Raw genomic sequence first — 111,253 nt, 5'->3', positions numbered from 1 at the left:
TACCCGGCACGAATGAACCGCCCCGCCCGGGGCCCGGCCCAGGGAGCCCGTCATCGCAGGCCAGCAGCACGCCACCAGCCCGGCCACCGGCCCCGTCCCCATCGACGCCCAGGAGCCGTGGATGCGCGGACTGCACGCCGACACCGGCTATCTGCTGTACCGGCTGGGCCTTCGCTCGGGGCAGCTGTTCAACACCTTCCTCCAGGAGTCGGGGCTGCGGCTGCGCCACTACGCGCTGCTGCGCTTCCTGGCCACCTCCGAAGGTGCGCTCCAGCGGGAGCTGAGCTCGCGGCTCGGCTACGACCCGAGCGCGATCGTCGGACTCGTCGACGACCTGGAGAAGCTCGGTTTCGCCGAGCGCCGCCCGTCACCGGACGACCGCCGCAGCCGGATCGTGGTGCTCACGGACGACGGCCGGGCGTTCCTGCGCGACACGGACGAGGCGGGCCTGCGCGTCACGAACGACCTGCTCCAGCCGCTCGCCCCCGCCGAGCGGGACGCCCTGCACACGCTCCTGCAACGGGTCGCGGAAGCCGAACTGAACTCATGACCACGCTGTCCGCGCCCGACCGTCTGCTCGCCGTGCTCGCCGCCTTCGACCACCGGCACCCGGCGCTCTCCCTGACGGGAATCAGCCGCCGGGCCGGACTGACCCTCACCACCGCGCACCGGCTGGTCGGCGCCCTCACCGACTGGGGCGCGCTGGAGCGGGACGCGGACGGCGTCTACCACGTGGGCCTGCGCCTCTGGGAGATCGCGGCCCTCGCTCCCCGTGGCCTCGCCCTCCGCCAGATCGCGCTGCCGTACCTGGAGGACCTGTACGAGGCCACGCACGAGAACGTGCAGATGGCGGTCCGCGACGGCGCCGAGGTCGTCTACATCGAGTGGATCTCCGGACGCTCCGCGGTCGGTGTACGCATCCAGGTCGGCGCCCGCTGGCCACTGCACGCGACGGGCGTGGGCCTCGCGCTGCTGGCCCACGGCGACTCGACGTCCCAAGAGGCCTACTGCTCGGGGCCGTTGGCCGCGTTCACCCCGCACACCCTCACCGACGGGGTCCGCCTGCGCCGCACGCTCGCCGAAGTCCGCCGCACCGGCGTCGCGGTGAGCAGCCGTCAGATCACCGACGACGCCCTGTCGGTCGCCGCTCCGGTGCGCGGCGCGGGCGGCACGGTGGTCGCGGCGGTCTCCGTCGTGGTCCCCGAACACGGCGCCCAGGTACCGGCGTTGATTCCGGCGGTACGGCTGGCGGCGCGGGGGATCTCGCGCGCCCTGGGGTGGCAGCCGCACACCCGACCCGAGCCGGGCACCTGAGGCTCCCAGGAGTACTACAAGGGCGAGCGTTTCTCTCCTGGCCGGCCGCACGTACGCCGTTCCTCCAGGACGATTCTCAGGTCCTCCTCACGTAAATCTCAGGCGGCGGCCCCGGGTTTCAAAGAATCGCCCCAGGAACGCGGCGCAGGATGCACCAGCAGTCGTGGTGGTCATCCAGGAAAGGCGTGCCGTGGGCTTCGCGAAGAATTCGAACCGGTCCGAGCGGTGGACGGCGAACCGGTCCGAGCGGCAGGCCTGGTCGCGGCGTGGGGTGCTGGCCGCCCTCGGCGCCGTGCCGGCCGTGGGCGTCCTCACGGGCTGCAGCGGCTCGGCGGACGCCACGGAGGGAACGGACGCGAAGGCGGGCGCGAGCACGAAATCCGAGGTCAAGACCCCGACCGTGACCGTCACCCCGGCCGACGGCACGAAGAAGGCCGGTTTCACGAGCCCGGTCGAGGTCACCGTCAGCGACGGCACGCTCGCGAGCGTCGAGGTCAGCGGAAACGACGGCTCCGCCCTGGCCGGATCCTTCAATGACGCCCGTACGAAATGGACGTCCACGAAAAACCCTTACTCGGGCACCAAATACACGGTCACGGCCACACCGAAGGGCGCCGCCGCGCAGAGCGCGAGCTTCGTCACGAAGCAGCCCTCGGAAACGTTCGTGGGCTATTTCACGCCCGAGGCGAATTCGACCTCCGGTGTCGGCATGCCCGTGTCGATCAACTTCACCGAGGCCGTGAAGGACCGGGCCGCCGTGGAAAAGGCGATCACGGTGACGGCTCAGCCCGCGGTCGAGGTGGTCGGCCACTGGTTCAGCGACACTCGCCTCGACTTCCGGCCCGAGGAGTACTGGGCCGATGGCACGAAGATCACGCTGAGCCTGCGTCTGAAGGACGTCGAGGGCACGACCGGCGTCTACGGCACCCAGTCCAAGGACGTCACCTTCCACATCGGCCGCCGTCAGATCAGCACGGTCGACCTGGCGAAGAAGACCATGACCGTCGAGCGCGACGGCTCCACCCTCGCCACCTACCCGGTGAGCGGCGGCGACGCCGACCACACCACCTGGTCCGGGATCATGGTGATCAGCGAGCGGTTCAAGCAGACCCGGATGGAGTCCTCGACCGTCGGGCTCGGCGACGAGTACGACATCTCGGACGTCCCGCACGCCCAGCGCCTGACCACCTCCGGCACCTTCATCCACGGCAACTACTGGGCCTCGACCTCGGTCTTCGGCTCCACCAACACCAGCCACGGTTGTGTCGGCCTGCACGACGCCAAGGGCGCGAACGACAGCTCCGTGCCGGGCTACGAGTTCTACGCCGGTTCGATGCTCGGGGATGTCGTCGTCGTCAAGAACTCGGGCGAGAAGACCGTCGAGGCGTCCAACGGCCTCAACGGCTGGAACCTGTCCTGGTCGGACTGGAAGGCGGGGAGCACCCGCTAGGCACGGCCCCGCACATCCCACTCTTCAATGCCTGAACTCCCGCACAGGGAAAGGAGTTTCTCGGCTTTACCTCTTGACGGTCGGAGTGACAGAGAGCACATTGGCCGCGCACCTTGCTGAGAGCGCTCTCAGCAGCACCCGCGCACCCCCACTCCGTACCGAAGAGGCATTCATGAGTGAACCCTCCGGCACACCTGTCAGACGCGGCCCCCTGCGGCGCGTCATGCTGGCCGCGGTCGGCACCCTGACCCTGGCCGTGGCCGCGGTCCTCCCCGCGAACGCGTCCGCGCCCACTCCCCCGGCCGGCTGGTCCCAGGTCTTCGTCGACGACTTCAACGGGGCGGCCGGCTCCGGCGTCAACACCTCCAACTGGCAGTACGACACCGGCACCAGTTACCCGGGCGGCGCCGCCAACTGGGGCACCGGCGAGGTCGAGACGATGACCTCCAGCACCAACAACGTGGCACTCGACGGCAACGGCAACCTGCTGATCACCCCGCGCCGGGACGCCTCCGGCAACTGGACCTCGGGCCGCATCGAGACCACCCGCACCGACTTCCAGCCACCCGCGGGCGGCAAACTCCGCGTCGAGGCACGCCTCCAGATGCCGAACGTGACCGGCGCCGCCGCCAAGGGCTACTGGCCGGCCTTCTGGACGCTGGGCGCGCCCTACCGCGGCAACTACCAGAACTGGCCGAGCGTCGGCGAGCTGGACATCATGGAGAACGTCCAGGGCCTCAACACCGAGTGGGCCACCATGCACTGCGGCACCAACCCGGGCGGCCCGTGCAACGAGACCAGCGGCATCGGCGGCAACACCCCGTGCGCCGGCACCACGTGTCAGGCGGGCTTCCACACGTACGCCATGGAGTGGGACCGCTCGACGAGCCCCGAGGAGATCCGCTTCTACCTCGACGGCGTCAACTTCCACACGGTCAAGGCGAACCAGGTCGACGCCACCACCTGGGCGAACGCCACCAACCACGGCTACTTCGTCATCCTGAACGTGGCGATGGGCGGCGGCTTCCCCGACGCGTTCGGCGGCGGTCCGGACAGCGGCACCGAGCCCGGCCACCCGCTGGTCGTGGACTACGTCCAGGTGCTGCAGGCCAGTGGGAGCGGTACCACGCCGCCTCCGACCGGCAACCGTGACGCCTACAGCGCCATCCAGGCCGAGTCGTACGACAGCCAGTCGGGCACCAGCACCGAGACCACCACGGACACCGGCGGCGGCCAGGACATCGGCTCGCTGGCCGGTGGCGACTGGGCGCTCTACAAGGGCGTCAACTTCGGCTCCACGGCGGCCACACAGTTCTACGGGCGGGTCGCGAGCGGTGCGGCGAGCGGGGTCAGCGGTCTGGTCGAGGTGCGCCTCGACAGCCGTACGAGCACCCCCATCGGCAGTTTCGCGGTGGGCAACACCGGCGGCTGGCAGAGCTGGCGGACGGTCCCGGCCAACATCACCGGCGTCACCGGCACCCATGACGTCTATCTCACCTTCACCAGCGGCCAGCCGGCCGACTTCGTGAACGTCAACTGGTTCGACTTCGGCCACTGACGAGGAGGTCCCTCGACGAGCGGCACGAGGAGTGACGGGGCGGGCCCACGGGCCCGCCCCTTTTCCTGGGCGCGGTCTCAGCGCAGCTCCGCCCGGAACACCACGGGACTCGTGCCGGTGTGCTGGTGGAAGAACTTGGAGAAGTTCGCCGAGTCGGGGAAGCCCACGGCGACACCGATGCGGCCGATGGGCATCTCCGTGTGGGCCAGCAGCCGCTTGGCCTCCAGGATCACCCGCTTGTCGATGAATCCCTTCGGGGTCTCACCGGTGGCCGCGCGCACCGCGCGGACCAGGGTGCGGCGGGAGTAGCCGAGAGCGTCGGCGTACGCGCTGACGCTGTGGTTGGTGGCGAAGTCCTTCTCGACCGCGTCCCGGAAGCGCGTGAAGGTGGTGTCGCTCTGTTCGCGGGCCGCTTCGGCGGAGCTGGCCGCGAGATGGGCGAGGCGCAGCAGGAACGCGGTGAGGGAGTGCCGCAGCACCGCGGTGTGCAGGCTGAGCGGCAGCGTGGTGGTGTCGACGTACTCGCGTTCCAGCTGGGTGAGCGAGTGCTCCAGGGCGGCCAGTTGGTCGGCGCCGGGGCGCAGCAGCGGCGGCTGGTCATAGCGGTAGAGACCGGTCGCCTCGACGGTCGCACGCGGCAGGAAACCGGGCTGCATGATCAGAACGGTGCCGCGGTAGCGGTCGGTGCGGGAGAAGCGGTGCACCTGACCGGGGCGGATCCACAGGACGTCGCCCGGGGACGCCTCGTACTCGGCGAAGTCGATCATGTGTCTGACCGGTCCCTCGTGAAAGAGCATCACGACGTGGAAGTCGATGCGGTGCACGCGCTCCAGCGGGGCGTCCGCGTGCCAGACGCGCCCGCTCCCCATCGCGCCGACCTGCATACCGACGCCGGACAGGCTCAGATCGACCGGGAAGGGGAAGGTCCTGATCCCGTCCCGGGTCTCGCCTTCGCCCCCTGCACCGCCTTGGGTGGTTCTGTCTGTCATGTCCCTCTCGCGTCGGCTCGCTCCGGCACTCCGTGTCCCACTTTCACCGAAGGCTGACACACGGGCACCTTCCCCGGCAAAAGTCAGACTTTTAGTTTTGAAGGCGTTCCACCAGCGATTCCCGATCCAGTGAGGACTTCTTGAAGATGAGTACGCAGAGCCCCGACGGCTTCGAATGGACCGAGCTGGACCGCCGGGCGGTCGACACCGCCCGCATCCTGGCCGCTGACGCCGTTCAGAAGGTCGGAAACGGCCACCCGGGTACAGCGATGAGCCTGGCCCCGGCCGCGTACACGATCTTTCAGAAGGTGATGCGACACGACCCCGCCGACCCGGAGTGGACCGGCCGCGACCGGTTCGTCCTGTCCCCCGGTCACACCTCGCTGACCCTTTACACGCAGCTCTTCCTCTCCGGGTACGAACTCGGCCTTGACGACCTGAAGGCGTTCCGCACGCACGGTTCGAAGACGCCGGGTCACCCCGAGTACGGGCACACCGCGGGCGTGGAGACCACCACCGGTCCGCTGGGGCAGGGTGTCGCGAACGCGGTGGGCATGGCGATGGCCGCCCGCTACGAGCGCGGTCTGTTCGACCCCGAGACGCCGGAGGGCGAGTCGCCCTTCGACCACACCATCTGGGGCATCGTCTCGGACGGCGACCTGGAGGAGGGCATCTCCGCCGAGGCCTCCTCCCTCGCGGGCCACCAGAAGCTGGGCAACCTGGTCTTCGTCTACGACGACAACCACATCTCCATCGAGGGCGACACCGCCACCGCCTTCTCCGAGGACGTGCTGAAGCGCTACGAGGCGTACGGCTGGCATGTGCAGCGCATCGAGCCCTCGGCCGACGGCGACATCGACGTCCGCGCGCTGTACACGGCGCTGAAGGCGGCGCAGGCCGAGACCGGACGGCCCTCGATCATCGCGATGCGCACGATCATCGCCTGGCCCGCGCCGAACGCCCAAAACACCGAGGCCTCGCACGGCTCCGCGCTGGGCGCGGACGAGGTCGCCGCCACCAAGCGTCTCCTGGGCTTCGACCCGGAGAAGTCCTTCGAGGTCGCGGGCGAGGTCCTCGCCCACGCCCGCCAGGCCCTGGACCGGGGTGCCGAGGCACACGCCGCCTGGGACAAGCGGATCGCCGAGTGGCGCACCGCGCAGCCCGAGCGGGCCAGGCTCTTCGACCGGATCGTCGCCGGCCAGCTTCCCGAGGGCTGGCAGGACAAGCTCCCCGCGTTCGAGGCGGGTACGTCCGTCGCCACCCGCGCCGCCTCCGGCAAGGTCCTGCAAGCGCTCGGCTCGGTGATCCCCGAGCTGTGGGGCGGCTCCGCCGACCTGGCCGGCTCGAACAACACCACCATCGACAAGACGTCCTCCTTCCTACCGAAGGGCAACCCGCTGCCGGAGGCCGACCCGTACGGCCGTACCGTCCACTTCGGCATCCGCGAGCACTCCATGGCCGCGGAGATGAACGGCATCGCGCTGCACGGCAACACCCGCATCTACGGCGGCACCTTCCTGGTCTTCTCCGACTACATGCGCAACGCCGTACGTCTGTCCGCGCTGATGCAGCTCCCCGTCACCTACGTGTGGACGCACGACTCGATCGGCCTGGGCGAGGACGGCCCCACCCACCAGCCGGTCGAACACCTGGCCTCGCTGCGCGCCATCCCGGGCCTGAACATCGTCCGCCCGGCCGACGCCAACGAGACCGCGATCGCCTGGGCCGAGATCCTCAAGCGGCACGCCACCCACCCCGCCCCGCACGGCCTGGCCCTGACCCGCCAGGGCGTGCCCACCTACGAGGCCAACGCCGAGGCCGCCAAGGGTGGTTACGTACTGCGTGACTCCTCCACCGGGACGCCCGAGCTGGTTCTGATCGCCACCGGCTCCGAGGTGCACCTCGCCGTCGAGGCGCGTGAGCTGCTGGAGGCCGAGGGGATCGGCACCCGGGTCGTGTCGATGCCGTCCGTGGAGTGGTTCGAGGAGCAGTCCCCGGAGTACCGGGCGAGCGTCCTTCCGCCGTCCGTGAAGGCCCGCGTGGCGGTCGAGGCGGGCATCGGGCTGACCTGGTACCGGTACGTCGGTGACCACGGACGCATTGTCTCGCTCGAGCACTTCGGAGCCTCCGCCGACGCCAAGACCCTGTTCGCCGAGTTCGGTTTCACCGCCGAGAACGTCGCCGCCGCCGCCCGGGAATCCCTGACCGCCGCCCGCGGTTGATCCGATCGCACGAAGGAAGATGATCACTGTGACCGAAGCAACCGCGACCGCGGTAACCCTGAAGCGCCTCTCCGACGAAGGCGTCTCCATCTGGCTGGACGACCTCTCCCGGAGGCGTATCTCCTCCGGTAACCTCGCCGAACTCGTAGAGACCAGGCACGTGGTGGGCGTCACCACCAACCCCTCCATCTTCCAGGCCGCCATCGGCTCCGGTGAGGGGTACGAGGAGCAGCTCGGCGACCTGGCCGAGCGCGGCGTGACGGTCGACGAGGCCGTCCGGATGATGACGACGGCCGACGTCCGCGCCGCCGCCGACATCCTGCGCCCGGTCCACGACGCGACCGCCGGCCGTGACGGCCGGGTCTCCATCGAGGTCGACCCGCGCCTCGCCCACAACACCGCGGCGACCGTGGCCGAGGCCAAGCAGCTCTCCTGGCTCGTCGACCGCCCGAACGTGATGATCAAGATCCCGGCGACGAAGGCCGGCCTCCCGGCGATCACCGAGGTCATCGGCCTCGGCATCAGCGTCAACGTCACGCTGATCTTCTCCCTGGAGCGCTACCGCGAGGTGATGGACGCCTACCTGGCGGGCCTGGAGAAGGCCAAGGCGGCGGGCATCGACCTCGCCACCCTCCACTCCGTCGCCTCCTTCTTCGTCTCCCGCGTCGACAGCGAGATCGACAAGCGGCTGACGAAGGTCGGGACCGACGAGGCCCTCGCCCTCAAGGGCAGGGCGGCGCTCGCCAACGCGCGGCTCGCCTACGAGGCGTACGAAGAGGTGTTCGCGTCCGCCCGCTGGACCGCGCTCGCCCCGGCCGGCGCCAACAAGCAGCGCCCGCTGTGGGCCTCGACGGGTGTCAAGGACTCCTCGTACAAGGACACGCTGTACGTCGACGAGCTGGTCGCGCCGGGCACGGTCAACACCATGCCGGAGGCGACGCTCAACGCCACGGCCGACCACGGTGACATCCACGGCGACGCGGTGACCGGCGGCTACGCCCAGGCGCGCGCCGACCTGGCCGCCGTGGAAGGGCTCGGGATCTCCTACGACGAGGTGGTCAACCAGCTGGAGGACGAGGGCGTCTCGAAGTTCGAGGCGGCCTGGGAGGATCTGCTCGACGCGGTCGCGACCTCGCTGAGCAGCAAGGGAGTTGAGGGGGAATGACGCAGCGTGAAGCGCTTCCCGACGGTACCCCGCAGGATGCGGCCACCACGCCGGAGGGATCTGGTGACACGACCGTGGAACCGGACGGTGTGAAGGCGGTCGACGTGACGGCGGTCGATGTGAAGGCGGAGCCCAAGAGCTCGGGCCCCGTTCCGGTGGCGGAATGGGAGAACCCGCTCCGTGACCCCCGTGACCGCCGCCTCCCCCGTATCGCGGGCCCCTCGGGCCTCGTCATCTTCGGTGTCACCGGCGACCTGTCCCGCAAGAAGCTGATGCCGGCCGTCTACGACCTCGCCAACCGCGGTCTGCTGCCGCCGGGCTTCTCGCTCGTCGGGTTCGCCCGCCGCGACTGGGAGGACGAGGACTTCGCGCAGATCGTGCACGACTCGGTGAAGGAACACGCGCGCACCCCGTTCCGGGAGGAGGTCTGGCAGCAGCTCGCCGAAGGCATGCGGTTCATCCCGGGCACCTTCGACGACGACACCGCGTTCAAGCAACTGCGCTCCGCCATCGAGGAGCTGGACGCGGCCCGGGGCACCAGCGGCAACTACGCGTTCTACCTCTCCGTGCCCCCGAAGTTCTTCCCGAAGGTCGTCAAGCAGCTCAAGAAGCACGGGCTCGCGAGCCCGCCGGAGGGTTCCTGGCGGCGCGCGGTCATCGAGAAGCCGTTCGGCCACGACCTCGAGAGCGCACGCGAGCTGAACGCGCTCGTGCACGACGTGTTCGACCCGGAGCAGGTCTTCCGCATCGACCACTACCTCGGCAAGGAGACCGTCCAGAACATCCTGGCGCTCCGCTTCGCCAACCAGATGTACGAGCCGATCTGGAACCGGTCGTACGTCGACCACGTGCAGATCACCATGGCGGAGGACATCGGCATCGGCGGCCGGGCCGGCTACTACGACGGCATCGGTTCGGCCCGTGACGTGATCCAGAACCACCTGCTCCAGCTGATGGCGCTGACCGCCATGGAGGAGCCGATCGCCTTCGACGCCGAGTCGCTGCTGACCGAGAAGCTCAAGGTCCTCAAGTCGGTGAAGCTGCCGGAGAACCTGGGCGAACACACCGTGCGCGGCCAGTACGCGGCGGCCTGGCAGGGCGGCGAGAAGGTGCGCGGCTATCTGCAGGAGGACGGCATCGACCCCAAGTCGACGACCGACACCTACGCGGCCGTCAAGCTGGAGGTCGACAACCGCCGCTGGGCGGGCGTCCCCTTCTACCTGCGCACCGGCAAGCGCCTCGGCCGGCGGGTGACGGAGATCGCGGTGGTCTTCCAGCGCGCCCCGCACTCACCGTTCGACTCGACCGCCACCGAGGAGCTCGGCCAGAACGCGATCGTCATCCGCGTCCAGCCCGACGAGGGCATGACGGTGCGCTTCGGATCGAAGGTCCCGGGTACGTCGATGGAGATCCGGGACGTCACGATGGACTTCGCCTACGGCGAGTCGTTCACCGAGTCCAGCCCGGAGGCGTACGAACGGCTGATTCTGGATGTCCTGCTCGGCGACGCCAATCTCTTCCCCCGTCATCAGGAGGTGGAAGAGTCCTGGAAGGTCCTCGACCCGATCGAGGAGTACTGGGAGACCCATGGCAGGCCCGCGCAGTACCCCTCGGGCAGCTGGGGTCCGAAGGAAGCCGACGAGATGCTCGCACGAGACGGACGGAGCTGGCGCAGGCCATGAAGATCGACCTGACCGACACCACGGCAAGCAAGATCAACAAGGCGCTCGTGCAGGGGCGCCGCGCCATCGGCACCCCCGCCGTGGGCATGGTCCTGACGATGGTCATCGTCACCGACGAGGAGAACGCGTACGACTCGATCAAGGCGGCCGAGGAGGCCTCTCGCGAGCACCCCTCGCGCACCCTGGTCGTCATCAAGCGACACGCCCGCACCCCGCGCGACCGCACCACCTCGCGTCTCGACGCCGAGGTCCGGGTGGGCGCCGACTCCGGTGCCGGTGAGACCGTCGTGCTGCGGACCTACGGCGAGGTGTCCGACCACGCCGACTCCGTGGTCCTACCGCTGCTGCTGCCGGACGCGCCCGTCGTCGTCTGGTGGCCGGTGGACGCCCCCGAGGTGCCCGCCAAGGACCCGCTGGGCGCCCTCGCGCAGCGCAGGATCACCGACATGTACGCCGTCGAGGCGCCGCTCACGGCCCTGGAGGCCCGCGTCAACTCGTACGCGCCGGGCGACACCGACCTGGCGTGGACCCGGCTGACGCCCTGGCGCTCGATGCTGGCCGCCGCGCTCGACCAGGCCCGTACGAAGGTGATCTCGGCCGCCGTCGAGAGCGAGGCCGACAACCCGAGCGCCGAGCTGCTCGCCCGCTGGCTGGGCGCCCGGCTCGACGTGCCGGTCGAGCGGGTCGTCACCGCCGGTCCGGTGGTGACCGCGGTGCGGCTCGGCACGGAGAACGGCGAGATCGTGATCGACCGGCCCGAGGGACCGCTGGCCACGCTGTCGCTGCCCGGTCAGCCCTCCCGCACCCTCGCGCTGAAGGTGCGCAGCACTTCCGAGCTGATCGCCGAGGAGCTGCGCCGGCTCGACGCGGACGAGATGTACGCCGTCGCCCTGCGGGGCGAGAGCGGCACCAAGGAGACCCCCCGTCATGTCTGACTCCCCCAAGCTCACGCGGCGTCCGCAGTGGGTGGCCCTGGAGGACCACCGCGCGGACGGTCTGCTCCATCCGCGGCTGCGTGAGCTGTTCGCCGCCGATCCCGCCCGCGCCGAGCGCTATGTCGTACGGGTCGGCGATCTGCGGATCGACTACTCCAAGCACCTGATCACGGACGAGACCCTCGCCCTCCTCCAGGAACTGGCCACCGCCACGGACGTGTTCGGACTGCGGGACGCGATGTTCCGCGGCGAGAGGATCAACGTCACCGAGGACAGGGCGGTGCTGCACACCGCCCTGCGGGCCCCCCGGAACGCGGTGATCGAGGTCGACGGCGGGAACGTCGTGCCTGGCGTGCACGCCGTGCTCGACAAGATGGCCGACTTCGCCGAGCGGGTCCGCGCCGGCGAGTGGACCGGTCACACCGGCAAGCGCATCAAGAACATCGTCAACATCGGTATCGGCGGCTCCGACCTCGGTCCGGCGATGGCGTACGAGGCGCTGCGGGCCTTCACCGACCGCTCGCTGACCGTGCGGTTCGTGTCGAACGTGGACGGCGCCGACCTGCACGAGGCCGTCCGCGATCTCGACCCGGCCGAGACGCTGTTCATCATCGCGTCGAAGACGTTCACCACGATCGAGACCATCACCAACGCCACCTCGGCGCGGACCTGGCTGCTCGCCGCGCCGAACAGTGACGAGAAGGCGGTCGCCAAGCACTTCGTGGCGCTGTCGACGAACGCCGGGAAGGTGTCGGACTTCGGCATCGACACGGCCAACATGTTCGGGTTCTGGGACTGGGTCGGCGGACGCTACTCCTTCGACTCGGCGATCGGCCTGTCGTTGATGATCGCGATCGGCCCGGACCGGTTCCGGGAGCTGCTCGACGGGTTCAGGCTCGTCGACGAGCACTTCCGTACAGCTCCCGCCGAGGCCAACGCGCCTTTGCTGCTCGGCCTGTTGGGTGTCTGGTACGGCAACTTCTTCGACGCCCAGTCGCACGCCGTGCTGCCGTACTCGCACTACCTGTCCAAGTTCACGGCGTACCTGCAGCAGTTGGACATGGAGTCCAACGGCAAGTCGGTGGACCGCGACGGCGACCCGGTGGAGTGGCAGACCGGTCCGGTGGTGTGGGGCACGCCCGGCACCAACGGGCAGCACGCCTACTACCAGCTCATCCACCAGGGCACGAAGCTGATCCCGGCCGACTTCATCGGCTTCGCCAACCCGGTGGACGACCTGGAGCCCGAACTCGCCGCCCAGCACGACCTGCTGATGGCGAACTTCTTCGCGCAGACCCAGGCCCTCGCCTTCGGCAAGACGCCCGACGAGGTGCGCGCCGAGGGCGTGGCCGAGGAACTGGTCCCGCACAAGACGTTCAAGGGCAACCACCCGACGACGACGATCCTCGCGAGCGAGCTGACGCCGTCGGTCCTCGGCCAGCTCATCGCCCTCTACGAGCACAAGGTGTTCGTCCAGGGCGCGATCTGGAACATCGACTCCTTCGACCAGTGGGGCGTCGAGCTCGGCAAGGTCCTCGCCAAGCGCGTCGAACCCGCGCTCACCGAAGGCGCCGACGTGCCCGGCCTCGACCCCTCCACCGCCGCCCTCGTGGCCGCGTACCGCACCCTCCGAAAGAAGTGACTGTCATGCAGCTCGGACTCATCGGCCTCGGCAAGATGGGCGGCAACATGCGCGAGCGGATCCGCCGCGCGGGCCACACGGTCGTCGGCTACGACCGCAACCCCGAGGTCTCGGACGTGAGCAGCCTCACCGAACTCGTGAGCGCGCTCGAAGGTCCGCGCGTGGTCTGGGTGATGGTCCCCGCCGGCGCCGCCACGCAGTCCACCGTCGACCAGCTCGGCGAGCTCCTGGAGCCCGGTGACACCGTCGTCGACGGCGGCAACTCCCGCTGGACGGACGACGAGAAGCACGCGCAGGAGCTGGCCGCCAAGGGCATCGGGTTCGTCGACGCGGGCGTCTCCGGCGGCGTCTGGGGTCTCAAGAACGGCTACGCGCTGATGGTCGGCGGCGACGCCGAGCACATCGCCAAGGTGCAGCCGGTCTTCGACGCCCTCAAGCCCGAGGGCGACGCCGGCTTCGTGCACGCCGGCAAGGTCGGCGCGGGCCACTTCTCCAAGATGGTCCACAACGGCATCGAGTACGCCATGATGCAGGCCTACGCCGAGGGCTGGGAGCTCCTGGAGAAGGTCCACTCCGTCACCGACGTGCGCGAGGTCTTCCGCTCCTGGCAGGAAGGCACCGTGATCCGCTCCTGGCTGCTCGACCTCGCCGTCAACGCGCTGGACGACGACGAGCACCTGGAGAAGCTGCGCGGCTACGCGGACGACTCCGGCGAGGGCCGCTGGACCGTCGAGGCGGCCATCGACAACGCCGTCCCGCTGCCCGCCATCACCGCCTCCCTCTTCGCCCGGTTCGCCTCCCGCCAGGACGACTCCCCGCAGATGAAGATGATCGCGGCACTGCGCAACCAGTTCGGCGGCCACGCCGTCGAGTCGGCGAAGTAACGACCATGGGCGACCTCCTGCTGGTCCGCCACGGTGAGACCGAGTGGAGCGTGTCGGGCCAGCACACCAGCTGGACCGACCTGCCCCTCACCCAGCAGGGCGAGGAACAGGCCAAGTCCCTCGCCCCGCTGCTCGTCGGCCGGACCTTCGCCCTGGCCCTGACCAGCCCGCTCCGCCGCGCGGTACGCACGGCGGAACTCGCGGGCCTGTACGGGGCCGAGGCCGATCCTGATCTGCACGAGTGGGACTACGGCGCGTACGAAGGCATCAGGACCGTCGAGATACATCGCACCCGGCCCGACTGGTTCCTGTGGAACGACGGCGTGCCGCCCGGCCCGGACGGCCATCCCGGCGAGTCACCGGCAGAGGTGGGAGAGCGCGCCGACCGCGTGCTGTCCCGCGTCGGGCCGGCGCTCGCCGACGGCGACGTGGTCCTCGTGGCACACGGCCATTTCCTGCGCGTGCTGACGGCCCGTCGTCTCGGGCTGTCCCCCGCGGACGGGCGGCTGTTCCAGCTCGCGACGGGCACCGTCAGCCGGCTGTCCACCGAGCACGGGCATCCTGTGATCGCCGAGTGGAACGCCATCGGAACTTCTGCGGCGGTTCGCTAGTTTCTACATTGCTGTAGAAATCGATGAGGTCACGGTCCGCCCTCCGGGGCGGGCCGGGCCTCTCCCAACGTATGGAGCTCTCATGGCCCTGTGGGACCGCGTCAAGGAGTCCGCGTCGACGATGCAGACCCAGCTCGTGGCGAAGAAGAACGATCTGAAGAGCGGTGCCTTCCGCGACGCGAGCATGGCGATGTGCGCACTCGTCGCCGCGGCGGACGGGACGGTCGATCCCTCCGAGCGCCAGCGCGTGGCCCAACTCATCGCCACGAACGAGGTGTTGCAGAACTTCGACGCCGACGACCTGCGCCGCCGCTTCGACGACAACCTGAACAAGCTGACCGCCGACTTCGCCTTCGGCAAGGTCAGCGTCCTCCAGGAGATCGCCAAGGCGAAGAAGAAGCCGGCCGAGGCGCGCGCCGTCATCCAGATCGGCATCGTCATCGGCGGCGCCGACGGCGACTTCGACAAGACCGAGCAGGCCGTCGTGCGCGAGGCGTGCTTCACGCTCGACCTGCCGCCGCACGAGTTCGACCTCTAGTACCCCACCGGTCCCGGCCGTGCCACCTCGACGGCCGGGACACGTGAGGTGGCTCAGGCGCCGCGCGAGGCGCGCCTGCGCCACTTCACGAACTCCGCCTCCGGGTCACCGGTGCGGGACCAGGGCATCCGGCTGGCGCGCACTCCCAGGGTCCGAAAGAGCGGGGCCGCGAGGTCCGGCAGGCCCGCGTAGCTGGCGGCGTGCGCCAGGTAGTTGAGGTCGCGCACCTCCTCCGGAGCGGGCTGGCCGTCCGGGCGCGCGGTGATCCAGCGCTGCCAGGTACGCCGTACGTCGTCGACGGCTCCCTCGTTGTTCCAGTGCCCGTCGAGGTCGACGGACACGTCCGGCCGCCCGTTCGCCTCCTCCTGGAGAAAGCGGTACTCCTCCACGCGGGCGAACTGCACCAGGACCGGCAGCGCGCAGCCCGGCGGGGCGACGGCCGCCGCGTCGCGGGCGAAGTCGTACATCAGGCCGTGGGTGCCGTGCCAGCGCGCCGAGTAGTAGCGCAGCACATGGAGGTGCCCCTCGATCGTGTAGGGGTCGCGGGCGTGCAGCTCGTCCCACCAGCGGCCGAGCTCCTGGCGGCGCACCCCGGCGGCGTAGAGCCGGGCGACGGAGATGAGGCAGATCCAGGGGGTGGGGTCATCGGGGCAGGCCTCGGCGCCCTGCAGACAGGCCATCACCGCCCGGTCGACGCGCCGCTGTTCGACGGGTATCTGCCCGCCCGGGGCGGTGGCGAGAGTGAAGGCCCTGGCCACCTCGGTCGCGGCCCGCAGTACCAGGGCGTCGGCGCTGCGCGGCTCCGCGGCGAGCCAGGACTCGACCGCCGAGTTGCCCGCGCACGCAGGCGCGAGCAGCCGGATCCGGTGGGCGCGCACGGACCACGCGGGGCCGGTCACCCGCAGCAGATCCCGCAGACCCTGCCAGCGCCCGTTGGCGATGTCCTTGCGTGCGGTGGTGAGGGGCGCGTCCCCGTAGTCGGGGTCGAAGTCGGGGGTGAAGCGGTCTCCCGGCATGGGCTCCCTCTCAAAACGTGAAGCACTGAAACCGGCCTCGGAGCCGGAGGCCGATTGCTCCACGTCCTGGGCAGCAGACTGGGGGCGATACCGTGCTGCCGCTGTCATCGGCCGACGGTCGCTCCGCAGAGGTGTTCCGCGGGTGGTGTGATGATAGCGGTGGTCATGGGTGTTTCAATGTCAACTGGCGGGTAATATGCGCCGCCTGAGGCGTCAGCGCCCCGGTCGGCGCGGCAGGTGCTGTGTGGCCGGCCGTACAGGGGCGTTCTGCGCTCCGTAGCCCCGGTGGCCGCCGTCACGTCGTCCGTGGCGAGGGCGAGGTGCTGGGCGCGGGCGCCCTGGTCAGTGGGGGCGGGCCCGACGCCGAGGGCGATACGGACGCTGCCGTCGGCGTTGGTGACCGCGCGGCTGCGGTGCGGTCCGTACGGGTCGGCGACAACGACGCCGTCCTGTGCGCTCACCGACGAAGGAGCTGGGCGAGCGGGCGCCCCAGGACGCCGCGAAGCGCGAGGCCGTGACCGGCTGACCGCCCGGCGGGGAGGCGGTGTTGACAGCTGACGTTTTCGGCAAGAACATCGCCCGGAACAAGCGGATAGAAACAGCGCGGTTACACAGTGCCACTCCGCGCACCCCGGCCGGGTTCAGGGGCGGCCGGTGTGCGCGGAGATCCCATCGCCCCTCGGCTCAGCGTCCGCGGGGGATGCCGTACGCGCGCTCCACGTGGAGCCGTAGGACGAGCCGGCCGTCGCTGACCATGGCGGCCCGGTAGTCGTCCCAGTCGGGGTGCTCGCCCCGGACGGCCCGGTAGAGCCGCACCAGCTCCTCGACGGTCTCGTCGTGGGGGTCCCGGGCGACCGGAGTGAGCTCGGCGGTGCCCTCGGCGACCGTGTACGCCCAACGGTCCTCGGCCGTCACGTGGTAGGAGGCCCGCGGGTCCCGGCGCAGATTGCGGGTCTTGGCGCGGTCGTCCGTGACCGAGACCCGGACGATCCGCTCGTCGGGATCGTAGGCGTGGTTCACGTTGGACAGCTGGGGCCGGCCGTCCTTCTTGAGGGTGACCAGCACTCCCCCGTCGTACTCGGAGAGCAGCTTGAGCAGTGTGTCCTGCGTCGCGTCCTGAGTCATGTATCGCTCAACCCCGGGGAACGCATGGCCATTCCCGTCATGTAGACACCGTCTACCAGAGCAGTGGACAGCGTCTACGAGGGCTGGTAGACAGTGTCTATGAGTGAAGCGGACACGGGGCTGCGGGCCCGGTTGATCGAGGTGGGCGTGGACCTGGTGACCACGCAGGGCGCGCAGGTTCTGACCCTGCGGGAGATCGCCCGTCGCGCGGGCGTCTCTCACGGCGCCCCGCGCCGCTACTTCCCGACCCATCTGGAACTGCTCTCCGCCATCGCACGCCGGGGCTTCGCCGACCTGGGTGCCCGGGCGACGGAGGCGCTGGGCGACGGAGGGGCGAGTCCCCGCGCCCAGCTCACGACGCTGGGGAGGGTCTATCTCGGTTTCGCCTTCGCTCAGCCCGGAATGTACGAGCTGATGTTCCGTCATGATCTCCTGGAGAGTGGCAAGTTGGGGCTCCGTGAGACCAGCCTGCCGCTGTTCGGCGTCCTGGTGGACCTGGTCGGCCGGGCACGCCCCGAGGCCGACGCCGCGCTCGTCGCGGGCGCCCTGTGGGCGAACCTGCACGGGATCGCCCAGTTGTGGGGCTGGGGCAGCCTCCAGCTCGCCACGGGAGTCACCGACTTCGTACCCCTGCTGGATGCCGCGCTGGACGCTCACCTCGGGCCGGAGGAGCGGTGAGCCCCTCGGCGCGGCGCCGTCTCATGCTGGCCAACAGCGTCGTCGGGGCCGTCATCGTCGCGCTGGACGGAACCGTCCTCACCGTCGCTCAGCCCACGCTGCGGCGCGACCTGGACGCGTCGTTCGCACAGGTGCAGTGGACCAGTACGGGCTATCTCATCGCGGTGGCCAGTCTGTTGGTGTTCGCGGTGCGGCTCGGGGACCGGTACGGCCACCAACAGGTCTTCGCCGTGGGGATGGTGGGGTTCGGGGCGGCGTCGGCGGGGATCGGTCTGGCGCCCGGCATCGGCTGGGTGATCGGACTACGGGTCGCCCAGGGGGGCTTCGGCGCGCTGTCGCAACCCGCCACGCTCGGGATGCTGCGCGCGGCCTACCCGCCCGACCGGCTCGGCATGCCCATCGCGCTGCGCACCAGCGCCATCGGTCTCGCCGCGGCCGCGGGTCCCCTCCTCGGCGGGGCGCTGGTCACCCAGCTGGGCTGGCGGGCCGTCTTCTTCCTGAACGTCATCCCCGCGCTCGTCATGGCCGCCCTGGCCCTGACCGTCCGAGACGCGCCCCGGGTGGCGGGCTCGGCGGCCGGACTCGACCTGCCCGGCGCGGCGCTGCTCGCCGTGGCCCTGGTCTCCCTGGTGCGCACGCTCGTCGTGCTGCCGGAGCCCGGCCGGTTCACGGAGACCGTGCTCGGGCCGGTCGTAGCGACGGTCGCGGCAGCCGCGTTCGTACGGCACGAACGGCGCGCGGCGAGCCCGCTGGTGCCGCCCGGCCTGCTCGGCTCCCCCGCGGTCGGCGCGGCGCTCGGCACTCTCGTGTGCGCCTCCGCGGCGCTGTTCGGCACGCTCTTCGTCAGCACCTACTACCTTCAGGACGTGCTCGGCCTCGACCCGTTCCAGAGCAGTCTGCGCGCGCTCCCGCTGGCCGTGATGATGGTGCTGGGCGCGCCGGTCTCCGCCGTACTGCTGCGCCGCCACGGCCCGCGCCGCACGACCGGGACCGCGATGCTGCTGCTCCTCCTCGGCGTCCTGCTGCTGTCCAGGCTCGACCGCGCCTCGACGGACCCGGCGATCGGCGCCGGATTCCTGCTCATGGGCGCGGGGTTCGTCGCGGTGATGGTGAGCGCGACGGCTGTCGTCGTGCGCGGCGCGTCCGCCGGGTCGGCCGGGGTGGCGGGCGGGCTCCAGCAGACCGCGATGAACATCGGACCGACGGTGGGGGTGGCCGTCGCGACCACGCTGGTCGGCCTGACCGGCGTCGATCTGGGCCCCGCGCTGACCGTCCTGACGGCCCTCACGGCCGTCGGCGCGCTGTCGGCGCTGCGGCTCCCGGGCCGTGCCGACGCACCGGTCGCCGAGCGGCGACCCGCCGGTCACCCACCCAGCGACGCCGCTCGCGAAGTCCGTACGAGACGATGAGGACGAGCGAGACGATGAGGACGAGCGAGTCCGAGAGCCGCAGTCCGGAGGAGAGCCATGGGACATCTGCGACAAGAGGTCGAGCCGAGCGAGGCCGGCCTTGACCCGAAGGCACTGGCCCGCCTGGACCAGCACTTCTCCCACCTGGTCGACGACCTCCGGCTGCCCGGCTACCTCGTGTCCGTGTCCCGGCACGGCCGGGTCGCGCACCTCACCACGTACGGCCACCGCGACTGCGAGGCCCGACTCCCCGTCGAGACCGACACCTTGTGGCGGATCTACTCGATGACGAAGCCCGTCACGTCGGTCGCCGCGCTGATGCTCCTGGAGGAGGGACGCTTCCGGCTCGACGACCCCGTCGCCCGTTTCCTCCCCGCCTTCGCCGAACCCCGGGTGTACGTCAGCGGGTCGGGCGCCGACATGAAGACCCGCCCGGCCGAGCAACCCCTCCTGATCCGGCACCTGTTGACCCACACCTCGGGTCTGACCTTCGGCTTCTACCACTCCCACCCCGTCGACGCGCTCTACCGCGACGCCGGTCTGGAGTCGTCGGTGGCGCCGGGCGCGGACCTGGCCGGGACCTGCGACGTGTACGCGGGCCTGCCCCTGCAGTTCGAGCCGGGCACCGAGTGGAACTACTCGGTCTCCACCAATGTGCTCGGCCGCCTGATCGAGGTGGTCTCGGGGCAGGACCTCGACGCGTTCCTCGCCGAGCGGATCTTCGGGCCGCTGGGGATGACGGACGCCGGGTTCTGCGTCACCGACGAGCAGGCCGGACGGCTCGCCGAGCTCTACGGGGAGGACGCCGAGGGCCGCATCACCCCGATCGCCGGGCTCCCTCTGCACGGCCGCCCGCGCTTCCTCTCCGGCAGCGGCGGCATGGTGGCCTCCGCGTACGACTACCACCGCTTCATGGAGATGCTCCGCCGTCGCGGCGAACTCGACGGGGCCCGGCTGCTGAAGCCGGAGACCGTGGACACGATGGCCGCCAACCACCTCCCGGGCGGCGCCGACCGCCGCGCCTTCGGCAGCGCGCTGCACCGCGAACCCGGCAACGCGGGGCTCGGCTTCGGGCTCGGGGTCTCCGTCGTGGTGGACCCCGAGATCACCCGGTCGCCGTCCAGCAAGGGCGCGTTCGGCTGGAGCGGGGTCGCCAGTACGACCTTCTGGGTCGACCCGCGCCACGACCTGACCGTGCAGTTCTACACCCAGGTCCGCCCGACCTCGTCCCACTCGATCTATCCCGAGCTCAAGCGGCTCGTGCACGAGGCGGTGCTCGGCTGAGCCCGGCTACCCCGCGCGCAGAGTGAACGGCACTCCCTCCCGGGCGAGTTCGGCCAGCCACTGCTCGGAGCGCTCCGCCGTCTCCGCGGCGCGGCCGAGGCCCGGCGGGAGCGAACCGTCCAGGATGTGGCGGACCCCGAGGGCGAGCGTGCGCGAGACACAGCGGGCCATGGCGCTCTCCTCGGCGGTGCCCACGACGTCGAGGAGGTAGCGCCCCGACCAGGTCGTGCCGGAGCCGCCGCGCACGTCGAGGGAGACGGCGAGGACGACCCGGTCACGGTCCGCGTCCGTGGTCGGATAGGTCTTCGCCAGCTCTTGGGCCAGAGCGGTGATCCGCCGGTCGTCGCCCGCCTTCAACTCATCGAAGACCGCGTCCCAGGCCCGCAGCCAGCCGTCGAGGCGCAGGGTGCCGCGCACGAAGGTCTCCGGCTTCCAGGTGCCGGGAAGCCCGTACTGCTCGACGAAGGGCACACTGTCGCGGTTGGGGTAGACCTCGAAGGCCTCGCCGTCGATCAGGTGCGGGCGGGTGGCCTCCCAGGGGCGGTCGGCGGTGGTCTCGGTGCCGTCCTCGACATATCGGGCGGGCGAGCGCAGGGCGTTGAGCACGCCCGCGGGTGCCCAGCTGAAGCGGTACCTGAAGTCGTTGGGCACGGCGGGGATGCCGCCGCAGTACGAGGTGAGGCGGTACGCGGCGGCCGACCCGGCGCCGATCTCGGCCTCGGCGCGGGCGATCAGACTGTGCGCGAAGAGGTGGTCGATGCCCGGGTCGAGCCCGCACTCGGTCAGCACCACCATTCCCGCCGCCTCGGCCGCGGGCACCTGGTCGAGGACCGCGTCCGAAACATAGCTGGAGCAGGCGAAGTGGGCGCCACGCTCGACGCAGACGGCGAGCAGCGGGGCGTGTTCGGGTGCGGGCAGCATGGAGACGACGACGTCTCCGGGGGCGAGCTCGGCGGCGAGCGCCTCCTGTGTGTACGCACGGGGCTCGGCCCGCCCGGTCAGGCCCAGCGCCTCCAGGCTGCGCGCGGCACGCTCCTCGGTGCGGTGCCACAGGCGTACGCGGTCGGCGGCGTCGCAGGTCGCGGCGAGACCGCTGCCGGTGGACAGGCCCGCGCCGATCCAGTGGACGGTGCCGCTCGCGGCCGTCACCTCAGACATCACGCGACTCCCCTTCCTCTACTTTCTCGGCTTCCTCAGCCACCCCGGCTTCCCCGGCTTCCCCGGCTTCCCCGGCTTCCCCGGCTTCCCCGGCTTCCCCGGCTTCCCCGGCTTCCCCGGCTTCGAGCGTGCGGCACGCCTCGTGGAAGCGGTCCAGGCAACGCCCCCACGGGCCGCCGACCCCGAAATCCAGCAGCTGGGGCAGCAGCGCCGCCGAGAAGTCGACGCTCGCCTCCAGCGGCAGCAGCGACGGCAGATTGTCGATCGCGATCAGGTCGAGAGCGGGCCGCTCACGGATGCGGCGGGCGGGGTGCGTCCAGTCCGTCGTGGTGTCGTAGACCGGCAGCACGTTCAGGGGGGAGCCGACGTCGCAGGTGACGTCGCACAGGGTGCGCAGCCGGCGGCCGGGCTCGTCGAGGTCCTTGTCCGTGAGGAAGGGCGGGATCGGCCGGGTGGTGAGCACGGTGTTGACCATCAACTCGTGTGCCAGCAACGCCGGTCGGTCCAGCTCACGGGTCTCGGCGAGGTCCCAGCAGGTGGGCTCGACCCCGGCCACGCCCAGCGCCACGCGGGCACCCCGGCCGCTGCGGCCGAGCGCGCCGACGACGAGGGCGCTCAACTCCCCCTGCTCGGAGGCGAGTTCCGCGTCGAGCTCCTCCTTGGAGGTGGGCCGCAACGGGGCCTTGAGGCTGCCCCGGTGGTGCAGCACCGCCAGGGCGGCGCCCAGGTACCCGGCCCAGTAGCCGAACGCGGCGAGTCTGCGCCCGTCGTCGTGCACCAGGTACTCGATGTCCAGCAGGGCCCCGCCCCCGGCGAGGAACCTGCGCAGCAGCGCCGCCGCCCCCGGCTGCCGCTTGTAGGCATGCCCGAAGAAGATATGGCGGTGTGTCAGTTCGGGGGGCTCGTCCGGGAGTTCCTTCAGTCCCACGACGACCGTGTCCGGCGGCGCCGACACCCAGGAGCCTGCTTTCGCGACCCGGCAGCCGGCGTCCTCGTACGCCTCGACGGGAAAGACCCGCTGCGGCGACTCCTCGACCGTGAGCGTCACGCCGCTCTCGATGAGCCGTCGGGCGTCCGAGGGCACGATCGGGGTACGCCGTTCGGTCGTACGGGTCTCGTGGCGCAGCCACAAGTGGAGCTCGGTCATACGAGGTTGACCTCCGGGCGCGGGGCGTCGGCGGTGAAGCGCTCGACGCTCAGGGGGCTGATGTCGACGAAGGGTACGCGGCCCAGGTACAGATCACGGATCACCTCGCCGACCGCCGGTCCCTGGAGGAAGCCGTGGCCCGAGAACCCCGTCGCGTACAGGAAGCGAGCGCACGAACGTGCCTCGCCGATCAGGGCGTTGTGGTCCGGAGTGATCTCGTACAGGCCCGCCCAGCCGCCCGTGCGACGCAGGTCGAGCAGGGCCGGGGCGCGGCGCTCCATCGCCTCGGACAGGCGGGGGATCCAGCGGTCGTGGGTGCTGGTGGCGAAGCCGGGGATCTCGTCGGGGTCGGACATGCCGAGGAGGAGCCCGGGGCCCTCGGTGTGGAAGTAGAGGCTGGTGGTGAAGTCGATGGTCATGGGGAGGTCGGGCGGCAGGCCCGGGACGGCTTCGGTGACGGCGATCTGGCGGCGCAGCGGTTCCACCGGCAGGTCCACGCCCACCATCGCGCCGACCGCCCGCGACCAGGCACCGGCCGCGCAGACGACCGTGTCGGTGGCGATCCGCCCCTGGCCGGTGACGACCGCGGTGATCTCGTCGCCGCGGGTCTCGATGCCGGTGACCTCGCGGTGTCGCAGCACGGTCGCGCCGTACCGGCGGGCCCCGGCCGCGTAGCCCTGCACGACGGACTCGGGCGTGCAGTGCCCGTCGTCCGGGGAGAACGCCGCCGCCAGCAACCCGTCGGTGGTGATCAGCGGGGACAGCCGCTGCGCCTCGGCCGGGCCGATCAGACGGCTGGGCACTCCGAGCGCGTTCTGCCGCCGTACGCCGTCCTCGAAGGCGGCGACCTCCTCGGGTGTGGAGAGCAGGAACAGATAGCCGACCCGGCGCAGCCCGATGTCCTGGCCCGGTTCCTCACCGAAACGGGCGAACGCCTCCAGACTCCGGGCACCCAGCTGGATGTTCAGCTCGTCGGAGAACTGCGCCCGGACCCCGCCCGCGGCCCGCGAGGTGGACCCGGAGGCGAGTTCGTCGCGCTCGACGAGCACCACGTCCGGTACACCGGCCCGGGCCAGGTGGTAGGCGATGCTCGTGCCCATCACCCCGCCGCCGATGACGACGACCCGCGCGCTCCCGGTCATCGGCGCGCCTCCCGGGCACGAGCGGCCGCGATCACGGCCCAGGCAGCGGCGGCGTCCTGGATGCCGAGCCCGACGCTGTTGTAGAAGACGATGTCGTCGGGGTGGGTGCGGGCCGGGTGACTGCCGGTGAGGACACCGCCGAGCGGGATCAGGTCGGCGCGGGTGAGTACTCCCTCCCGCAGCGCGTCCACGATCGGTCCCGCGTGCTCCGCCGCCGTCTCCGGGTCGTCGACCACGACCGCCGCGGCCCGCCGTACGACCTCCGTGTCGACCTCGCTGCGGGTGGGCTCGAAGGAGCCGACACTGACCACCGCGCACCCGGGCGTCAGCCACGCGCCCCGTACGACGGGTGTGCTGCTGAGCGTGCAGGCGGCGATCATGGGCTGGCCCGCGACGGCTTCCTCCGCCGTGTCGACGGCCTTGGTCGCGACGCCGAGTTCCTTCGTGAGGCGCCGCGCCGCCCGCGCCCGCCGGACCGGGTCCGGGCTCCACACCCGTACGGACCTGAGGTCTCGCACCCGGGCGACGGCCCGCGCGTGGGCGAGGGCCTGGGTGCCGGAGCCTAGAAGGCCCAGCTCCGCGCTGTCGGCGGTGGCCAGCACGTCGAGGGCGACGGCGCTCGCCGCGGCGGTGCGCAGGGTCGTGACCGCCGTGCCGTCCATGACGGCGGCGAGTTGCCCGGTCACCGGATCGAGCGCGTTGATCACGGCGTGCACCGTCGGCAGCCCGGCCGCCGTGTTGGCCGGGTTGACACTGCCGAACTTGGCGACGGCCCCGGTGTCGGCGGACAGCCGGGCGAGGTAGGCGAAGACGACGCTGTCGTCGAATCGGCTGGGGTGCATGATCTTGCCGGGGAGCTCGGCGGTGCCGTCACCGAGCGCGGTGAACGCCGCGCGCTGCGAGGCGATCGCCGCATCGGTGTCCAACAGCTCCGTCACCCGGTCCCGGGAGAGGTACAGGACGTCGTCGGTCATTCCTTGTACCTTTCCCCGCGCGCACCTCTCTCACCACAGCCCACGCCTCCGGGTGACGCCCTCGGGCGCCCGCGCTCAGGAGGAGTGGGAGACCACCACGTCCAGGTGCGGCAGGAAGTGGTCGAGTCGCTCCCGCTTGGTGCGCAGATAGGTGATGTTCTGCGGGCACGGCGGTATGAGCAGCGGGACCTGCTCGGCGACCTTGATGCCGTTGCGCTGAAGCGACTCCCGCTTGCGCGGGTTGTTCGAGAGCAGGCGTACGGAGCGGACGCCGAGGTCGTGCAGGATGTCCGCCGCGACGCGGTAGTCACGGGCGTCGACCGGGAGGCCGAGGGCGACGTTCGCCTCGACGGTGTCGAGGCCCTCCGACTGGAGCTTCATCGCCTGGAGCTTCGCGAGCAGGCCGATGCCGCGGCCCTCGTGGCCGCGGAGGTAGACGAGGACGCCACGACCCTCCGCGACGATGGCGCGCAGCGCGGCGGCGAGCTGGTCACCGCACTCGCAGTGGGTGGAGCCGAAGGCGTCGCCGGTGAGGCACTCCGAATGAAGCCGGGTGAGGACGCCTTCTTTCGTGGCGCCTTCCCCGCTCTTGCTGAGGTCGCCGACCTCGCCGTACACCAGGGCCACTTGCTCCTCTCCGCGATCGTGATCCAGGAAGCCGACCGCCTGGAAGTCGCCGTACACGGTGGGCAAAGGGGCATTCACGACTCGTTCGACACCTGTGAGGCGTGCGGTCCCGGCGAGTACTCCAAAGTTATCTGTCATGATCTGGTTCCTAAGCAGAGTCGAAAGCAGCGTCGAAAGGCCGTGAAACATGAGTGGTTCGGAAACGCGCGCGGCGGTATCCGGTCTGTTGCCGGCGGACACCACGGCGGATGTACGGGAGCGGGGGGCCGGTGTCGCCCGTGAGGTCGCCGTGCTTCCCGTCGGGAGTTTCGAACAGCACGGTGCCTACCTTCCGTTGGCGACGGACACCCTGGTCGCGTGCGCCGTCGCGGAACGGATCGCCGCCGCTCATCCGGTCCATCTCCTTCCTCCGGTGACCATCTCCTGCTCGCACGAGCACGCGGCCTGGCCGGGTACCGTCAGCATTTCCGCCGTCACGCTGCACGCGGTGGTGCGGGACATAGCCGCGTCGCTGCGCCACTCCGGCGTCGACACCCTGGTGCTGGTGAACGGTCACGGCGGGAATTACGTGCTGGGCAACGTGGTTCAGGAATCCGTCGGCACCGGTACCCGTATGGCACTTTTCCCGGCCATGGAGGACTGGGAGGCGGCGCTGGAACGGGCAGGTGTGGAGACCTCGTTGCTCACCGATATGCACGCCGGTGAAATCGAGACCTCCATTCTTCTGCACACGCATCCTGAATTGGTCCGGCCCGGTTACGAGACCTCCGATTTCGTCGCGGACGACCGGCGTCATCTGCTCACCCTCGGAATGGCCGGCTATACCGAGTCCGGCGTCATCGGCCGCCCGTCGAAGGCGTCCGCCGAGAAGGGGAAGGAGCTCCTGGCGGGACTGACCGAGGCCTTCGGGGCGTACTTCTCCTTGGTGACCGCGAAGACGCTGCCCACTGCCTGCGACGCGGCCCCGGCCAAGGGGACTTCCGGGGCGTGAACTTCGGCCGTCTCTGACGCTCGGCATTGATCATGCCCTCCTGCGTTCTCCTGCCGGGGGCGCCGCAGCGCCGCGAACCACCGGACGACCAGGACCGCAACGCCGGGCAGGGCGGCGGCGAAGCTGAGCACTCCGTAGATCACCGCGACGCTCAGGCCCATGCCGGCGCCCAGCCCGGCGGCGCCGAAGGCCCAGGCCATGACGCCTTCCCTGGGGCCCCAGCCACCGATGTTCAGCGGCAGGCCCATGGCGAGCAGGGCCAGCAGGGCGAGCGGCAGCAGCACGGCGGCGGAGGCGTGGGATCCGGCGACGCGGGCGGCGAGCAGGAACATCGCGAGATGTCCCGCCAGCACCACGACCGATGAGATGAGCACGCCCGGCCAGTTGCCGCGGGCGAGCAGCGCGCCGCGCGCCTCGGTGACCGCGGCGCGGACGGCTCCGTAGCGCCGGGACGGACCGGACCGGGCTCTGCCCCTGCGGACCGCGCCCGCCGCGACGACTCCGCACACCGAGACGATCGCCAGGATCAGGGCGAGTTGGCGGGCGTCCGCGAGGACCGGTGACGGGAAGGTGAGCAGGACCACCGCACCGACAGCCACCAGGACCGCCTGGCCCGCGGTCCGTTCGAGGACCACGGCGCGTACGCCGCGGCCGACGTCCCCGGTGCTCTGGCCGTGTCGTACGGCGCGGTGCACATCGCCGAGGACACCGCCGGGCAGCGCCGCGTTCAGGAACAGCGCGCGGTAGTAGTCCGCGACGGCGCCGCCCAGCGACAGCCGGATCCGCAGTCCACGTGCCACCAGGCACCAGCGCCAGGCGCTGAACACGGTGGTCAGCAGACCGAGCCCAAGGCCCGCCAGCAGGGTCGGGCCGTCGACCCGCCGCAGCCCGTCCAGGAAGACACCGGTACCGAGCCGCCAGAGCAGCACACCGAGGATGAGGACGCCGACGACCGAACCGATGTGCGTGCGCAGGGAGCCCCCCTTGCGGCGGGCGGGGGCCGGGTCGGCTTCCTGCCGGGCGGGGGTCGGGGCGCCGGCGGTCGGGGCCGTGTCCGCCGGGCTCGCGTCGCCGCGTACCGAAACCAGGTCCGCGTCGGCGTGGACCCGGACAGCGGTCGCCGCACCGCGCGGGCGGGACGTGTCCGCGTCGACGCCGACCGCCTCCGCCGTCCCCGCCCCGGCGCTCACGCCGCACCCCCGGTGGGCCGCGGCAGCGCCAGTACGTCGCTGTGGTGGACCCGTACGCGCAGTTCACCCGCGGCGCAGGCGGCGAGGCGGGACTGCAGATACGACTCTGCACGAGCGGCCAGCGCGGGCCGCTCCTCGACGGCCGCGCCGACCCAGCCGCGCAGCCACTCCGCCGTGAGGTCGGCCTCGTCGGCGCCGAGCCGCCAGGGGCTCGGATGCACGCGTACCGTCGCGCCGTGCCGGTCGAAGGCCTCGCAGGCCGCCGTGATCGCGTCGGGGCCGAGCAGTCCCCCGCGCCGCTGGTGGGCGTTGAACGCCTCGGCGAGCTCGGCGTCCAGCGGATCGGTCGGTGTGAACTCGACGCGCCCCACGACGGAGAGCGTGAGCAGGGCCGGCACCCCGGCGCCCGCGCAGGCCGCCGCGAGCCGGTCGATCTCCTCGCTGGTCAGCACGTCGAGCAGGGCGGACGCCGTCACCAGTGACGCCCCGGTCAGCGCGTCCGCGGTCAGCCGGCCGATGTCACCACGCTGGGTGGTGACCGTGACCCGGCTGCCGTCGGCGGCCGCCTGCGGTGCGCCCACGGTCGCGAAATGCAGCAGATAGGGGTCCCGGTCGTGCAGGATCCAGTGCTGGGCGCCGTCGAGCCGGGGGGCGAGCCAGCGGCCCATGGAGCCGGTGCCGCAGCCGAGGTCGTGGATCATCAGGTCGCCGCCGCGGCCCGGCCGGTTCGCCAGCCGGATGCGCAGCGGGTCGAGCAGTTCGGGCGCCCGTGCGGCGGCGTCCGCCGGCTCCCGCAGCTGGAGCCACTGGGGCGCGTAACGGGGCACGTCGTCGTCGGGCGCGCTCGCGCGCTGCCCCGGAACCCCGGACACACCACCCTGCACGCCCACCTCCGACACGCCCTGTTCCGGAACTCCCGACGGAGTCGCAGTCATACTCATGCCGCCCTCCGAGGCTGCTGCGGAAGACGTCCCAGCACACCGGCCAGGCTGCGGGCGGTGGTCGCCCAGCCGTCCAGTGCGGCCCGGCGACTGCGCGCGGCGGCCTTCAGCCGGCGGCGCACATCGGCCTCGCCGAACCAGCCGCGCAGTTCCACGGCGAGCGCCGCCGGGTTCTCGGGGGGTACGAGGATGCCGGGGACCCCGCCGTCGGGCGCGCGCCCGACCGCCTCGGGGAGACCGCCCACGTCGGTCGCCAGCACCGGGATCCCGCGCGCGAGCGCCTCGGTGACGGCCATGCCGTACGTCTCGGCGTAGGAGGTGAGGACCATGAGGTCGGCCGCCGCGTAGCTCGCGTCGAGTTCCGCGCCCGCCTGTGGTCCCGCGAGGTGCAGCCGGTCACCGAGCCCGTACTTCTCGATCAGGCCGCGCAGCTGGGCGACGTACGTCTGGTCCTGGGTGAGTCCGCCGACGCAGACGCAGCTCCAGGGCAGGTCGGTGACGGTGGCGAGGGCCTCGATCAGCCGGTGCTGGCCCTTGCGCGGGGTGACCGCGGCGACGCACAGCAGTCGGGAGACGCCGTCGGTGCCGGAGGCGAGGGGCGCGATGTCGGCGCCCGGGGCGGCGACATGGACCCGTTCCGGGGCGAGCCCGTGGTGGGCGACCAGCCGGCGGACGGCCCAGTCGCTGGTGGCGACGACGGCGGACACGGCCCGCAGCGTCGCCCGTTCCTTCGCGTCCAGCTCGGCCGCCACGGCGGGCGCGAGCCCGGTCTCGTCGCCGAGCGGCAGGTGCACCAGGACGGCGAGACGCAGCCGTTCGGCCTCGGGGACGACGATCTCGGGGACGCCGCAGGCGACGAGCCCGTCGAGGAGGACGACCGAGTCGTCCGGGAACTCACTGAGCGTGCGGGCCAGCTCCGTACGGGCGGAGGCCGACGGCCGGGGCCAGCTGCCCGCGACGGCGTGCTTGTGGACCTGCCAGCCGAAGCCGGGCAGGTCGAGACAGAGCCGCCGGTCGTAGGCGTTGCCGCCGCTGGGCGCGGACGCGTCGTCGACACCGCCCGGCATCACGAAGTGCACGGAGCGCAGGGACATGGGGATGATCTCGGCGTTCTTGAGAGCCGTGTGCTGCACGGGCACGTAGTTCAGGGAGGCCTGGTCGCCGTTCACGGCCGCGGGGCCGGTCTTCGGGGACACCTGACCGGTTTTCGGGGGCACCTGACCGGTCTTGGGGGACGCCTGGTCCATGGTCGTGTCGGTCACAGCGCACGCTCGTAACTCGCCCAGGCGATGTGCGACTCGTGCAGGGTGACCGTGATGCCCGCGAGGCCCTGGGCGCCCTCGCCGAGGGCCCCGGCGTGCACGCGCTCGGCGAGGCGGTCGGCGATGACCTTGGCCAGGAACTCCGTCGAGGTGTTGGTGTTCTTGAAGTCCGGTTCGTTGTCGAGGTTGCGGTAGTTCAGCGCGCTCACGACGGCGCCGAGTTCCTGCGTGGCCAGACCGATGTCGACGACGATGTTGTCGTCGTCCAGCTCGGCCCGACGAAACGTGGCGTCCACCAGGAACGTCGCCCCGTGCAGGCGCTGCGCGGGCCCGAAGACCTCGCCACGGAAGCTGTGGGCGATCATCAGGTGATCGCGGACGGTGATGCTGAACAACGGACGACCCTCCAGGTGCGGCACGTCTGATCCCCTGCCGGGACCATGCCGTGTAGTACGGCTGCCCCGTTCTCCTTGTTCAGCTTCCTGTTCCCCTTTCTTTGCAGTTTTTGGAGGTCAGGCAGGTTGTTCAGTGCTCAAACGCCTTCGTAGACGACGCGATGGCACAGGCCGGGTATCGATCCGGAGGCCAACTTCGGCATCACGTCGGGCAGTTCGTCGAAGCCGCACTCACCGGTGACGAGCGCGTCGAAGGCGGGCTCGGCGAGCAGTTCCAGGGCGAGTGCCAGCCGATCGGCGTACGTCCGACTGGCGCGCCGCGCCGGGGAAACGGAACCCACCTGGCTGCTGCGCACGACCAGGCGCCGTGAGTGGAAGGCCTCGCCGAGCGGCAGGCTGACCCGCCGGTCGCCGTACCAGCTCATCTCCAGGACGGTGCCCTCCTGGGCGAGCAGCTCCAGCGACCGGGTGAGCCCGGCCTCGGTGGCGCTGGCGTGCACGACGAGGTCGCACTCGCCCGCGGCGTCCGCGGGGAGCGCGAAATCGACGCCCAGGGCGCGGGCGATCTCGGCGCGGGCGGGGTCGGCGTCGACGAGCTGGACGCGTACGCCCGGGAAGCGGGCGAGGAGCGCGGCGATGGAGCAGCCGACCATGCCGCCGCCCACCACGGCGATCCGGTCGCCGACCAGCGGTGCCGCGTCCCACAGGGCGTTCACCGCGGTCTCCACGGTCCCGGCGAGCACGGCGCGCGGGGCGGGGACGGAATCCGGTACGACGGTCACCGCGCTCAGCGGCACGACGTAGCGCGTCTGGTGCGGATACAGGCAGAAGACGGTCCGGCCACGCAGACCCGCCGGGCCTTCCTCCACCTGGCCGACGCTCAAATAGCCGTACTTCACCGGTGCGGGGAAATCCCCGTCCTGGAACGGTGCACGCATCGAAGCATGCTGACTTTCCGGAACGCCGCCGCGGAAGACGAGGGTCTCGGTTCCCCGGCTCACTCCCGAGTAGAGCGTGCGCACCAGCACCTCCCCCTCGGCGGGGGCCGGCAGGGCGATCTCGCGTATCTCGGCGTGGCCGGGCGAGCTCAGCCAGAAGGCACGAGCTGTGAGTTCCATGAGCGTCCCCCTGAACGATTCAGCAGATCTTCACGTACGGAGCGGTGACAAGCCGCGCACTGTACGCGGCGTTGATCGACTCTGTCATACGGCCGGAGGATGTGCGGTGGCCCTGAACAACACGTACGACGCGAGGCTCTTGGCGCAGGAGACCACGGTGGGAGCGGGTCTGCAGCTCCTGGTGCTGGCTCTGCTGGGCACGGCGATCGGGATGGGGCCCGCGGGCTGGCTGACCGGTCTGGCCTTCGCGCTCGCCACCTGGGCGGTTCTGACCCGTGCCCTGCGTCGCTCACGGCCCCGTTCCTTCGGACCGGCCAATCGGGTGACGCTCGGCCGGGCCATCCTGGTCGGCGGGGTCACCGCCCTGGTCGCGGACTCCTTCGAGAGCTCGCCCCCGGTCAGCCTGCTCGTCGGTCTCACGGCGGTCGCCCTGATCCTCGACGGGGTGGACGGCAAGGTCGCCCGGCGCACCGGCACCTCGACCGCGCTGGGCGCCCGCTTCGACATGGAGGTGGACGCGTTCCTCATCCTGGTGCTGAGCGTGTACGTCTCGATGTCGCTCGGCCCGTGGGTGCTGCTGATCGGCACCATGCGGTACGCGTTCGTGGCGGCGGCCCGGGTGCTGCCCTGGCTGAACGCGGCCCTGCCGCACAGCATGGCGCGCAAGACCGTGGCGGCCCTTCAGGGAATCGTGCTGCTCGTCGCGGGCGCAGGGATCATGCCCGTGGAGGGCAACGCCGCCGCGGTGCTCCTCGCGCTCGCCTCGCTCATCTGGTCGTTCGGCCGTGACATCACCTGGCTGTACCGCCACCGCCACCCGGTCGAGGAGCGGGAGCAGGCACAGGAGCGGGCGCGGAAGACGGAGCGAGTGCAGGAGCAGGAACGAGTCTTGGAACAGGAGCAGGAACGGGTCCTGGAGCAGGAGCAGCTGGTGCGGGACGGCGTCCGCGAGCTCGTCGAAGCGTGAGGCCGCGGCGGTCGGCGGAGCGTCACCGAGGGCGGAACCAGTCGATAACGATTCGGCAACCGCACGCTCTACCGCGTCGTAGGGTTCGGACATGTGAAAGACCGACTCGTCATCAAGGGCGCCCGCCAGCACAACCTGCGTGACATCTCCGTGGAGTTGCCCAGGAATGCGCTCATCGTTTTCACCGGAGTATCGGGTTCGGGTAAATCCAGCCTGGCCTTCGACACGATTTTCGCCGAGGGCCGGCGGCGTTACGTCGAATCGCTTTCCGTGTACGCCCGGCAGTTTCTCGGCCAGTTGGACAAGCCCGATGCCGATGTGATCGAGGGCCTGTCGCCGGCCATCGCGATCGACCAGAAGACGACCGGTCGCAACCCGCGCTCCACGGTCGGCACCCTCACCGAGGTCTACGACCACCTGCGTCTGCTGTACGCGCGCGTCGGACGCCCGCACTGCCCCGAGTGCGGGGAGCCGGTCGAGCGGCAGACGCCCCAGCAGATCGTGGACCGGCTGCTCGCGAAGGGTGACGGGGTACGCGTCCAGGTGCTGGCTCCGGTCGTCCGGGACCGCAAAGGCGAACATGCGAACGTGTTCAGGCAGTTGCGGGCCGACGGGTTCAGCCGGGTGCGGGTCGACGGGGAGGTCCATCCGCTCACCGGGCCGCCGCCGCTGGACAGGCGCAGGAAGCACTCGATCGACGTGGTCGTGGACCGGCTCGCGGTGAAGGCGAGTGCGCGACAGCGACTGACCGAGTCCGTCGAGACCGCGCTCGGGCTCGCCGGAGGCGTCGTCTGCGTCGACCTCGTGGATCTGGACGCCTCCGACCCGGAACGTGAGGTGCGGTTCTCGGAGCGGATGGCCTGCCCGCGGGCGCACGACATCGGCCTCGAGGCGCTGGAACCTCGGCTGTTCTCCTTCAACGCGCCGTGGGGTGCCTGCCCCGAGTGCACCGGCCTGGGCTCACGGATGGAGGCCGACCCCGAACTCGTCGTACCGGACGAGGAGAAGTCGCTGTCCGAGGGCGCCGTCGCGCCGTGGACGAACACCAGCGGCGCCGAGTACTTCACCCGGCTGCTCGAAGCGGTGGCAGCGGCGGCCGGGTTCAGCACCGCCACCCCCTGGCGTCAACTGCCCGCCGCCGCGAGGAAGGTGGTGCTGCACGGGTTCCGGGAGCAGGTCCACATCACCTATCGGAACCGGTTCGGGCGTGAGCGTTCCCACCTGACCCGGTTCGAGGGCGTCCTCCCCCATGTCGCCCGTCGCTACGCGCAGGAGGACGCCTCCCGGGAGCGGTTCGCAGGATATATGCGTGAGGTGCCCTGCCCGGCCTGCGGCGGCGCCCGGCTGAAACCGGCCGTGCTCGCCGTCACCGTGGCCGGACGCACCATCGCCGAGCTGACGGCACTGCCCATCGATCAACTCGCCCGATGGGTAAGGAGCCTGGAGCTGGAGGGCTGGGAGCGGCGAGTCGCCGACGCCGTCGTCGCGGAGACCGGTGAGCGACTGCGGTTCCTTCTCGACGTCGGCCTGGACTATCTGTCGCTGGACCGGCCCGCCGCCAGTCTGTCCGGCGGCGAGGCGCAGCGGATCCGGCTGGCCACCCAGATCGGCGCGGGTCTGGTCGGCGTGCTGTACGTGCTGGACGAACCGAGCATCGGGCTGCACCAGCGCGACAACCGACGGCTCATCGAGACACTGCTGCGACTGCGGGACCGTGGCAACACCGTGATCGTCGTCGAGCACGACGAGGAGACCGTGAAGGCCGCCGACTGGGTGGTGGACATCGGGCCGGGCGCGGGCACGCACGGCGGACACGTGGTGCACTCGGGTACCGCGCACGAACTCCTCGACCATCCGACCTCCCTGACCGGCGCCTATCTGTCCGGCCGACGGCGGATACCGCTGCCCGCGGCACGCAGGCCCCGCACGGAGGGGCGCGCGATCACGGTGCACGACGCCGGCGCGCACAACCTGCGCGAGGTGTCGGTCTCCTTCCCGCTCGGGCAGTTCGTCGCCGTCACGGGTGTGTCCGGCTCGGGCAAGTCGACTCTGGTCAACGACATCCTCTACACGGCACTGGCCAAACGTCTGTACCGCGCCCACAAGGTGCCCGGCCGCCATCGCGCGATCACCGGCGTGGAGGGGATCGACAAGGTGGTCCAGGTCGACCAGTCCCCGATCGGCCGCAGCCCCCGGTCGAACCCGGCGACGTACACAGGGGTCTTCGACCGGTTGCGGCAGTTGTTCGCACAGACCCCGGAGGCGAAGATACGCGGCTACCAGCCGGGCCGGTTCTCCTTCAACCTCAAGGGCGGCCGCTGCGAGCACTGCTACGGCGACGGCACCCTCAAGGTCGAGATGAACTTCCTTCCTGACGTCTACGTGCCGTGTGAGGTGTGTCACGGAGCGCAGTACAACCGGGACACCCTGGACGTACACTTCAAAGGCAGGTCCATAGCCGACGTACTGGGCATGACCATCGAGGACGGCCTGGATTTCTTCGCGGAACACGCGATCATCTCCCGGCACCTCAGGACGCTCCATGACGTGGGTCTGGGCCATGTGAAACTCGGCCAGCCCGCCACGACGCTCTCCGGCGGCGAGGCACAGCGCGTCAAGCTCGCCGCCGAACTGCAGAAACGCACCAAGGGAAGAACGCTCTACGTCCTCGACGAGCCGACCACCGGCCTGCATGTCGACGACGTCCGCCAACTGCTGGCCGTGCTCCACCGACTCGTCGACCAAGGCAACACGGTCGTCGTCATCGAGCACGACCTCGACGTGATCAAGACCGCCGACTGGATCATCGACATGGGTCCCGAAGGCGGCCACCGCGGCGGCACAGTGATCGCCGAGGGCACCCCCGAACAGGTGGCGGCCCAGCCTCGGTCCTACACCGGGCAGTTCCTCCGACCGCTTCTGGAGAGGAGTTGAGCGCCATGGAAACGGACACTCAGGCATGGGAACTGGAGTCGCCCAATCCCGCCGCGTATTCGGACGAGGAGGACGACGCGCCCAGCCCCCGGCTCACCTCCGGCGGCGCCACGATCGATCAGGTGCGCGACTACCTCAAGCAGATCGCCCGGGTCTCCCTCCTCGACGCCGAGAAGGAGGTGGAGCTGGCGAAGCGGATCGAGGCGGGCCTGTTCGCCGAGCGAAGGCTCACGGAGGAGCCGCACATCAGCCCGGAATTCCAACGCGAACTGGAGATTCTCGCCGCGGACGGACACGTGGCGAAGTCCCATCTCGTCGAGGCGAACCTGCGCCTGGTCGTCTCCATCGCCAAGCGGTACAGCAGACGGGGAATGCTGTTCCTGGATCTGATCCAGGAGGGAAACACGGGACTGATCCGCGCGGTGGAGAAATTCGACTACACCAAAGGGTTCAAGTTCTCGACCTATGCGACCTGGTGGATCCGGCAGGCGATTTCACGCGCCCTGGCCGACCAGAGCCGGACGATCCGCATTCCCGTCCACATGGTCGAGGTCATCAACCGCATGGCCAAGGTCCGCCGGGAAATACTCCAGGACACCGGGGCCGAACCCACACCGGAACAACTCGCGGACAAGCTGGACGTCCCTGTCGAGAAGATCACCGAGATAGAGGGCTACAGCAAGCAGCCCGTCTCACTCCACACCCCGCTCGGCGAGGACGGCGGCACGGAACTCGGTGACATCCTGGAGGACAGCGAGACCATCTCCCCCGCGGACATGGTCACCTTCCTCCTCCTCAAGGACGCCATCCAGGCCGTCCTCGCGAACATGACCGCACGCGAGGCCGGGATCATCTCCCTGCGCTACGGCCTCATCGACGGGCAGGCCCGGACCCTGGAGGAGATCGGGCAGGTGTACGGGGTGACACGTGAGCGCATCCGTCAGATCGAGTCCAAGACGATGTCCAAACTGCGCCACCCCTCCCGCTCCCAGGCCCTACGGGACTACCTCGACGTCAGCTGATTCCCCACTCCTGCCAGCGGGTGAGCAGGTTCGAATCCTGCCGGAGGCAGAGCGATTCGAACCTGCCGGGGGCAGAGAGAGAAGAGCCGGCCGCGGGGACAGAGAGACGGTCGGCTCAGGAGGGGTTTCCTCCCGGGCCGACCCTTCGGCGGGTGTGTCAGGAGGGCGGGCATCCGAACCAGTTCACCTTGCCGTTGCCCGAGGTGTAGCCCATGCAGCTGATGGTTCTGTTGTGCAGGGTCTCGGTCCGGTCGACCCCTCCGTCCAGAGTGTCCCTCTTGTAGTGGGTCCGTACGAGGGTGTCGATCTCGATGGTGTACCAGCGTCTCTTGTTGTTCGGGATGCTGCAGTGGTGGCCGGTCAGGTTGCGGCTGGGCCCGGCGCTGCTCCACATGTCCTGTTCGGCGCGGTCGCAGTGCGCGCGACCGTAGGCGTCGGCCGTGCCTGCGCCGGTGCCGAGCAGGGCCGCCGAGCCCGTGATCACCGCCGCGGTAACGCCGAGCAGGCGCTTCAGAGTGAGGTTCATCGATTGGTCCTCCTGCCAGATGTGGTGACGGCTCGGAGTCGCCATGTCACCGCGCTGTGATAATCGCATTTATCCGGCATGTCCGGCTCGCCAGCCGGAGGTGCAATCCCTCGACCCGGTGACGCGGGTGACGCCAATGCAGCAGGCGACGAGCCCTCGCGGCGTGAAGGCGATGGCGGCCAGAGCCAGGACTTCAGTACTCATGGATAACCGAGTCTCGTCATGAGAGTCCACTTGCATGAAGAGAGCGAACCCTCTAACTTCATGAGAGTCAACTCTCACCACGCGATGACAAGGACCTCCCCATGACCACCCCTGCCTCCACCCCTGCCTCCACCCCCACCTCCCGCACCATCGAGCTGACTGGCGGACTGTCCGTCAATGTCGAGGAGTACGGCGAGAACACCGAGGGCACCGGCGTGCTGATGCTGCACGGCGGTGCCGGCCCACGCACGGTGGCCGGCATCTCGTCCGCACTGTCCGAGCAGGTGTACGTCGTCACGCCGACCCACCCCGGCTTCGACGGCACTCCCCGACCGGAGCGGTTCGACACCGTCGCCGACCTGGCCGTCGCGTACCTGGATCTGCTCGACGCCCTGGACCTGAAGGGCGTCATGGTGGTCGGCAACTCCATCGGCGGCTGGATCGCCGCCGAGATGGCCCTGCGCGACAACCACGGCCGGATCGGCGCGCTGACCCTGCTGAACGCGGTAGGCATCCACGCCCACATGAAGGAGAACCGGGTCGTCGACCCGCGCACCCTGGCCCCGGCCGAGGTGAGCCAGTTGTCCTTCGCCAACGCGCGGTTCCGCCCCGACTTCGCCTCGTTCAGCGAGGCGCAGCGGGCCGCGGCGGTCACCAACCAGAAGACCCTCGCCGTGTACGGGGGCGAGGGGTTCACGTACGACCCGAAGCTGCGTGGCCGACTGCACCGGGTGACCGTGCCGGTGCTGGTCGTCTGGGGCGAGGAGGACGGCATAGCGCCCCTGAAGTACGGGCGTGGCTACGCCGACTCGTTTCCCAACGGGCACTTCGCCCCGATCCCCGACGCCGGGCACTTCCCGCAGATCGAGCAGATGGGACGCACCCTCGGAGCCATCGGCGACTTCGTCAGCACGATCGTCAAGCCCGACGCTTCGGCTTGACCGTCTCGTACCCCGGCCCGTCCCGCCCCCCGGCTTGCCTGCCTGCCGCACGCCGGAGCTCCAAGCCCGGCGCGCGGCAGGCACGGCTTCGCAGCCGAATCGGCGTTCGTCCTGTCCCTAGGCCGCACCACTGACGTCAGCGGCGATGAAACGCCGGTGGAGCGGACTGAAGCCTGTCTCGGGTGTACCGGTGATGCCGGCCTTCTGGATCGCGGGTGCGAGCCGTTCGGCGAAGAAGATCTCGAATGCCTGCTGGGATTCCCACACATCGGTCACATGGAACCCCTGGGCATCGAACCAGGCCACGTGCACCTGGCCACCAGCCGCCGGGATCTCCTCCCAACCGACCACATCCCGCACCATGTCGTACTGCTCCGGCGTGACCCCTGCCCAATGCATCGACATCACCACAGCCATGCCCAGCCCCCTTGCTGCTCGTCGTGCCAAACGCGGTGCGCGGCCCGACCTCCACTCGCTGCCGGTACCAGCACTGAAATCGTTCCACCCCGCGGGCCTTGCCGGACAGAGCGCGCAGAGGCGTACCGGCGCCTGCGGAAAGCCTCGTACGCTATCTGACGGGCTGGGTGACGCCCACCCCGACACCTTGATCAGCCGCAACAACCTCGCCCACGCTCGCGCAACCGTCCAGACCGGGCAGCGACCAAGTACCGCAACCGCACCAACCGCCCCCGACCGGCATCGTCCACCGGCGGCTTCGGAGCGGTGAGGGCGGGTTTCGTGGTCGCGGGCCGGGCGGCGCGATCGTGGGACGGTGCGCGGGGACCTAGTGGGGCTAGTGGGGCAGACGGGTGCCGGCCACGGAGTCCTGGAAGCGCGTCTGGGAACTTGTCAGCACCGAGGGCGCTCCGCCGCGATGAGTTCTGGCCGGTGCCCGAGTCTCTTCTGGTGAGCGTTGTGGGACGTCTTACAACGCTGCCCGGCACGAGACACCACGGAGGACACCATGACGACCACGCCGAGTGACCCGACCACCGCGCTGCCCGGCCGCCCGCCCGTCGTCGACCTGGCCACCTGGCAGACCGCCCGTGACGAGCTGCTGGTCCGCGAGAAGGCCCATACCCGCGAGGGCGACGCCATCGCCGCGGCCCGCCGCCGGCTGCCGGTGGTGGAGCTCGACGGGACGGTCGAGGTCGTCGGACCCGACGGCCCGGTCCCGTTCCTGGACCTGTTCCAGGGCCGCGACGAGCTCGTCGTCTACAAGCACATGTGGCACGACGGCGCACCGCACCAGGGACAGTGCGAGGGCTGCACCACCACGGCCTGGCACCTGAAGGACGCCGTCTACCTCGACGCCCGCGGTGTCTCGTTCGCCGTCCTGACCACGGGCCGGTGGGACGAGGTGGCCTCCTACGTCGAGTTCATGGGCTACACCCAGCCCTGGTACTCGGTGCGTGACGTGGACGGGCCGGTCGGCGCCCCCATGGGCTACCTCACCTGCTTCCTGCGCGCCGGCGACCGCGTGTTCCTCACCTACTCCACGACGGGCCGTGGCAACGAACCGGTCAACGGATCCCTCGCCCTGCTCGACATGACGCCCTACGGCCGCGGCGAGGCGTGGGAGGACCACCCCGAGGGCAGGCCCGTGATCGGCGATGTCCGCGAGGGGCACCCGTCCGGGGTCCGCCAGGCCTGCTGGTACTGGCGCTCGGACGCGGACGGGAACGCCACCTGGGGCCCGACCAGCCGACCCGTGCCGCAGTGGACCCGCCCCGGCGCGACCCCTGTGGAGACCCTCGGCCGGCACGGCCACCACCACTGACGCGACGTCCTCGACAGCGTCGGCACAAGGAGTCCGGGGGTCGGGTTGCCGCTCCCCCACGCCGAAGCCGTCGAAGCCCAACTCCTCGGCGAGCAGGGCGTTGTCGAGGACCTCGCGGAATCGGTCGTGCGTGGGCTTGCGCACGCCGGTGATCGGGTCCGGCCGGTGCACGATCAGGGTGATGGCGAGGAATTTCATGACGCCGCGCGCTCGTCGCGCACGGTGTCCGGGTGGGCGAGGGCGAGGTGGTCGCGCAGGGTCGTGCCCTCGTACTCGGTGCGGTACACGCCGCGCTCCTGGAGCAGCGGGACCACGGTGTCGGCGAAGGTGTCGAGGCCGCCGGGCGTGATGTGCGGGACGAGGATGAAGCCGTCACTGGCGTCGGCCTGCACGAAGGCGTCGATGGTCTCCGCGACGGTGGCCGGGGAGCCGACGAAGGCCTGCCGGTTGCCGGTCTCGATGACCAGATCGCGGATGGACCACTTGTTGGCGGCCGCGAGCTCGCGCCACTCGCGGGCGGTGGCCAGCGGGTCGCGGTACATCCGGACCTGGGCGCGGCCCCGGGCGATGGTGTGTTCGCCGAGGTCCGGGTCGATGTCGGGCAGGGGTCCTTCCGGGTCGTACGCGGACAGGTCGCGGTTCCAGACGAACTCCAGGTGCTTGATCGCGGTGGCGCCGCTGACCTGCTGGCGGCGCACCTCGCGGGAGATCTCCTCCGCCTCGGCGTCCGTGTCGCCGAGGACGAAGGTCGCGGCGGGCAGGATGAGCAGGTGGTCGCGCTCACGGCCGTAGCGGGCGAGGCGTCCCTTGACGTCCGTGTAGAACGCCTGGCCCTCCTTGAGGGTGGCGTACCGGCTGAAGATCGCGTCGGCGCTGGAGGCGGCGAACTCGCGCCCCTCGTCGGAGTCTCCCGCCTGGAAGATCACCGGGCGTCCCTGCGGGCTGCGCGGGACGTTGAACTGTCCCTGGATGTCGAAGTGCTGGCCCTGGTGCACAAAGGCTCCGGCCTTCGCGTCGCGCAGGAAGGTGCCGGTCTGCCGGTCGGCGACGATCTCGTCCCCGTGCCAGGAGTCGAAGAGCTCGTTCGCCGTGGTCAGGAACTCCTCGGCCCGTGAGTAGCGCTCCTCCTGCGGGAGGAAGCCGCCGCGGCGGAAGTTCTCGCCGGTGAAGGCGTCCCAGGAGGTGACCACGTTCCAGGCGGCGCGGCCGTCGGAGAGGTGGTCGAGGCTGGCGAACTGGCGGGCCACCTCGTAGGGCTCGTTGAAGGTGGAGTTGATGGTGCCGGTCAGGCCGAGGTGTTCGGTGACGGCGGCGAGCGCGGTGAGGATCGTGAAGGTGTCGGGGCGGCCGACGACGTCCAAGTCGTAGATCTTGCCGCCCTGTTCGCGCAGTCGCAGCCCTTCGGCGAGGAACAGGAAGTCGAACTTGGCGCGCTCGGCGGTGCGCGCGAAGTGGGCGAAGGAGCTGAACTCGATGTGGCTGCCGGCCTCGGGGTCGCTCCACACGGTGGTGTTGTTGACGCCGGGGAAGTGCGCCGCGAGGTGGATCTGCTTGCGGGGCTTGTCCTGTGACGTGCTGCTCATGAGTGGGTCCCTCCGGCTCAGGCGGTGGCGGCGTAGCGGTTGACGGGGCGGGAGAGGCCGAGCAGCCCACGCAGGGTGTCGGACTCGTACGACTGCCGGAAGACGCCCCGGCGCTGGAGTTCGGGCACGAGGCCCCGGGTGACGGCGGGCAGGTCGTGGCCGAGTACGGCGGGACGCAGCCGGAAGCCGGACAGCCCCGCCTCCACCAACTCCTGGAGCAGATCGGCCAGTTGGGTGGGCGTGCCGGTGAAGATCCGGGCATCGCTGGTGTACGGGTATCCGGCCAGGGCGTCGAGACGCTCGCGGCGGGCCGCCGCGGCGGCCGGGTCGTCGTCCAGGAACACCACGAGGTCACCGAAGAGGTGCAGGGGTTCGTCGGCGCGGCCGGCCGCCGTCCGCTCGGCGCGGATCTCGTCGACGACGGCACGGGCCTGGCCGGCGTCGTGCGGGGTGACGTATCCGATGTCGGCGGCCCGGGCCACGAGCCGGTAGGGGACGGTCGCGTGGGCCAGGGCGCTGACGATCGGCTGGCCCTGCGGCGGGCGGGGGGTGATCGAGGGGCCCTTGACGCTGAAGTGCTTGCCCTCGAAGTCGATGTAGTGCAGTTTGTGGCGGTCGACGAAGCGTCCGGTGGCGACGTCCCGGATCTCCGCGTCGTCCTCCCAGCTGTCCCAGAGCCGGCGCACCGCTTCCACGTAGTCCGCGGCCTCGTCGAAGAGGCCGGTCGTCAGCTCTCGCAGGGCCGGGCTGTCCAGGTCCTCGACGCGCAGCGGCGGGAGCGTACGGCGGCCGAAGTGCGCGGCTTCGTGCGCGCGGGCCGACACCTGCACCCGTACGCCCGCGCGGCCCGTGCTGACGTAATCGAGGGTGGCGATCGCCTTGGAGAGGTGGAAGGGCTCGGTGTGGGTGACGACGGCGGTCGGGACCAGTCCTATGTGGCTGGTCAGCGGGGCGACGCGGGCGGCGACCAGGACGGCGTCCAGGCGCCCGCGGACCTGGTCGGTGCGGCTGTCGGGCTCGGTGAGGTGCGAGGACTGGAGTCCGAGGGCGTCCTCGATGGTCACGAAGTCGAGGAGACCGCGCTCGGCCTCGGTGACCAGGTCCGTCCAGTACCCGGCGGTGAGCAGCTCACGGGGGCGGGCCACCGGCTCGCGCCAGGCGGCCGGGTGCCAGCCGGCGCCGTCGAGTGCGACGGCGAGGTGCAGATGGGGGGACGAGGGGGAGGAAACGGGCAGCGAAGATGATACGGACACGGAGGGGTGCCTTCCTGGTCGACCGTACGAGAGCGCGGCCCTCTACGCGGAGGGCGCGGCGGCGGGGTGACAGGTCAGGGACGACAGAGCGCGCCGGCCACGCGCTGGAGATCGATGTGCGGCCGGGAGTGCAGGTGCACACGGCGGCGCGGGACGAGCGCCATGACGCGGTGAGCGGACCCGACTCGCACGTCCCTCACCTCCGCTTTTGTGTTCCGGCGGACCCATGGCCGCGCCGACGTCGTGAATCCCCTCAGCACAACGGTCCGCCTACGCCGTCTGTTCCTGCTGGGCACCCGGAGGGCGTCGGACCTCCGGGAAGCGGTCAGGAGTTGTCGAGCGGCAGGCCGGGCGGATTGATCCGCGAGGTGCTGACGGCCTCGTTGGAGAGGTTCCAGGCGGCGAGCCACTTGGCGTACTGACCGTCCTTGATGAGGTGGTTGATCGCGTCGGCGACCGGCTTGGCCAGCCCGCTGTCCTTCTTCGCGGTGGCCGCGATCAGGCCCTGGAGGGTCGCGCCCGCGCCGGAGAACGTGCCCGCGTTGCGGGTCGGGTCGGGCGTCTTCGCCGTCTGGGTGACGTGGTACGAGATACCGGGGTTGGGCCCGAAGTAGGCGTCGATCTTCCCGCTGGACAGCGCCAGATAGACGCTGTTGTTGTCCTGGAAGTACTTGACGGTGAGCTTCTTGCCCTCCTTCGCGAGCTTCGCCTTCCACTCCAGCAGGAGCTTCTCCTGGTTGGTTCCGGCGCCCACGGAGACGGTCTTGCCGGCCAGGTTCTCGTAGTCGCCTGCGAAGTTCCAGGTGCTCTTCTTCAGCACCTCGAAGGCGAGGTTGTCCTGCCGGTAGGAGGCGAACTCGTACTTCTTCTTGCGTTCCTCGGTGTCCGTGACGTTCGTGAAGGCGACGTCGACCTTGCCGCTGTCGATGCCGACGAACAGGTTCTCCCAGGTCGAGTTCTTCACCTCCGCCTTCAGCCCGAGGACCGCGGCGACCAGTCGACCGAGGTCGGGTTCGGCACCAGTGAGGGTCTTCTGGTCCTGGCCGACGTACGCCAGCGGCGGGAACCCGGCGGGCAGCGCTCCGACGCCGACGACCAGCTTGCCGCTCTTGGCGACGGACTTGGGCAGCTCGGCGCTGATGGACGTGACCTCGGACACCTTGAGGTCGGTCTGCCGCGCGGCGCCGTTGGAGAGCGCGCCCACGATGACGGTGCCGGCGGCCGCCCTGTCGGAGGTGGTGGCCGCGTCGCTCTCGCCTCCGCAGGCGGCGAGAGCGGCGACGAGGGCGGCGACGGCGGTGGAGGCGGTGAGGCCACGGAGGAGTTTGCTGCGGAGGGTGAGGGTGCGCATGACTGTCCTTGTCCGATGCTCGTGAGTGAGGCGTGAGGTGGGGAAGGCGTGAGGGGTGACGGGGCGGGAGGGCGGGAAGGTCAGAGGACCTTGCTCAGGAAGTCCCTGGTCCGCGCGTGCGTCGGGTGGTCCAACACCTCGGTGGGCGAGCCCTGTTCGACGACGCGGCCCTCGTCGAGGAAGACGATCCGGTCGGCCACCTCGCGGGCGAAGCCGATCTCGTGGGTCACGATGACGAGCGTGGTGCCGCTGGTGGCCAGGGCCTTGATGACGGCGAGCACCTCGCCGACCAGCTCGGGGTCGAGGGCGGAGGTCGGCTCGTCGAAGAGGATGACTCCGGGGCGCAGCGCGAGGGCACGGGCGATGGCGACCCGCTGCTGCTGGCCGCCCGACAACTGGCGTGGATAGGCGTCGGCCTTGTCGCCCAGACCGACACGGTCGAGGAGGGTGCGCGCGAGCTCCCTGGCCTCGGGCCGCTTCAGCCGTCGGGTCGCCACCGGCGCGGCCGCCACGTTGTCCAGCACCGTCAGATGCGGGAACAGGTTGAAGTTCTGGAAGACGAACCCGATCCGGCCGCGCTGAGCCAGGATCGCCCGCTCGGGCAGCTCCTTGAGCTGCTCGCCGTGCCGGCGTACGCCGATGAGCTCGCCGTTCAGGCTGACATGGCCGATCTCGGGCTTCTCCAGGTGGTTGATCACCCTGAGGAGGGTGGACTTGCCGGAGCCGGACGGACCGAGGATCACGGTGACCTCTCCGGGCCTCACGGTCAACTCCACTCCGTTCAGCACGTGTTGGGCGCCGTACCACTTGTGCACATCGCGCACCTCGACGGCGGCCGGTCGGATCTCGAGCGTCTCGCCGGTCATATCGCCGCCTCCTTGCGGACCCGGGCCCGCAGATCACGCAGACCGGTGCGGACCTTCTGCAGCGGGGTCGGCGGGAGGGAGCGCAGCGCGCCCCGCGCGTAGTACCGCTCGACGTAGAACTGGACGACGGACACGACGCTCGTGAGGATCAGGTACCAGGCGGTGGCGACCAGCAGCAGCGGCACGATGTCGCCGGGGTAGGTGGAGCCCATGCTCTGCACCGAGCCGAAGAGGTCGAGCAGCGAGACGTAGAAGACCAGCGACGTGCCCTTGATCAGGCCGATCAGCTGGTTGACGTAGTTCGGGGTGATGGAGCGCAGCGCCTGTGGGAACACGATCCTCGTGAACTGGTAGCCCTTGGGCAGACCGAGTGCGGAGGCCGCCTCGTGCTGACCCTGGTCGACGGAGAGGACGCCGCCGCGGACCACTTCCGCCGCGTACGCCGCCTCGTTGAGGCTCAGTCCGACGACCGCGACGACCATGTCGGTGGCGAGCCGGGACTCGTCGAAGGTGAGGAAGGCGGGGCCGAAGGGGACGCCGAGGCTCAGCGTCTTGTAGAGCGCGCTGAAGTTGTAGAGGAAGAGCAGGACGACGATGAGCGGCACCGAGCGGAACAGCCAGATGTAGACCCAGCTCACCGCGCGCAGCACGGGGCTCCTGGAGAGTCGGGCCAGGGCGAGCAGAATGCCGCCGAGCAGGCCCAACACGGCGCTGAAGAGCGTCACTTCGAGGGTGATGAGCAGGCCGTCGAGGATCGTGGGACGCAGGAACCAGTACGCGAACCGGTCCCACTGGAAGAAGGGGTTGGTCGCCAGCCCGTGGACGATCTGGGCGACCACGACGAGCGCGATGGCCGAGGCGATCCAGCGGCCGGGGTGGCGCAGGGGCAGCACGCGTTGTGCCGCGGCCGGGCGGGGCTCCGTCGTGCTCAACGGCACGGCGGAGCCCAGGGATTCACTCATGGAGGGCTCCAACGAATGCGGACACACCGCCGCCGGCCCGTACGACGGCGGTGCGCGCGGGGACAGACGGATGTCAGGGGGTACGGAGGGAGGAGATGCTCATCGACAGCGCGCCGTCAGGGCGGCGGGCGAGGGAGGCCGAGCCGTGCGGACGTTCAACGCCGCGGAAGGCGGAAGCGGTCAGCCCTGACAGAGACAGCGGGCACCGCGGGAGCTACAACACAGTGCGGCGGCTGGGCAGCCGTGGCGCCGCGAAGCGGTCGTCCCGTCAGCTGCGCACATCGCGTTCACCGTCACCATTCCGCCCCGCTGGGCCTCGAACGCACCGGAATCGATCCGGTCCGATGCGGCGTAAGTTAGGCACGGCCCCAAACGAATGTCAACGCGCTCCGGCCGGAACGACCACGTGGTGAGACCGCGCATATGCCTTCTTGACGGCTCAGCGGACCGCACCGAGACTGACGGGGACGGTCACGATTGTCAGCGCCCGTCGTGCGGGTTCCTCCCGTTCGACGCGGTGATCGGCCCCGGCCCGCTGACAGGCAACCCTTCCACCGCGACGGGGTGCCCCGGGTGACGACCGGGTCCCGCCGGTGCGGTGGGGCAAGCGTGGTCTCGCCTCTCGCGAGCCCCGGACACGGGAGCGATGGGAATGGCCAGGAGGAGCACGAACGGTCTGACCAGGCGCCTGCACATCGATCTGCAGCGGGTCTCCAGCGCGTACTGAGCGCTCGGCTGGAAGTGCCGGGATGTGCCGTCGATCGTCTACGGCGCCCTCGTGGCCGGTCGCGCAGTTCCCCGCACCCCTTCAGGGTGCTGCCGAACCGCAGCGGACTTCACCCGACCCGCTTCGTCCGGTCAGGTACGTCCCGCGATCCGGACCGGCCCGTACGTCAGCGCAGTCACTCCGTTCCGCCACCGCCGCCCAACGGGTCGCGGGGGCTTCGACGTTGCCTGGAGAGTCATGCCCAAGACAGTCTCGCTCGCCGCCCCTCGCCCCCACCGCATCCGCAGCCGCATCGGCGTCGGCCTGGCCGGCGGCTTCTACCCGGCGCCGCACCGCTATCAGCTGTACCTCGCCGAGGGCTGTCCGCGCTCGCTGCGCATCTCGATCACCCTGGAGCTGCTCGGTCTCCACGACTCGGTCGCCGCCACGCTGCTGACGCGTCCCGCCGAGACACCCGAGGCGTTCGCCGCACTGCGCGGCGCGTACGAGGCCACCTGGCACCACTACGACGGTCCGCTCACCGCGCCCGCGCTGTGCGACCGTTGGAGCGGACGGATCGTGAGCAACCACACGCCGGACATCCTGCGTGACCTCGCCGGACTGCCGGTCTGTCAGGGCGACGCCCGCCTCCCCCGGCTGAACCCACCGGCCCTCATCGCGGACATCGACGCCTTGCGCGAACTCCTCGACCGGGACGTCACCCCCGCCGCGCCGCCGCTTGCGCGCACGACGGCACTCCAGTCGCTGGACCGGCAACTCGCCTCGCACATCCACGCGTTGGGCGACGAGCTGACGGCCGCGGACGTCGATCTCTGGGTGGCCCTGACCCAACTCGGCCCGACGGAGTCCCTCTCCCCCTATGGACGGCTCCGGGACTACGTACGTCGGCTCGACGCCCACCCGGCCTTCCACGGCAAGGTGCGCTGAGCGCGTACGCCAAGGTCGCCGGGGCCGGCTGGGCCTCAGGGCCCGGGCCCCGGCGCCGCGTCGGCTCAGCCCTTGGCGCGGGTGAAGACGAGCGTGCCGGTGACGGTCGTCAGGCCGCGGATCATGCCCATCTGGTTCCAGCCCATGTCGAACTGGTCGCGGTCCACGATGAACTCCGCGGTGAGCGTGACGGTGTCGGCGCTCGCCCCGGTCACCCGGCCGGTGACGGGCTGCGGCCGGCTGATGCCGCGCACGGTCAGCTGCCCGTTGATCTCCACGGTGTCGTCCTGACCGAGGACGGCCTCGCGGACGGCGAAGGTGATCGTGGGGTGGCGGTCGGCGTCGAAGAGGTCGGCGGAGCGGAGGTGCTCGTCCCGCTTGGCGTTCTTCGTGTCCAGGGACGCGACATCCAGGGTGATGGTGCCGCGGGCGGTCCCGTCGGGCTGGACCTCGCCCTCTCCGACGACTCCGGTGAAGGTGCCCTTCACGGTGACCATGCCCCACATCGTCTTGTGCTTGATGGCGACGGTGGTACGGGCGGGGTCGAGCTGCCACAGGCCGGTTTCGACGGCGACGGTCATGAGAGTTCTCCAGACGGTTACGGGCAGTGCACAGGGGTGCGCGACGCACGGGGCGCGCGGCACACGGGGACTGTGGGGACAACGCGGTCATCCAAATTTGGATGACTCCACGCTAGCCGGTTCTTCAAATTTGGACAACCGGTAGACTGTGACACTATGGCCGACCCTTCCAACCCCGCTGACCTGCCCGAACGCGAGCCGTCGGGCGACGGTGAGCTGTTGCCCGCCCCGCTGCGGGCCTGGATGCGTCTCCTGGCGGCGGCTGGGGCGATCGAGCAGCAACTGCGCACCCGCGTCAAAGACGCCCTCGACGTCTCGCACGACGAGTTCCTGGTGCTGTGCCTGTTGGCCGACCAGCCCGGATCCGGCCTGCGGATGACCCAGATCGCGGAACTGCTGGGCCGCCCCAAGACGCGGCTGACCTATCAGGTGGCGTGTCTGCAGCACGCGGGACTGATCACACGGCGCTCGGCGTGCGGCGACCGGCGCGGTATCGAGGTGGCCCTCACGGACAAGGCGCGTCGGCTGCTGCGCGAGTCCACGGGCCCGCTGGCCGACGCCGTCTCACAGGCCATCGCACAGACGGCCTGCGTGCAGCGCTACGAGGCCCTGCATGACTTGCTGCCACCCTCGCCGTGTCCCGGTGCGGACTCCGGGCGGGTCGAGGGTGGCGATGCGGCCCCCGAGGGGCCGGGGAAGTAGCCCCTCAGGGGATGGACCGGCGGATCAGAACCCGGGGAAGACGCGTCGCAGGTCGTCCAGGGTGAGGGTGTCGCCCTTGAGGGTCACCTCGGCCGGGGTGTGGGTGGCGGCGTGGCGGCCGGTGACGAGCCGCAGCCACCACTCGGCCGGTGCGCTCAGGACGGCGTCGGGCTCGGCCGGCTCGTCGGTGAGCGCGATCGCGTCGAACAGGTCGAGCCCGAACGCGCGCCGGGGAGCGGTGGTGTGAACCGCGAGCCGAACCTGCCGCCCGTCGAGCGCCTCGACCTTGCCGAGGAAGCCCATGAGCAGTCCGGCCTGGTCGAGGAGGGGCTCGACCGCGGCGGGCGCCAGGACCGCCGTACGGTCGAAGGCCACCTCGACGTCCCAGGTGTGGTGGGTGAACTCGCCGAGCCGCAGACCCGCCACCGTCGCGACGTCCACGGGCGCGGGCAGGAAGCCGAGGTCGACCCGGAGTTCGGCACGGGCCCGCGGGTCGAGAGCCTCGTACCCGCGCACCAGCGCCTCGTTGGCGGTCACGAAGCTCTCGGCGCGCTCGACCGGGGACATCGCGTCCCAGCGCGCCCACACCGACTTGTTGAAGTCGCCGTCCTTGGGCCCGGTGCCGTTCAGCGCGCCCTCCAGGGAGGCGAGGCCGATCTCCGCACCGCTGCCCAGGTGGCTGAGGACCTGGGACACGTCCCACTCCGAGGCCCCGGACGGCCGGGTGAGGTCGGCCGTGGCGAGCCCGTGCACCACGGCGGTCAGGTAGTCGTGTCCGCCGCGCAGGGCGTCGATGGTCCGGTCGGCACGGTCGTTCATGTCTCAACTCCGTCGAAGTGGCAGCGGTTTGTGTCGGTACGGAGGGTTCAAGGGTTCACACCGCGGTCTGGAAGGACCGCTTGGAGAAGCCCATCATGAAACCCTCGACGGTGGTGCGCACCGCCCGGTCGGCACTCGGGGCGGCGCCCAGCGTGACGAACAGCGGAATGTAGTGGTCAACCGTCGGATGGGCGTACGGCATTCCGGGTGCCCTGGTCCGGAAGGCCGCGAGTTCGTCTACGTCACCGCGGGCGAGCGCGTCGGCGACCCAGGTGTCGAAGTCCGAGGACCAGCCCGGCACTTCGCCCGTCGTCAGCATCTCGCGGGTGAGGAAGGGCAGCCCGTGCGTCATGAAGCCCGAGCCGATCACGAGGACGCCCTCTTGCCGCAAGGGGCCGAGCCGGGCTCCGAGTTCGAGAAGCCGGCCGGGGTCGTGGGTGGGCAGGCTGAGCTGGAGCACCGGGATGTCACCCAAGGGGTACATGGCCATCAGCGGCACCCAGGCTCCGTGGTCGAGGCCGCGGGAGGGGTGCTGGTACAGCGACTCGCCGTCCGGCATGGTCCCGGCCACGCGGTGCGCGAGGGCGGTCGCGTCGGGGGTGTCGTACGTCATCGTGTAGTAACGCGGATGGAAGCCGCCGAAGTCGTAGACGAGCGGGGTGTGCGCCGCCGGGGCGGACAGGCACAGCGGTGCCGCCTCCCAGTGTGCGGAGACGATCAGGACGCTCTTCGGCTTCGGCAGGGACTGGGCCCACTCGAACAGTTCCCGCAGCCAGGGTCCGTCGTCGAACAGCGGGGGCGCGCCGTGGCTCAGGTACAGAGCGGGCAGCGGCCCGTCGGCGGGCGTCCACGCGCGCTGGGACCGGGCTCGCGGCAGCGCGTCGATCAGGAACCGGTCGTACGCTCCGGCGGGCACCTCGGGATCAAGGAGGGAGTTCATGCCGGTCCTTACGTGAGTGAGGGCGCCCCGGCCTGCGGGTTCAGGGTATTAACTTGAAAATTCAACTTTGACTGTAGGTCACCCCGTGGGAGACGTCAACGGTCACCCCATGGGAGACGTCAGCCAAACGGCCGCGGACGGAGGCGCCGGAGGTCCGAAGGAAGGACGCCGTACGCGATCGGAAGTAGTCCGATCTCCGTATACGGGATCGGACGCCGGTTGGACGCGGTGGCCGCCGGGCTTCACTAGATTCGGCCGGAGTCCACGGTCACGTGCAGCACGGTCAGGTGCAGCTCAGCGGTGGACCATCCGGAGTTCGGGCTGCCCGCCGAAGGAGGCCACCGCGTGTCGCACCATCCCTCCGTTCCCTCGCCCCACGACCGGATCACCGGCCCCCACCCCGCCCGGCACACCGCTTTGCTCCTGCTGCGCGGGTACACCGACGGCGACGCGCGGACCGTCGCCTCGGCCCTGGACACCCTGGACGATTCCGCCCTCGACGACACGTACACCTGTCTGTGTGCCGTCATGGAAGTCACCCTGCGCCTCACCCTGACCGCCCAGCCCGCGGCCCGTGACGTGGGCCGGGCCGCCGAACAGGCGGCCACGGCGGCTCCCCCGCACTACGAGTTCGCCTTCGGGCAGGCGGTCCGGGCCTGGGCGGCGGGCGACACGGAGGCCCTGACCCGCGCCGCCGACGCGGACCTCCCGGGGGCCGTGCATCTGCTGGCCGTGATGACCGTGGCCCTGGGCGTCTCCGTCCTCGACCATGACGGCCTGAACGCACTTCTCAACTGCCTCCCGGAAGACCCGCGCTGATCGCGACCACCACCTGATCGGCGCCCCCGGTCAGCGCCACCCGAACCACACGGTCCGCCCCATGGCGACCGTCCGCTCATCGGTGACCGCCCCCGTGGCGCCGCGCCGACTCGTTCTCCTGGGCCATGCGGCGCAGCGCCATCAGCGCGGGTTCGAGCAGGACCGTGAGCAGCAGCGCGCGCTCGGCCAGTTCCAGCGGGTCGTCGATTCCGTCCAGTTGGTCGAGGTCGAGCGCCGCGGTGCGTTCGGCCAGCCGGGCGTACGGCACGAGCGCGCCCCGGTCGAGCGGGACGCCCAGGCCGCGCAGCGAGCCCAGGGTCTCGGCCAGAGTCGCCCGCGCGGGCGCCGACTTGTGGATGTCCCAGCCCAACTCCTCTACGAGCGCGTCGACTTCGTCCCGCTCAGTGGAGTCCTCCGCGGATTCCTCGGCGGGCCCGATCGAACCGAGGGTGAGACCGAGCAGGCGATGAGTGTCGACGGTGTGCTCGGCCAGAGCCCCCAGAACCTCCCGGGCGGTGCCGACGGACAGCCCCCGGACGCCGGTCAGCGCGCGGATCAGGCGCAGCCTGCGCAGATGGTTCCCGTCGTACTCGGCCTGGGTCGCCGACAGTTGCCGGCCGGCCGGGAGCAGCCCCTCGCGGAGGTAGTACTTGATCGTCGTGACGGAGACGCCACTGAGGCGGCTCAGCTCGGACATGCGCATCGGGTCGGCTCCGCTCTGGTCATTGGATACCTCCACTGTCTAACATGGATAGCGGAGGTATCCAACGGGCGCTCCCCGGGTCTCCGTCCGTTGAGCGCGCCCCTGGGCCTCCGTCCGCCGTCCTGCCTCTGTGGAAGAAGGCGCCATCGTGCCCACGCTCCCCTGGACCACCGTCGACGTGCCCGCACCGGACTCTCGGGCGTTCGTCATGGCCTCGCGCTTCGAGGTCCGTTCCTTCCGTGACGTACCGCGTTTCTTCCTGCGGTCCCTGGCGGCGTGGAAGCAGGTGAAGGGCGCGCCCGGCGCGTACGGCGCCACGCTCGTCGCCCAGCCGCTCAAGCGCACCTTCTGGACGCTGTCGGCCTGGGAGGACAAGCGGGCCCTTTACACCTACGCGAAGACCGAACCGCACCGCTCGATCATGACCGGCCTGCGGTCCACGACCAGCGGCTCGGTCTTCACGTTCTGGGAGCTTCCGGCCTCGCAACTCCCCCTCGACTGGGCGGACGCCCGGCGACGGCTCGCCGAACAGGAGCGCGCCGATGCCACCGGCGCGCGCGGACCTTCCGGCACCGCCTGACACCCCCCGCACCTCCCGCCCCTCCCTTCCCCGCCCCCTCCCCCGGACCAACTCTTCGTCGTCCAAGGAGACATATCGTCATGACACTGTCCGAGCAGAGCCCGGCCCTGGACGACCCCTCGGTCGACCCGGCGCGCGAGCGACGAAAGGTGCCGCTGTGGCTCGCGATCGTCGCGTGCAGCGTGCCCATGTTCATGGTCGCGCTGGACAACCTCGTCGTCTCCACGGCGCTGCGCACCCTGGCCGTGGACCTGGAGGCGTCCACCCAGCAGCTCCAGTGGTTCGTCAACGCGTACGTGCTCAGCTTCGCCTGTCTGCTGATGACGGGTGCCGCCCTGGGCGACCGGTTCGGGCGCCGGCGGGTCTTCGTGATCGGCATCGTCGTCTTCACCCTGGCCTCCGCCGGCTGCGGACTGGCCGACAGCAGCGCGCAGTTGATCGGCTGTCGCGCCGTCCAGGGCTTCGGCGCCGCGGCCGTGATGCCGCTGTCGCTGACCCTGCTCTCCCAGGCCGTGCCGGAGCGGCTGCGCGGCCTCGCTCTCGGTCTGTGGTCGGGCATCAGCGGGCTGGCGGTGGCGATGGGCCCGGTGGTCGGCGGCGCGGTGGTCGACGGGCTGGACTGGCGATGGATCTTCTGGATCAACGTGCCGGTGGGTGTCGTGGCCGTACCTCTCATCCTGCTCACGCTGCGCGAGAGCTCGCTTCCGGGCGTCCGCCTCGACCTGGTCGGGATGGTGCTGGCCGCCGCCGGACTGTGCGCCGTGGTGTGGGGCATCGTGCACGGCGACACGGACGGCTGGACGTCGGCGAAGGTGCTGGGGGCGTTCCTGGGGGGCGCGGTGCTGCTCGCCGTCTTCGTGGCCTGGGAGGCGCGGGTTCCCGAGCCGATGCTCCCGCTCTCGTTCTACCGGGTACGCGCCTTCACCCTGACCAACGTCGTCTCCGCGGCGATGTACTTCGGCGTCTTCGGTTCGCTGTTCCTGCTCGCCCAGTACCTCCAGATCGTGCCGCAGCGCACGCCGTTCGAGGCCGGAGTGCGCACGCTGGCCTGGACCCTGATGCCCATGTTCGTCGCTCCCGTCGCCGGACTGCTCTCCGACCGGGTGGGCGGTGGCAGGCTGATGGCCCTCGGGCTCTTCCTCCAGGGCGTGGGTCTCGGCTGGATCAACGTGGTCGCGGAGATCGACACCCCGTACTCCTCCCTCGTCGCCCCGATGATCGTCGCCGGTGTCGGTATGGGCCTCGTGTTCGCCCCGACGGCCGCGGTCGTCCTCGGCTCGGTCAGCAAGGAGCACGCCGGCAAGGCCTCCGGCGCCAACACCACCGTCCGCGAGATCGGCGGCGCCCTCGGTATCGCGGTCCTCAGCTCGGTGTTCGTCGCCCACGGCGGCATGGGCACGCCCCAGCGGTTCATCGACGGTCTGCACCCGGCGGTGTGGGTCGGCGTCGCGGTCGTCCTCGTGGGCGCGTTGTGCGCGCTGGGCATCCCGCGCGGGCCGCGCTCGGAGGGGGCAGGCGCGTGAACGCCGGTCCGCGGCGCTGAGCCAGAGGCGCGGTGCCCCTGTGGCGTTCCGTGCGCGGCGCGTCACTGACCGCCGCGCCGCCGCAGCCTCCATCCTGGCCTGGTGCGGGCGCCCGTACCCGCCCACGCAGGTCCCGCGCCGCACCCACCCACGGAGAGCCATGGCCGCCGACAGCACGCCCCCCGCGGACGACACCCGCGTCCGGGCAAGCGCCGCCGTGCTTCTGCGCCGGCCGAAGCTGTGGCTGGTGCCGACCGTACCGTGCGGGCTGCCGGCGTTCCTGCTGTCCCCGCTCTACATGGGCGGCATCCTGAACCCGAACGGGGAACTGCACCACCTGCCCCTCGGCGTCGTCAACGCCGACCAGGGCAGACCGCTGCCCGGACAGACCACGAACCTCGGCACACAGGTCATCCGCTCCATCACCGCCGACACCTCCGGCAAGCCCGACCGGCAACCCCTCACCCGCGCAGAGGCCCAGGACGGACCGGCCTCCGGCAGGATCTACGGCGCCCTGGTCGTCCCCGCCGACTTCACGACCACCACCGTCGCCCTCACCACCGCGAACGCCACCACCCGGCCCACCCTGACGGTGCTCACCAACCCCGGCATGGGCAGTCTCGGCTCCTCCCTCGCAAGCCGGATCACCCAATAGGCAGCGCAGCAGGCCTCCTTGGCCGTCGGCAGGCAGCTGATTCCTTCCCCGGTGCGGTGCGCGCGTACTCGACCAGGGACACGAAGAGGCGCCGGGCCCTGTTCACAACGGGTCGCCAGAACGTGTGCGCCAGAGGCGACTCCTTCACCGAGCCTCGCGCTGCTTCGGGATCAGTCGCGGCAGATCTCACCCCGCTGCCGGCGCGGGCAGGGCGTGATCGGTGCCAGCCACAGCGCGACGACGGCATCGGCGTCACGATGATGTCCGCCCCCTGGCAGCTCGTCCTCGTCTCCAGCATCATCGGGGCCGGCGTCGGGCTCGCCTACGGCGCGATGCCCTCGCTCGTCATGGGGGCCGTGCCCGTCTCCGAGACCGCCGCGGCCAACAGCCTCAACACACTCATGCGGTCCATCGGCACGTCGGTCTCCAGCGCGGTCGCGGGTGTCACCCTGGCCCGGATGACCACCACGTTCGGCTCCGTGGCCCTGCCCTCCGAGAACGCCTTCCGGGTGGTCATGGCCATCGGTTCCGGCGCCGCTCTGGTCGCCTACGGCTTGGCCGCCTGCCTGCCCCGCCGAAGCCCGCTCGCCGGCACCCCCTCGACGGCGGTGACCGGGGAGCCCTCCACGCCCGCGGACACTGCCACGGACGCCTCGGCGGGTACGGCGGCGGAGACGAGGCCGTAGGCCACCGGGCGGTGCTCAGAACGACGGTTCGCCGTGGACGATCTCTTGGGCATCGGCGTCCGTCGCCCATGCCCACGCCCGTATCGCCTCGTGCCAGCTGGTGCCGGTGGCAATGGCCTGCCGCCAGGGACGCATGGCCTTCGGAGGCATCCCGACCGCGAGGGCTCCCGCCAGCCGGTCACCGGTGCGGTAGATGGCCAGGAACCGACGCTCACTCATCTCGCCCTCCACCACGACGATCTCGTCGTGCGCGCGCAGATGGCCGAACGCCTGCACCTTCATGTCGTACTGGTCCGACCAGAAGTACGGCATCGGGGCGAAGGGCCTGCGGGCCTCGGGGTGGAGCAGGTTGTACGCGGCGGTGACGCCCTGCTCGGCGGCGTTGGTCCGGTGCTCGATCCGCATCGACGTACCGAACAGCGGGTTGTACCAACGGGCGACGTCCCCCGCCCCGTACACCCCCGACCCGGCCGCGCAGAACTGGTCGCACACCAGGCCGTCGGCCACCTCGAGGCCGCTGCCCTCGAGCCACCCGGTGTTCGGCACACACCCGATCGTGACCAACACCTCGTCGGCGTCCAGGAGTTCGCCGCCCGCGAGCCGCACCCCGTCCTCCGTCACCTCGGTGACGGTCACACCGGTCCGCAGATCGACGCCGTGCTCCAGGTGGACCGCCGAGAACACCCGCCCGACCTCCCCGCCCACCGCATGCGCCAGCGGAACCGGGGCCGGTTCGAGGAGCGTGACCTCCGTGCCCATGCCGCGCGCCACGGCGGCGGCCTCCGCACCGAGGAACCCGGCACCGACGATCACGAGTCGGCGCCCGTGCCCCAGCCGTTCCCGCAGGGTGAGCGCGTCGTCCACCGTGCGCAGTACGTGCGCGCCCTCGCCGGGGAGCCTGCGCGGGCGCACCCCGGTGGCCACGATCAGACCGTCGTACGACAGTCGCGTGCCGTCGGCCAGCAGGACCGTACGAGCGGCCGCGTCGAGAGCCGTCGCGGCGACGCCCAGCCGCAGATCGAGACCGAGCCCGTCCAACTCCGCCTGCCCGCGCAGCGCCAGCCGCTCGGGCTCCCACCGCCCGCCGAGGACCTGCTTCGACAGCGGCGGCCGGTCGTACGGCGCGTGCGCCTCCTCACCGACCAGGGTGAGCGTGCCGTCGTACCCCTCCCCGCGCAGGGTCTCCACCGCCGCGAGCCCGGCGGCCGAGGCGCCGACGACCAGAATCCGCCTCGCCTGTCCACCAGCCGGATCACCACGCCCTTGTGTGTCGGCCATGTCACTCCTCGGTCGTGCGGTCCGAACTCAACCGCAGGTCGGAACAACGTGGTTGAAGACCCGGTTGTGGACCTGGTTGTGGACCTGGTGGAGCCCAGGCAACCGAACCGGGCTGACGCCCTCCGGCCTTTTCCCTGACTTCAAGCTGACGTGATCGAGGTCACACGGTCGCGGTTCCTCACAGGGTGGCGCGGCCCAACCAGTAGCCGAAGCCCCGGCGGGTGTGGATGAGGGCCGGTTCCTCCTGGTTCACCTTGCGTCGAAGGCGGGACACGAGTTTCTCGATCGCGTTCTCGGCACGGACCTCACCCCAGACGTGCCGGCTGATCTGGTTCTTCGAGAACACTTGTCCCGCGTTGACCAACAGATGCCGCAACAGCCGGTACTCGGCGGGGGTCAGATCGAGCGCCCGCTGTCCGCGCCGCGCCTGACAGGCCGCGTCATCGAGAACCAGGTCGCCGTAGCGCGGCGAGCCGTCCCCGCGCCCCGCGCCCCTGCCGCGCAGCAGCACCTGCGCCCGGGCCAGCACCTCGGCGATCCGGAAGGGCTTGGTGACGTAGTCCACCTCGCCCAGGCCCAGATCGGGGATGAGACTGCCCAGGGAGTCGCACTCGGTCAGGAACAGCACGGGCGGTCGCCCGGTGGGCGCGAGCCGGTGTCTGCGCCGGACGCCGCCCAGGTCCGTCATCATCGCGTCGAGGACCACCAGGTCGAAGCGGTGCTCGGCGAGCCGGGCCGTCAACTCGGCGCCGTCGGCCGCGATGGTGACGTGATAGTCCGCCAATTCCAGTGTGGTCGAGAGCAGTTCGGTGATTTCGGAGCTGTCGGCGACTACGAGGACATGCTGACCCTGCCCACGCACCGGCGACCGCCGCTCACTCACGTATCCGTACATGGAAAGACCATTCGTGTAGGGCCGGACTTCACGCGGGAGCGGCACCGAGCAACGAGAGGGGTGCGGTCGGAGGTCTCCGCCGGGTCCGCCGTGCGGCACAGACGGCACTTCGGACACGTGCGGGTGAGGGGAACGGTGCACTCACGGGGACTCCTCCGCGGATCTCCGAAGGGACGTCCGCCACCGTGGAGCGCGCTGCGGCGCTTCCGAGCGGGCTCCAGGGGCGGCACTTCTGCGTGGTCGGGCCGGGGTTGGTGCGGGTTGCCGCGGGCGGGGGTGCGGTCGCCGTGGGCGGTTCGGCGGGGTGCGTGGGCCGCTGCCGAACGGTGCGGCGGGCTGTGCGGGTTGTCGCCGAGCGGCTTGGCTGTGCGTGGTGCCGCACGGTCGAAGCGGGCGGGGTGTGCGGGGGCGGGGGGCTGCCAGGCGGTCGTCGCGGGCGGGGTGTCGTGCGGCTGGGCTGTTGGTCGCGTCGGGGCAGTGCGGTCGAACGGTCGAGCCGGGGTCACGTCGGGGGCGATGCGGTCGAACGGTCGAGCCGGGGTCACGTCGGGGGCGATGCGGTCGAACGGCCGAGCCGGGGTCACGTCGAGGGCGATGCGGTCGAACGGTCGAGCTGGGAAACGGTCAGCCCGGGGGTGTCCCTGGGCGCTGCCCTTCCGTTCGTTCGGCCGGGCCCGTCGCGCCCCTCCCCGCCTCCGGCCCGGCGGCCGTCGGCCCGGCCGAGCGGGCCGTTGGATCAGGCCGGGCGGGCAGCCCCGGCCGGCACCCGGGAGGTCTCCTCGTCCTCGATGGCGTAGGAGAGGAAGTCGTCCACCATCCGGTGGAACAGGGTGGCGAGCTGCTGCAACTCCTGCGGCGACCACTCCGCCAGAGCCATCTGCATACCCCGCGCGCTCGCCTCTCGGATGCGGTGGACCGCCTCCTCGCCTGCCGGGGTGATCTGAATGCGCTGCGCACGGCGGTCGTCGGGGTCCGGAACCCGGGTCACGAGACCGGCCTTCTGCAGCTGCTGCACCTGCCGGGTGATGTGGGACGCCTCCACGGCCAGCCGGGCCGCCAGCTCGCCGGGGCGCATGGGCTCGGAGTCGGCGATCTGCCGCAGCAGCGCCGTCGCGGCACGGTCCAGCGCCACTCCGGCCAGCGCCATCAGCCGATCGTGCTGGCGGATCCCTCTGGCCAGGTAGGTGACGCGACTCAGGGCGCGCTCGATCTCCTGCATGGCGGTCGAGACGGGAACGTCTGCGGGCGGCGGTGTGGGCATGGGGCCAGCCTAGCGCCTAATTGCCTGAGTCAAGTAATTCAGGGAACCATTTGCTTGACTCAAGTACTTCACATATGCTTGCCTGACTCAAGCAAGCCGGTGGCCGACACACAGGCCGAGGCCCCCTCCGGCGGAGGCGACCTCGCCGCGCCGAACCCGTGGGGACGGGGAACGGCGCAGTCCCGGGCCCGGCGGCCGGTTCACTCCACCCGTCCGCCGCCGGGCCCGAGGGCACCGACCCACGTCACCTCTCCCCTGTCCACCGAGGTCGACGTCCACCGCGCACACCGACCGAAGGAGCACCGCATGAGCGGCACCGGCCTCGAAGGGCGCGGCGTCATCGTCACGGTGTCGGCGGCCGTGGAGACGTTCGGCGGCGTGGACGTCCTGGTGGACAACGCCGGTGTCCTGGACCGGTTGTCGGCCGTCGCCGGCACCGATGACGACGAGTGGGAGCGGGTCGTCCGGACCGATCTCACGGCGGCGTCCCTGCTGAGTCGGGCCGCGCCGCCGCACACGACGGCCGCGGCCGTCGTCCTTCTCGCCTCCGGCGCCGCGAGCGGCACCAACGGCGCCGTCCTGCCCGTCGACCACGGCTGGCGCGCCGTCTGACGACGGCCCCTGATCCGATCGGGTCGCGAACCGTGCGCACCGGTCACGGCTCGTCCGAGCCAGAAGCAAGCGACTGCCACAGCGTCTCCTGAAAGCGAATCCCTCCATGGCCACCATGAAGTCCGTACAGACCGGCCCCGTCAACGCCATCGACATCGTCGAGGTCGAGCGCCCGGTACCTGGTCCCAAGGACGTCCTCATGCGCATCCGCGCCTGTGGCATCTGTGGAACCGACACCTTCTTCCTGCACATCGGCGGCGCGCCCTTCGGCCCCGACGGCTCCATGGTCTCCATCCCGCTCGGGCACGAGCCCGCGGGTGAGATCGTCGAGGTCGGCGCCGAGGTCGAGGGCCTGAAGGTGGGCGACCGTGTGGTGGTCAACCCCCAGGCCGCCCCCTCCGGCATCATCGGCTGCGGCGGCAGGTTCGGCGCCCTCGCCGAGTACCTCCTCATCGAGAACGCCGAGATCGGCAAGAGTGTCGCCGTCTTCCCCGGGACCGTTCCCTTCGACGTCGCGGCCCTCAACGAGCCCATGGCCGTCGCGCGCCACTGCGTCAACCGGTCCGGGGCCGAGCCGGCCGACAAGGTCGTGATCTTCGGTGCCGGGCCGATCGGTCTCGGTGCGGCGATCTGGCTGAAGCTTCGGGGCGTCCGGCACGTCACGGTCGCGGACGTCATCCCCGAGCGCCTGGAGACCGCGCTCGCCGTGGGTGCCGACGCCGTCATCAACTCCGCCGAGGAGAACGTCACCGAGCGGCTGACCGAACTGCACGGCCAGGCCGCGAACGCGCTCGGGCAGCCCCGTCCCGACACCGACATCTACATCGACGCGGCCGGTGTCGCCGCCGTCATCAACACCACGGTCGAGTCGGCGAAGTGGGGAGCCAAGCTGGTCATGGTGGCCGTGCAGAAGAAGTCCGACGCGGTCGATCTCGGCGGGATGCTCCGCAGTGAGCTGACGCTCATCGCCTCGCAGGGCTACCCCACCGAGATCTTCGAGGTCACTCCCGAACTCGTCGAGCACCACGAGCGCTTCGCCGAGCTCATCAGCCACCGCGTTCCCTTCGGCGACGCCAAGCACGCGTTCGAGCTCGCGCTGACGCCGGGTGCGGCGGAGAAGGTCGTCGTGACCTTCGACGACGAGCGGTAGTCCCGGGGAGCTTGTCGGGGGGGGACGAACTACTTCCGGCTCCTTCCGATCGACGCGGGGCCCAGCAGGAGGTTGGGGTCGGTGGCCGTGGTGTAGGCGGCGCTGAGCACGTAGAGCGTGCCGTGGCGCAGCGCGACGGAGGTCGGGTTCTGCAGGCCGTCGGCGGCGGTGAGTACGGTCGACGAGGTGCCGTCGCGGCGTATGCGTACGACCGTGTTGGGGCCGTTGAGCGCGGCCAGGATCTCGTCGCCGCGGCCGGTGAAGGCGAAGTCGTCGATGCCGGTGAGATCCGTCGCCCGGATCCGGACGGGTCCGGGGCCGCCGCCCGGGCCGAACGCGATGCGCAGCACGGTGCCCCGGTCGAGGTTGGTCGCCCACAGCGCGTCGTCGTGGATCTTCAGACCGTTGACGCCGAGGAAGCCGGCCGCGGCGAGTTCCGGGGCGGCGGACCAGGTGGCCGGTTCGCTGCCGGGCGAGCCCTTCGTGGGGACGGTGTAGATCTTCCCCAGCACGGAGTCGGCGACGTAGAGCCTGCCGCGGTGTTCGTCCAGCACCAGTCCGTTGGGCAGGCCGTCCGCGGGGAGGGCGGCGATGCGCTGCGGGGTGCCACCCGGGCGCAGTCGCCACAGGCCGGTCAGGTCCGAAGTGCCGGTGGCGTAGAGGAAGTACAGCGTGCCGTCGTGGGCCCGGGCGATACCGGTGGTCAGGGCGAAGCCGAGGACCGGGGTGTGCACTCCGCCGTCGGCCGGGGCCGGCAGGGTGGCCAGGACGCGGGTGGCGCCCGCCGTGCTGACGGCGGCCACCTGCCGGGCGGCAGCGAAGGTGACGTCGGCCGTACCGTCGGGCTCCAGCGCGATGTTCTCGGGCATCTGCCCCCGTGCCAGGTCGAAGTGCGCGGCGATACGGGGCTTGGCGAGCGGCCCGGTGGAGGCCGCCGCGGGGGATGCGGTGAGGGCGGTCACGGCGGTCATTCCGGCGGCCGTGACCGTGTAGGCGAATGCGGTCAGTTTCCGTGCGGTCAGTTTGTTTCTCATGCTTCTTTCGCTGTTTCCTTCGCGATGGTTTTCGGGCGCACGGCGGACGGGCCGGCCGCCGCCGTGCTGTGGATGAGGAGGGTCATGGCGGCCCGGGACGGCGAGTCGGCCTGGGTGGTCGCGACGACGACGTACTGTCCCTGTTCGGTGTGCAGCGTCTGCTGGGTGACGTCCATGGCGCCGACCAGCGGATGCCGCATCGCGTAGACCGCGACGTCGCTGGTCTTGACCCGGTGGTCGGCCCACATCGCCGCGAACTCGGTGCTGTTGAGGGTCAGTTCACCGACGAGGGAGGCGAGTGCCGGGTCGTCGGGGTACTGCCCCGACGCCAGGCGCAACGTGCCCACGACGGCTCTGGCCTTGGCCGGCCAGTCCGCGTACAGATCGCGGGTGTGGGCGTCGCGGAACACCAGCCGGGCCATGTTGGGACGGTCGGCCGGCCGGTCCGGGCCGTCCGGGTCCAGGTGTCCGGCGTACAGCGCGTGCCCGGCGCGGTTCCACGCCAGTACGTCGCTGTACCGGCCCGTCACCACCACGGGCACCTCCGAGAGCACGCCCAGGAGTTGGGCGACCGCGGGTGAGACCCGTTCCGGCGCCGGGCGGCGCGTCCGGGGCCGGCGCCGGGCGGCGGCCGACAGCTCCCGCAGGTGCCGTCGTTCGGCCGCGCTCAGCCGCAGTGCCTGGGCGATCGCGTCCAGGACGTCCGGGGAGGCCTGGGACTGCCCCTGCTCCAGCCGCGCGTAGTACGACTCGCTCACCCCGGCGAGCCGGGCCAGTTCCTCGCGCCGCAGCCCCGGCACGCGACGGCGTTCGCCGTACGTCACCACACCGAGGTCCTCGGGCCGCAGCTGCGAGCGGCGCGCCCGCAGGAACTCACCCAGCTGTCGTTTTCCGTCCATGCGCCGAGTATTGGGCTCGCCCACGAGGGCCAGCCACACCCTGATCGGGTTACCCGAGGGCTCAGCGCTCCGTGAAGGTCACCTCGGCCGTGGCGTGCGCGGGATCCCGCTGAGTGGCGACGGCCAGGTCGGCGCGGTCCTCGTGGGGTGTCCCGCGGGCCAGCAGGTGTTCGTCGGCGAAGACGGGGCTGCGCAGCCGGTAGGACAGGGAGAGGACCTGCCGGGAGGGGGCGTCGCGGCGGACCAGTTCCAGCATCAGGAGGGCCAGGAGCGGTCCGTGCACGACGAGCCCGGGATAGCCCTCGACGTCCCGGGCGTACGGCGTGTCGTAGTGGATGCGGTGGGCGTTCGCGGTGAGCGCGCTGAACCGGAACAGCAGGGGCGGGTCGGGGTGCAGGGGAAGCTGCCAGGGGCCGTCCGGCCGGGGAGTCGCGGAGGGGTCGGGCGCCGCCCTGGTGCGGGGGGTCGAGGTGCGGCCGGAACGGTAGACGATGTCCTGTTCCTCGACGAGACAGGTACGGCCGCGCTGGCGGAGTTCGTGGCACTGGGTCACGAAGAGGAGTTCGCCGCTCCTGCCCCGCTTGGTGGTCACGGCCCCCAGGCTGCTGACGCGCTCGGCGCGCTCGCCGAGGCGCAACGGCTCGTCGATCGTGCACCGCCCTCCGGCGACCATCCGCTGCCGGTCGGGGACCGGCGGGAGGAAGTGCCCGTGCCGGGGGTGGCCGTCAGCTCCGAGGTCCCGCTGGGCCGGCCAGCGCAGGAAGTAGAGCCAGTGCCACAGGGGCGGCAGGGGGTCGCCGGTGGTGGCGACGGGTGCGGGCTCGTCCAGGAGGGCCGACAGCGCGGCGACGGGGGCGGCGTGCAGGTCGTCCACGTCGGTCACCGCCTCGGGGGCCCACGACTCCACGGAGGACCGGAGCGGGCCTGGGGTGCGCTGCATTCCTCCATCATGTGCGCTGATGGGCGACGTGGGGCAAGAGAAGGTTCTGATGCCTCCACAGCCCGGCGGTATGAGAGCCCGCTCGGCCTCGTCGGCCCGCTCGGCGCTGCCGGCTCCCCCGGCTCGCTCGTCTCGCTCCCCCTCGGTCGCCGCGCCCTGCGCGTGCAGTTGCGCGGTGGGCCGGCTGCCCTCGTGGACGGCCGTGCGGACCTGGCGGGTCAGCTCGCGGGCGACGGCCTCGACGGCCGGTGGAGTACGCCCCGTCGGTCACCCGGCGGATCCGCACGCTGGAGGAGGAACTCGGCGTCGCCCTGTTCGAGCGCACCCGCCAGGGCATGCGGGCTGGACCAGGTGCAGCGGTTCCGCCGCCCGCGTGACGCTGCCGGCCTCGGCGACGGTCACGAGCGCCTTGAGCTGCTTCACGTCCACCGCTGCCGCCCGTGCATCCGTGTCCGCATTCGTCTCCGGTAGGGGCCATCGAGGCTTGCTCTTTCACCGAGGCCTCCATGAGCGACCATGTTGGCATCACGGCCGCGTCGCCGCGGTCTCCCGGCCAGCCTCTGGAGGTCGCCCCATGACCGAGCTCTCCGAAGCGCTTCCGCTCTCCGGCATCACCGTCGTCAGCGTCGAACAGGCCGTGGCGGCGCCCTACGCCACCCGTCAGCTGGCCGATCTCGGCGCCCGGGTGATCAAGGTGGAACGCCCGGGAGGCGGCGACTTCGCCCGTCGCTACGACACCACCGTGCACGGCGAGTCCAGCTACTTCGTATGGCTCAACCGCTCCAAGGAGTCCCTGACCCTGGACCTGAAGTCGGCCCGGGGCCGGGACGTCCTGGAGCGACTGCTCGCCGGTGCCGACGTCTTCGTACAGAACCTGGCGCCGGGCGCGGCCACCCGGCTCGGGCTGGACGGCCCGGCGTTGCGGGAGCGGTACCCGTCCTTGATCCCGTGCACCATCTCCGGATACGGGACCAGCGGGCCCTGGGCCGATCGCAAGGCGTACGACCTGCTCGTGCAGTGCCAGACCGGGCTGGTCTCCCTGACGGGGAACGAGCACGGGTCCGCCAGGACCGGGGTGTCGATCGCCGACATCGCGGCCGGGATGTACGCCTACTCGGGCGTCCTCACCGCCCTGTTCACGCGCGCCACCACGGGAGTCGCCCGCGCGGTGGAGGTCTCGCTGTTCGAGGCGCTGGCGGAGTGGATGGGGCAGCCGGCGTACTACACGCGCCACGGCGGCACCCAGCCGCCACGGCTCGGCACCCAGCACGCCACCATCGCCCCGTACGGCGCCTACCCCGCGGCCGACGGCAAGGACGTGCTCTTCTCGATCCAGAACGAGCGCGAATGGGCCGCGCTGTGCGGGCGGTTCCTCAGGCGCCCGGACCTCGTCGACGACCCGCGTTTCGCCACCGGCTCGGACCGCGTGTCCCACCGGGAGGAGCTGAACGCGATCGTGGCCGCGCGGTTCCGCGCGCTGGACAGTCAGGAGGCGATGAAGCTGCTGGACGCGGCGGGGATCGCCAACTCCGGTGTGAACACGGTCGAGGAGTTCCTCACCCACTCCGTACTCGAGGAGCGCCACCGCTGGCAGGACGTCCGACTGCCCGGGGGCGCGGGGCCCGTGCCCGCGCTGCTGCCGCCCGTCGACCTGGCCGGGGTCACTCCCCGTATGGACGCCGTTCCCGCCGTCGGCGAGCACACCGACACGATCCTGGCCGCGCTGGGACACAGCGCGGCCGACATCGCCGCCCTCCGGGCCGACGGCATCGTCTGAATCCCGGCCCTGCGCTTCTCCCCTCCCCCCTTCCGCGCCCGTCCCCCAAGGAGCCGCACAGCATGAGCACTCTCGACGTCCTGTCCGAGGACGAGCGGCTCGTCGTCGCCACCGTGCGCGAGTTCGTCGACAAGAACGTCAAGCCGGTCGTCCGGGAACTCGAACACGCCAACACCTATCCCGAAGCCCTGATCGAACGGATGAAGAAGCTCGGGATCTTCGGGCTCGCCGTCCCCGAGGAGTACAGCGGCACCCCCGTCTCCACCTCCTGTTATGTGCTCGTGACGGAGGAGCTCGCCCGCGGCTGGATGAGCCTGGCAGGCGCGATGGGCGGCCACACCGTGGTGGCCAAGCTGCTGCTGCGCTTCGGCACCGCGGAGCAGCAGCGCCGCTGGCTGCCGCGGCTGGCAACCGGCGAGGTCCGGGCGACGATGGCGCTGACCGAACCCGGCGGCGGGTCCGACCTCCAGGCGATGCGCACTCTCGCCCGCAGGACCGCGGACGGCTATGTGGTCAACGGCTCGAAGACGTGGATCACCAACTCGCGGCGGTCCGGGCTGATCGCCCTGCTGTGCAAGACCGATCCGGACGCCACTCCCGCCCACCGGGGCATCTCCGTCCTCCTGGTCGAGCACGGCCCCGGGCTCACCGTCTCCCGCGATCTTCCGAAGCTCGGCTACAAGGGCGTGGAGAGCTGCGAGTTGACTTTCGAGGACCACCACGCGCCGGCCGACGCCGTCCTGGGCGGAGTCGAGGGCCAGGGGTTCGCCCAGATGATGAAGGGGCTGGAGACCGGGCGGCTCCAGGTCGCCGCCCGCGCCCTCGGCGTCGGCCGGGCGGCCCTGGAGGACTCGCTCGCGTACGCACAGGAACGGGAGTCCTTCGGCAAGCCCATCTGGCGGCACCAGTCGATCGGCAACTACCTCGCGGACATGGCCACGTCCCTCTCCGCCGCGCGCCACCTCACCCTGCATGCCGCACGCGAGGCCGACGCCGGCCGGCGCGTGGACATGGAGGCGGGCATGGCCAAGCTGTTCGCCTCCGAGACCGCCATGCAGATCGCCCTCAACGCCGTGCGCATCCACGGGGGTTACGGCTACTCGACCGAGTTCGACGTGGAGCGCTACTTCCGGGACGCCCCGCTGATGATCGTCGGCGAGGGCACCAACGAGATCCAGCGGAACGTGATCGTGCGCCAGCTCGTCGAGCGGGGTGGGCTGGACGCGTGAGCCGGTCCCGCCCCGCTCGCGAGCCGGTCAGGGCAGGTCCCGACCCCCCAGCCTCCAGCGCCGCCAGGTCACGCACCGCGAAGCGGAGGTGCGCGCGCTCCTCGTCCCTCACCACCTCCAGGCAGCTGCCGATCGTGCGTGTCTCCTCGGGGTGGCCGGGCGCGGGCGTCCGCGCACACGGCCGTTCGAGCTCGGCGTCGGTGAGAGCGTCGGCCAGGCCGCGTATCAGCGCCATGCGGTCGACGCGCGCCGACATCACCTCCGCGAACGACGGACGCGCGGCCAGGTCGATGCCGAGGGCGGCCGTGTCCGCGCGCGGATACGCGGTCCGGGGGACGCCGGGCGGGTGGTACGGCAGCGGTTCGTCGAGGACCGTACGAAGCGCCCAGGCGTCGGTGACGAAGACGAGGTGGCACAGGGTCTCGACGAACGACCGCTCGTCGAGACCCGTTGGTGGCGGGCCTCTTCGGGCAGCCGCTCGGCGCGGGCGACCGCGTCCGACCAGAGCCGGTCGATCGTGTCCCACATCGCGCGGTGGTCGTCGGCCGTCCGCATGCCCCGCAGCTGCACGCGCTCGGGGTGTCGTCGGTCCAGCTCGGCGGCCACGAACGCGGTGACGTCGACGCCGTTGACGACGAAGTTGCTGACGTGACCGGACGTCTCGACGTCGACGAGCCACGAGTCGACGATCCTGACCCGGCTCAGGCCGCAGTCGACGAACGTCGTCGCGGTGAGGTCGGCGACCGCGAAGCGCGCACCGCGGAACGCGTCCGTGTGGTCGCTGTCGTACTCCCCCGCCGACCACCGGTGCGGACCGTGCTGTGCCGCTGCCATGGGCGGGCCCCTACTCGATGCCGTCGAGGAGGGCGAGCACGCGCCGGGTGAGCAGGGTGGCGGCGTGCTCGTCGTACGAGGGCAGGCTGTTGTCGGCGAACAGGTGCTGCTTGCCGGGGTAGAGGAACAGCTCGGCGGCGTCGGGGGCCGATTCGACGAGGGCGCGGGCCGCGTCGAGGTCGCCCTCGTCGACGAAGTACTCGTCCGCCTCCATGCCGTGGATCTGGACCGGGACCTGCCGCGGCCAGTCGCCGCCGAACTCCGAGGCCGGGACGCAGGAGTGGAACAGCAGCGCGCCCTTCGCGCCGGTCCGGGTCTGGGCGAGGTACTGCGCCGGCAGGACGCCCAGCGAGAAACCGGCGTACACCAGCTCGGCGGGCAGCTCGGCCGCGGCGGCCCTGCCGCGCTCGACAAGGGTGCCGAACCCGATGCCCTGGGCGTGCGCGCCGCCCTCTTCCAGGTTCTCGAAGACCAGTCCTTCGTACAGGTCCGGCACGTGGACGGCGTGTCCGGCTCCCCTGAGCGACTCGGCGAACGCGTGCACACCGGACGTCAGTCCGTGCGCGTGGTGGAACAGCAGTACTTCAGCCATGTCGGCCCCCTCCTTCGGCGCGCAGCCCGAGTGACTCCGCGGGACCGAGTATGGACCGGGGCACTGACATCGCCCGGCGGTCGCCGCGCACCCACGCCAAACACCTCGTCCGGTGGGCGGGTGAGGTGTTCGGCAGGCGCCCGGAGCCAGACGTTCCGCATTCCGTCCATCGGATGCGCGGCACGACGGCGGAGTGCTTCTTTGCCGAAGTGCGCGCCCCCTGAGCGCACTTGTCCCTGTTGATCCACAACGGGTTAGGTGAGCACCATGCTGCCGACCGGCAGCTGACGCGGGGAAAGGTGGTTGTGATGTCAGCTGCTGTGGTCGGTGGAATCGGCACGTGCCTGCCGGAGCGTGTCGTCGGCAATGACGACCTGACGGTCCGGCTGGACACCTCGGACGCCTGGATCCGTTCCCGTACCGGCATCGCACGGCGCCGGATCGTGGAGCCGGGCACCAGTACCAGTGATCTCGCGGTGGCCGCGGGACAGGCCGCGCTGGACTCCGCGGGGCACGGCGCCGACTTCGTCCTGCTGGCGACGACGACCCCGGACCGTCCCTGCCCGGCGACGGCGCCCGAGGTGGCGCATCGCCTGGGGCTCGGTGAGGTACCGGCGATGGACGTCTCGGCGGTCTGCTCGGGATTCGTGTACGCGCTCACGGTGGCGAGATCCCTGATGGCGTCCGGGACCTGCGCCCGCCCGCTCGTGATCGGCGCGGAGGTGTACACGTCGATCATCGACCCGCTCGACCGGGACACCGCGGTGATCTTCGGCGACGGGGCCGGGGCGGTCGTGCTGCGCGAGGGCGGGGCCACCGAGTCGGGTGCGCTGCGCGCCGTCGACCTCGGCAGTGACGGCTCGGGCTGCGAACTGATCACGGTGGCCGCGGGTGGCTCCCGCCGTCCCCGTGCCGACGGCGAACTCCCGCGCTCGCAACGGTACTTCCGGATGCAGGGCCGTACGGTGTACCGGCACGCGGTGCACCGGATGACCGCCTCCTCGCGGCTCGTGCTGGAGCGGGCCGGCTGGTCGCCGATGTCGGTGCGTGCCTTCGTCGGCCATCAGGCCAACCAGCGGATCCTCGACGCCGTGGGCGACCGGCTCGGCATCGGCGCCCCGCACCGCTTCGGGAACATCGCGGAGGTCGGCAACACCGCCGCCGCCTCCATCCCCCTCGCCCTCGCGGACACCGCCGCACGTGGCCTCGTACGGCCCGGCGAGCGCAGCCTGCTCACCGCCTTCGGCGGGGGCCTGACCTGGGGTTCCATCGCCCTGTCATGGCCGGCTGCGGTGCCGGTCCACGGGCACCTGCCGGTCCCCGCCGCGCGCCGGCCGTCCCTGGTCCCGGCCCCGGCGCCGGTGCCCTGTCAGAACGGACCGCAGCCGTGACACCCGTATGCCACGTGAGTGGATCGGTCGGATCGGATGAGCAGTCGTCCTCATGCCCGCTCGCGGACGCAGCCGCCCTCGTGATGTCCACGCCCCTGCGGCACCCACGCGCAGAGGCGGACCACGCCACCGGCTTCGCCCGACGGAGGACGTCATGAACATCTCGCGCCGCACCCGTACCGCGCTCACCCGGGCCACGGACAACCGGCTCTCCCGTGTCTACCTGGCCGCCGTCACCGCCACGACCGGCTACTTCCTCTTCGACGCCCTCTTCGTCGACCACCCGGACGCCTCCATGGCCTCCGTGGTGCCCTGGCTGCTGACCGCCCCGCTGAGCCTGCTGTACACCCTCCTGCCCGACGACACCCTCTCCCACGTCGCCCACAGGCTCCGCCGGCCGTTCCCCGGCACCGCACCCAGCGCCTGAAGGTCCCGCCTACTTCACCCCGCCCGCATCCAGCAGCGTCGACACCGTCGTCGTGGTCAGCCCTTCCAGCGTCTCGATCCCGGCACCGGCCCGGGCGCTCGCGCCGTCGAACACCAGCATCAACTGCCGGGCGAGAAGCTCGGGATCACGCGCACCACCCTGCTCGGCCTGCGCACGGAACACCTCTTTCATACGCCCCTTCGCGCCGCCCGCGACCACCGACGCCGGGTGCCCGGGGTCCTTGAGTTCGACGAGCGCGGCGAGGAACGGGCAGCCGCGGTACTCGGGCCGCACCGAGGCCGCCTCCACCCGTTCGAAGATGCCCAGGATGCGCTCGCGCGGTGTCCCGGCGTCCTGCGGATCCGGCGCGAGCTGCTTCTCGTACAGCGGAATCCGCCGTTCCAGGCTCGCCGCGAGGACGTCGTCCTTGCTCTCGAAGAGCTGGTACATCGACCGCTTCGAGACACCGGCCGACCGGCACAGCGCCTCGATGCCGACGGATACGCCCTCGCGGTAGACGAGGTCGGCCGCCGCGTCCAGCAACCGGTCCCTCGTGGACGCCTTGTCTGTAGTGGCCATAAAGGCAGGCTACCGTGCGGGACGAGGCAAGGAAACCGATCGGTCTCCCCAGGCCGCGTGGGCGCAATCACACGTGACACAGCGACTGAACAAGCGCTTGGATAGTGACGTTCGGACCCTGTGTCCCACCCCGCCGTGCCGCGCTGGAGGCCCCGTTGCTGTTCACATCCGTCGACGATGTCTCCGCGCGTCTCGCCGAGACCGGCTATCTGGCCTCGCCCGCGGTCGCGACCACGGTCTTCCTGGCCGACCGCCTGGGCAAGCCGCTCCTGGTGGAGGGCCCCGCCGGGGTCGGCAAGACCGAACTCGCCAAGGCCGTCGCCCAGGTGGCCGGGGCGCGACTGGTCCGGCTTCAGTGCTACGAGGGCGTCGACGAGTCCCGGGCGCTGTACGAGTGGAACCACGCCAAGCAGCTGCTGCGCATCAGCGCGGGCCGCGACGAGACGTGGGACGAGGCGCGCACGGACATCTTCAGCGAGGAGTTCCTGCTGGCGCGCCCCCTGTTGACCGCCATCCGCGGCGACGATCCCAAGGTGCTGCTGATCGACGAGACCGACAAGGCCGACGTCGAGGTGGAGGGACTGTTGCTGGAAGTGCTCAGCGACTTCCAGGTCACCGTCCCGGAGCTCGGCACGATCAGCGCGACCAGCCGGCCCTTCGTGGTCCTCACCTCGAACGCGAGCCGTGAGCTGTCGGAGGCGCTGCGCCGCCGTTGCCTCTTCCTCCACATCGGCTTCCCGGAGGAGGAGCTGGAGCGTCGCATCGTACGGCTGAAGGTGCCAGGTCTGGACGCGGCGCTGACGGAGTCGGTCGTGCGGGTGGTCGGCGCACTGCGCGAGATGGACCTGCGGAAGGTCCCCTCGGTCGCCGAGACGATCGACTGGGCGCGCACCCTGCTCGCGCTGGGCGCCGAGACCCTCGACGGGACCGTCGTACGTGACAGTCTCGGCGTGCTCCTCAAGCATCAGGACGACATCCTCAAGGCGGCCGCCAAGCTCGACCTGGACGCCATGTGAACGCGCCGACGGGCGTCGCCGAGCGGCTGACGGGACTGGTCGGCGCGTTGCGCGCGCATGGCGTGCGGATCGGTACCGGCGAGACGGTGGACGCCGCGCAGGCGGTGGCGGCGCTCGGCCTGACCGACCGGGAACTGCTGCGTGAGGGCCTCGCCGCCACCCTGTTGCACAGCACGGGGCAGCGCCGGGTGTTCGACCCCGTCTTCGACCTGTACTTCCCGCGTCTCGTCGGGGCGCCGATGTCCGAGGGGCAGGAGAGCGACACTCCCGCCGCCGACCGGGAGGAGCTGCGCGAGCGGCTCGCGGCCGCTCTCGCCGCCGGCGACCGCGAGACGCTGGAGCGGCTGGCGATCGAGGCGGTGGACGGCTTCGGGGGCTACGGTTCCTCGCCGGGGTCGGACGGCTGGTCGTCGTACCAGACGCTCGACCGGCTCCGCCCGCAGACACTGATGGCGCGCGTCCGTGACAGCGTCCGGGCACGGCAGGAGGGAGCGGCGGGGTTCGCCGACCGGCTGCTGGAGGACGAGATCCGGCGGCGTATCGAGGTGTTCCGCGCGCTGGTCGCCACGGAGGCGCGGCGCCGGGTCGCCGAGCGGCGCGGCCGGGACGAGTTGGCGCGGCATGCGGTGGCCCCGACCGCCGACCGGGTCGACTTCCTGTTCGCGGGGCGGGACCGGCTCGCCGAGCTGCGCAGGACGGTGCAGCCGCTGGCGCGCAAGCTGGCCACCCGGCTCGCCGCACGCCGCCGCCGGGCCGCGCGCGGCACCATCGACCTGCGGCGGACCCTGCGCGGTTCACTGTCCACCGGCGGGGTGCCCATGAAGCCGGTGCTGCGCAGGCGCCGCCCCGTCCGGCCCGAACTGGTGCTGCTGTGCGATGTGTCGGGCTCGGTGGCGGGCTTCTCGGACTTCACGATGCTGTTGGTGCAGGCGCTGCACGACCAGTTCAGCAAGGTGCGGGTGTTCGCCTTCGTCAACCGGATCGACGAGGTGACCGGCCTGCTCGTGCACGGCAGGGCCGATCCGGAGGGGCTGGGTGCCCGCATCCGCTCCGAGTCGACGCTGACGGGCTGGCACGGCAGCAGCGACTACGGCGTCGCGTTCGGCGAGTTCGCCGAGCGGTACGTCGACGCGGTGGGACCGCGCACGACCGTGTTCGTCCTCGGCGACGCCCGGACGAACATGGGCGACCCGAATCTGCCGGCCGTCCGGCGGTTCTCCGAACGGGCCCGCCGCGTCTACTGGTTGAACCCCGAGCCGCTCTCCCAGTGGGGTACGGGCGACTCGGCGGCGCCCGAGTACGCCGAGCTCGTCGAGATGCACGAGTGCCGCAACGTACGGCAGCTCAGCGGGCTGATCGGCCGACTGCTGCCGGTCTGACCGCCGGGGACACAACGGGACCGGCCTCTCCGTCTCCCTGCCTCCGTCACGCGACCAGCTGCGGGTACATCACGCCCAGATCCTCGGCCAGCTGGGCCTTGACCTGCCGGGTGAGGTCGTCCGCCAGCACCTCGAAGGCACCGGACTCGATGCCGTCGAGGGCCTGTGCCGCGACGCTCTCGGGCGAGGACTTCGGCGCGTCCACCTTCGCGGCCATGTCGGTGTCGACGTACCCGACGTGGAGTCCCGTGACGTCGATGCCGCGCGGCTTCAGGTCGAGGCGCAGGGAGTTGGTCTGCGACCAGAAGGCCGCCTTGGAGGCGCTGTAGGAGCCCAGGAGCCCCACCCACGACAGCACCGAGTGGACGTTGAGAAGGTGGCCGCCGCCGTTGCGCTCGATGATCGGCACGAAGGCGCGCGTGACGAGGAGGGGGCCGAAGAAGTTCGTCTCGAACTCGCGGCGGACGTCCTCGACGGGAGAGTCCAGGAAGTTCGCGTTCACGGACGCGCCCGCGTTGTTGATCAGGACGGTGACGTCCTGCGCGCGCTCGGCGGCCGCGGCGACGGACGCGGGGTCGCTCACTTCCAGCGCCAGCGGCACCGCGTCGGGGTGCGTGACGGTCCGCGGGTCGCGTGCGGTGGCGTACACCTTCGACGCGCCGCGCTCGTAGAGGGCCTGCACGAGCGCGCGGCCGATGCCGCGGCTGCCGCCGGTGACCAGGACGACCGAACCTTCGATGGATGTCATGAGAACTCCCGAAGCCATGGGGAAACCGATCGGTTTCCCTCCATCGAAAGAGTAAACCGATCGGTTTCCGAGGGCAAGGCGGGAGGCGGTCAGGGACGGCAGGAAAAGGAGGGGCCAGGGAGCGGACACGAAAACGGCTCGCCCCGGTGGACGGGGCGAGCCGTTGACCCTGTCCAGGTCAGGACGTGACGCCCGCCGTCTCCACGACAGCCTCGTCCGCCGCGGCGTCGTCGGTGGCGGCGGCCTTCTTCTCGACCGTGTACTCCTGGGCCGCACCCCTGGTCAGACCGACCAGCGCCACGGCCACGATCAGCACGAACGCGACCCCGGCGATCGCGAAGCTCAGCGTGAACTGGCTCTCGGCGGGCAGCGCGGGCGCGCCGGCGGGCAGATGCTGGATGGTCTTGGACGCCAGCAGCGAGGTGATCACGGCACTGGCGATCGCGCTGCCGACGGAACGGGAGATGGAGTTGAGTCCGTTGGCGATGCCGGTCTGGTGGTGCGGCACGCTCGCCACGATGAGCGCGGGCATGGCCGCGTAGCCGAAGCTGATCGCGACACCGATCAGCAGGCCCGCCAGGATGACCGACGTGGAGGTGTCGTGCGCCAGGGTGAGCCACGCGAAACCGGCGACTCCGAACACCGCGCCCACGGCGAGGGTGAACCGCGCCCCGATCCGCCCGACGAGGATCCCGCCGAACTGTGCGGCGAGCAGCGAGATCAGCGTGGTCGGCAGCAGGTACTCGACCGAGGCGCGCAGCACCGAGGCGCCGAATCCGTACCCGGTGAGCTCCTTCGGCATCTGCGCCAGGTACGCGACGCCGATGAACTGGGAGAACATCGCGAAGCCGAGGAAGAGGCCGGCGAGGTTCGTGAAGAGCACCGGGCGGTGGGCGAACATCCTCATGTCCACCATCGGCTCGCGGACCTTGCGCTCGACCAGGACCCAGACGCCCGCCATGACGACCGCGGCGACGAACAGGCCGATGGTGCGGGCGGAGGACCAGCCCCACTCGTGTCCCTGCGAGATCGGCAGCAGGAGCAGGACGAGCAGCGCGGCGAGCGTTCCCGCGCCGAGCCAGTCGGTACGGCCGCCGGTCGTCGAGCGTGCGGAGGGAACACGCAGGACGACGCCGGCCAGGGCGAGGGCCGCGAGCCCCACGGCGAGCCAGAACACCCGGTGATAGTCGGGGTCCGAGCCCCTCGTGAGCAGTCCGGCCGCGACCAGGGCGAGTCCGCTGCCGACCGCGAGCGTGCCGCTCACCAGCGCCATCGCGCCGTGCAGCTTCGCCGGGGGTATCTCCTCGCGCAGGACCGAGAGGGCGAGCGGGAAGATCGCCGTGGCCGCGCCCTGGAGCACCCGGCCGACGATCAGCCACAGCAGCGAGGTGGTGGTCGCCGCCAGCACCGAACCGGCGATCATCAGCAGCAGAACCCCGATCAGCGTGGGCTTCTTGCCGTGCATGTCGCCGAACCGGCCGAGCAGCGGGGTGAAGACCGCGGCGGACAGCAGGGTCGCGGTGGTGACCCAGCTGACGTTGGCGGTGGTGGTGCCGAGGTCGCTCTGGATGATGCTCAGGATCGGTACGACGAGGGTCTGCATCATCGAGACGATCATGGCCGCGAGGCCGAGGACCAGGACGAGTGAGAGGTCGCCGGTGGGGCGCCCGGGCGCCACGCGATCTGTGGGTGTCACGGTGTTCTTCCGTTTGGTCAGGACGTCGAGCAATCACGGAGAGTGATGCCGTGAAACTTGAAGACCGCAAAGCTGTAGAGCCTAAAAGTTTGAGGTCCTCAAGTAACTCGATAGAGGTAAGCATCGAAGGTTGAGGTAGTCAAGTTTCGGGTTACGCTGAATCCATGTCCGCGACATCTGGAACGAACCGCTCCACCGAGGCGTCCGACACCGGACCCCTCACCGTCTCCAACGTCATGCTCCTCGACACCCTGTGGGCGTCGATGGTCAGCCTCTACGCGGATCTCACCAGCGCCGCCGCCGCGCACGGCCTCACCTACAGCCAGGCCAAGGCGCTCAACGTACTGCGCCAGGGCCCGGCTCCGATGCGGGCCCTGGCGGGCACACTCCGCTGCGACGCCTCGAACATGACCGGGATCATCGACCGGCTGGAGGCCCGCGGCCTCGTCTACCGCGAGCCCAGCCCCACCGACCGGCGGGTCAAGAACGTCGTCCTGTCGGAGGACGGGGCGGCCGCCGTGTCAAGCATCCGCGACGGTATGCACGGCACCCACCAAGCCCTCGACTCACTCAGCGACGCCGAGCGGTCCACCCTCGAAGGCCTGCTCTCGCGCCTGTTCGTCGCCGAGGACGACCGGGCCTCCTGACCCCCGAACGGGACGCCCTGGCCGAGCAGTTCCTCCACCTGCCCCGCTCCTCCTAGGGAGGGACCCAGGGATTTCCCGGAAGAACCGGGGGTTTCTCCGTCCTAACCTCGCTGGTGATCGGCCGGGGCGGTGTACGAACCCCCGGGCAGACGCAGGGGGTGGTCGCGGTGGGCAGTGCCGATGTGATCGCCGATGTGTCCGACATCCTGGTGCACGTTCTGACCGCGGCGGTCCGCGAATCCGACGCCCACGCCCGGGTGCGGCTCGTCGAACTCGTCGGGCAGCGGGCGGCGGCGGCCATGGAGCGCTCGGCCTCGAACTCTTCCTGTACGAGGTGGCCGAGGACCCGAGCGCACGCAACCGCCCGTCCACGACGCCCTCCTCTTCCGCGGGCAGCAGCGCGTCGGGGGCGTGTCCGAGCAGTTCCAGCGCGCGCTGAAGATCGCCGCTCGGGACGTCGCCGGCCGCGGCGGGCACCAGCAGGGCGGCCCTGGCGGGGTCGGGGAGCCGGGCCAGCGTCGGGAGATGGGTGTCGCGCAGCCGTTCGCCGGGGGCGAGCGGGTCGTCGAGGGGCAGGTGTCCGGAGCACTGGCCCGGGGTGAGGACGGCCGGCAGTTCGGTGAGGGCGAGCGGGTTGCCCTCGGCGACGGCGAGCAGTCGGTCGGCGACGAATCGGCGCAGCGGGTGCCGGGCGGAGTGCTGGAGCAGGGTCCGCGCGTCGGCCGGGTCCAGCGGTCCGAGCCTCAGCTCCGGTACGCCGGTGACGGCGGGGCGCAGGGCAAAACCGGCGGCCGATCCGGCGGCGGATCCGCGGTGTTCGGCCGTGAGGAGCAGGACGATCGGCTCTTCGGCGATGCGCCGCGCCACGACGAGCAGTGCTTCCCTCGACGGGGTGTCGAGCAGATGCGCGTCGTCGATCGCGAGCAGGAGAGGACGCCGTGCGGCCGCGGCGCCGAGCAGTCCGAGCGTCGCCGCGCCGACCGCGAGCCCGGTGTCCCCCGGCCGCTGCTGTCCGGTGGCCAGCAGATGGCCGAGCAGGTCGCGCTGGGGTGCGGGCAGTCGTGGCAGATCGCAGCGGCAGGCCTGGACGACCTGGTGCAGACCCGCGTAGCGCAGCCCCGATTCGGCCGCGGTGCCCGCGAGATACACCGCCCGGACGGTGTCGTCGAGGGTGAGGATCCTGCGGAGCAGGGTGGTCCGTCCCAGACCCGGTTCTCCTCCGACGAACAGCGCGCCACCGCGCCCGGATGCCGTGTCACGGAGCAACCGGGCCACCGCGGATGCTTCAGCGATCCTCCCGAGCACATTCTGCGCGGCGCCACGGGAATCAGACGCGTGGCCCCGCGTCGCCGGTGCCGCTTCCCCCCTGCGTCAAGCTTGGCACGCATCACTGCGACGAAACCCGGAAATACCCAGACATTCACCCTTCCGCTTCGGCCGAGCAGTGGCGGCGCTCCCTCTCGGCCGCGGCGCGGATTGTACGTGCCGCGCGTCCCCGGACCAGGAAATTTCTGGCCTGTTTTTTACCAGCCGACTGGTGTGAGAAGAGCCGCCTGGCCCGCGACCTCAGCGTCTTCATTCGGCTGATCAACCGAACAGTACGCCGTAACCAATCGTGTCCGAATTTGAAACGACGAGTTCACAGGCTCGCAAGTTTCCCCTGTGTCCATAGCGGAGAACCCGCAGATCACAGGGGTTGAAAAGGTTTCCTCCCTTTCTGCGAGACGGGCCAAGAGGTGCGCGTGATGGACGAACTGCGTGTGCTGTCGATCTATGAAGGATTCTTCTCGGGCGGGGCCCGGATCGTGCACAGTGATGTGGTGCTGGGGCTCCATGAGGGTGGCCAGCGGCATGCGGTGCTGAGCGTGAATGGCGAAATGTATCGGGAGGAGACCCGACAGCGGATGGAGGACGACGTCTGCTACCGGTCACTGACCGCGGCAGGCGTGCCGGTCACCTCGCTGGGCCGCACCCCCGCGGCACCCGGCGGCCCCGAGACCTTCACCGGGCCGGAGCTGGCCGCCACCACGCGGGCGGTGGCCGCCGCCGACGTCATCCTGTCCCTCAAGGAGCAGCCGCTCGGCCTGCTCAACCAGGCAGGCCTGCCCCGGCGGCCCGTCGTGGTCTGTCTGCACCGCTCCGACCCCGAGAACCAGGGGACGGCCCTGGACGAGCTGCGGACGGCGGTCGCCGACGGCCGGATCGCCGCCGGGATCTGTTGCGCCGAGTCGACGCGCGCCGCGTACGCCGCGGCCGGGATCCCGGCCGGACTGCTGCACGTCATCCCGAACGGCGTGGATCTGCTGCGATTCCGCCCCGACCCGTTCAGACGCGCCCTGCTGCGGACGTCGCTGGGCATCCCGGAGCGTGCGCCCGTGATCGTCTTCGCGGCGCGCTACGCCACGATGAAGAACGTTCCGCTGTTCCTCCGGGCGGCCCGCGCCTGGTTGCGCCGGCAGCCCGACGGCCACGTCCTGATGTGCGGCGCGGGCATGACGCGGGACAACGGCTGGCTGCGTGAGGACATCGCCACGGCGTTCGGCGAGGACGCCCCGCTCGCCGAACGCCTCTCCCTGCTCGGCGTACGCCACGACATGGAGACCGTCTACGCGGGCGCCGACGTGGTGTCGCTGACCTCCTCCAGCGGCGAGGCGGCACCGCTGTGCCTGATCGAGGGCATGATGTGCGGGGCCGTGCCGGTCGCCACCGATGTCGGCGACAGCGCCTCGATCGTGACCGGGCACGGCTTCCTCACCCCGCCCGACCCCGAGGCGATCGCCCTGGCCTGGTCCGAGGCGGTGGCGCGGGGCGCCGAGTTCGCGCCGGCCCTGGCCCTCAGCCGCGAACGGTTCAGCCGCACCCGGATGATCGCCGCGTACGCCGCGCTCATCGAGCAGGTGCGCAGCAGGTCGGGCCGGGTGCCTCTCCCGGAACCCTTCTGAGAGAGCCCGCCGGGAAGGGGCGCCCCCGGGGGCGCCCTGGGGCCTACGTACGCCGCACGGGGTCAGGCCTCCTTCTCGCCCAGTTTCTCGACGTACTCCCGCGCCTTGTCCACACCGGTCTCGATCTTGTCGGTGTACTTGCCGTCCGTCTTGTCGTCGACGATGTCGCCGGCCTTCTCCAGTCCGTCGGAGATCGTGTCGCCGTGCGCCTCGGCGAGTTCCTCGGCCTTGTCCTTGAGGTTCTTCAGGTTGTCGAACACGCGTGACTCCTCCTCCGACGGCACTGCCTGATCAGGGTCACGATCCCACCCGGCCCTCGACGGCCGACAGGCCCACGGTGCGGCGCCCTTGAGCAAAGGGAGCGAACGGCGCGGACCGACCCGGCCCGCCGGAACCCGGCGCGCCCCCGCGCGGGTGCGCCGGTGCCCGGGTGCGCGCCGCACAGCACCTCGTTGCACAACACCTCGTTCGTGGCAGGTTCTGGACAAGAATGGGGCAAGCCCCGGGACGCCCGAGGGGGCCGACCAGTACGCCGAGGCCCGCACCTCACCGGGCGTCGTCGCGCCGGGAGCCCACGGCGCCGCCTGCAGCGGTCTGAACAACTTGCCGTCCGCCGACGGGAGTTGGCGGAACGTCACCGATCTGCCGTACGACTCCGACGACCCGCGCTACCGCGACTTCGCCTCCAACTCCAGCGGCGGTTCGGGCAACGGCCCGTGCCGTCCTCGTTGCCGACGGAGATGCCGCGCGCGAAGCCCTGGTCGTCACGGCCGACGGGTGCCTCGCCGTCGCCACCGTCCTCGGCGTGGTCCACCGCGCCCCGGGCCGTACGGCATGGCAGCGCGTCGGCCGGCTCCCGGCGGTCGCCGTGCTCCAGCTGAGGCTGAGCCCGGACGGCGGCCCGCTGCGGGCGGCCACCCACGGCCGCGGCATCCACACGATCAAGGTGCGCGACTGCGGCTGACCCGCACGCACGAAGGAGGGGTTGACCCGCCGCCGCAAACGGCGGGTTCACCCTTCCTTCGCGTACGGGACCACACTCACCCGGAGCGTGAACGCGGTGCGCGCCGCGCCCGCCACGTCCGGAGCCTTCGCCGTCACCGTGATCCCGGCCGATCCGCCCCGTAGGCTCACGCACCGCAAGGTGGCACGGCCGGTCCCGTCGGCGTCGACGCGCCATCCGGAGACCAGCACCACCGCGGGCGCCGCACTCCGGACGGCCGTCCATCGCCGGTCGTCGACACGTGGCCGCAGGGTGAGCGCGACCACCGCCCCGGATCGCACGCACAACCGCCGTTCGACCGCGTCCCCCGGCGAGACGGTGACCTCCACCCGCCCAGCGAAGCAACCGGCCACCGGGGCGGCGGATCCGGGGCCCGACGCGGACGGTGCTCCTCGCCCCGGCTCCGCCGTCCCCCTCGTAGACGCACTCGTGGAGGCGCTCGTAGAGGCACTCGTGGGTCCGGACGACGGTCCCCGTCCTGCGCCTCCCGGTCCACCGCACGCCGCGAGCAGCACCACTCCGGCGACCACCGACCGACCGGCCCACCACCGCATCGCGCACCTCCGCCCGTCCGGCCCGTTCCCCGACGAGCACCAGCATGCCCGCCTCCCGAGAACCGTGCGGCGTGAGCGCCGACGTCGACGGGCTGAAAGTCTCGCCCAGGGCGGCGGCCCCGAGTCGTCGGCCTTCCGTCAGGGGTGTCCGACCAGCGTGGTGACGACGTGGTCGACGGCGTCGGCGTACAGGTCCGGGCGCAGGACGCCGAGGACGGCCGCCGCCGCGGCGGCCGTCAGGAGCCAGGGCTCCCAGCGGCCGCTCGACGGGCCCCTCATCGGACGCGCTCCGCGATCCTGGTGGCCCGGCCGAGCAGCCACTCCAGCGGGCCGCGCGCGAAGTGGCGGGACCAGAGGGCCGCGAACACGGTCACGGCCACGAGGAAGCCGAGCAGCACGTGCAGCGGGAAACCTGGCAGTTCCTCTATGCCCAGGGCGCGGATGGCGACGATGTGGAAGACGTACGCGGTCAGGGACATCGTGCCCACCGCGATGACCGGAGCGGCCAGTCGGCGAAAGCGCGGGAGGGTGTCGGTGGCGGCGAGGCAGGCGACCAGGACCGCGATGGCCACGCCGGTGTTGGCCACGACCGAGAGGGTCGTCTCGCTGTGCGGCGAGGCCGCCAGCAGCCAGGCCGGGGTGGTGCCGGTCGGGTAGCCCGCGGTGTCGGACCACCACGCCGACATGACCGAGCCTCCCTCGCCCCAGCCGGAGGCCCGGAGTGCGGAGGCGGCGCCGGGGACGAGACGCAGGGCCAGGAAGGAGCCGCCGTAGCCGAGGACGGCCAGCGAGACACCGGTGATCGCGAGGCGTGTGCGGACGACGGTGGAAGCCAGGTCCAGCCGGGCCACGGCCATGCCGGCGACGACGAACGGGATCCAGGCCAGGGCCGGGTAACCGCCGGTGAAGAGCAACGAGACGATGCCGTCCGCGTCGGCGGGCCAGGCCCAGATCCCGCCCGGGCCACCGCCGTCGCCGCCACCGGGGTTGAGGACCTGCTGCACCGCGTACAGGACCTGAGGCAGGATCAGCGCACCGCTCACGGCGATGACCGCCAGCGGTCGGGCGCCGAGCCGGTACAGCGGCAGGACCAGCAGGAAGTACACGCCGTAGAAGGCGAGGATCACCTCGACCGGGGTGCCGGTCAGGGTGAGCGCGCTGCCCAGGACCAGCAGGATGAGGGCTCGGATCACCACCTTGGCGACCGCCTGGCGGCCCGCGCGGCCGGTCTTGGGGGTACGGCGGCCCGTGATCAGCACGATCGAGAAGCCGGCCAGGAAGGCGAAGAGCGCGGAGGCCCGGCCGTGAGCCAGTTCCATGAAGAAGCCGGTCGCCCCGCCCTCGGACGGATCGGGGCCGACGTGGGCCGCGTACATCCCGAAGACCGCGAGCCCCCGGGCGAGGTCCACTCCGGTCAGGCGCCCCACCGGGGGCCGGATGTCGGGGAGTTGCGTGGTTTCGGACGCCTCCGGTCGGGGCCGTGCCAGGAGCGCCGTGTCGTGCGCGTTGTGCGTCATGGCTCACAGGCTCGAGAGAATCGCCGGTCGCGCAGTATCCGGCAGGCGTCCGGTCCACACCCCCCGGACGACTGGAACCGACCCGCCGGGTGGCCGGGCCGTTCCCCCGGAGCGCCGCACCGGGCGTTTCCCGTTCTACGGTCACAGTGACGACAATCGACATCGAGGACATCGATGACATCAAGGACGAGGCGGAACGTACGTGATCCGGGTAGTGGTGGTGGACGACGAGGCCCTGGTGCGGTCCGGTTTCGAGCTCATCCTCGGCGCGGCCGACGACATCGAGGTCGTCGCGACCACGACGGGCGCGGAGGCCGTGGACGCGGTACGGCGGGAGGGACCGGACGTCGTACTGCTGGACATCCGGATGCCGGACGTCGACGGTCTGACCGTGCTGCGGCACCTGCGGGCGCTGCCGGACGCGCCCGTGGTGGCGATGCTGACGACGTTCGACGCCGACGAGTACATCCTCACCGCGCTGCGCTCGGGGGCGGCCGGCTTTCTGCTCAAGGACACCGAGCCGGACCAACTCGCGCAACTGGTGAGGACCTTGTGCGCGGGCGGTGTCGTGATGTCACCGAAGGCGTCCCGTGCCGTGTGGCAGAGCCATCCGGGCGCGACCGCCGCGGACGACGAGGAGGCCGCCCGCGTCGGACGGCTCACCGAACGGGAGCGCGAAGTGCTGGTGCTCATCGCGGAGGGGCTGTCCAACGCCGACATCGGCAGTCGTGTCCACCTCAGCGCCGGCACCGTCAAGGACCATGTCAGCGCGATCCTGACCAAGCTGCGCGTGAACAGCCGGGTGCGGGCCGCGCTGCTCGCCCAGCGGGCGGGCCTGCTGGACGGGCGGAACCGGTCGGAGGACCCGCGATGAACGGGGGCAGGCCGTGGTGGGCGCGGCTCCCGGATCCGGCCGTCGACGCCCTGGTCGTCGCCGTGGCCGCCGTGGACGTCCTGATCAACCTGGGGGACTCGAGCCGCCTCGCGACGGCGGCGACAGCCGTGGCCTGTGCCGCGCTCGCCCTGCGTCGCCGTTTTCCGCTCGCGGTGTTCCTGCTGACGCTGCCGGCCAGTCTGATGGTGGACATCGTCTTCGCCCCGTTCGCCGCACTGTTCACCCTCGCCGAGCACTCCCGCGACCGTCGGCTCCTGGTCGCGGCCGCCTTTCTGTTCGCCGTCGCCTCCGCCGTGCCCTGGCCCCTGGGCAACGTCGGCTCACACGAACGCGCCTGGACGCTGATCTACTTCTTCTACACCCTGGCCACGGCCGCCGCCCCCGTGCTGCTCGGCCAACTCGTCCAGGCCCGGCGGGACTTGGCCGACCGGCTCGCGGAGATCGAGAAGGCCCGCGAACACGAGCGGCTGCTGCACTCCCAGGCCGTCCTGGCCCGGGAACGTGCCCAACTGGCCCGCGAGATGCACGACGTCGTCTCCCACCAGGTGAGCCTGATCGCCGTACAGGCGGGTGCCCTTCAGGTCGCCGCCAAGGATCCGCACTTCAAGGAGGGCGCCCGCACCATCCGTTCACTGAGCGTCGACACGCTCGACGAACTGCGTCACATGGTCGCGTTGTTGCGGGCCTCCGGGGGCCGCGTCGGCGAACTCACCCCGCAGCCCACACTCGCCGACCTGCACAAGCTCGTGTCGACCAGTGGCATCGAGACGACCCTGACGGGTGAACTCCCCTCCGCCATCGCCACCCCCGCGCAACGCGCCCTCTACCGCACCGTGCAGGAGTCCCTGACCAACGTACGCAAACACGCGCCCGGCGCCGCCGCCACCGTCCGCCTGTGGCATTCCGACGACCGCTTCGGCGTCACGGTGATCAACAACGCCCCCACCCGCCCCTCGCTGCCGCTGCCCGGCTCACAGCAGGGCCTCGTCGGTCTCCGGGAGCGCGCCGAACTCCTGGGCGGGGCGTTCGAGTCCGGGCCCACCCCCGACGGCGGCTACCGCGTGACGCTCCGCATCCCGACGGACACGGCCTGAGCCGCGACGCCGCGGCCCAGGCCTGATCCAGACGACAGGCCCTGGGGCAAAGGCTCACGCCCGTACCGCACACCGGCTTGGGGCGTGCGGTACGGGCGTGGTGTGCGACGCTCGTCCCCCGGGGCGGCGTCAGCCCTGGCGGGCCTTGAAACGCGGGTTCTTCTTGTTGACGACGAAGACCACGCCCCGTCGACGGACCACCTGAGCCCCCGGCTTGGACTTCATCGAACGCAAGGACTTGCGCACCTTCATGGATCTGTCCTCCTCGTGCTGTGAACTGTCGATCCCGCCGTCAGCGCCGCGGCGAGGCCGTACGGCCGTAACGCCGCTCGAAGCGCTCCACGCGGCCCGCGGTGTCCAGGACCCGCGAGGTCCCGGTGGAGAACGGATGGCTCGCCGACGAGATCTCGACGTCGATCAGCGGGTAGGTGACCCCGTCCTCCCACTCGATCGTCTTCGACGAGTGCGCGGTCGAACGGGTCAGAAACGCCATGTCCGCAGCCCGGTCACGGAAGACGACGGGGCGGGATTCGGGGTGGATGCGGGGCTTCATGAGGTTGCCTCCCTTGTGCCGGTCGACGGTTCCGGCTCCGTGACGGTCGACGGCCTGGTGACGGTCGACCGTCCTGTGACGCTCCGCCCGGTGTCGCCGGGCTCGGCTCAGCGCTCCTCGCGGAACGGAACGTGCTCACCGACCACCGGGTCGTACTTACGCAGGACGAGCCGGTCGGGGTCGTTCCCGCGGTTCTTCCGCGTCACGTAGGTGACGCCGGTCCCGGCTGTCGACCTCAGCGTGACGACGGGTCGCGCGCTGTTGCGTGCCATGAGGTCCTCCTTCCGCCCACATCACGCGATCTTGACTCGCGCATGTCAGCTACGTGTGCTGTAACAGCGGACCTGGTCGGCGCATTCCCGGGCGGCAGGGAGGCTGGGGGCGAAACGAAACAAGCCCCGCCTCCGGAACACAGGAGGCGGGGCTGTGGAGCGCCGGGCAGGCCTTGCACCTGCATCTCCCCGCAGGAAGCGGGGCATCTTTCCTTGGACCACCAACGCGAGGCCGACCGCCGGATTCTTCCGGCGGGCTGCTCAAGATCAATCATAGCGCAGCCGGAGCGGTGCATGACACCGCCAGGGTTGCCGCGTGTCCAGGAAGGCCCAGGAGCCATCGGCGGCGGTCGCCGCCGCGCGCCCGCCGGCCGAAGGGTGGCAGACCCGCGGGACGCCGACTGTCCCTCCCTTCCGAGTTCGCATGCGGGCCGGAGCAGACCACTACCGCTTCCGGCGGCCGTGCGTGCGGCTGCGGGAGGTGCGGCGATGAGCGAGAGCCCCTCGTCCGGTACCTCCCGGGCCGAGCCGTGCCCGGCCGACTCCCGGACGTGGTCGTCCCCGGCCGCCCACGAGGATTTCGACGGCACTCACGAAGTCGAGTGAACGGCCCTCACGGAGTCGCGTGAGCCGAGGCAGTTGTCTCCGCGCACCGGCGCCCGTCCGGAGACACACATGCGCCGCGCGCGCCGCTACGCGCCCTTGCGCTCCTCCGGTGCGTCGCCAGAAGGTACCTGTTCCGAAGACCGAAACCGCACGGCGGGACGAACGGGGAGCGGTGTGAGTGAGCAGCCCGAGGCCGAGGCCGGTCTCAACGAGTTGAGGGACGGCCTCAAGGAGATACGCGAGGCGCAGCAGCGCCGCGAAGGCGACCTGAAGACCCTGCACGACCGGTTCGGCACACTGTCCGGGGGCCTGGAGGCCCTGCGCGGCAGAGCCAACGAACTCGCCCTCCAGGTCGAATCGGTGGGTTCCGCCACCGAAGATCTGCGGGAGGGGCTGTCCCGGACCCGGTCCGAGCTCGGCCAGGTCAAGGCCGAACTCACAGACTTCCGGTCCCAGTACGAACGCGACCAGGCCGTCCTCGCCGCGCAGTTCGAGCTCGACCGGATCACCGAGGACTGGCAGCGCAGGTTCGGCAACCGGGAAAAGGTGCGCTCTCTCGCTCGTGGCCTGGTCAAACAGCTGACCCCGCAGCTGGTGAAGAGCGGGGTGCTCAGGACCGACAACCTCCGGCTCTTCGTGGAGCAACACCTCGTCCACGACCCCGACTTCTGGCTCGCCCACGCAACCCTGGCGGTCGCCGCCCGACTGGACGGGGACGACGAAGTCCGGCTCACCGCGATGGGGCAGGCGCAGGGGCTCGACCTCGGCAAAGCCAACCTGTTCTTCTCACTCGCCGCGGCCAGGCTGGGCGAACACGAACGGGCGGGGAACTGGATGGACGGCTACCTTCAGCACGCCGTCGACCCGGATCGGCTCGGCAGGGACTTCCTCGTGGTCCTCGACGCCGTCGCCAGCCGCGAACTCGGCGACCTCGCTCACAGCTACGCCCGGCAGGTGATGGTGCGCTGGGGCACCGAGGCGGCGGCGGGCGGGACGGCGGCCAGGGCGAGTGTGCGGCGGTGGACACCCCAGCTGCGCAAACTCCTCGCCTCACCCGGCGACCGGTTCGAGTCCCTGGGCCAGGCGTACGACGGGGACTGGCCGGCGCTCCTCGAACACTGGCGGCTCGCCACCGTCACCACAGGCACCCTCGCCCACCTCCGCAAGGAGTTCCCACCCTCGAACCGCACGGCGTCCGCCTCCGGACGTTCCCGCTACGCCGAGACGGCCATCGACCGCCTCATCGGCCATCTCGAACCCGATGAGGCTGCCCTGCACACCAAGAAGGAGGCGCTGCTCCGGTTCGTCGAGCACCGGGGCGACGAGAAGGCGGCACAGGAGGAGCACGAGCTGCGTCAAGGGGCGGACGCCGAGGTCATGGACTTCACGACGCTCCTCGACAACGCCGTTTTCAAACCGAGTCAGATCGCACTCGGAGACGACGCGCGCCGCCTCGCCCTCATGCAGATGCTGCCCAACCTGTGCACCGCCGCCGAGGAGCTGGTGGTGGCCTCGCTGAGCCACCGGCCTGCGACCATCCGTATCGCGATCGACGGCTGGCACGCTCTGCTGCCGACCGACCCCGCCGCGTCCGTCGACGGGAAATCCCTGGCCGACGAGCTGGAGAGCGAACTGCTCGAACGTACGGAGGCGGAGGCCGCGGCTGTCGACCGCAACCTGCCGCGGCGCGTAGGGGGCACCGCCGGTGGACTGTCCGCCGTCGTCCTGGCCCCCTTCCTCCTCGGCGGCTTCTTCCTGGCACTCGCGTTGCTGGTCGGTGCCTTCGCCGGGGTGTGGGGGGTGTTGGACGTGACGCGGGTACCGACCGAGCGCGGCAGGATCCGCGAGGCCGGCGTGGTGCGGCGGCGCAGTGCGCAGCGCCGGTTGCAGGATGTGCTGAGCCGGCGCATCGAGTTCTTCGCCGAATGGAACGAGCATGTCGCGCGGCTGCCCGAGCTGTGCGCCTGGAACCCGACGGGCAAGTGACGCAATCATGGAATCAGGACGTGTCCTCGATCGGCGCTACAAGCTGGAGTCGCCCCTCGGCCGCGGCGCCCAGGGCTCCGTCTGGCTCGGACTCGACCTCCGCCTGAACCGGCCGGTCGCGGTGAAGGTGGCCACACTGCACCGTCACCCCGGACAGGGCGAGCACTCCGAGGAACTGAACCGGCGCGTCGAGCGATTCCGCAAGGAGGCTCAGGCGATGGCGCGCATCCGTAACCGGCCCCATGTCGCCGTCATCTACGACCACGGCGAGGACGGCGACATCCTGTACTCCGTCATGGAGTACATCGAGGGCAGGCCGCTCTCCGCCCACACCGGGCAGGGTCGGCACCTCACCCTGGAACAGACCGTGCGCTGGACGAGGCACATCTGCGACGGCCTCGCCGACGCCCACGAGGCGGGCGTGGTGCACCGGGACGTCAAACCCGGCAACATCGTCATCGACACCACCGGATCCGCCAAGGTCGTCGACTTCGGCCTCGCCCGCTTCATCGACGCGTCCTCTACGCACGCTCCAGGGTGGGGCACCGTTCACTACGCTTCCCCCGAACGGCTCCGTGAGGAGTCCGGCAGCGCTCTCTCCGACCTCTACTCACTCGGCTGCGTCGTGTACGAGATGCTCACCGGCTGGTCTCCCTTCGGTCACATCTCGGATCCCTATGCCGTCATGTGGCACCACGTGGAGAAAGTGCCCGCCCCGCCGGGCGCGCTGCGTCCCGGCATCCCCAGGCCTCTCGACTCCCTCGTGCTGAGACTGCTGGAGAAGTCACCCGGGAACCGGCCACCCGACGCCCGAGCCGTGGCCCGGGCGGTCCAGCAGATCGCGTACGTCTCGGACGACTCCGCGGATCCACACGTCGACACGCGCCATATCGCCGAGATCCAGAACTTGGAACGGTTCATCCAGCTGCACGCCGACGGCCCCCGGGCCATGGACACGGACGTCCTCGACGCACGCGCCCGGCACGCCAGGCTCACCGGCGAGTCGGGCGACTCCCGAGGCGCCGCCGCACTCTGCCAGCGCCTGGGGCAGGACTGCGCGCGCCTGCTCGGCCCCGATCACCACCGTGTCTTCGAGGCCTACCGGGAGGCGTCGCGCTGGAAGGAAGGCACCGGCTGAAGCCCCGTATCTCCCTCGGTACGTCCCTTCCTGCGTCATGCTGGCGTCGAAGGGCTACGGGCTATGGGCTACGGGCTACCAAGTGACCGGCAGCGCGACGACGCCGTACGCCATCGCGTCTTCCTTGAAGTCGATCTCCTCCAGCGTGGTGGCCAGTCGCAGTGTGGGCACGCGCCGGTAGAGCGTGCCGTAGACGACCTGGAGCTCTACGCGGGCGAGTTGTTGGCCCAGGCACTGGTGGACGCCGAAGGCGAACGCGTTGTGCTGGCGGGCGTCGCGGAGCAGATCGAGACGGTCGGGCTCCGGGAAGGCCTCCGGGTCCCAGTTGGCGGCGGGGAGGGAGACGATGATTCCGTCACCGCCCCGGATGACCTCGCCGCCGATCTCGATGTCCTCCAGGGCGATCCGGCGCTGGCCGGTGTGGGCGATGGTCAGGTAGCGCAGCAGTTCCTCGACCGCTCCGGCCACGGCCTTGGGATCGTCCGTCTCGCGCAGCAGGGCGAGCTGCTCCGGGTGCTCCAGCAGCGCGAGGGTGCCCAGCGCGATCATGTTCGCGCTGGTCTCGTGCCCGGCAATGAGCAGGATGACGGCCATGAGGGACGCCTCCCCCATGGTCAGTTCACCGGCCTTGACCAGCGCCGCCAGGTCGGACAGGGCGTCTTCGGCGGGGTTCTCCGTCTTGGCATGGATCTGCCGGGCCAGGTAGTCGCCGAGCGCGACGCTCGACTCGCGGTCCTGCTCGGCCGATGACGTCTGGCTGACCGCGACGGTGGCGTGGTGCTGGAAGAACTCGTGGTCCTCGTAAGGGACTCCGAGCAGTTCGCAGATCATCAGCGTGGGAATGGGCAGACCCAGCGCCTGGACCAGGTCGGCCGGCTTCGGCCCGGCCAGCATCGCGTCGATGTGCTCGTCGGTGACCTTCTGGATGGCGGGGCGCAGGGCCGCCATCCGCTTGGCGGTGAAGGAAGAGGTCAGCATCCGGCGGAGCCGGGTGTGGACGGGGGCGTCCGTGTTGAAGAGCGTGTCGGGGTGGTGGTGCGCGTTCTCCGCCATGGCCTTCTTCGGGAACGGAAAGCCGGGCCGCTTGTCGTCGACGCTGACGCGGGGGTCACCGAGGACGGCCCGCAGGTCCTCGTGGCGGGTGATGAGCCAGGGGGTGCTGCCGTCCCAGATCCGCACCTTGCTGATCGGCTTCTCCTCGCGGATCTCCGCGAGGACCGGCGGCGGCGCGAACGGGCAGGCGGCCGCCCTGGGCGGTACGAACTCGGGGATCTCTTCGGCGGCGCCGCTCGCGGTTCCGGTCAGTGTCTCAGCCATGTCACTCCTCGGTGGGGGGCTCCCACAGGGCGGGGAGCGGGGTCTCAGAGGGGCTCTGGGGCCTATGAGACCGGAGCAGACTGACGGCTACGGGCCACTTCACTGACGGGAACCTGACGTGACTCGGATCACGTGTACGCGCCCCACGACTCGGTGTCGGCAGGCCGCGACGCGGCATGGCCCGGCGGCGAACGGATCTCAGTCCTGCGCGGTGGGACGCACCACGATGTCACCCACGTCGACACCGTCCGGCTGCTCGACGGCGAAGGCGACGGCGCGGGCCACCGCGGCGGGCGGAATCGCGATGCTGTCCATCTTTTCGACGATCTGGGCCTTCACCTCAAAACCCATGCGGTCGGCGAAGTCCGTGCGGACGAACCCCGGCGAGACGACGGTGACGCGCAGGCTCTCGCCGGCCTCCTGGCGCAGGCCCTCGGAGAGGGTACGGACGGCGTTCTTCGTGGCGGCGTACACCGACTGGAGCGGAGTGACGCGCAGTCCGGCGGTGGACACGATGTTGACGAAGTGTCCGAAGCCCTGATCCCGGAAGACCGGCAGGGCTTCGGCGATCCCGTACAGCACGCCTTTGAGGTTGACGTCGATCATCTCCTCCCAGTCCTCGACGCGGAGGTCGTCCAGGCGGGAGATCAGACCGACTCCGGCGTTGCTGACGAGGACGTCGAGCTTGCCGTACCGCTCGCGGGCCAGCCGTACGAGGCCGGACAGATCCTCGCGCCGCGTCACGTCCGTACGGACCCAGGCGGCTTCGCCGCCCACCTTTTCGATACGGGCGGCCAGGGCCTCGAGACGCTCCGCACGGCGCGCCCCGAGGACGACCCGGGCACCGCGCTCGGCGAGCAGGAGCGCGGTCGCCTCACCGATGCCGCTGCCGGCACCTGTGATCGCCACTACCTTGCCTTCGATTCCCGACATGATCGACAGTCCTTCCGCAGGAGGAACGAGGACATGTCACACCCATGCCCTAGAGTGAAAGTGGAGGCGCCGCCACTTCATCCACCCTAAGCGGAGGCGCCGCCACTTAGCAACGGGAGAGCGAGGAGCGACGACGATGGCCCGCGAGGCAGAACGTCCACTGAGGGCTGACGCACAGCGCAACCGGGAGAAGATCCTGGCCGCCGCGGTACGCGTGTTCACCGAGGAGGGGCTGGACGCGCACTTCGAGCGCATCGCCAGGGAAGCGGGCGTGGGCACTGGCACCCTCTACCGCAACTTCCCGACCCGGGAGACCCTGATCGAGGCCGCGTACCGCAACGAGGTGGCCCGGCTGTGCGAGGCCGTTCCGGGGCTCCTGGCGACGATGCCGCCCCGCGAGGCCCTACGTGCCTGGACGCGTCGCTTCATCGACTACGCCACCGCCAAGCTCGGCATGGCCGACGCCCTACGAGCCGTCGTCGCCTCGGGAACCAACCCCTACGCCGAGAGCCACGAGCTGATCCAGGCCGCCCTCACCTCCCTCATGAACGCCGGCACCGCCGCCGGCGCGATCCGCACCGACATCAGCCCGACCGACATGTTCGCCGCCCTCGCCGGCATCGCCCTCACCTCGGCCGGCCCCGACCAACGCGAACAGGCGGAACGCCTCCTCGACCTCACCCTGGACGGCCTGCGCCCGACGCCGCCACAGGCGCCCGGCAACTGACGGCGACGCCCCGTGCGGGTGCGACCAGCGCAGGACGGGGCCTGGCAGCCGCGCGCCTATGCCTTGCGCTGCAGCGTCGCTGAGAGGTGGTGCTGCAACGGCTGCCCCACCGCCGCGAGCTCGTGGACGAACGTGAGCGTGTCGTCGTCGGTCAGGGCATAGGTCCGGCGGGTTGCGTTGACCTCCTTGGCCGTGGGCGTGAGGGCCACCTCGTGGGTGGAGAGGTCGACCGTGTTGTCGGCCGCTCGGCCGACGGCGATCTCGGCGATGCCGGTGGGCTGGGTGATCAGTGCCTCCACCCGGCCGTCGGGCTGGAGCCGCCACCAGCCGCTCTCCCGAGCCGACGGGCGCAGCGGTGTGCCGTCGACGTCGAGCAACCAGGCCCGGGCCTCGTACCGGAGGAAGGGGCGGCCGTCATGGCTGAAGGTGACTTCCTGCGCGTACGCGAACTCCCCGGCGAGCGTGGGATACCCGCCGTGACCCCGCCCGCGCCAGGCACCCAGGAGTCCGATCACCGGCGCGAGAAGCGCGTGCGGGGTGGGCGCTTCATCCGATCGGTGGACGTCGGGGTACGGATACTCCGGTGCGGGGTCGAACACGGTGTGCGCTCCTGGGATCGGGTCCGGTGCCGGGCCGAAGCCTAGGCCGTCGATGCCGCTCCTCGCGGCGACGGCACGAAGGACGGTCCGCCGACCCGTCAATGCCGGCAGTCCCGGGCCACGCGATCTCGTCCGCGGACGCGGTGGACAGCACGGTCGCCGTGAACGCGGAGGGCGCCCAACCAGCCTTCGCTGTACGTACGTTCACGCGGCGACTCAGCTCCAGGGGGCGCGGCGCGCGCCGGACCACGTACGCCACGGCGTCTCGACCTCCACCGTTGCGACCGCGCCCGCACTCACCTCCCGCCGGGATGTCGCACCGTGCCCCCCGCGGCGAGACCACGCTCATGTATCCGGGCTCAGCCCACGCTGGTGGACTTCGTACCGGACGGGGTGACGGCGTACCACGTCTTGTCCTTGGCCTGGCCGTTCGTCTGTCCGGCCTGTGTGTCACCCACGTACCGGTACAGCGGCCAGCCGCCGAGGGTGAGCTGTTTCATGCCGTTCCGGTGGACCGTGCCGAGAAGGCTCTTCTCGACCCCCATGGTCTGTACGGAGTCCTGCACGATGACGGGGATCCACGTCTTCGTACACGCGCCGGCGCACGTCCACTTGGACGGATTCGCCTCGTCCTTGTCGTAGCGGTAGAGGGTCATCCCCTTGCCGTCGGCCACCACGCTGCCGATGTCGTTGACCGTCCTGGCCATCACCATGGTGGTCGTGGCCGTGTTGCCGCTGCCGGAGTCACCGCCGGCGGCCGGTGCGGACGGCGTGGATTCCGAGGCGGTCGGAGCAGAGGTCGCGGACTCCGAGGCGGCCGTGGCGACCGGAACGGCGTCGCCGGGGCTCGTACCGGTGGACGCCTTTTCCGTCGAGCTGCCGCACGCCGCCAGAAGGAACGCCGAGGCGAGCCCTGCGGCCGAGAGGACGACGATGCGTCGCTGGATCACGGAGTTTCCCTTCGCCGGTCGTTCTACTTACTCCCTTAGTACGTTGGGTAACTCCCGCCCGCTCAGCCATCAGTGGCACATGGCGAAGCCTTGACCGACTGCGACGGAGAACTCGGGAAGCTCAGTTGGCGGCCGGCCGACGCCGCCCGATCGTCGGCGACCATCTCCGCGAGGAGCGCCGCCCGTTCCCGGGCGTGAGGGGTCGGGCGGCAGCGGACGGAAGACCGAGCGGAACGCCTCCGAGACGGTCAGGGCATGCCAGACCGCTGCGGCCAGGGCGGCCCACGGCCGCCGTGGAGCCGACCAGGACGGGGGCGGCGTTCACGGCTTCGCCTGTCGGCCCATGTTTCGCAGAGCCCTGCGCAGTGCGGCCACTTCTTCCTGCGACATGTTCTCCACGAAGTGGCGCAGCGCGGCCGAGCGGTCCTTGCTCTCCCCCAGGCCGTCCTCCATGAGTGCGGCGGCGTAGGCCTCGCGGCTGCGGACCGGCGCGTACAGCCAGGCGCGGCCCTGCTTGCCCCGCAGCAGCCAGCCCTTCGTGTACAGGATGTTGGTGACGGTCATCACCGTGGTGTACGCGACGGGGCGGGTCCTGTTGATGTCGTCGACGACATCACGCACGGTCGCCGGACGGTCCCACGTCCAGAGGCGATCCATGATCTCCGCCTCGAGATCCCCCAGCCGCCGCATGGCCCGGCTCCCTCACGCCTCCGAATACGTAGGGCCATAGTAGACGGCTGACCTGTCGCATTTCCGGGGACAACATCCTCAGCGGACCTTGTTGGACATACGCGCAGTGTCACAAGCTCAACTGCCGGGCGGCTCGTAGAAATGTTCCCCCGTGGCCGGCGAGCCACCGGCCTCGCGCCTGCCGGGTGCAGATCGTGGGATGCAGATCGTGGGATGCAGATCGTCGGGTGTCGGGTACGGACCCGGGTCAGGACGTGGACAGGTATGCGGGGGCGGCCCACGCCACGTCGTCGACCGCGAGCCACGGCGCGACCGCGACGCTTCCTCGCCGGCTTCGACCTCCTGGCCACGCCCACGATGGCGTGACTGCCGCCGCTCGTCGGTGCCTGGCGGGCAGGCGCCGACGACGATCCCCTGATGCCACTGCTGAACCGCTGTCCGACGGGGGTGTTCACGTCGGTGTTCAACGTGACAGGCCAACCGGCGATCTCGATCCCCATCCTCCGCGACGACGCCACCGGCTTGCCCGTCGGCTGAGCAGGGAGGTGGTCAGTCCATCGGGGACCGGCTGAGCGTCTGCTCCCGCTCGGACAGTGCCTGGAGCCGGTACTCCCTCGGAGAGAGCCCGTACGCGGTGCGAAAGGCGCGGGTGAATTCGGAGGCGCGGGGAAAGCCCCAGCGGGCGGCGACGGCGTGGACCGGCGTGGTGCGCAGCGAGAAGTCGGCCAGGTCGCGGCGGGCGTTCTCCAGCCGTCGGCCGCGGATCCAGGCCGCGACCGTTTCGCCCTGCGACTGCTGCTGAAAGATCCGGTACAGGTAGCTGCGGGAGATGTGGTGCGCGGCGGCGATCGCGGACGGCGTCAGCTCCGGGTCGTGGAGATTCTGCCGGATGAACGCCTGGACGCGTTGTGCTGTGACCCGCTGGCGGGTCTCCTGCGGAAGGGCGGCCTCTGCGTCCAGCACTTGGGCGAACCAGGCCGACACCAGGTCGAGTACGACCGTACCCAGGCGTGGCGCGTCGGACGGCTGAAGGGTTTCGGCCTGCCGGTCCAGACCGACGAGGAATTCGGTCAGCAGAGCGCCGATACCCTCCCGCCCCGACAGCCCCCGGCCCAGCAACTCCCGGACGCGGTGCGGCGGCAGGGGCAGCAACGCCTTGGGGAAGTCCACGCCGACCCCCTTGACGGCACGGCGATCCCGCTCGTCCGCCGGCCGGAGATCGTACGGCCGCGAGCCGTCGACCATGTGCAGGTCACGTGGGCCGAACGTGTCGGTCCGTCCGGCGTGCTCGAGGGCCAGACCTCCATCGAGCAGCAGCGTCAGGTGGTACGACTCAGGGTCGGACCGACGCACCATTTTTCCGCTCCGCCGGTAGCGGGTCGGCAGGAACGACGACGGCCATACGGTCACCGGCCCCAGCTCCATCAGCCGGTACTCCGCCCAGTAGTCGGCGGTGTGGGCACTGATCAGGTCGCTCGATCGTGTCCGGCCGACCAGTTCCCGCCAGTACTCGAACCTGTCCTCCGCAGGCACGTCCTCGCTTCGGAACACGGTCCCGATCATTCCGTCCCATCTCCCCTGACGCCTGGCCCCTGACCCAGGGCCATGGCCGCCCGTGCCGACAGCCGAGTTACTTGGGTGCGCGCATCAGCAGATGGCCATGGCGGAACTGGCGTTCCTCCTCGCGCGGCGCGCGCAGCATCCGGCCGACCTCGACGAACCCGGCTTCGCCCGCGAGCCCCGCGAGGTCGTCGATCGGCCATCGGTACGCCGTCACCACTTTGTGGTCGAACGCTGTGACCGGCTCACCCTCCGACTCGAAGAACGCGAGCGAGAGGTGGCCGTCAGGCGCGAGTACCCGCCGGAACTCGGAGAAGTACGAGGGCACCTCCTGCGGTGGGGTGTGGATGACCGAGTAGTAGGACACGATGCCGTTCAGCTTGCCGTCGGCCAGGTCCAGGGCGTCCATGGAGCCGACCTCGAACCGCAGGTCCGGGTATGCCTCGCGGGCAAGATCGATCATCACCGGCGACAGGTCGACGCCGAGGACATCCAGCCCCAGGTCCCGCAGGTGCGCGGTGATGCGTCCCGGACCGCATCCCAGCTCCGCGACGGGCCCGGCGCCGGTGGTCCGTACGAGATCGGCGAACGCGGCGAGCATCGCGCGATCCAGCGGAAGAGCGTCGAGGTCATTACGGAAGAGTTCCGCGTAACGGACTGCGACGGCGTCGTAGGCATCCGCTGTCGCACCGAGATGCGAGGAGGGTTCAGTCACAAGCGAGGACACTAGCTCGTCACGCGGGGCCATCTCCTGGAGGGCAGAAAGGAGTTGGTGGAAGCCCCGTTCCCTGCGGAGGGATCACGGGGGCGGCGATGCTCAGGGGTGGGCCGCAGGACGCGGCGCGCCGGGATCAGGCTCAGGGCCATGAGGGCGGCGATCGCTGCGGGCCCGGGGGACGTGGTGGGCGTGGGGTGGGTGGCGGGGAGATGCTCAGGCGGCCGGGGTGCCATCTGACATCTGCGCCAGCTGACATCTGATACCTGTCATCTGATGCCCGACATCTGATACCTGACCGGCCGGAACGACATAGCGCCCACGCCCGGCCGGAAGCCGAAGGTGGGTGCCACTTCGCCCTGCTGCCCATGAAACGAGCACATGGGCAATGATGTGTCGAGTCGTCCAGCAACTCGGTTTCCTCGCATCCTGACGAGGACGCCCGTTATTTGACGATCAGTCAGTAGCGAATCTCGACGGGGCGGCCCGCTGCGTCCAGCTCGGACACCGCGGGAACCCGCTCGGCGATCCCGAGTGCGATCCGGTGCGCCGACCAGGCAGCGGCAGCGGCGTCGAGTACATCGTCCACGGCGATCCGATCAGCCTCTCCGAGCTCGTCCGGGAGCACGAGTCCGGCCTCGGCCAGCAGTGCGCGGCGCAGGTTCTGGCCGCGCCAGGTCTTCTTGGCGTACGCCAGTGGCACCCCGCCGGCCAAGGCGGAGAACGACACCTCGGGGTGCACCTCGTGGATGCGCTCATCGGCGAGCCAGCACGCCCGAGCCTCGAGAAGTTTCGGGGCCAGCGCCCACGCCTGCCGGCTCAGCCGACTGCCGGTGAGCTCCTGGCACCGGTTTGCGGCCGCCACGTAATCAGGCTCCTGCCATGCCGACCTTGGCGCGATCAGGAAAACGCTGCTGCGTCGTATCCCGAGCAGCGCCCTGGCCGCGAGATCGGCGGCACGCCAGCCCTTCTCGACAACACCCAGCGGCATGTCCACCGCGATTGCCTGTACCGCACCGGCACGCTCGATCAGCGTATCGAGGGATACGGCCACCAGGCTCCCCGCGTACCCGCCGTCCGTGAGCCGGATCCCCACCCACCCCTGCTTGCCGCAGGCGTCGATTCCCAGAACGTCCATCCCACCCCCACCCCCACACGCACCCGGACCGAAAAGTAGCAGCGCCGCCGCTGCCGGCAACGGACGGTGCGCGCACCCCTCCCGGACGACGCGCGCGATGCCCTCGGCCTCGACGCCGACCTCCAGCGTCGCGGGCTGTCGCCCGCGAAGGCGGCCGGGGTGCCACGCGCGCCATCCGGCCGCCGGGCAGAGCCTCGGCGACGTTCTCACTGCACGTGGAATTCGCCACAATTTACTCCCTCAAGTATGGACGAATGCATAAATGTGGTTCTTTAGAGCTGGTTGCACACCTCAGGTAACCGGCTCCAGGGATTCAACGACCAGTGGCATGGGAGAAGCGTTTGATCACGGCACGTAAGCGACGCACCGGGCTGATGGCTACGGCCGGCGTACTCGGCGGCGTACTCGCACTCACGGCCCTAGGCGGCACCAGCAACGCTGCCACCAGCGACAACGGCCCCGGGAACGACCCGAAATCGCAGGCGCAGGCGCAGGCAGATCGGACGGGCACCCAGGACGCTTCCGATGCCCGAATAAAGATCACGCCCAGGCAAGGTGCCCACAGCGTCGGGATCAACAACCCCGTCAAGGTCACCGTCAGCAACGGCAAGCTCACCAAGGTGACCATGACCGCCGTCGCGACCGGTGCCGAGGTTGCGGGCACCGTGTCCGCGGACGGGACGTCCTGGCAGCCGAACGGCCAGCTGGAGCGGGCCACCAGGTATCAGGTCACCGCGGAGGCCGAGGACGCCCAGAGCCGCTCCGTCACCGGGAACGCCACGATCACCACGGTCTCCCCGGCCAACAACTTCATCGGGCACCTCTCCCCCGAGGACGGCTCGACCGTCGGCGTGGGCATGCCGGTGACGGTCAACTTCGACAAGGCGATCAGCAACAAGGCCGCCGTGGAGTCGGAGATCCAGGTCAGCTCCAGCAGCGGCCAGCAGGTCGTCGGTCACTGGCTCAACGACAACCGCCTGGACTTCCGCCCCGAGAACTACTGGAAGTCCGGCTCCACCGTCACCGTCGAGCTCAACCGCCACGGCATCCAGAAGACGGTCACGTTCAAGATCGGCCGGGGCCAGATCAGCACCGTCGACGCCAAGACGAAGCAGATGACCGTCGTACGGGACGGCAAGACGATCAAAACCATCCCGATCTCGTCCGGCAGCCCCGAGCACCCGACGTACAACGGTCAGATGGTCATCTCCGAGAAGTTCAGGCAGATCCATATGAACGGTGCGACCGTCGGCCTCACGGAGAAGGACGGCAAGCCCTCGTACGACCTCAAGGCCGTACCGCACGCCATGCGCCTGACCGACACGGGCACGTTCATCCACGGCAACTACTGGGGTGCCGACTCGGTCTTCGGCAAGGTCAACACCAGCCACGGCTGCGTGGGCCTGAAGGACGTCAGGGGCGGCGGCGACGGCAGGCAGCCCGCCGCGTGGTTCTTCGACCACTCGATGATCGGTGACGTCGTGATCATCAAGAACTCCGCGGACAAGACCACGTTGGCCCCGGACAACGGCCTCAGCGACTGGAACATGCCGTGGAGCGAGTGGGTCGCGGGAAGCGCGACCAACTGACACCACGCGGCTCGACGCGGCTCGACGCGGCTCCACGCGGCTCCACGCACAGGAACCTGGATCCCTTCCGCCACGGTCGCCCTCTGCACCCGTTGCCAGCACCGATCGCCGATACGAGACGACTCGTCTCGACATACACCGGCTCCGTCACGCACCGCACCTGATCCGTCACGGTCCGAGCGGGACAACCGTCCAGGACAGGGTGAGCGGCACCCTGGAGGAGAAGGTGTGAAGGCGGGAGAGGAGGCGTGATGCGAACCAGTGACGAGATCTATCACCGGGTCCGCTGGGACCCGCGGTTCGCCCCGGCCCGGTTCGTCCTGGGGATCAGCCAGCGCGGGGATGCCACCAAACGCATCCCGCTGCCTTCCTTCGTGCCCGGGGGCGACATCCCGTGGCACCGGGTGGTGTTCATCGAGGCGGACGGCGAGGTGGTCTGGGACCGGTCCACGGGTGTGGACCGCATCGACGCGTCGGGCGCCGGCCGGGTGCGGGACCCGCAAGCGGACCTGGGCTTCGGCGGGGGCGAACCCGTCGGCGTCCTCGACGTGTCCCCGACGGCCGACACCGCGGTGGCCTGGATCCCGCCCGCGGACCTGTGGCCGCCGATCCAGGACATCCGCCGGGATTACGATCCGCAGATCCACCGCTGGCCGCCGCACGTCAATGTGCTCTTCGGCTTCGTGCCGGAGCCCGATTTCGAGCGGGCCGCCCCGCTGCTCGCCGCGGCGACGGCCCGGACGCCGGTCTTCACCGCCCGGCTGGAAGGGCTACGCACCTTCCGGCACAGGGCGTACTTCACCGTGTGGCTCGACCCGACAGCAGCCGGCAAGGCGCCGTGGGCGGACCTGCACCGCGTACTGCGGCAGCGGTTCCCGCGCTGTCGTGGGCCCGCCGAGAACTTCACCCCGCATCTGTCCCTGGGCCGGACCCGGGATCCGCAGCGAGTCAGCGCCGACTGCGCCACCCGGCTCGACGCCATAACGGCGACCGTCTGGGAACTCGTCCTGCTCTCACGCAGGAGCCACGGGCCGATGCGGCCACGAGCCACGGTCGCCCTGCGCACCGGCGATGTCCGCTGGCTGCCCGCACCCGGCCTCGATGCGCCGGACCCGGAGGACACAGCATGGCTCTCCGAGATCAACGACAGGTAAGACCAGAGCCAGGTGGGGCAGAGCGCCACCAAGGATTCAGGTCGCCTGGGCGGAGCATTCGAGCCGCCGCTGACGAGCATGCCCTGCCGGCGGATCCACTCCGCTGTCTCCGGCGAGACGATCAGGTCCAGCTGCCGCAACGTGAGCCTGGGCGGCCGGTGGAGAAGTGCAGCAAGGAAAGCACGATCCGCCGGGGCGACCCGTGGCCTGTCGATCTGCCGCTACATGACAGCGAGTTGGTGGCTCAGCGTCAATTTCTCGATCTTCTTGTCCGCGTCGCTCACCGGCGACGCGCTCCGGCCGACGCGCACAAGAAAGGCCCACTCTACGAAGCCCTGGGCATCGTCATCAGCTACGAACACGCAACGAGGGCCGCAACCGTAAGGTTGAGGCCCTCGTCACCGTGTCATCAGTGGTTGTGTCCGAGGGGGGACTTGAACCCCCACGCCCGATAAAGGGCACTAGCACCTCAAGCTAGCGCGTCTGCCATTCCGCCACCCGGACTAGGTGTCTGCCGCCTGACCGGGGGTGTTCCCCGCGGCGACATGGACAACAATACCAAGGTTTCAGAGCGCCTTTCACCTGCATATCCGGGCCGTGGGAGCACCTGCGCGAGGCCGAACGAGGGGGCATCCGGCGACTTACCGCGGGTGACGCGATGATCACCAAGGGCCACCAGAGCGGAGGGTCGAACAGTCCCGGACCCGCACCCTCACTCCGCGTTCCGACGCTCCTCCACCACCAGGATCCGCAGGGCCCGCACGAGCGCGGCCGCCTCCTCCTCGTCCAGCGGCTCGAGGAAGCGCCGCTCCATCGCGAGCCGCGCACCCTCGGCCCGCTCGAGGCGGTCCCGGCCCGCGGGCGTCAGCTCCACGATGTTCTTGCGCCGGTCCTGAGGACTGCGGCGCCGCTCGACCAGCCCCTGATCCTCCAGACCGTCGATGAGCGCAACCATCGTGGTGCGGTCGACGCCGAGCCGTCCGGCCACCTCGACCTGCGACAACGGGAACTCGGCGACGAGCACCGCCAGCACCGCGAGCTCGTGGCCGTCGATCCCGAACGGCGCCAGCGCCTCCGCGGAAGCCCGCGCCAGCCGCTGCTGGGCGTGCTTGAGCAGATAGCCGAGCCGGGACTCAAGGGGCACGGGAGGGACATGACGCATGGGAGGTACGGGAGGTACGGAAGGGCGCTCACCGGTCATGCCGGGAACTGTACCCAAGACTGATTATCAGCTCTGCTGATGATTGTCTACGCTGAGCGATATGAGCGATCAATGCGTGCGCTTCGGTATCAAGACCACCCCCATGCACGTCTCCTACGACGACATCCGCCGCGTCTGGCAGGAGGCCGACGCCCTGCCCGAGATCGAGGACGCCTGGCTCTGGGACCATCTGCTTCCGCTCCGCGGCCCCAAGGACGGCCAGATCCACGAGGGTTGGACGCTGCTCAGCGCCCTGGCCGCGCAGACCGAGCGGCTGCGGCTCGGGCTCCTCGTCACCAGCAACCGCATCCGCCCGCCCGCCGTCCTCGGGAAGATGGCCTCGACCGTGGACGTGATCTCCGGCGGTCGGCTGGTCATGGGCATCGGTGTCGGCGGCACCCACCAGCCGCCCGGCACGGGCGGGATCGCCGGCGAAAATCCGGCCATCGCGGAGTACGAGGCGTACGGGATCTCCCTCGTCCCGCCGGGCGAGGGGGTCGCCCGGCTCGGCGAGACGGTCGAGATCCTGCGCCGGATGTGGACGGAGGACGACTCCTTCGACTTCGAGGGGCGTTACTACCGGTTGCGGGGCACGCGGAACGAGCCCAAGCCGGTGCAGCGGCCCGGGCCACCCCTGCTGATCGGCGGCTGGGGAACTCGACTGCTGCGGCTCGTCGCCGAGCAGGCCGACATCTGGAACGTCCCCGGACCGCCGCACAACAACGTCGGGTTCGTCGCCGAGCGCGGTCGTGTGCTGGACGCGCACTGTGCGGACATCGGACGGGATCCGCACGAGATCACCCGTTCCGTACAGGTCGTCGTCTCGTACGACGATCCCGCCGCCACCCGCGCCACCGTCGCCGACCTCATCGGCATCGGCGTGAACCATGTCGTACTCAGTCTGCCCCAGCCCTACCCACCAGGTGTCGCCCGCTGGCTGGTGGACGAGATCATCGCGGGAGTCCGCAGGGGTCCGAGAGGGCAGGCGGCGCCCTGAGGCGGGTACCGCCCGCCCTCACCTCACGGAACGAGCTGGTACTCGGGGAAGTTGCCCGGCAGCCGCTCCCCCGCCGGCCCCTGCGTGACGGCGCGCACGAGCAGCTCGCCGCCGACGAAGGCGCCGCGCCAGGACGCACCGAGGCCGCCGAAGAGCTCGTCGCGGTCGCCGCGGGAGCGGGGCTTGCCGCGGCCGACCTTGAACGCGCGGATCTGCGGGGCCAGTCGGGCGTACGTCGCCTCGTCGTCCGTGGACAGCGTGGCGACGAGCGCGCCGTTCGACGCGTTCATCGCGGCGAGCAGCTCCGCCTCGGTGTCGACCAGGACGATGGTGTCGACCGGGCCGAAGGGCTCCGCGTGGTGCAGCGGTGAGGACGGCGGCGGGTTCAGGAGCGTGACCGGCTGGACGTACGCCGCCGTGTCCTGGCCGGGCAGGAAGCGTGCGTCGGTCAGTTTGCCGCGGTGCAGCGGGACGGCGCCGCGGTCGATGGCCTCGGCCACCTGGTCGTGCAGCTCCTTCGCCTTGGCCGCGTTGATGACGGGCCCGAAGTCCAGCGCGGGACAGGGGTCTTCGGGGTGCTCGACGGCCAGTGGGTGACCGACCCGCAGGGTGCGGACGGCGGGGAGGTAGGCGGCGAGGAACTCGTCGAACAGCGAGCGCTGGACGACGAATCGCGGGTAGGCGGTGCAGCGCTGTTTGCCGTAGTCGAAGAGCTTGGGGATGACGGCCGTCAGTGCGTCCCAGTCCGTGTGGTTCCAGATGCCCCAGGTGTTGAGTCCCTCCTGTTCGAGTACATGCCGCTTGCCCAGGTCGGCGACGGCGGTGGCCACCGCTGCGCCCGTGTCACGGCCGCCGACGAAGGAGACGCAGCCGATCTCGGGCGCGCGGACCAGTGCCTCCGACAGCTCGCCTCCGCTGCCGCTGACGAGGGTGACGGGGATCCCTTCGCGTGCGGCGAGCGCGCCGGCCAGGGTGAGGCAGGCGACGCCGCCGTCGGTCGGGGTCTTGGCGATGACCGCGTTCCCTGCCAATGCCTGTACCAGCATTGCGTGAACGAGCACGCTCATCGGGTAGTTCCAACTCGCGATGTTGGACACCGGCCCCTCGAGCGGAGTCCGGCCGTCCACCATGGGCTCGATGCCGTCGACGTACCAGCGCACGCCGTCGATCGCCCGGTCCACGTCGGCCTGCGCGAGTCGCCAGGGCTTGCCGATCTCCCAGACGAGGAGGAGGGCGAGCAGCTCGCGGTGCTCGGTCAGGGCGTCGAGGGTGGCCGCGACGCGCGCCCGTCGTTCGGCGAGCGGGACATGGCGCCAGGCCCGGTGCTGGTCGAGTGAGGCCCGTACGGCCTGGTGGGCGGTTGCGGCGTTCAGCCGGGGCGGGCCCGCGATGGGGCTTCCGTCGACCGGGCTGGTGGCGGGCAGTGCCCGGCCGTCCGCCCGCCAGGAGGCGTCCCAGAGATTGAGGACGCGGTCCTCCTGGAACGCCTCGGGGGCGACGGCGAGGCAGCGCTGCCAGGCGTCGGCCCAGGACGTACCGGACTTCAGGGCGAGGGGGGTGTTGAGGGTGGATGCCATTCGGATGTCTCCGCTCTCGGTGCACAGTCGGGGGCGGGAGGTGCCTGGCTCCTGCCGAGCTGCATGGTGCACGGGCCCGGACGAGGAGTGGTCGCATCCGTGCGGAGGAGGACGGTGGTCGCGTCCGCACGGAGGGAAGGGTTCGTACGCGCAGGGTGGTCGCGTACGTACGGAGGAAGGTACTGAGGAGGCTCCGCTCGTGACAGTCACCTCACATCAACTATGAGTGACGTCTCATCTCACCCCTGTGCGGCGACACGCTCCGACTCCAGTCGGGTCAGCACCAGCCGGGCCGTCTCGGTCGGCGTGCCGCCCACCCGTACTCCGGCCGCCTCGAGGGCCTCCTTCTTGGCCTGTGCGGTGCCTGCCGAGCCGGAGACGATCGCGCCCGCGTGGCCCATCGTCCTGCCCTCGGGCGCGGTGAAGCCGGCGATGTAGGCGACGACGGGCTTGGTGACGTGGTCGCGGACGTACGCGGCGGCCCGCTCCTCGGCGTCGCCGCCGATCTCGCCGATGAGGACGACGAGTTCGGTGTCCGGGTCGTCCTGGAAGGCGGCCAGGCAGTCGATGTGGGTGGTGCCGACCACGGGGTCGCCGCCGATGCCCACGCATGTCGAGAAACCGATGTCGCGGAGTTCGTACATGAGTTGGTAGGTCAGCGTGCCCGACTTGGACACCAGGCCGATGCGCCCCGGCTTGGTGATGTCGGCGGGGATGATGCCCGCGTTCGACTGCCCCGGAGTGATCAGGCCCGGGCAGTTGGGGCCGATGACGCGGGTGCCCTTCGTGGCGGCGTACGCGTGGAAGGCGACGGAGTCGTGGACGGGGATGCCCTCGGTGATGACGACGGCGAGCGCGATGCCCGCGTCGGCGGCCTCGGTCACCGCGGCCTTGGCGAACGCGGGCGGTACGAACACGACGGTGACGTCGGCGCCGGTCGCCGCCATCCCCTCGCGCACCGAGCCGAAGACGGGCACCGCACGGTCGTCTAAGTCGACGGTCCGGCCCGCCTTGCGCGGGTTGACCCCGCCGACGACGTCCGTGCCGGCGGCGAGCATCCGCCGGGTGTGCTTCATGCCCTCGCCGCCGGTCATGCCCTGGACGAGAACCTTGCTCTCCTTGGTGAGAAAGATGGCCATGTCCTGTTCCTCCTTCAGCCGGTGGTGGCGAGCCGGGCCGCGCGGTGTGCGGCGTCGTCCATGGTGGTGGCCTGCTGGACCAGGGGGTGCGCGCGGCCGTCGAGGATGGCGCGGCCACGGACGGCGTTGTTGCCGTCGAGGCGGACCACGAGGGGTTTGGTCAACCGCACGGTCTCCAGCGCCCGCACGATGCCGTCGGCGACCGCGTCGCAGGCCGTGATGCCGCCGAAGACGTTGACGAAGACCGATTTCACGGCCGGGTCGGAGAGGATCACCCAGAGGCCGTCGGCCATGATCTGTGCGGAGGCCCCGCCGCCGATGTCGAGGAAGTTCGCCGGGCGGGCGCCGCAGCCCGCGACCACGTCGAGCGTCGACATGACGAGGCCCGCGCCGTTGCCGATGATGCCGACCTCGCCGTCCAGTTTGACGTAGTTGAGGCCCTTGGCCGCGGCCGCCGCCTCCAGGGGGTCGTCGTGCACGGCCTCCTGATCACCCCAACGCGCCTGGCGGAAGCGGGCGTTGTCGTCGAGGGTGACCTTGCCGTCCAGGGCGAGGATCTGTCCCTGGGCGGTGCGTACGAGGGGGTTCACCTCGACGAGCACGGCGTCCTCGCGGGTCAGCACCTCCCAGAGGCGTACGAGAACGTCGACGGTCTCCGGGGGCAGCCCCGCGGCCTCGGCGATCTCGGTCGCCTTCGCCGAGGTGACGCCCACGGCCGGGTCGACGGGAACACGCGCCACTGCCTCCGGGCGGCTCGCGGCCACCTCCTCGATGTCCATGCCGCCCTCGGCCGACGCGATCGCGAGGAAGCGTCCGGCGGCGCGGTCGAGGACGTATCCGACGTAGAACTCGCTCTCGATGTCCACCGGTTGGGCCAGCATCACCTTGCCGACCGTGTGGCCCTTGATGTCCATACCGAGAATCTGACGTGCCGTGAGCTCGGCGGCGGCCGGGTCGGCGGCGAGTCTGACGCCGCCCGCCTTGCCGCGTCCACCGGTCTTCACCTGGGCTTTCACGACGACTCGGCCGCCGAGCCGGCGGGCGATCGCGCGTGCCTCCTTGGGCGAGTCCGTGACCTCGGCCCTCGGCACCAAGATGCCGTGTTCCTCGAAGAGTTCCCTTGCCTGGTGCTCGTACAGGTCCATCACCGGCTCCTGACTGAAAGTGCCGCACGCCCCCTGGACACCACCCACCGGATGCGGGATAACAAGCTTCATACAGTATTCGTCGACTGTATGCAATGTACCGCGAGAGCGTTCCAACCCCCTACGAAGGGACAGGACTTCGCCATGCCCGACGACATCAGCCAGGACTCCATCTCCGGTGGGCATCTGGTCGCCAAGGCACTCAAAGCAGAAGGTGTGGAGGTCATCTACACCCTGTGCGGCGGCCACATCATCGACATCTACGACGGCTGCGTCGACGAAGGCATAGAGGTCGTCGACGTCCGTCACGAGCAGGTCGCCGCCCACGCCGCCGACGGCTACGCACGCATCACCGGCAAGCCCGGATGCGCCGTCGTCACGGCGGGTCCCGGTACGACCGACGCCGTGACCGGCGTCGCGAACGCCTTCCGCGCCGAGTCCCCGATGCTGCTCATCGGCGGCCAGGGGGCGCACACCCAGCACAAGATGGGGTCCCTGCAGGACCTGCCGCACGTCGACATGATGACGCCGATCACCAAGTTCGCGGCGACGGTGCCGGACACGGCGCGCGCCGCCGACATGGTGTCGATGGCGTTCCGGGAGTGCTTCCACGGCGCGCCCGGCCCCTCCTTCCTGGAGATCCCGCGCGATGTCCTGGACGCCAGGGTGCCGGTGGACAAGGCCCGGATCCCGGCCGCCGGCCACTACCGGGCCTCGACCCGCTCGGCCGGAGACCCCGAGGCGATCGAAAGGCTCGCCGCCCTCCTCGTCCACGCCGAGAAACCCGCGATCCTGCTGGGCAGCCAGGTATGGACGACGCGCGGCACCGCGTCCGCCATCGAACTCGTCCGCACCCTCAACATCCCGGCGTACATGAACGGCGCGGGGCGCGGCACGCTGCCGCCCGGGGACCCGCACCACTTCCAGCTCTCACGCCGGTACGCCTTCTCCAACGCCGATGTCATCGTCATCGTGGGTACGCCCTTCGACTTCCGCATGGGCTACGGCAAGCGGCTCTCCCCGGACGCGACCGTCGTGCAGATCGACCTCGACTACCGGACCGTCGGCAAGAACCGGGACATCGACCTCGGCATCGTCGGCGACGCGGGTCTGGTCCTGAAGTCGGTCACCGAGGCGGCCTCCGGGCGCCTCAACGGCGGCGCGTCGAAGCGCAAGGAGTGGCTGGACGAGCTACGGGCCGCCGAGCAGACGGCCATCGAGAAGCGGCTGCCCAGCCTGAGGTCGGACGCCTCACCGATCCACCCGTACCGCCTGGTCAGCGAGATCAACGACTTCCTCACCGAGGACTCGATCTACATCGGGGACGGCGGCGACATCGTCACCTTCTCCGGGCAGGTCGTCCAGCCCAAGTCACCCGGGCACTGGATGGACCCGGGCCCGCTCGGGACGCTCGGCGTCGGCGTCCCGTTCGTGCTCGCGGCCAAGCAGGCACGGCCCGACAAGGAGGTCGTCGCCCTCTTCGGGGACGGCGCCTTCTCCCTCACCGGCTGGGACTTCGAGACCCTCGTCCGCTACAACCTCCCCTTCGTCGGCATCGTCGGCAACAACTCCTCCATGAACCAGATCCGTTACGGCCAGGCCCAGAAGTACGGCCTGGAGCGCGAGCGGGTCGGCAACACCCTCGGCGACGTCCACTACGACAAGTTCGCGCAGATGCTGGGCGGTCACGGCGAGGAGGTCCGCGACCCCGCCGACATCGGCCCGGCGCTCCAGCGCGCCCGGGAGTCGGGCAAGCCGTCGCTGATCAACGTCTGGGTCGACCCGGACGCGTACGCCCCCGGAACCATGAACCAGACGATGTACAAGTGAGGTGCCCCCGATGACCCCGATCACCGGAACGTCGACCAAGGCGCTCGAAGGCGTCCGTGTCCTCGACATGACGCACGTCCAGTCGGGTCCGTCCGCCACGCAGCTGCTGGCCTGGCTGGGCGCGGACGTCGTCAAGCTGGAGGCGCCGACCGGCGACATCACCCGCAAGCAGCTGCGCGACCTTCCCGACGTCGACTCCCTCTACTTCACGATGCTCAACTGCAACAAGCGGAGCATCACCCTCAACACCAAGACCGAGCGCGGCAAGGAGATCCTCACCGAACTGATCCGGCGCTCCGACGTCATGGTCGAGAACTTCGGACCCGGCGCGGTCGACCGCATGGGCTTCACCTGGGACCGCATCCAGGAGATCAATCCGCGGATCGTCTATGCCTCCATCAAGGGGTTCGGGGACGGCCCGTACACCAACTTCAAGGCGTACGAGGTCGTCGCGCAGGCCATGGGCGGGTCGATGTCGACCACCGGTTTCGAGGACGGGCCGCCGCTGGCGACGGGGGCCCAGATCGGTGACTCGGGCACGGGCGTGCACGCCGTGGCGGGGATTCTCGCGGCGCTGTACCAGCGGGAGAACACCGGGCGCGGGCAGCGGGTCAACGTGGCCATGCAGCATGCCGTGCTCAACCTCTGCCGGGTGAAGTTGCGCGATCAGCAGCGACTGACACATGGACCGCTCGCTGAATATCCCAACGACGACTTCGGCGTCGAGGTTCCCCGCTCCGGCAACGCGTCCGGCGGCGGCCAGCCGGGCTGGGCGGTCAAGTGCGCTCCGGGCGGCCCCAACGACTACGTGTACGTCATCGTGCAGCCCGTCGGCTGGAAGCCGATCACCGAGCTCATCGGACGGCCGGAGCTGGCGGACGATCCCGGGTGGGCGACCCCGGAGGCCCGGCTGCCGCAGCTCACCAAGATGTTCCAGCTCATCGAGGAGTGGTCGGCCACGCTCCCCAAGTGGGAGGTGCTGGAGAAGCTCAACGCCCACAACATCCCGTGCGGCCCGATCCTGTCCACCAAGGAGATCATCGAGGACGAGTCGCTGGTCGCCAACGAGATGGTCGTGTCGGTGCCGCACCCCGAGCGGGGCAAGTTCGTGACCGTGGGCAGCCCGCTGAAGCTCTCCGACTCCCCCGTGGACGTGACCAGTTCGCCGCTGCTCGGCGAGCACAACGAAGAGGTCTACATCGGCGAGCTCGGCCTCGGCGACGAGGAACTTCGCCTGCTCAAGTCGAACGGAGTGATCTGAGTGATGGCCGAAGACCGGATGGTGAGGGTGCGCGCGCTCCTCGACGCCGTGCGGGCCGAGGGGCGGAGCGCGCTCACCGCGCCCGAGGGAAAGGTGATCGCCGACGCGTACGCGATCGCCGTCCCCGGTGAGGAGCTGGCGACGGACGTCGACGAGGCGGTGGCGTACGCGGCGCGCTTCGGCGGGCCCGTGGTGATGAAGATCGTCTCGCCGGACATCCTGCACAAGACCGACGCCGGCGGCGTGATCGTGGGTGTGGAGGGCGCGGCGGACGTACGCGCCGCCTTCCACAAGGTCGTCGAGAACGCGCGGGCCTACGACCCGCTGGCCCGCATCGAGGGCGTCCAGGTCCAGGAACTGCTCCCTCAGGGGCAGGAGGTCATCGTCGGGGCGGTGACCGACCCGACCTTCGGGAAGGTCGTCGCCTTCGGGCTCGGTGGGGTGCTGGTGGAGGTCCTGAAGGACGTCACCTTCCGGCTCGCCCCCGTGGACGCCGACGAGGCGCTGTCGATGCTGGACTCGATCAGGGCGGCCGAGATCCTGCGCGGGGTGCGCGGCGCGCCGCCGGTGGACCGGTGGGCGATCGCCGAGCAGATCCGTCGGGTCTCCGAACTCGTCGCGGACTTCCCCGAGATCGCCGAGGTGGACCTCAACCCGGTGATCGCCACTCCGGAGGGCGCGGTCGCCGCGGACATCCGGGTGATCCTCGCGGACTCGGTCCCCAAGGAGCGGCGCAAGTACACGCGCGAGGAGATCCTCACGTCGATGCGGCGGCTGATGGAGCCCTCGTCCGTGGCCGTGATCGGTGCCTCCAACGAGCAGGGCAAGATCGGCAATTCGGTCATGCGCAACCTCGTCGACGGGGGCTTCTCCGGCGAGATCCACCCGGTGAACCCCAAGGCCGATGACATTCAGGGCCGCAAGGCGTACAAGAGTGTCACCGACGTTCCCGGTGAGGTGGATGTGGCGGTCTTCGCGATCCCCGCCAAGTTCGTGGCCTCGGCCCTGGAGGAGGTGGGACGCAAGGGGATCCCCAACGCCGTACTGATCCCCTCCGGGTTCGCGGAGACCGGCGAGCACGAGCTCCAGGACGAGATCGTGGCCATCGCCGAGCGGTACGGGATCCGGCTGCTCGGGCCGAACATCTACGGCTACTACTCGACGTGGCAGGACCTGTGTGCCACGTTCTGCACACCGTACGACGTGAAGGGCGGTGTCGCGCTCACCTCGCAGTCCGGTGGCATAGGGATGGCCATCCTGGGCTTCGCGCGCACTACGAAGACGGGTGTTTCCGCGATCGTCGGGCTCGGCAACAAGTCGGACCTGGACGAGGACGACCTGCTCACCTGGTTCGGTGAGGACCCGCACACCCAGTGCATCGCGATGCACCTGGAGGACCTGAAGGACGGCCGCGCCTTCGTGGAGGCGGCGCGCGCGACGGTCCCGAAGAAGCCGGTCGTCGTCCTGAAGGCGGGGCGTACGGCCGCCGGGGCGAAGGCCGCCGGCTCTCATACGGGCGCGCTCGCGGGCGACGACGCCGTGTACGAGGACATCCTGAAGCAGGCCGGCGTCATCCGGGCTCCCGGACTGAACGAAATGCTGGAGTACGCGCGCGCGTTGCCCGTACTTCCCACCCCCAGGGGCGGCAACGTCGTCATCATCACGGGTGCGGGCGGCAGCGGTGTGCTCCTGTCCGACGCGGTGACGGACAACGGTCTGTCCCTGATGGAGATCCCGCCGGACCTGGACGCGTCCTTCAGGGCGTTCATCCCGCCCTTCGGGGCCGCGGGCAACCCGGTGGACATCACCGGGGGCGAGCCGCCGTCGACGTACGAGGCGACGATCCGGCTGGGCCTGGAGGACTCGCGCATCCACGCGCTCGTCCTCGGCTACTGGCACACCATCGTGACCCCGCCCATGGTCTTCGCCGAGCTCACCGCGCGCGTGGTGGCCGAATTCCGTGAGCGCGGCATCGAGAAGCCCGTGGTGGCGTCGCTCGCGGGTGACGTCGAGGTCGAGGAGGCCTGCCAGTACCTGTACGAGCGGGGGGTCGTGGCGTACCCGTACACGACGGAGAAGCCGGTGGCCGTGCTCGGCGCCAAATACCGCTGGGCGCGGGCGGCGGGCCTGTTGGGGGGCGGTTCATGAGGTGAACCAGGGCGGGGGGGGGCCCCGGGGGGGGGGGGGCCCCCCCCCCCCCCCCGCCCCCCCCCCCCCCCCCCCCGCCGGGGGCGGGGGGCCCCCAAGAATGAGGACGCGGGGGGGGAACCACCAGACCCCCCACCCACC

At 70.7% G+C, this 111,253-nt stretch carries 106 protein-coding genes, 1 tRNA gene, 4 pseudogenes and 1 riboswitch; of the genes and pseudogenes, 52 read left to right on the top strand and 59 right to left on the bottom strand.

The genetic code is table 11. From position 1 onward, the window contains the following. The first annotated feature begins 121 nt into the window (after window positions 1–121). The 4 genes from ACIRA5_RS16045 (at window position 122) to ACIRA5_RS16030 (ending at window position 4,322) form a co-directional block, all read left to right on the top strand. A complete protein-coding gene (locus tag ACIRA5_RS16045; protein ID WP_067361645.1) occupies window positions 122–550 on the top strand; it encodes a MarR family winged helix-turn-helix transcriptional regulator in 429 nt (142 codons plus the stop codon). Further along, window positions 547–1,314, top strand: a complete 768-nt coding sequence (locus ACIRA5_RS16040; protein WP_403691164.1) for an IclR family transcriptional regulator — start codon at window positions 547–549, stop codon at window positions 1,312–1,314. Before ACIRA5_RS16045 ends, ACIRA5_RS16040 begins: the two co-directional genes overlap by 4 nt. Before the next feature lie 190 nt (window positions 1,315–1,504). Then, window positions 1,505–2,764, top strand: coding sequence for an Ig-like domain-containing protein (locus ACIRA5_RS16035; RefSeq protein ID WP_403691339.1), 1,260 nt, complete (start codon window positions 1,505–1,507; stop codon window positions 2,762–2,764). A 172-nt stretch (window positions 2,765–2,936) separates the two neighbouring features. After that, entirely contained in the window at window positions 2,937–4,322 is a 1,386-nt protein-coding gene (locus tag ACIRA5_RS16030; protein ID WP_403691163.1) for a glycoside hydrolase family 16 protein, read from the top strand. A gap of 77 nt (window positions 4,323–4,399) precedes the next feature. Here ACIRA5_RS16030 and ACIRA5_RS16025 read toward each other — a convergent pair whose 3' ends face one another. Further along, window positions 4,400–5,311 carry a helix-turn-helix domain-containing protein gene (locus tag ACIRA5_RS16025; RefSeq protein WP_403691162.1) on the bottom strand — a complete coding sequence of 304 codons (912 nt, stop codon included), beginning with the start codon at window positions 5,309–5,311 and terminating at the stop codon, window positions 4,400–4,402. Between the two features lie 146 nt (window positions 5,312–5,457). On the opposite strand from ACIRA5_RS16025, the gene tkt reads away from it, so the two are divergent. From tkt to ACIRA5_RS15985, 8 genes are all read left to right on the top strand, one after another. Next, window positions 5,458–7,533 carry a transketolase gene (tkt, locus tag ACIRA5_RS16020; protein ID WP_403691161.1) on the top strand — a complete coding sequence of 692 codons (2,076 nt, stop codon included), beginning with the start codon at window positions 5,458–5,460 and terminating at the stop codon, window positions 7,531–7,533. A gap of 19 nt (window positions 7,534–7,552) precedes the next feature. Then, the gene (gene tal / locus ACIRA5_RS16015; protein ID WP_403691160.1) at window positions 7,553–8,698 is read left to right on the top strand and encodes a transaldolase; all 1,146 of its coding nucleotides are present in this window, start codon (window positions 7,553–7,555) and stop codon (window positions 8,696–8,698) included. Further along, window positions 8,695–10,380 (top strand): glucose-6-phosphate dehydrogenase, encoded by a 1,686-nt coding sequence (gene zwf / locus ACIRA5_RS16010; protein ID WP_403691159.1) that lies wholly within the window; start codon window positions 8,695–8,697, stop codon window positions 10,378–10,380. Before tal ends, zwf begins: the two co-directional genes overlap by 4 nt. Further along, entirely contained in the window at window positions 10,377–11,315 is a 939-nt protein-coding gene (gene opcA / locus ACIRA5_RS16005; RefSeq protein WP_403691158.1) for a glucose-6-phosphate dehydrogenase assembly protein OpcA, read from the top strand. The genes zwf and opcA overlap by 4 nt, the downstream gene beginning before the upstream one ends. Continuing rightward, window positions 11,308–12,957 (top strand): glucose-6-phosphate isomerase, encoded by a 1,650-nt coding sequence (gene pgi, locus ACIRA5_RS16000; protein ID WP_403691157.1) that lies wholly within the window; start codon window positions 11,308–11,310, stop codon window positions 12,955–12,957. Before opcA ends, pgi begins: the two co-directional genes overlap by 8 nt. Before the next feature lie 5 nt (window positions 12,958–12,962). Continuing rightward, window positions 12,963–13,841 carry a phosphogluconate dehydrogenase (NAD(+)-dependent, decarboxylating) gene (gene gnd / locus ACIRA5_RS15995; RefSeq protein ID WP_403691155.1) on the top strand — a complete coding sequence of 293 codons (879 nt, stop codon included), beginning with the start codon at window positions 12,963–12,965 and terminating at the stop codon, window positions 13,839–13,841. A gap of 5 nt (window positions 13,842–13,846) precedes the next feature. Continuing rightward, entirely contained in the window at window positions 13,847–14,452 is a 606-nt protein-coding gene (locus ACIRA5_RS15990) for a histidine phosphatase family protein (protein WP_403691154.1), read from the top strand. Between the two features lie 82 nt (window positions 14,453–14,534). Continuing rightward, on the top strand, window positions 14,535–14,990 hold the full coding sequence (locus tag ACIRA5_RS15985; RefSeq protein ID WP_382116746.1) for a tellurite resistance TerB family protein: 456 nt from the start codon (window positions 14,535–14,537) through the stop codon (window positions 14,988–14,990). Window positions 14,991–15,043: 53 nt separating this feature from the next. Here the strand turns inward: ACIRA5_RS15985 and ACIRA5_RS15980 are convergent, their stop codons facing one another. From ACIRA5_RS15980 to ACIRA5_RS15970, 3 genes are all read right to left on the bottom strand, one after another. Further along, entirely contained in the window at window positions 15,044–16,006 is a 963-nt protein-coding gene (locus ACIRA5_RS15980; RefSeq protein ID WP_403691153.1) for a hypothetical protein, read from the bottom strand. Between the two features lie 104 nt (window positions 16,007–16,110). Continuing rightward, the gene (locus tag ACIRA5_RS15975; protein ID WP_403691350.1) at window positions 16,111–16,467 is read right to left on the bottom strand and encodes a hypothetical protein; all 357 of its coding nucleotides are present in this window, start codon (window positions 16,465–16,467) and stop codon (window positions 16,111–16,113) included. 223 nt (window positions 16,468–16,690) lie between these two features. After that, window positions 16,691–17,131, bottom strand: coding sequence for a PPOX class F420-dependent oxidoreductase (locus ACIRA5_RS15970; protein WP_099919628.1), 441 nt, complete (start codon window positions 17,129–17,131; stop codon window positions 16,691–16,693). A gap of 99 nt (window positions 17,132–17,230) precedes the next feature. Here ACIRA5_RS15970 and ACIRA5_RS15965 point away from each other — a divergent pair, with 99 nt between their 5' ends. The 3 genes from ACIRA5_RS15965 to ACIRA5_RS15955 are packed head-to-tail and all read left to right on the top strand — an operon-like array spanning window position 17,231 to window position 20,502. Next, entirely contained in the window at window positions 17,231–17,809 is a 579-nt protein-coding gene (locus ACIRA5_RS15965; RefSeq protein ID WP_403691151.1) for a TetR/AcrR family transcriptional regulator, read from the top strand. A 23-nt stretch (window positions 17,810–17,832) separates the two neighbouring features. Continuing rightward, window positions 17,833–19,218, top strand: a complete 1,386-nt coding sequence (locus ACIRA5_RS15960; RefSeq protein ID WP_403691338.1) for an MFS transporter — start codon at window positions 17,833–17,835, stop codon at window positions 19,216–19,218. 57 nt (window positions 19,219–19,275) lie between these two features. Then, a complete protein-coding gene (locus ACIRA5_RS15955) occupies window positions 19,276–20,502 on the top strand; it encodes a serine hydrolase domain-containing protein (protein WP_403691149.1) in 1,227 nt (408 codons plus the stop codon). A 6-nt stretch (window positions 20,503–20,508) separates the two neighbouring features. On the opposite strand, the gene ACIRA5_RS15950 is transcribed toward ACIRA5_RS15955, so the two are convergent. The 5 genes from ACIRA5_RS15950 to ribA all read right to left on the bottom strand — a co-directional run bounded on the left by ACIRA5_RS15950 (window position 20,509) and on the right by ribA (window position 25,688). Continuing rightward, the gene (locus ACIRA5_RS15950; protein WP_403691147.1) at window positions 20,509–21,660 is read right to left on the bottom strand and encodes a saccharopine dehydrogenase family protein; all 1,152 of its coding nucleotides are present in this window, start codon (window positions 21,658–21,660) and stop codon (window positions 20,509–20,511) included. Then, window positions 21,653–22,807: a saccharopine dehydrogenase gene (locus ACIRA5_RS15945; RefSeq protein ID WP_403691145.1), complete on the bottom strand. Its 1,155-nt coding sequence runs from the start codon at window positions 22,805–22,807 to the stop codon at window positions 21,653–21,655. The genes ACIRA5_RS15950 and ACIRA5_RS15945 overlap by 8 nt, the downstream gene beginning before the upstream one ends. Beyond that, window positions 22,804–23,949, bottom strand: coding sequence for an NAD(P)/FAD-dependent oxidoreductase (locus tag ACIRA5_RS15940; protein ID WP_403691144.1), 1,146 nt, complete (start codon window positions 23,947–23,949; stop codon window positions 22,804–22,806). Before ACIRA5_RS15940 ends, ACIRA5_RS15945 begins: the two co-directional genes overlap by 4 nt. After that, the gene (locus tag ACIRA5_RS15935; RefSeq protein ID WP_403691143.1) at window positions 23,946–24,923 is read right to left on the bottom strand and encodes an ornithine cyclodeaminase family protein; all 978 of its coding nucleotides are present in this window, start codon (window positions 24,921–24,923) and stop codon (window positions 23,946–23,948) included. Before ACIRA5_RS15935 ends, ACIRA5_RS15940 begins: the two co-directional genes overlap by 4 nt. Before the next feature lie 75 nt (window positions 24,924–24,998). Next, window positions 24,999–25,688, bottom strand: coding sequence for a GTP cyclohydrolase II (gene ribA / locus ACIRA5_RS15930; protein ID WP_054234509.1), 690 nt, complete (start codon window positions 25,686–25,688; stop codon window positions 24,999–25,001). Window positions 25,689–25,737: 49 nt separating this feature from the next. Between ribA and ACIRA5_RS15925 the strand changes: the two genes are divergently transcribed. Further along, the gene (locus ACIRA5_RS15925) at window positions 25,738–26,541 is read left to right on the top strand and encodes a creatininase family protein (RefSeq protein ID WP_403691142.1); all 804 of its coding nucleotides are present in this window, start codon (window positions 25,738–25,740) and stop codon (window positions 26,539–26,541) included. A 167-nt stretch (window positions 26,542–26,708) separates the two neighbouring features. Here ACIRA5_RS15925 and ACIRA5_RS15920 read toward each other — a convergent pair. The 5 genes and pseudogenes from ACIRA5_RS15920 to ACIRA5_RS15900 all read right to left on the bottom strand — a co-directional run. Then, window positions 26,709–27,470 (bottom strand): annotated as a pseudogene (locus tag ACIRA5_RS15920) (lysylphosphatidylglycerol synthase transmembrane domain-containing protein); the annotation flags it as partial. A gap of 257 nt (window positions 27,471–27,727) precedes the next feature. After that, entirely contained in the window at window positions 27,728–28,672 is a 945-nt protein-coding gene (locus ACIRA5_RS15915) for a class I SAM-dependent methyltransferase (protein ID WP_403691141.1), read from the bottom strand. Then, a complete protein-coding gene (locus ACIRA5_RS15910; protein ID WP_403691139.1) occupies window positions 28,669–29,934 on the bottom strand; it encodes a glycosyltransferase family 4 protein in 1,266 nt (421 codons plus the stop codon). Before ACIRA5_RS15910 ends, ACIRA5_RS15915 begins: the two co-directional genes overlap by 4 nt. Continuing rightward, window positions 29,931–30,329: a 6-carboxytetrahydropterin synthase gene (locus tag ACIRA5_RS15905; protein ID WP_060900963.1), complete on the bottom strand. Its 399-nt coding sequence runs from the start codon at window positions 30,327–30,329 to the stop codon at window positions 29,931–29,933. Before ACIRA5_RS15905 ends, ACIRA5_RS15910 begins: the two co-directional genes overlap by 4 nt. 137 nt (window positions 30,330–30,466) lie before the next feature. Next, entirely contained in the window at window positions 30,467–31,447 is a 981-nt protein-coding gene (locus ACIRA5_RS15900) for a 3-hydroxyacyl-CoA dehydrogenase NAD-binding domain-containing protein (RefSeq protein ID WP_403691137.1), read from the bottom strand. 106 nt (window positions 31,448–31,553) lie between these two features. On the opposite strand from ACIRA5_RS15900, the gene ACIRA5_RS15895 reads away from it, so the two are divergent. The 3 genes and pseudogenes from ACIRA5_RS15895 to ACIRA5_RS15885 all read left to right on the top strand — a co-directional run. Continuing rightward, the gene (locus tag ACIRA5_RS15895; protein ID WP_403691135.1) at window positions 31,554–32,414 is read left to right on the top strand and encodes a CDP-alcohol phosphatidyltransferase family protein; all 861 of its coding nucleotides are present in this window, start codon (window positions 31,554–31,556) and stop codon (window positions 32,412–32,414) included. Window positions 32,415–32,507: 93 nt separating this feature from the next. Further along, window positions 32,508–35,348, top strand: coding sequence for an excinuclease ABC subunit UvrA (gene uvrA / locus ACIRA5_RS15890; protein WP_403691134.1), 2,841 nt, complete (start codon window positions 32,508–32,510; stop codon window positions 35,346–35,348). Then, window positions 35,333–36,370 (top strand): annotated as a pseudogene (locus tag ACIRA5_RS15885) (RNA polymerase sigma factor); the annotation flags it as partial. The gene uvrA and the pseudogene ACIRA5_RS15885, both read left to right, overlap by 16 nt. 157 nt (window positions 36,371–36,527) lie before the next feature. On the opposite strand, the gene ACIRA5_RS15880 reads toward ACIRA5_RS15885, so the two are convergent. Next, the gene (locus tag ACIRA5_RS15880; protein WP_403691133.1) at window positions 36,528–36,896 is read right to left on the bottom strand and encodes a hypothetical protein; all 369 of its coding nucleotides are present in this window, start codon (window positions 36,894–36,896) and stop codon (window positions 36,528–36,530) included. 305 nt (window positions 36,897–37,201) lie between these two features. Between ACIRA5_RS15880 and ACIRA5_RS15875 the strand changes: the two genes are divergently transcribed. Beyond that, a complete protein-coding gene (locus ACIRA5_RS15875) occupies window positions 37,202–38,041 on the top strand; it encodes an alpha/beta fold hydrolase (protein WP_403691132.1) in 840 nt (279 codons plus the stop codon). A gap of 117 nt (window positions 38,042–38,158) precedes the next feature. On the opposite strand, the gene ACIRA5_RS15870 is transcribed toward ACIRA5_RS15875, so the two are convergent. Further along, window positions 38,159–38,458 (bottom strand): hypothetical protein, encoded by a 300-nt coding sequence (locus ACIRA5_RS15870; RefSeq protein WP_403691130.1) that lies wholly within the window; start codon window positions 38,456–38,458, stop codon window positions 38,159–38,161. 547 nt (window positions 38,459–39,005) lie between these two features. Here ACIRA5_RS15870 and ACIRA5_RS15865 point away from each other — a divergent pair. After that, the gene (locus tag ACIRA5_RS15865; protein WP_403691129.1) at window positions 39,006–39,821 is read left to right on the top strand and encodes a DUF899 family protein; all 816 of its coding nucleotides are present in this window, start codon (window positions 39,006–39,008) and stop codon (window positions 39,819–39,821) included. Window positions 39,822–39,857: 36 nt separating this feature from the next. Here the strand turns inward: ACIRA5_RS15865 and ACIRA5_RS15860 are convergent. The 7 genes and pseudogenes from ACIRA5_RS15860 to ACIRA5_RS15830 all read right to left on the bottom strand — a co-directional run. Continuing rightward, window positions 39,858–40,019: pseudogene (locus ACIRA5_RS15860) on the bottom strand (LLM class flavin-dependent oxidoreductase); the annotation flags it as partial. After that, window positions 40,016–41,404, bottom strand: a complete 1,389-nt coding sequence (locus ACIRA5_RS15855; protein ID WP_403691128.1) for an NtaA/DmoA family FMN-dependent monooxygenase — start codon at window positions 41,402–41,404, stop codon at window positions 40,016–40,018. The gene ACIRA5_RS15855 and the pseudogene ACIRA5_RS15860, both read right to left, overlap by 4 nt. A gap of 17 nt (window positions 41,405–41,421) precedes the next feature. Then, window positions 41,422–42,657, bottom strand: a complete 1,236-nt coding sequence (locus tag ACIRA5_RS15850) for an LLM class flavin-dependent oxidoreductase (RefSeq protein ID WP_403691126.1) — start codon at window positions 42,655–42,657, stop codon at window positions 41,422–41,424. 74 nt (window positions 42,658–42,731) lie between these two features. Then, entirely contained in the window at window positions 42,732–42,821 is a 90-nt protein-coding gene (locus tag ACIRA5_RS15845; RefSeq protein ID WP_343326426.1) for a putative leader peptide, read from the bottom strand. A gap of 161 nt (window positions 42,822–42,982) precedes the next feature. Beyond that, window positions 42,983–44,008: an ABC transporter substrate-binding protein gene (locus ACIRA5_RS15840; RefSeq protein ID WP_403691124.1), complete on the bottom strand. Its 1,026-nt coding sequence runs from the start codon at window positions 44,006–44,008 to the stop codon at window positions 42,983–42,985. Window positions 44,009–44,088: 80 nt separating this feature from the next. Further along, a complete protein-coding gene (locus tag ACIRA5_RS15835) occupies window positions 44,089–44,874 on the bottom strand; it encodes an amino acid ABC transporter ATP-binding protein (RefSeq protein ID WP_403691123.1) in 786 nt (261 codons plus the stop codon). After that, on the bottom strand, window positions 44,871–45,836 hold the full coding sequence (locus ACIRA5_RS15830) for an amino acid ABC transporter permease (RefSeq protein ID WP_403691121.1): 966 nt from the start codon (window positions 45,834–45,836) through the stop codon (window positions 44,871–44,873). Before ACIRA5_RS15830 ends, ACIRA5_RS15835 begins: the two co-directional genes overlap by 4 nt. A gap of 469 nt (window positions 45,837–46,305) precedes the next feature. Beyond that, window positions 46,306–46,452: riboswitch (SAM riboswitch) on the top strand. Between the two features lie 30 nt (window positions 46,453–46,482). Between ACIRA5_RS15830 and ACIRA5_RS15825 the strand changes: the two genes are divergently transcribed. Next, window positions 46,483–46,563: a putative leader peptide gene (locus ACIRA5_RS15825; RefSeq protein ID WP_351660076.1), complete on the top strand. Its 81-nt coding sequence runs from the start codon at window positions 46,483–46,485 to the stop codon at window positions 46,561–46,563. Window positions 46,564–46,800: 237 nt separating this feature from the next. Next, on the top strand, window positions 46,801–47,490 hold the full coding sequence (locus tag ACIRA5_RS15820; RefSeq protein ID WP_403691120.1) for a cell envelope biogenesis protein OmpA: 690 nt from the start codon (window positions 46,801–46,803) through the stop codon (window positions 47,488–47,490). 65 nt (window positions 47,491–47,555) lie between these two features. Here ACIRA5_RS15820 and ACIRA5_RS15815 read toward each other — a convergent pair whose 3' ends face one another. Then, window positions 47,556–48,071, bottom strand: a complete 516-nt coding sequence (locus ACIRA5_RS15815; protein WP_403691118.1) for a YceI family protein — start codon at window positions 48,069–48,071, stop codon at window positions 47,556–47,558. 156 nt (window positions 48,072–48,227) lie between these two features. Between ACIRA5_RS15815 and ACIRA5_RS15810 the strand changes: the two genes are divergently transcribed. After that, entirely contained in the window at window positions 48,228–48,773 is a 546-nt protein-coding gene (locus tag ACIRA5_RS15810; protein ID WP_403691116.1) for a MarR family winged helix-turn-helix transcriptional regulator, read from the top strand. A 24-nt stretch (window positions 48,774–48,797) separates the two neighbouring features. Here ACIRA5_RS15810 and ACIRA5_RS15805 read toward each other — a convergent pair whose 3' ends face one another. Both ACIRA5_RS15805 and ACIRA5_RS15800 read right to left on the bottom strand, forming a co-directional pair. Next, window positions 48,798–49,592, bottom strand: coding sequence for a maleylpyruvate isomerase family mycothiol-dependent enzyme (locus tag ACIRA5_RS15805; RefSeq protein WP_403691114.1), 795 nt, complete (start codon window positions 49,590–49,592; stop codon window positions 48,798–48,800). A 55-nt stretch (window positions 49,593–49,647) separates the two neighbouring features. Beyond that, on the bottom strand, window positions 49,648–50,532 hold the full coding sequence (locus ACIRA5_RS15800; protein WP_403691112.1) for a dioxygenase: 885 nt from the start codon (window positions 50,530–50,532) through the stop codon (window positions 49,648–49,650). A 345-nt stretch (window positions 50,533–50,877) separates the two neighbouring features. Here ACIRA5_RS15800 and ACIRA5_RS15795 point away from each other — a divergent pair, with 345 nt between their 5' ends. Further along, entirely contained in the window at window positions 50,878–51,351 is a 474-nt protein-coding gene (locus ACIRA5_RS15795; protein ID WP_403691111.1) for a hypothetical protein, read from the top strand. A gap of 76 nt (window positions 51,352–51,427) precedes the next feature. Here the strand turns inward: ACIRA5_RS15795 and ACIRA5_RS15790 are convergent, their stop codons facing one another. Next, complete coding sequence (locus ACIRA5_RS15790) at window positions 51,428–52,054, bottom strand: MerR family transcriptional regulator (RefSeq protein WP_403691109.1); 627 nt, start codon at window positions 52,052–52,054, stop codon at window positions 51,428–51,430. A 148-nt stretch (window positions 52,055–52,202) separates the two neighbouring features. Here ACIRA5_RS15790 and ACIRA5_RS15785 point away from each other — a divergent pair, with 148 nt between their 5' ends. The 4 genes from ACIRA5_RS15785 (at window position 52,203) to ACIRA5_RS15770 (ending at window position 55,498) form a co-directional block, all read left to right on the top strand. After that, window positions 52,203–52,634, top strand: a complete 432-nt coding sequence (locus tag ACIRA5_RS15785; protein WP_403691108.1) for a DUF3291 domain-containing protein — start codon at window positions 52,203–52,205, stop codon at window positions 52,632–52,634. An 80-nt stretch (window positions 52,635–52,714) separates the two neighbouring features. Continuing rightward, the gene (locus tag ACIRA5_RS15780; RefSeq protein ID WP_403691107.1) at window positions 52,715–54,157 is read left to right on the top strand and encodes an MFS transporter; all 1,443 of its coding nucleotides are present in this window, start codon (window positions 52,715–52,717) and stop codon (window positions 54,155–54,157) included. 160 nt (window positions 54,158–54,317) lie between these two features. Beyond that, the gene (locus tag ACIRA5_RS15775) at window positions 54,318–54,812 is read left to right on the top strand and encodes a YhgE/Pip domain-containing protein (RefSeq protein WP_403691105.1); all 495 of its coding nucleotides are present in this window, start codon (window positions 54,318–54,320) and stop codon (window positions 54,810–54,812) included. Window positions 54,813–55,069: 257 nt separating this feature from the next. Then, entirely contained in the window at window positions 55,070–55,498 is a 429-nt protein-coding gene (locus ACIRA5_RS15770) for a hypothetical protein (RefSeq protein WP_403691103.1), read from the top strand. Window positions 55,499–55,513: 15 nt separating this feature from the next. Here ACIRA5_RS15770 and ACIRA5_RS15765 read toward each other — a convergent pair whose 3' ends face one another. From ACIRA5_RS15765 to ACIRA5_RS15755, 3 genes are all read right to left on the bottom strand, one after another. After that, entirely contained in the window at window positions 55,514–56,776 is a 1,263-nt protein-coding gene (locus tag ACIRA5_RS15765; protein WP_403691101.1) for an NAD(P)/FAD-dependent oxidoreductase, read from the bottom strand. Window positions 56,777–56,954: 178 nt separating this feature from the next. Next, complete coding sequence (locus ACIRA5_RS15760; RefSeq protein WP_403691100.1) at window positions 56,955–57,671, bottom strand: response regulator transcription factor; 717 nt, start codon at window positions 57,669–57,671, stop codon at window positions 56,955–56,957. A gap of 736 nt (window positions 57,672–58,407) precedes the next feature. Further along, on the bottom strand, window positions 58,408–58,932 hold the full coding sequence (locus ACIRA5_RS15755) for a MarR family winged helix-turn-helix transcriptional regulator (RefSeq protein ID WP_403691098.1): 525 nt from the start codon (window positions 58,930–58,932) through the stop codon (window positions 58,408–58,410). A 306-nt stretch (window positions 58,933–59,238) separates the two neighbouring features. On the opposite strand from ACIRA5_RS15755, the gene ACIRA5_RS15750 reads away from it, so the two are divergent. Together ACIRA5_RS15750 and ACIRA5_RS15745 are read left to right on the top strand one after the other, a co-directional pair. Continuing rightward, a complete protein-coding gene (locus ACIRA5_RS15750) occupies window positions 59,239–59,544 on the top strand; it encodes an SDR family oxidoreductase (protein ID WP_403691096.1) in 306 nt (101 codons plus the stop codon). Between the two features lie 106 nt (window positions 59,545–59,650). Then, entirely contained in the window at window positions 59,651–60,694 is a 1,044-nt protein-coding gene (locus tag ACIRA5_RS15745) for a zinc-binding dehydrogenase (protein WP_403691095.1), read from the top strand. Window positions 60,695–60,723: 29 nt separating this feature from the next. Here the strand turns inward: ACIRA5_RS15745 and ACIRA5_RS15740 are convergent, their stop codons facing one another. From ACIRA5_RS15740 to ACIRA5_RS15730, 3 genes are all read right to left on the bottom strand, one after another. Next, window positions 60,724–61,728, bottom strand: a complete 1,005-nt coding sequence (locus ACIRA5_RS15740; RefSeq protein ID WP_403691094.1) for a hypothetical protein — start codon at window positions 61,726–61,728, stop codon at window positions 60,724–60,726. Further along, window positions 61,725–62,627, bottom strand: a complete 903-nt coding sequence (locus tag ACIRA5_RS15735) for a helix-turn-helix domain-containing protein (protein WP_403691093.1) — start codon at window positions 62,625–62,627, stop codon at window positions 61,725–61,727. The genes ACIRA5_RS15740 and ACIRA5_RS15735 overlap by 4 nt, the downstream gene beginning before the upstream one ends. Before the next feature lie 61 nt (window positions 62,628–62,688). After that, entirely contained in the window at window positions 62,689–63,567 is an 879-nt protein-coding gene (locus ACIRA5_RS15730) for a hypothetical protein (RefSeq protein WP_403691092.1), read from the bottom strand. A gap of 248 nt (window positions 63,568–63,815) precedes the next feature. On the opposite strand from ACIRA5_RS15730, the gene ACIRA5_RS15725 reads away from it, so the two are divergent. From ACIRA5_RS15725 to ACIRA5_RS15715, 3 genes are all read left to right on the top strand, one after another. Then, window positions 63,816–63,944 (top strand): LysR family transcriptional regulator, encoded by a 129-nt coding sequence (locus ACIRA5_RS15725; protein WP_403691090.1) that lies wholly within the window; start codon window positions 63,816–63,818, stop codon window positions 63,942–63,944. Window positions 63,945–64,141: 197 nt separating this feature from the next. Then, window positions 64,142–65,344, top strand: coding sequence for a CaiB/BaiF CoA transferase family protein (locus ACIRA5_RS15720; RefSeq protein WP_403691088.1), 1,203 nt, complete (start codon window positions 64,142–64,144; stop codon window positions 65,342–65,344). 62 nt (window positions 65,345–65,406) lie between these two features. Next, window positions 65,407–66,573, top strand: coding sequence for an acyl-CoA dehydrogenase family protein (locus ACIRA5_RS15715; protein WP_403691087.1), 1,167 nt, complete (start codon window positions 65,407–65,409; stop codon window positions 66,571–66,573). Between the two features lie 139 nt (window positions 66,574–66,712). Here the strand turns inward: ACIRA5_RS15715 and ACIRA5_RS15710 are convergent. Together ACIRA5_RS15710 and ACIRA5_RS15705 are read right to left on the bottom strand one after the other, a co-directional pair. Continuing rightward, window positions 66,713–67,099, bottom strand: a pseudogene (locus ACIRA5_RS15710) (DinB family protein); the annotation flags it as partial. 318 nt (window positions 67,100–67,417) lie between these two features. Then, window positions 67,418–67,999, bottom strand: a complete 582-nt coding sequence (locus ACIRA5_RS15705) for a dienelactone hydrolase family protein (protein ID WP_403691085.1) — start codon at window positions 67,997–67,999, stop codon at window positions 67,418–67,420. Window positions 68,000–68,307: 308 nt separating this feature from the next. Between ACIRA5_RS15705 and ACIRA5_RS15700 the strand changes: the two genes are divergently transcribed. Together ACIRA5_RS15700 and ACIRA5_RS15695 are read left to right on the top strand one after the other, a co-directional pair. Beyond that, window positions 68,308–69,390 (top strand): beta-ketoacyl-ACP synthase III, encoded by a 1,083-nt coding sequence (locus ACIRA5_RS15700; protein WP_403691083.1) that lies wholly within the window; start codon window positions 68,308–68,310, stop codon window positions 69,388–69,390. A 154-nt stretch (window positions 69,391–69,544) separates the two neighbouring features. Next, window positions 69,545–69,817, top strand: coding sequence for an SCO4225 family membrane protein (locus tag ACIRA5_RS15695; protein ID WP_403691082.1), 273 nt, complete (start codon window positions 69,545–69,547; stop codon window positions 69,815–69,817). A gap of 9 nt (window positions 69,818–69,826) precedes the next feature. On the opposite strand, the gene ACIRA5_RS15690 is transcribed toward ACIRA5_RS15695, so the two are convergent. Then, window positions 69,827–70,396, bottom strand: a complete 570-nt coding sequence (locus ACIRA5_RS15690; RefSeq protein ID WP_403691081.1) for a TetR/AcrR family transcriptional regulator — start codon at window positions 70,394–70,396, stop codon at window positions 69,827–69,829. 158 nt (window positions 70,397–70,554) lie between these two features. Here ACIRA5_RS15690 and ACIRA5_RS15685 point away from each other — a divergent pair, with 158 nt between their 5' ends. Next, window positions 70,555–71,412, top strand: a complete 858-nt coding sequence (locus ACIRA5_RS15685) for a MoxR family ATPase (protein WP_352044880.1) — start codon at window positions 70,555–70,557, stop codon at window positions 71,410–71,412. Beyond that, window positions 71,409–72,791, top strand: coding sequence for a VWA domain-containing protein (locus tag ACIRA5_RS15680; RefSeq protein WP_403691079.1), 1,383 nt, complete (start codon window positions 71,409–71,411; stop codon window positions 72,789–72,791). The genes ACIRA5_RS15685 and ACIRA5_RS15680 overlap by 4 nt, the downstream gene beginning before the upstream one ends. A gap of 46 nt (window positions 72,792–72,837) precedes the next feature. Here the strand turns inward: ACIRA5_RS15680 and ACIRA5_RS15675 are convergent, their stop codons facing one another. Next, window positions 72,838–73,539, bottom strand: a complete 702-nt coding sequence (locus ACIRA5_RS15675; protein ID WP_190168162.1) for an SDR family oxidoreductase — start codon at window positions 73,537–73,539, stop codon at window positions 72,838–72,840. 178 nt (window positions 73,540–73,717) lie between these two features. Then, window positions 73,718–75,235, bottom strand: coding sequence for an MFS transporter (locus ACIRA5_RS15670; protein ID WP_403691078.1), 1,518 nt, complete (start codon window positions 75,233–75,235; stop codon window positions 73,718–73,720). Between the two features lie 164 nt (window positions 75,236–75,399). Here ACIRA5_RS15670 and ACIRA5_RS15665 point away from each other — a divergent pair, with 164 nt between their 5' ends. Next, window positions 75,400–75,882, top strand: coding sequence for a MarR family winged helix-turn-helix transcriptional regulator (locus ACIRA5_RS15665; RefSeq protein ID WP_403691076.1), 483 nt, complete (start codon window positions 75,400–75,402; stop codon window positions 75,880–75,882). Here ACIRA5_RS15665 and ACIRA5_RS15660 read toward each other — a convergent pair. Next, window positions 75,802–77,187, bottom strand: coding sequence for an AAA family ATPase (locus ACIRA5_RS15660; protein WP_403691074.1), 1,386 nt, complete (start codon window positions 77,185–77,187; stop codon window positions 75,802–75,804). The two genes, ACIRA5_RS15665 and ACIRA5_RS15660, sit on opposite strands and share 81 nt — an antisense overlap. Before the next feature lie 455 nt (window positions 77,188–77,642). Here ACIRA5_RS15660 and ACIRA5_RS15655 point away from each other — a divergent pair, with 455 nt between their 5' ends. Next, entirely contained in the window at window positions 77,643–78,824 is a 1,182-nt protein-coding gene (locus ACIRA5_RS15655) for a glycosyltransferase (RefSeq protein WP_403691336.1), read from the top strand. Window positions 78,825–78,886: 62 nt separating this feature from the next. Here the strand turns inward: ACIRA5_RS15655 and ACIRA5_RS15650 are convergent, their stop codons facing one another. Next, the gene (locus ACIRA5_RS15650; protein ID WP_403691072.1) at window positions 78,887–79,084 is read right to left on the bottom strand and encodes an antitoxin; all 198 of its coding nucleotides are present in this window, start codon (window positions 79,082–79,084) and stop codon (window positions 78,887–78,889) included. A gap of 545 nt (window positions 79,085–79,629) precedes the next feature. Between ACIRA5_RS15650 and ACIRA5_RS15645 the strand changes: the two genes are divergently transcribed. Next, window positions 79,630–79,788 carry a hypothetical protein gene (locus ACIRA5_RS15645; RefSeq protein WP_403691071.1) on the top strand — a complete coding sequence of 53 codons (159 nt, stop codon included), beginning with the start codon at window positions 79,630–79,632 and terminating at the stop codon, window positions 79,786–79,788. A gap of 47 nt (window positions 79,789–79,835) precedes the next feature. Here ACIRA5_RS15645 and ACIRA5_RS15640 read toward each other — a convergent pair whose 3' ends face one another. The 3 genes from ACIRA5_RS15640 to ACIRA5_RS15630 all read right to left on the bottom strand — a co-directional run bounded on the left by ACIRA5_RS15640 (window position 79,836) and on the right by ACIRA5_RS15630 (window position 81,898). Next, window positions 79,836–80,156, bottom strand: coding sequence for an acetyl-CoA synthetase (locus tag ACIRA5_RS15640; RefSeq protein ID WP_403691070.1), 321 nt, complete (start codon window positions 80,154–80,156; stop codon window positions 79,836–79,838). Between the two features lie 363 nt (window positions 80,157–80,519). Further along, a complete protein-coding gene (locus tag ACIRA5_RS15635) occupies window positions 80,520–80,660 on the bottom strand; it encodes a hypothetical protein (protein ID WP_177324367.1) in 141 nt (46 codons plus the stop codon). Beyond that, window positions 80,657–81,898, bottom strand: a complete 1,242-nt coding sequence (locus ACIRA5_RS15630; RefSeq protein WP_403691069.1) for a DUF418 domain-containing protein — start codon at window positions 81,896–81,898, stop codon at window positions 80,657–80,659. Before ACIRA5_RS15630 ends, ACIRA5_RS15635 begins: the two co-directional genes overlap by 4 nt. Window positions 81,899–82,100: 202 nt before the next feature. Between ACIRA5_RS15630 and ACIRA5_RS15625 the strand changes: the two genes are divergently transcribed. Beyond that, the gene (locus ACIRA5_RS15625) at window positions 82,101–82,772 is read left to right on the top strand and encodes a response regulator (RefSeq protein ID WP_403691068.1); all 672 of its coding nucleotides are present in this window, start codon (window positions 82,101–82,103) and stop codon (window positions 82,770–82,772) included. After that, window positions 82,769–83,887: a sensor histidine kinase gene (locus tag ACIRA5_RS15620; RefSeq protein ID WP_403691067.1), complete on the top strand. Its 1,119-nt coding sequence runs from the start codon at window positions 82,769–82,771 to the stop codon at window positions 83,885–83,887. The genes ACIRA5_RS15625 and ACIRA5_RS15620 overlap by 4 nt, the downstream gene beginning before the upstream one ends. Before the next feature lie 129 nt (window positions 83,888–84,016). On the opposite strand, the gene ykgO is transcribed toward ACIRA5_RS15620, so the two are convergent. The 3 genes from ykgO to rpmG form a co-directional block, all read right to left on the bottom strand. Then, window positions 84,017–84,139: a type B 50S ribosomal protein L36 gene (gene ykgO / locus ACIRA5_RS15615; RefSeq protein WP_054230145.1), complete on the bottom strand. Its 123-nt coding sequence runs from the start codon at window positions 84,137–84,139 to the stop codon at window positions 84,017–84,019. A 40-nt stretch (window positions 84,140–84,179) separates the two neighbouring features. Further along, a complete protein-coding gene (locus ACIRA5_RS15610) occupies window positions 84,180–84,440 on the bottom strand; it encodes a type B 50S ribosomal protein L31 (RefSeq protein WP_403691065.1) in 261 nt (86 codons plus the stop codon). 107 nt (window positions 84,441–84,547) lie between these two features. Continuing rightward, window positions 84,548–84,712: a 50S ribosomal protein L33 gene (gene rpmG, locus ACIRA5_RS15605; RefSeq protein ID WP_054230143.1), complete on the bottom strand. Its 165-nt coding sequence runs from the start codon at window positions 84,710–84,712 to the stop codon at window positions 84,548–84,550. A gap of 780 nt (window positions 84,713–85,492) precedes the next feature. Between rpmG and ACIRA5_RS15600 the strand changes: the two genes are divergently transcribed. Both ACIRA5_RS15600 and ACIRA5_RS15595 read left to right on the top strand, forming a co-directional pair. Then, a complete protein-coding gene (locus ACIRA5_RS15600) occupies window positions 85,493–87,304 on the top strand; it encodes a hypothetical protein (protein WP_403691064.1) in 1,812 nt (603 codons plus the stop codon). A 7-nt stretch (window positions 87,305–87,311) separates the two neighbouring features. Then, the gene (locus tag ACIRA5_RS15595; RefSeq protein WP_403691063.1) at window positions 87,312–88,442 is read left to right on the top strand and encodes a serine/threonine-protein kinase; all 1,131 of its coding nucleotides are present in this window, start codon (window positions 87,312–87,314) and stop codon (window positions 88,440–88,442) included. Between the two features lie 75 nt (window positions 88,443–88,517). On the opposite strand, the gene ACIRA5_RS15590 is transcribed toward ACIRA5_RS15595, so the two are convergent. Both ACIRA5_RS15590 and ACIRA5_RS15585 read right to left on the bottom strand, forming a co-directional pair. After that, on the bottom strand, window positions 88,518–89,759 hold the full coding sequence (locus ACIRA5_RS15590) for a cytochrome P450 (RefSeq protein ID WP_403691061.1): 1,242 nt from the start codon (window positions 89,757–89,759) through the stop codon (window positions 88,518–88,520). Between the two features lie 198 nt (window positions 89,760–89,957). Further along, entirely contained in the window at window positions 89,958–90,692 is a 735-nt protein-coding gene (locus ACIRA5_RS15585) for an SDR family oxidoreductase (protein WP_403691059.1), read from the bottom strand. 136 nt (window positions 90,693–90,828) lie between these two features. Between ACIRA5_RS15585 and ACIRA5_RS15580 the strand changes: the two genes are divergently transcribed. Next, window positions 90,829–91,419 carry a TetR/AcrR family transcriptional regulator gene (locus tag ACIRA5_RS15580; protein ID WP_403691058.1) on the top strand — a complete coding sequence of 197 codons (591 nt, stop codon included), beginning with the start codon at window positions 90,829–90,831 and terminating at the stop codon, window positions 91,417–91,419. A 56-nt stretch (window positions 91,420–91,475) separates the two neighbouring features. Here the strand turns inward: ACIRA5_RS15580 and ACIRA5_RS15575 are convergent, their stop codons facing one another. The 6 genes from ACIRA5_RS15575 to ACIRA5_RS15550 form a co-directional block, all read right to left on the bottom strand. After that, the gene (locus ACIRA5_RS15575; RefSeq protein ID WP_403691057.1) at window positions 91,476–92,018 is read right to left on the bottom strand and encodes an FABP family protein; all 543 of its coding nucleotides are present in this window, start codon (window positions 92,016–92,018) and stop codon (window positions 91,476–91,478) included. Window positions 92,019–92,377: 359 nt separating this feature from the next. After that, a complete protein-coding gene (locus tag ACIRA5_RS15570) occupies window positions 92,378–92,968 on the bottom strand; it encodes a hypothetical protein (protein WP_403691055.1) in 591 nt (196 codons plus the stop codon). Window positions 92,969–93,289: 321 nt separating this feature from the next. Next, window positions 93,290–93,658, bottom strand: coding sequence for a BlaI/MecI/CopY family transcriptional regulator (locus tag ACIRA5_RS15565; protein WP_403691053.1), 369 nt, complete (start codon window positions 93,656–93,658; stop codon window positions 93,290–93,292). Between the two features lie 549 nt (window positions 93,659–94,207). Continuing rightward, the gene (locus ACIRA5_RS15560; protein WP_403691052.1) at window positions 94,208–95,221 is read right to left on the bottom strand and encodes a helix-turn-helix domain-containing protein; all 1,014 of its coding nucleotides are present in this window, start codon (window positions 95,219–95,221) and stop codon (window positions 94,208–94,210) included. Between the two features lie 67 nt (window positions 95,222–95,288). Then, entirely contained in the window at window positions 95,289–95,933 is a 645-nt protein-coding gene (locus ACIRA5_RS15555; protein WP_403691051.1) for a class I SAM-dependent methyltransferase, read from the bottom strand. A gap of 460 nt (window positions 95,934–96,393) precedes the next feature. Continuing rightward, on the bottom strand, window positions 96,394–97,071 hold the full coding sequence (locus ACIRA5_RS15550) for a DUF429 domain-containing protein (RefSeq protein ID WP_403691049.1): 678 nt from the start codon (window positions 97,069–97,071) through the stop codon (window positions 96,394–96,396). A gap of 374 nt (window positions 97,072–97,445) precedes the next feature. Here ACIRA5_RS15550 and ACIRA5_RS15545 point away from each other — a divergent pair, with 374 nt between their 5' ends. Further along, window positions 97,446–98,660: an Ig-like domain-containing protein gene (locus tag ACIRA5_RS15545; RefSeq protein WP_403691335.1), complete on the top strand. Its 1,215-nt coding sequence runs from the start codon at window positions 97,446–97,448 to the stop codon at window positions 98,658–98,660. Between the two features lie 251 nt (window positions 98,661–98,911). Then, a complete protein-coding gene (locus tag ACIRA5_RS15540; RefSeq protein WP_403691048.1) occupies window positions 98,912–99,814 on the top strand; it encodes an RNA repair domain-containing protein in 903 nt (300 codons plus the stop codon). Window positions 99,815–100,233: 419 nt separating this feature from the next. Here ACIRA5_RS15540 and ACIRA5_RS15535 read toward each other — a convergent pair. Both ACIRA5_RS15535 and ACIRA5_RS15530 read right to left on the bottom strand, forming a co-directional pair. After that, window positions 100,234–100,318, bottom strand: a tRNA-Leu gene (locus ACIRA5_RS15535). A gap of 208 nt (window positions 100,319–100,526) precedes the next feature. After that, window positions 100,527–100,976: a MarR family winged helix-turn-helix transcriptional regulator gene (locus tag ACIRA5_RS15530; RefSeq protein ID WP_403691046.1), complete on the bottom strand. Its 450-nt coding sequence runs from the start codon at window positions 100,974–100,976 to the stop codon at window positions 100,527–100,529. Between the two features lie 100 nt (window positions 100,977–101,076). Here ACIRA5_RS15530 and ACIRA5_RS15525 point away from each other — a divergent pair, with 100 nt between their 5' ends. Then, the gene (locus ACIRA5_RS15525; RefSeq protein WP_403691045.1) at window positions 101,077–102,012 is read left to right on the top strand and encodes an LLM class flavin-dependent oxidoreductase; all 936 of its coding nucleotides are present in this window, start codon (window positions 101,077–101,079) and stop codon (window positions 102,010–102,012) included. 23 nt (window positions 102,013–102,035) lie between these two features. Here the strand turns inward: ACIRA5_RS15525 and ACIRA5_RS15520 are convergent, their stop codons facing one another. From ACIRA5_RS15520 to sucC, 3 genes are all read right to left on the bottom strand, one after another. Continuing rightward, window positions 102,036–103,589, bottom strand: coding sequence for an aldehyde dehydrogenase family protein (locus ACIRA5_RS15520; RefSeq protein ID WP_403691044.1), 1,554 nt, complete (start codon window positions 103,587–103,589; stop codon window positions 102,036–102,038). A 239-nt stretch (window positions 103,590–103,828) separates the two neighbouring features. Further along, window positions 103,829–104,728 carry a succinate--CoA ligase subunit alpha gene (gene sucD, locus ACIRA5_RS15515; protein WP_403691043.1) on the bottom strand — a complete coding sequence of 300 codons (900 nt, stop codon included), beginning with the start codon at window positions 104,726–104,728 and terminating at the stop codon, window positions 103,829–103,831. Window positions 104,729–104,742: 14 nt separating this feature from the next. Next, entirely contained in the window at window positions 104,743–105,873 is a 1,131-nt protein-coding gene (sucC, locus tag ACIRA5_RS15510; protein WP_403691041.1) for an ADP-forming succinate--CoA ligase subunit beta, read from the bottom strand. A 144-nt stretch (window positions 105,874–106,017) separates the two neighbouring features. On the opposite strand from sucC, the gene ACIRA5_RS15505 reads away from it, so the two are divergent. Genes ACIRA5_RS15505 through ACIRA5_RS15495 form a run of 3 tightly spaced genes read left to right on the top strand, consistent with a single transcriptional unit; the run spans window position 106,018 to window position 111,112 of the window. After that, entirely contained in the window at window positions 106,018–107,703 is a 1,686-nt protein-coding gene (locus tag ACIRA5_RS15505; protein WP_403691040.1) for a thiamine pyrophosphate-binding protein, read from the top strand. Window positions 107,704–107,713: 10 nt separating this feature from the next. After that, the gene (frc, locus tag ACIRA5_RS15500) at window positions 107,714–108,964 is read left to right on the top strand and encodes a formyl-CoA transferase (protein WP_403691038.1); all 1,251 of its coding nucleotides are present in this window, start codon (window positions 107,714–107,716) and stop codon (window positions 108,962–108,964) included. A 3-nt stretch (window positions 108,965–108,967) separates the two neighbouring features. After that, window positions 108,968–111,112, top strand: coding sequence for an acetate--CoA ligase family protein (locus tag ACIRA5_RS15495; protein WP_403691037.1), 2,145 nt, complete (start codon window positions 108,968–108,970; stop codon window positions 111,110–111,112). Window positions 111,113–111,253 lie beyond the last annotated feature (141 nt).

The organism is Streptomyces sp. NPDC096311, from assembly GCF_044763085.1.
Lineage (GTDB): Bacteria > Actinomycetota > Actinomycetes > Streptomycetales > Streptomycetaceae > Streptomyces.
The sequence above is the reverse complement of the archived record's forward strand: the minus strand, read 5'-3'. Positions and strand labels throughout refer to the sequence as shown.

Coding starts and splice junctions, on each gene's coding strand:
- ACIRA5_RS15940 (WP_403691144.1), bottom strand. CDS start 23,949: ATGACCGGGAGCGCGCGGGTCGTCGTCATCGGCGGCGGGGTGATGGGC.
- ACIRA5_RS15610 (WP_403691065.1), bottom strand. CDS start 84,440: ATGAAGCCCCGCATCCACCCCGAATCCCGCCCCGTCGTCTTCCGTGAC.
- ACIRA5_RS15620 (WP_403691067.1), top strand. CDS start 82,769: ATGAACGGGGGCAGGCCGTGGTGGGCGCGGCTCCCGGATCCGGCCGTC.
- ACIRA5_RS15735 (WP_403691093.1), bottom strand. CDS start 62,627: ATGGACGGAAAACGACAGCTGGGTGAGTTCCTGCGGGCGCGCCGCTCG.
- ACIRA5_RS15760 (WP_403691100.1), bottom strand. CDS start 57,671: ATGTACGGATACGTGAGTGAGCGGCGGTCGCCGGTGCGTGGGCAGGGT.
- ACIRA5_RS15835 (WP_403691123.1), bottom strand. CDS start 44,874: ATGACCGGCGAGACGCTCGAGATCCGACCGGCCGCCGTCGAGGTGCGC.
- ACIRA5_RS15780 (WP_403691107.1), top strand. CDS start 52,715: ATGACACTGTCCGAGCAGAGCCCGGCCCTGGACGACCCCTCGGTCGAC.
- ACIRA5_RS15925 (WP_403691142.1), top strand. CDS start 25,738: ATGAGTGGTTCGGAAACGCGCGCGGCGGTATCCGGTCTGTTGCCGGCG.
- ACIRA5_RS15810 (WP_403691116.1), top strand. CDS start 48,228: ATGGCCGACCCTTCCAACCCCGCTGACCTGCCCGAACGCGAGCCGTCG.
- ACIRA5_RS15540 (WP_403691048.1), top strand. CDS start 98,912: ATGCGAACCAGTGACGAGATCTATCACCGGGTCCGCTGGGACCCGCGG.
- ACIRA5_RS15635 (WP_177324367.1), bottom strand. CDS start 80,660: ATGAGGGGCCCGTCGAGCGGCCGCTGGGAGCCCTGGCTCCTGACGGCC.
- rpmG (WP_054230143.1), bottom strand. CDS start 84,712: ATGGCACGCAACAGCGCGCGACCCGTCGTCACGCTGAGGTCGACAGCC.
- ACIRA5_RS15505 (WP_403691040.1), top strand. CDS start 106,018: ATGCCCGACGACATCAGCCAGGACTCCATCTCCGGTGGGCATCTGGTC.
- ACIRA5_RS15875 (WP_403691132.1), top strand. CDS start 37,202: ATGACCACCCCTGCCTCCACCCCTGCCTCCACCCCCACCTCCCGCACC.
- ACIRA5_RS15530 (WP_403691046.1), bottom strand. CDS start 100,976: ATGCGTCATGTCCCTCCCGTGCCCCTTGAGTCCCGGCTCGGCTATCTG.
- ACIRA5_RS15960 (WP_403691338.1), top strand. CDS start 17,833: ATGCTGGCCAACAGCGTCGTCGGGGCCGTCATCGTCGCGCTGGACGGA.
- ACIRA5_RS16040 (WP_403691164.1), top strand. CDS start 547: ATGACCACGCTGTCCGCGCCCGACCGTCTGCTCGCCGTGCTCGCCGCC.
- ACIRA5_RS15740 (WP_403691094.1), bottom strand. CDS start 61,728: ATGAGAAACAAACTGACCGCACGGAAACTGACCGCATTCGCCTACACG.
- ACIRA5_RS15865 (WP_403691129.1), top strand. CDS start 39,006: ATGACGACCACGCCGAGTGACCCGACCACCGCGCTGCCCGGCCGCCCG.
- ACIRA5_RS15750 (WP_403691096.1), top strand. CDS start 59,239: ATGAGCGGCACCGGCCTCGAAGGGCGCGGCGTCATCGTCACGGTGTCG.
- ACIRA5_RS15990 (WP_403691154.1), top strand. CDS start 13,847: ATGGGCGACCTCCTGCTGGTCCGCCACGGTGAGACCGAGTGGAGCGTG.
- ACIRA5_RS15665 (WP_403691076.1), top strand. CDS start 75,400: ATGTCCGCGACATCTGGAACGAACCGCTCCACCGAGGCGTCCGACACC.
- ACIRA5_RS15985 (WP_382116746.1), top strand. CDS start 14,535: ATGGCCCTGTGGGACCGCGTCAAGGAGTCCGCGTCGACGATGCAGACC.
- ACIRA5_RS15745 (WP_403691095.1), top strand. CDS start 59,651: ATGGCCACCATGAAGTCCGTACAGACCGGCCCCGTCAACGCCATCGAC.
- ACIRA5_RS15525 (WP_403691045.1), top strand. CDS start 101,077: ATGAGCGATCAATGCGTGCGCTTCGGTATCAAGACCACCCCCATGCAC.
- ACIRA5_RS15585 (WP_403691059.1), bottom strand. CDS start 90,692: ATGTCGGGAATCGAAGGCAAGGTAGTGGCGATCACAGGTGCCGGCAGC.
- ACIRA5_RS15700 (WP_403691083.1), top strand. CDS start 68,308: ATGTCAGCTGCTGTGGTCGGTGGAATCGGCACGTGCCTGCCGGAGCGT.
- ACIRA5_RS15845 (WP_343326426.1), bottom strand. CDS start 42,821: ATGGCGCTCGTCCCGCGCCGCCGTGTGCACCTGCACTCCCGGCCGCAC.
- ACIRA5_RS15705 (WP_403691085.1), bottom strand. CDS start 67,999: ATGGCTGAAGTACTGCTGTTCCACCACGCGCACGGACTGACGTCCGGT.
- sucD (WP_403691043.1), bottom strand. CDS start 104,728: ATGGCCATCTTTCTCACCAAGGAGAGCAAGGTTCTCGTCCAGGGCATG.
- ACIRA5_RS15590 (WP_403691061.1), bottom strand. CDS start 89,759: ATGGCTGAGACACTGACCGGAACCGCGAGCGGCGCCGCCGAAGAGATC.
- ACIRA5_RS15815 (WP_403691118.1), bottom strand. CDS start 48,071: ATGACCGTCGCCGTCGAAACCGGCCTGTGGCAGCTCGACCCCGCCCGT.
- ACIRA5_RS15825 (WP_351660076.1), top strand. CDS start 46,483: ATGGGAATGGCCAGGAGGAGCACGAACGGTCTGACCAGGCGCCTGCAC.
- ACIRA5_RS15630 (WP_403691069.1), bottom strand. CDS start 81,898: ATGACGCACAACGCGCACGACACGGCGCTCCTGGCACGGCCCCGACCG.
- ACIRA5_RS15840 (WP_403691124.1), bottom strand. CDS start 44,008: ATGCGCACCCTCACCCTCCGCAGCAAACTCCTCCGTGGCCTCACCGCC.
- ACIRA5_RS15720 (WP_403691088.1), top strand. CDS start 64,142: ATGACCGAGCTCTCCGAAGCGCTTCCGCTCTCCGGCATCACCGTCGTC.
- ACIRA5_RS15805 (WP_403691114.1), bottom strand. CDS start 49,592: ATGAACGACCGTGCCGACCGGACCATCGACGCCCTGCGCGGCGGACAC.
- ACIRA5_RS15565 (WP_403691053.1), bottom strand. CDS start 93,658: ATGCGGCGGCTGGGGGATCTCGAGGCGGAGATCATGGATCGCCTCTGG.
- ACIRA5_RS15880 (WP_403691133.1), bottom strand. CDS start 36,896: ATGAACCTCACTCTGAAGCGCCTGCTCGGCGTTACCGCGGCGGTGATC.
- ACIRA5_RS15765 (WP_403691101.1), bottom strand. CDS start 56,776: ATGGCCGACACACAAGGGCGTGGTGATCCGGCTGGTGGACAGGCGAGG.
- ACIRA5_RS15855 (WP_403691128.1), bottom strand. CDS start 41,404: ATGAGCAGCACGTCACAGGACAAGCCCCGCAAGCAGATCCACCTCGCG.
- ACIRA5_RS15770 (WP_403691103.1), top strand. CDS start 55,070: ATGATGTCCGCCCCCTGGCAGCTCGTCCTCGTCTCCAGCATCATCGGG.
- ACIRA5_RS15915 (WP_403691141.1), bottom strand. CDS start 28,672: ATGAGTATGACTGCGACTCCGTCGGGAGTTCCGGAACAGGGCGTGTCG.
- ACIRA5_RS15790 (WP_403691109.1), bottom strand. CDS start 52,054: ATGCGCATGTCCGAGCTGAGCCGCCTCAGTGGCGTCTCCGTCACGACG.
- pgi (WP_403691157.1), top strand. CDS start 11,308: ATGTCTGACTCCCCCAAGCTCACGCGGCGTCCGCAGTGGGTGGCCCTG.
- ACIRA5_RS15970 (WP_099919628.1), bottom strand. CDS start 17,131: ATGACTCAGGACGCGACGCAGGACACACTGCTCAAGCTGCTCTCCGAG.
- ACIRA5_RS15870 (WP_403691130.1), bottom strand. CDS start 38,458: ATGGCTGTGGTGATGTCGATGCATTGGGCAGGGGTCACGCCGGAGCAG.
- ACIRA5_RS16025 (WP_403691162.1), bottom strand. CDS start 5,311: ATGACAGACAGAACCACCCAAGGCGGTGCAGGGGGCGAAGGCGAGACC.
- ACIRA5_RS15495 (WP_403691037.1), top strand. CDS start 108,968: ATGGCCGAAGACCGGATGGTGAGGGTGCGCGCGCTCCTCGACGCCGTG.
- opcA (WP_403691158.1), top strand. CDS start 10,377: ATGAAGATCGACCTGACCGACACCACGGCAAGCAAGATCAACAAGGCG.
- ACIRA5_RS15730 (WP_403691092.1), bottom strand. CDS start 63,567: ATGCAGCGCACCCCAGGCCCGCTCCGGTCCTCCGTGGAGTCGTGGGCC.
- tal (WP_403691160.1), top strand. CDS start 7,553: ATGATCACTGTGACCGAAGCAACCGCGACCGCGGTAACCCTGAAGCGC.
- ACIRA5_RS15545 (WP_403691335.1), top strand. CDS start 97,446: ATGGCTACGGCCGGCGTACTCGGCGGCGTACTCGCACTCACGGCCCTA.
- ACIRA5_RS15550 (WP_403691049.1), bottom strand. CDS start 97,071: ATGGACGTTCTGGGAATCGACGCCTGCGGCAAGCAGGGGTGGGTGGGG.
- tkt (WP_403691161.1), top strand. CDS start 5,458: ATGAGTACGCAGAGCCCCGACGGCTTCGAATGGACCGAGCTGGACCGC.
- ACIRA5_RS15900 (WP_403691137.1), bottom strand. CDS start 31,447: ATGGAACTCACAGCTCGTGCCTTCTGGCTGAGCTCGCCCGGCCACGCC.
- ACIRA5_RS15950 (WP_403691147.1), bottom strand. CDS start 21,660: ATGTCTGAGGTGACGGCCGCGAGCGGCACCGTCCACTGGATCGGCGCG.
- ykgO (WP_054230145.1), bottom strand. CDS start 84,139: ATGAAGGTGCGCAAGTCCTTGCGTTCGATGAAGTCCAAGCCGGGGGCT.
- gnd (WP_403691155.1), top strand. CDS start 12,963: ATGCAGCTCGGACTCATCGGCCTCGGCAAGATGGGCGGCAACATGCGC.
- ACIRA5_RS15695 (WP_403691082.1), top strand. CDS start 69,545: ATGAACATCTCGCGCCGCACCCGTACCGCGCTCACCCGGGCCACGGAC.
- ACIRA5_RS15580 (WP_403691058.1), top strand. CDS start 90,829: ATGGCCCGCGAGGCAGAACGTCCACTGAGGGCTGACGCACAGCGCAAC.
- ACIRA5_RS15560 (WP_403691052.1), bottom strand. CDS start 95,221: ATGATCGGGACCGTGTTCCGAAGCGAGGACGTGCCTGCGGAGGACAGG.
- ACIRA5_RS15955 (WP_403691149.1), top strand. CDS start 19,276: ATGGGACATCTGCGACAAGAGGTCGAGCCGAGCGAGGCCGGCCTTGAC.
- ACIRA5_RS15830 (WP_403691121.1), bottom strand. CDS start 45,836: ATGAGTGAATCCCTGGGCTCCGCCGTGCCGTTGAGCACGACGGAGCCC.
- ACIRA5_RS16030 (WP_403691163.1), top strand. CDS start 2,937: ATGAGTGAACCCTCCGGCACACCTGTCAGACGCGGCCCCCTGCGGCGC.
- ACIRA5_RS15675 (WP_190168162.1), bottom strand. CDS start 73,539: ATGACATCCATCGAAGGTTCGGTCGTCCTGGTCACCGGCGGCAGCCGC.
- ACIRA5_RS15965 (WP_403691151.1), top strand. CDS start 17,231: ATGAGTGAAGCGGACACGGGGCTGCGGGCCCGGTTGATCGAGGTGGGC.
- ACIRA5_RS15775 (WP_403691105.1), top strand. CDS start 54,318: ATGGCCGCCGACAGCACGCCCCCCGCGGACGACACCCGCGTCCGGGCA.
- ACIRA5_RS15755 (WP_403691098.1), bottom strand. CDS start 58,932: ATGCCCACACCGCCGCCCGCAGACGTTCCCGTCTCGACCGCCATGCAG.
- ACIRA5_RS15715 (WP_403691087.1), top strand. CDS start 65,407: ATGAGCACTCTCGACGTCCTGTCCGAGGACGAGCGGCTCGTCGTCGCC.
- ACIRA5_RS15820 (WP_403691120.1), top strand. CDS start 46,801: ATGCCCAAGACAGTCTCGCTCGCCGCCCCTCGCCCCCACCGCATCCGC.
- ACIRA5_RS15520 (WP_403691044.1), bottom strand. CDS start 103,589: ATGGCATCCACCCTCAACACCCCCCTCGCCCTGAAGTCCGGTACGTCC.
- frc (WP_403691038.1), top strand. CDS start 107,714: ATGACCCCGATCACCGGAACGTCGACCAAGGCGCTCGAAGGCGTCCGT.
- ACIRA5_RS15935 (WP_403691143.1), bottom strand. CDS start 24,923: ATGACCGACGACGTCCTGTACCTCTCCCGGGACCGGGTGACGGAGCTG.
- sucC (WP_403691041.1), bottom strand. CDS start 105,873: ATGGACCTGTACGAGCACCAGGCAAGGGAACTCTTCGAGGAACACGGC.
- ACIRA5_RS16045 (WP_067361645.1), top strand. CDS start 122: ATGCGCGGACTGCACGCCGACACCGGCTATCTGCTGTACCGGCTGGGC.
- zwf (WP_403691159.1), top strand. CDS start 8,695: ATGACGCAGCGTGAAGCGCTTCCCGACGGTACCCCGCAGGATGCGGCC.
- ACIRA5_RS15690 (WP_403691081.1), bottom strand. CDS start 70,396: ATGGCCACTACAGACAAGGCGTCCACGAGGGACCGGTTGCTGGACGCG.
- ACIRA5_RS15800 (WP_403691112.1), bottom strand. CDS start 50,532: ATGAACTCCCTCCTTGATCCCGAGGTGCCCGCCGGAGCGTACGACCGG.
- ribA (WP_054234509.1), bottom strand. CDS start 25,688: ATGACAGATAACTTTGGAGTACTCGCCGGGACCGCACGCCTCACAGGT.
- ACIRA5_RS15595 (WP_403691063.1), top strand. CDS start 87,312: ATGGAATCAGGACGTGTCCTCGATCGGCGCTACAAGCTGGAGTCGCCC.
- ACIRA5_RS15980 (WP_403691153.1), bottom strand. CDS start 16,006: ATGCCGGGAGACCGCTTCACCCCCGACTTCGACCCCGACTACGGGGAC.
- ACIRA5_RS15945 (WP_403691145.1), bottom strand. CDS start 22,807: ATGACCGAGCTCCACTTGTGGCTGCGCCACGAGACCCGTACGACCGAA.